Here is a 114307-nt window from a genome sequence, read left to right on the forward strand (position 1 = left end):
TTCGAGCCAGATGATCGCGTCGAGGTCCAGGTGGTTGGTCGGTTCGTCGAGCAACAACAGGTCCGACGGACACATCAAGGCCTGCGCCAGGTTCAGACGCATCCGCCAGCCACCGGAGAAATCTCCTACCTGACGATCCATCTGCTCATTAGTGAAACCGAGACCGGCCAGCAACTTGCGCGCACGTGCATCGGCGGTATAGCCGTCGGCGCTGTCGAGTTCGGCGTGCAGACGCGCCAGAGCCGTGCCATCGTGGGCCGCTTCGGCGGCGGCGAGGTCACGTTGCACTTCGCGTAGACGCAGGTCGCCATCGAGCACATAGTCGACCGCCAGGCGTTCGAGCGTGTCGACCTCCTGGCGCATGTGCGCGATCCGCCAGTCGGCCGGCAGCAGGCAATCGCCCGAGTCCGGGTGCAACTCGCCGCGCAACAAGGCGAACAGGCTGGATTTGCCGGCGCCGTTGGCACCGATGAGGCCGGCTTTGTGGCCGGCGTGCAGGGTCAGCTCGGCGTCTTCTAGCAGACGTTGCGGGCCACGCTGTAAAGTCAGGTTCTGAAGTCGGATCATAATGGCGGCGGAGTCTACCAGCTTCGCTCACAACTGGCGCGAGTAGCACGATGTCCTCTGACCTGTGGAGCTTTTCCCTTGCCACCTACGCCCGACCGGGTGTGGAACATGCCTGCCTGCAACTGCAAACGGCAGGGGCCAATGTGTGCCTGTTGCTCTGCGGTCTATGGCTGGAACAACGCGAGGTGGCCTGCGACGAACAGCGCGTAGAGCAGCTGAAAACGCTGGTGGGGCCTTGGGACAGTGAGGTGGTGCAGCCACTGCGTGCGTTGCGCACTCAATGGAAAACCCTGGCCGAGGAAGATCCGGTGCTCAAGGGCCTGCGTGAACAGATGAAAGCACTGGAGCTGGAAGCCGAACGGCATCTGCTGTGGCAACTGGAACAAGTCGCTCAGGACTGGCCGTTGCAGGATGCATCAGCCTCGAAAGAATGGCTTGAGTGTCTGGCGGGAACGGCCGCCAGCCCGAACCGCGACGCGCTGCAAGTGCTGCGCGTCGCGGCAACCGGCACTTAGGAAGCGCTGGTCGGGTTGCTGGTGACGCTCGACGCAGCGGCTGGCGTTGGCGCAGTCGTGGTGGTCGAGGTAGATGCCGGTGCAGCGGCCGGCGCTGGAGCGGCTGGCTTGGCGACAGGCGCGGTCGCCGGTTTGGCGGCAGCTGGTTTGGCAGCGACCGGTTTTTTCGCGGCAGGTTTGGCAGCCGGTTTCACGGCAGGCTTGGCGGCTGGCTTGGCGGCTACTGGTTTGGCAGCAGCGGTTGTCGGTTTGGCCGCAGCAGGTTTGGCAGCGACTTTAGCAGCAGGCTTCGCCACTGGTTTGGCAGCCGGTTTGGCCGCAACCGGTTTGGCCGCAGGCTTGGCTGGTTTTGCCGCAGCAGTCTTGGCCGCAGGTTTGGCAGCCGGTTTTACCGCCACTTTCGCAGCAGGTTTAGCCGCGGCGGTTTTTGCCGGAGCAGCCTTGCGCGCAGCAGGTTTTGCGGCGGGCTTGGCGGCCGGTTTTGCAGCAGCCGGTTTGGCGGCGGCAGTACGCGCGGCAGGTTTTGCAGTGCTCGCCGCAGCAGGTTTTTTCACCGCGGTTTTTGCAGCAGGTTTGGCCGCGGCTTTAGCCGGAGCCTTGGCTGCTGGCCTGGCCGCTGGTTTGGCAGCGGCGGTTTTCGCCGGGGCTTTCGTCGCAGCCGGTTTGGCTGCCGCTTTCTTCGCAGGCGCTGCTGCAGGTTTGGCTGCGCGGGAGGTCAGCGCCTTGCCGGCGGCCTCTTGCACGCGACCGACACCCTGGGCCAGTTTCAGGCTTTCCTGAGCATCGCGCTTGAGTTGCAGAATGTAGCTGCGGGTGTCGGACTGACGGTCCTTCAGCGCATCGAGCAGGTCTTCAAGTTCTTTGACGGCAGCCTTGGCCTTGTTCTGTGCCTTGGCTTTACCGGCAGTGGCTGCGTCCTGCAATTTGGTGCGGGACTTGTGCAGTTTTTCTTGTGCCTTGCCGCGTTGCTTTTCCAGTTTGGCGAGCAGTTTTTCAGCATCAGCCAAGGCTTGGGAGCAAGCGTTTTCCAAATGCTCGAGCAAGCTGCCCGAGAGTTGTTGGAGTAAGTGCAACGGAGTGTTTACAGGCTTCTTGGTGGCCGACATGGTTTACCTCCTGGCTGACGTGAGTGCGGCTCATACTAGACCTCTGCTGCTACCGCCGCTAGGTCATCTTGACAGTAACGAAACCGTTGCGTTGCAACGAAGTGAAAATGTTCTGCACGAAGACAAAAGCAGTTCACCGTTGCAGACGTTCGCGCTGGCATAATCGCCCGCATCTCAGGACGGAGAGTGCCCATGTCGCGCTACCTTTTTTTATCCCTCTGCATGATTTTTTCCGCCGCCCACGCCGACGAAAAAACCACCGCGAACGACGCTCATGATCTGGCCTACAGCCTGGGTGCCAGCCTCGGTGAACGGCTGCGCCAGGAGGTGCCGCAATTGCAGATCCAGGCACTGGTCGAAGGTTTGCAGCAGGCCTACCAAGGCAAGCCACTGGCACTGAGCGAAGCGCGGATCGAGCAGATCCTGGCCGATCATGAATCGCAAAACGCCGAACATTCAACCCTGCCTTCGAGCGACGCGGCGATGGAAAACGAGCAGCGTTTTCTTACCACCGAAAAAGCCAGGCCGGGCGTGAAGGAACTGGCCGACGGCATCCTGCTGACCGAGCTGACTCCGGGCAACGGTGCCAAGGCCGGCCCGGATGGAAAAGTCCAGGTGCTGTATGTCGGTCGTTTGCCGGATGGCACGGTGTTCGATCAGAACACTCAGCCGCAATGGTTCAGCCTCGACAGCGTGATTGCCGGCTGGCGTACCGCGTTGCAGAACATGCCGGTGGGGGCCAAGTGGCGACTGGTGATTCCATCGGATCAGGCCTACGGCGCCGACGGTGCGGGCGACCTGATTGCGCCGTTTACGCCGCTGGTGTTTGAAGTCGAGTTGCGCGGCGCAACGAGCTGATCGGTCCCGATTCGCGGGCATAAAAAAACGCGGTGCGCTTCCGGCGCATCGCGTTTTTTGTGCCTGCGAAAAACCAATCAGGCTTGAGCGGTGTCTTCTTCCTTGTGTGCCGTGTGCAGCACTTCAATCAGGCAGTCTTCCAGTTCGAAGCGCTCGTGCAGCAGGCCGCCCAGTTCCTTGAACTTCTCGACGACGCATTTGCCCTCGTCGCACAGATCGTTGAACGCCAGCAGTTTCTCGGTGATGACGTCGATGCGCGGGTAAAGCGTTTCGGCCAGTTCCAGACCGCGCGTGTCACCGAACGCCTTGGCTTCGCCCGTCAGCTGTTCGTAGATTTCGAAGTGCCCGGCGGAGACGTAATCGACCAGCACACCGCAGAATTCCTGCAAGGGCTTGCGGCTCTCGGACAGCGCCTCAGGTTGCGCACCGAGCTTGTCGTAGGCGCCGATCAGTTCTTCACGCTCTTGCAACCAGCGGTCGATCAGCAGATGAACTCCACCCCAGCGTTCCTGAGCATTCTGACAACTTTCGAGCATGGCGATCTCTCTTCCCTTGTGGGTCATGCTGCTCTACACCCGCGCCCCTCTTTTGGCTTTTATGCTTGGAGGCCGACCGGGCAGAGCGTCATCGAGCAACATAAATCCAATGACACGTGCGGGCCAGATTATGCCCGCACGCCTATGGCTTCAAGGTACGCAGGAGATAAAGTTCATACAAGTGTTTAATCCCTGACCAGCGTGCGGTGCGACGCTTCGCCGCTGAGCGGTCGCTGCAGAGCGCTCCAGACCAGCCGCAGCAATTGGTACACCGCAAGGATCGACATCGCGACAAAGAACAGCAGACTCCACTCCGGGATACTCAGATCGAACAGCGTCCAGGAGATTTCCGCGCAATCGGCGCTGCCTTTAAACATGCGCACCGTCGCACACAGCCACGGCAGATTGCTGAACAGCGCTTCGGAATCGGGGGCACAGTTAGCCATTTGCAACAGCGGATCGCTCTGCAACAACACCTGCCGCCAGGCTGCGGTGGTCCCGCCCAGGCTGACGCAAAGCGCGATCATCCAGTAGAGCGACAGACCGACACGCCGCGGGCCATGGATCGCCGCCAACCCGCAACAAGCCGTCAGCAACGCCATGAAGAACCGTTGCGCCAGGCACAGGCTGCAGGGCGTCAGCCCGACTGCGTATTCGAGGTAATAGGAAGCTCCCAGGGCCAGGGCCCCTGCAGTGAAAGCCGTGAAAAACAAGGAGCGTGAACAGGCCAACGACATGGCTTTTCCGTAACAGTAGAGACAGGCAGTTACGGTAGAGGAAAGCTTGTCAGCCTTTCAAGGCAGGTCCCTGCCGACAGTTCAACAGGAGTGTAGGGAAAACCCGACAGATGCGAGAGGAATAGGTGTAGTCCGTTGTAGGACTTCGCCCAGGACGCCAAGTAAAGGTAATTATTCGCTCGCTGGGGGTTAACGAGGGAGCGTCCTCCCTCGTGATTTCAAGCGTGAACCGGCACCGGCAATGGCGCAGCCAGAAGGCGCTCATCCAGCAGTCCAAGACCTTCCTGGAACAACTGATTGCTGCGCTCGGTGTCGCCCAGTTGCGCAAGCAGACGTGCCAGCTCTGCGCAGGCTTCCGGATTGCGCTGCACCCGCAGACTGCTCTCCAGATAATCCCGCGCCTTGCCCCACAGGCTGGCTTGCAGGCATAGACGACCCAAAGTCAGCAACAGGCTCGGGTCACCCGGATGCTCCTTGAGCCAGCCTTCGGCGGTCTGCAACTGACGCGCCGGATCGCTGCCGCGCACCAGACCATACAGACGCGCCAGGTGGCTGTCGTACTTGCGCTTGAGGGCGCTGCGCAGCACTTCCTCGGCTTCGACCTGAGCGCCCAGCTGACGCAGTTGCTCGGCATACGCCAGCACCAGCGCCGGCTCCTGGCGTTGCGCGGCGCTCAACTGCTCCCAGGCACGACTGAGCGATTGCAAACCGACTTTGCCGTCCTCGTCGCGGTGTGCCGCCAGCGACAGGTTGTTGCCCCAGGCACGACGCTCGAGTTCAGCCAGCTCAGCGGCTGGCAGAGCCTTGTCCTTGCGCAGCTCCGGCAACAGGCGGATGACCGCCGACCAGTCACCGCGCTGCTGATGCAAACGCTGCAACTGACGCAAGGTCTGCACGTTGTGCGGGTGCCGCTCGTGCATCGCCTGCAGCGTCACCAGTGCGCCATCGGTGTCACCGCGATCGGTCTGCAGTTGCGCGTGACTCAAGGCAATCGCCAGTTCGGCCTGCGGCTGGCGCTCCAGCGCACGTTCGAGCAAGTGATCGCACTCCTCGTACTTGCCCTGTTCGTTGGCTGCGCGTGCAGCCCCGAGGTAATACAGCAGCGGTTGGCGCTCGGCTTCGGCGGCGCGATACAGATGCCGTTGCGCGCTGGCCCAGCGACCTTCGGCCAGATCCAGCTGACCGTGTTCGATCGCCACCTGCACCCGACGGCTGCGGTTACGTCGCGACCAGGGATTGACCACGCCACTGGAGGTCATGACCAGTTCGACCAGCGCCTTGACGCCCCAGATCAGCAGCCACAACACCGCAACCAGCGCCAGCGTGGCCCACAGGCTCGACTCGTAGCGGAAGCTCTTGTAGGCAATCAACACGTACCCGGAATGCTCGGCTATCGCCAGGCCCAATGCCGCCGTCGCGGCAATCACCAGAAACACGATCACATACAGGCGTTTCATGGCTTGGTCTCCTGCGCGGTGTTGGCGGCAGGTTTGGCGAACGGTTTGACCGACTCTTCAGCGTTGACGTTACGTCGCTCCAGATACGCCTGCACCGCACTCAGCGTGCCGGTCAGATCCGGCGTCTTGACGGTGACCGGTTGCTGGCTCAACTCGGCGACCTGCTCGAGCATGATTCTGCTCTGCGGATTGTCCGGGTTGAAATTGCCCTTGAGCACGTCCCGCGCTTCGGTCAGTGCCTGGGTGTAGACCGGCGCCTGACCATTGAGCGCAGCCCACTGGGCCTGCTCCAGCGCCAGGCTCAGGGCCAGCCGCACCTGGCTCAGACTTTGCCCGGCCAGCAGTGGCTTCACATGCTTGTCGGCGTTGAAATCGATACGGATGTAGCGCGACACCTGATCCCACCACTGCGCCCAGCGGCTGGCGCCATCGCCGTCAGCGGTCAGACCCAGCAGCGATTCGCCGCGATCCTTGTACTCCGGCGCCAGTTCGGTGAGTTCGATGACCTGATCGCGCAGCGCGCCAATGCGCAGGAACAGCCCGGTGCGATCCGGCTGCTCAGTGCTGCGCAGGGCGACCAGGGTTTTCGCCACTTGCTCGCGGGCGGCGAACGATCCCGGATCATTCTGTTCACGGAGGATTTCGTCAGCCCCCTGTACCAGCGCCTGGGCGCTGCTGATGTCTTGCAAGGCCGACAGACGCAGACTGGCCAGACGCAGCAGATGTTCGGCCTCGGCCAGGCGCCAGTCCTTGCGGCTGGCGCCGAGGACGGTTTCCAGGCGTTGGTTGAGGCGCTGCTGATCACCCTGCAGTTGCGTCACCAGACGCTGGCGATCGGCAAGCTCGTCGGCACCCGGCAACTGCGCGAGGCGCTCGGTCAGGCGCTGTTCGTTGAGTTTGAGACTCTGCGCCTGATCATTCAACGCCTGCACCTGGCCCGACTGTTGTGCGGTGTTGGTCTGCAGGTGACGTACCTGCCAGACACCCCAGCCACCAATCGCCACGCCGGCAGCGCCGAGCAACAGGGCGACAATGGCCAGTCCGTTGCCTCGGCGCGGCTCTTTGGCCGGCGGTGGAGTTTCAACCTGGGCATCAATCACAGGTTGGACGTCATCTTTAGGCAAGGCTGTTTCGCTCACGTATCCATCCTTTGCATTAGAGAACGGGCACGGGATGCTCCCGTAACGCCGTCAGCAAAGCCGCGGCACTCGCGCCGCGGCAATCCACAACTGTTTTGGCCCCGGCGGCACGTGCCAGCTCGGCGACCCTTGGGCTTGGAACAAACAACGGCAACTGCGCAATTGCAGGCCAGGCATCGCCGGCCATTTGGCGCAGGTGCTCGAAACCCTGTCCACTGCTGACCACCAGCCCGTTCAAGCGTTCCGCTGCAATCCGCTGCGCCAGCTCGTGCGGCGGGTAGGCCGGCAGGTCACGCCGATACAACTCCAGATACTCGACACTAGCACCAAGCTCGCGCAGACGCTCGGCGAGCAGCTCGCGGCCACCCTCCCCGCGCAGGATCCAGACCTGTGCGCCGGGTCGGGCGCCGGCTTCGCGCAAACGCGGCAATTGCAGCAAGGCTTCACTGTCATCGCCGGTGGCCGGGAAGTGCACGTCCAGCCCGTGATCGCGAAGAATCTGCGCAGTCGCCGCGCCGACGCTGAACCACGGCATCGACAACGATTGCAGGCCAAAGGCAGCGAGCAGGTCGACAGCAATTCGCGCCGCCGGTTTGCTGACCACGATCACGGCGCTGCAGTGCGACAGCTGCCTCATCGCCTGACGTATTTTGTCAGAGACCGGCAGCGGTGCGATGTCCAGAAGCGGCAGGCAACTGCTGAAAAAACCTTCTCCAGCCAACACCTCGGCCAGCGCCGCACAGTCGTCCGCAGGGCGCGTCAGCAGCAGGCGCCAGCCGGTCACTCGTGACCTGCCTCGCCATAGACCGCTTTGAGAATGTCATCGGCACCCTGGCTGAGCAGGTCTTCAGCGACCTTCACACCCAGCGCTTCGGCCTCGGCGCGTGGTGCGCGAGCTTCGGCGCTGAGCAGCTTGCCACCGCTCGGCTCGCCGACCAGGCCACGCAGCCACAACTGCTCGCCTTCGAGCACGGCGTAGCAGGCGATCGGCACCTGGCAGCCGCCATTCAGATGTTTATTGAGGGCACGTTCAGCACTGACCCGCGCCGCGGTATCGGCGTGATGCAGCGGTGCGAGCAAGGCATGGATCTGCGTGTCGGCGCTGCGGCATTCGATGCCGACGGCGCCCTGGCCACCGGCCGGCAGGCTGTCGTCGACGCTGATGGCGGAGGTGATGCGGTCTTCGAAACCGAGACGGATCAGACCGGCCGCCGCAAGAATGATCGCGTCGTACTCGCCGGCATCGAGTTTGGCCAGACGGGTATTGACGTTGCCGCGCAGGAAACGGATTTCCAGATCCGGGCGACGAGTCAGCAGCTGCGCCTGACGACGCAGGCTGGAGGTGCCGACGATGGCACCGGCGGGCAACGCATCAAGGCTGGCGTAGGTGTTGGAAACGAAAGCATCGCGCGGGTCTTCACGCTCGCAAATGCAGAACAGGCCCAGACCTTCGGGGAAGTCCATCGGCACGTCTTTCATCGAGTGCACGGCGATGTCGGCTTCGTTTTCCAGCAGCGCGGTTTCCAGCTCCTTGACGAACAGACCCTTGCCGCCGATTTTCGACAGCGGCGAGTCGAGCAGTTTGTCGCCGCGACTGACCATGGGCACCAGCGTCACCAGCAGCCCGGGGTGGGCCGCTTCCAGACGGGCTTTGACGTATTCGGCCTGCCAGAGGGCCAGCGCACTTTTACGGGTGGCGATGCGGATTTCGCGAGAGGACATGGATCAATCCGTACTGAATAGATACGGCGGATAATAACAGCTCAGCCAAATCCACTTTGACTTGAATCAGAAACGGCGTGGCCTCCCTGGCCGGCAATGCCTGGTAAAAAGACGCCAGAACCGCCCGGAATGACCGGGTTACAAGCCCTGCATCATTTTGCGCACACCCGCCACATGCCGGCGGCTGACGATCAAGGCATCGCCGTTCAGGCCTTTGAGGAACAGCTGGAAGTGACCCAGTGGTGTGCGTTGCAGACGCTCGATGCGGTCACGGGCGACCAGCGCGTTGCGGTGGATGCGCACGAAGCGCTCGCCGAATTCGTCTTCAAGAGCCTTGAGCGGCTCGTCCAGCAGCACTTCGCCGTTCTCATGGCGCAAGGTCACGTACTTGTGATCGGCAATGAAGTAGACCACCTGATCCAGCGGGATCAGCTCGATGCCTTTGCGGGTACGGGCGCTGATATGACTGCGCGGGCCGTTGCCGCTTTCGGCAGCAGGACGGGTCAGGGCCGAGAGTTGGGCCCGGTTGGGACGTTCAGCCCGTTTCAGGGCGTCATGCAGATGTTCGGTTCGCACGGGTTTCACCACATAGCCCACGGCGCTGGCCTGCAGGGCTTCCACGGCAAATTCATCGGGGCCGGTGCAAAACACCACGGCCGGTGGCGTTTCGCGTTCGCACAGACGGGCAGCCACCTGCAGGCCATCGAGGCCTGGCATGCGGACATCGAGCAGCACGATATCCGGCTTGTGGCTGTCGATCAGCGCCAACGCCTCTTCGCCATTCGTGGCGCTGGGCTCCAGGACTGTGTAACCCTCGAGCTCGCTTACCATTCGGCTTAGGCGCTCGCGAGCCAGTGGTTCGTCATCAACGATCAGGACATTCATATTGCGCTGGATTCCTGCGTGAGTCTCGCACAAGGATAGCGTAGACAGGTGAAGTGACGTCCGTCACCGCGATCCACGCTAAGACTAGCCCGAGCGCCAAAAAGTGCCGTACGTCGGCCAGCAATATTTGCCAGTGTCCGGGTCGTACTGCTCAAAGCCCGCTGTTTCCTGCGTTTTTCACGGGGTTTGCCAAAGGACAAATCCACCCACCCCCTCTTCTTATAGTCAGCGTCCGGACCTTTGTGCGATCCGCAGTCGCGCCGACCCTTATGTCCAACTGTAGACGCTTGCCGGGCCGATATTGCTCAATCGAAAAATATCCTTGCGCAAATCCCCCGCAGACAGCGCCGACTATGAACGAGCAGATGAGAAAAAAACGTATCGACCGGTGTCAGCGACAGGATTGGCAACCCTGTTATTATCCGCTCCAGCGTTTCACGCCTTCTTTCTCCAAGCCGATACGAGCGAATTCATGAGCACTGACAAGACCAATCAGTCCTGGGGCGGCCGCTTCAGTGAACCCGTCGACGCCTTCGTCGCCCGCTTCACCGCCTCCGTCACTTTCGACCAGCGCCTGTATCGCCACGACATCATGGGCTCGATCGCCCACGCCACCATGCTGGCCAAGGTCGGCGTGCTGACGGATGCCGAGCGCGACAGCATCACCGATGGCCTGAAGACCATCCAGAGCGAAATCGAGGCCGGCCAGTTCGACTGGCGCGTCGACCTCGAAGACGTGCACATGAACATCGAAGCGCGCCTGACCGACCGCATTGGCATTACCGGCAAGAAACTGCACACCGGGCGCAGCCGCAACGACCAGGTTGCCACCGACATCCGCCTGTGGCTGCGTGACGAGATCGACCTGATCCTGGCCGAGATCACCCGCCTGCAAAAAGGCTTGCTGGAGCAGGCCGAGCGCGAAGCCGCGAGCATCATGCCGGGCTTCACGCACTTGCAGACTGCGCAGCCAGTGACCTTCGGGCATCACATGCTGGCCTGGTTCGAAATGCTCAGCCGCGACTACGAGCGCCTGGTCGACTGCCGCAAGCGCACCAACCGCATGCCATTGGGCAGCGCCGCGCTGGCCGGCACCACCTACCCGATCGATCGCGAACACACCGCGCAACTGCTGGGCTTCGACGCCGTGGGTGGTAACTCGCTGGACAACGTTTCCGATCGCGACTTCGCCATCGAGTTCTGCTCCGCCGCGAGCATCGCGATGATGCACCTGTCGCGCTTCTCCGAAGAGCTGGTGTTGTGGACCAGCGCGCAGTTCCAGTTCATCGATCTGCCGGACCGCTTCTGCACCGGCAGCTCGATCATGCCGCAAAAGAAAAACCCCGACGTGCCAGAGCTGGTGCGCGGCAAGACCGGCCGTGTATTCGGTGCATTGATGGGCCTGCTGACCCTGATGAAGGGCCAGCCGTTGGCCTACAACAAGGACAACCAGGAAGACAAGGAACCGCTGTTCGACGCCGCCGACACCCTGCGCGATTCGCTGCGCGCCTTTGCTGACATGATCCCGGCGATCAAGCCGAAGCACGCGATCATGCGTGAAGCGGCACTGCGTGGTTTCTCCACTGCCACTGACCTGGCGGACTACCTGGTACGCCGTGGCCTGCCGTTCCGTGACTGCCACGAAATCGTTGGCCATGCGGTGAAGTACGGCGTCGACACTGGCAAGGATCTGGCCGAGATGAGCCTGGAAGAACTGCGCAAGTTCAGCGATCAGATCGAGCAGGACGTGTTCGCCGTGCTGACCCTGGAAGGTTCGGTGAACGCACGTGACCACATCGGCGGGACTGCGCCAGCGCAGGTCAAGGCTGCCGTGGTACGCGGTCAGGCGCTGCTGGCCAGCCGCTAAAAGCTAAAAGCTTCGCGAGCAAGCTCACTCCCACATTGGAATGCATACCTCTGCAGGAGTGAGCCTGCTCGCGATGGCCGCTTTTAACCTGCTCAAAAACTCACTTCTTGGCCGCGATCATCGCCAAAAACGCCGGCATTGCCGCTTCTTTGTCTGCCGCAATCTTCTGCACATGTGGATTCTGTTCAAGCCGTTCCAGCAGCGCCTTGGCCTTTGGCATTTCAGCCAGCAGATCCAGATCGAACAGCTTCTTGCCGACCGCACACGCCAGCGGCACGCTGTAAAGGAAGTACAGATCCGCGATACTCAAGCTGTCGCCCGCCACGTACGGGGCGAACTTGCCGTGCCGGCCCAGCGCCGCGAAACCCAGCAGCAGCTCGGCTTTGGTTTTCTCCTTGATCGCCTCCGGCACCGGCAAGCCAAAGAACGCCTCGCCATAACAGGCACGGCCCGGCAACTCGATATAGAGCTCGATTTCCTTGGCAATCGCCAGCACCTGCGCCCGCGCAAACGGATCGCCGGGCAACAGCGGTGTGCCTTTCTGGGTCTGCTCGAGGTATTCGAGAATGATCGCGGTTTCATTGACGAACCCGGCCTCGACACCCAGCACCGGTACTTTGCCACGCGGGCTGATGGCCAATGACTCCGGGGTCTGCGTCGGGTAGAACGTGACCTCTTCGAACGCCAGGCCTTTTTCCAGCAACGCCAGTTTGACCATGTTGTAGTAGTTGCTGACAGCGAATCCATAAAGCTTGAACATCACATAGCCTCCAGGCCGTGCGGGGTGGGCAGGCACTGTTTATAGATCGCCGGACTCGATCCTGCCAGCAGCATCACGCCGCTGAATGCGGGTAAACTGGCGCCTTTCCTTGAGGAGCCTGCCATGAGCGAGCCGACAGACATCGACAACGACGAAGAAGAGTTCACCGAGGCTACGCTGATCGAAGCCATCGAGAACCAGATCGAAAGCGACAACCCGCCAGCGGCCAAGGCGACCTTCAACAAGCTGACCCTGGTGGGCGTCGAGCGCGAAGAGATCCTCAATCTGATGGCGCACGTGCTGGCCTACGAGATTGACGCCATGCTCGATGAAGACCGCGCCTTCGATACCGAATGGTATGAAACCGCGTTGCGTAAGTTGCCTGAGTTGCCACCCGAAAAACAGTAAACCCCGATCCTGTAGGAGTGAGCCTGCTCGCGATTGCGTTCTTTCAGCAAAAAATTAGCTGACTGACACGGCGCAATCGCGAGCAGGCTCACTCCTACAATGTTTGTTACGTATCCGCCGCACCATCTCCCGGCCCCTGACTACACTGGAATCCGCCTCAAGACAAAATCCCTGATCTGAGCACTGGACACGCCGCAAAAGCGGGTTCACCTTAGGGGCGCTGTCGTCCAATTCCTAGAAAGTCTGGAGTCCTTATGTCGCTTACCCCTGAGCTGGTTGCCGAACTGGAAGTCCTCGCACTCTTCAACCTGGACAGTTCCCAGGAAGGTTTGAAAATTCATCAGACCGCTGCCCCGAAGCACATCGCCGCTGCCCAACGTCTCTTTGAAAAAGAACTCACCGACCAGCCCGATGGCGGGTATCTGACCAGCCTGGGTCGCGATGCCGCGCAAAATGTGCAAACCGTGCTGACCATTCTGAGAGAGCAGCAAACCGCCTGATTCCCCCCGCTTTTGCCCACGGGAACTCCTGCCACGGGATTTCCGCGGGCCTGCCTCGACCATCGCGATAGAAATCTGACGTCAAAAAACAAATTCAGCTTAAAAGTCCCGCTGCGCAAAGGCTAAACTGCCTCCCATTCCGAGACCCTCTTCGTCCGAGCCTGCGAGCCGGTTTGAGCTGAAATGACGCGCACCCATGAAATCCGCCCCGACCTGGACGAAGGCATAGACCGCAAGGTACTCAGCCAACTGCGTGCGCGTTTTCTCAAACTCAATGAAGGCCGTCTCGGCCGGGCCCTCGAAGGTCTGTCGACGCGCCAGCAAGGCGTATTGACCCTGCTGCCGCTGTTCTTCCACGTCAATCATCCGCTGCTGCCAGGTTATGTCTCGAGCAGCACACCGGCCGGCCTGTCCAGCTACGAGCCGGACGCCAACGCGCTCGCCGAAGCCCAGCGCCTGACCCGATCGTTCTCCTACAAGCCACGCCACGGCAGCAACCCGCCACGGCCGATTCACGGGCTGTTTCTGATGGGCAGCCTCGGCACGCTGGCCCAGGCCGATCAGAGCGACATGGACGTGTGGGTCTGCCACGCGCCGGACCTCAGTGAAAACGAGCTAACCGAACTGCGCAAAAAATGTCAGCTGCTTGAAGCCTGGGCCGCGACTCAGGGCGCCGAGGCGCATTTCTTCCTGATCGATCCGGTGCGTTTCGTCAAAGGCGAACGCGACACCCAGCTGAGTTCCGAGAACTGCGGTACCACCCAGCATTACCTGTTGCTCGACGAGTTCTACCGCACCGCGATCTGGCTGGCCGGGCGCACGCCGATCTGGTGGCTGGTGCCGGTCTACGAGGAAAGTGCCTACGACGTTTACACCGACACGTTGTTGTCCAAGCGTTTCATCCGCGCCGATGAAACCCTCGACCTCGGGCATCTGGCAACGATTCCGCCAGGCGAGTTCATCGGAGCCGGATTGTGGCAACTGTTCAAAGGCATCGAATCACCGTACAAATCGGTGCTCAAACTGCTGTTGACCGAGGTCTATGCCAGCGAACACCCGCAGGTGCAGTGCCTGAGCCTGCGCTACAAAAAAGCCGTGTTCGCCAATCAACTGGATCTGGATGAGCTGGATCCGTACATGGTCGTGTACCGGCGCATCGAGGAATACCTCACCGCCCGCAACGAACCGGAGCGCCTGGAGCTGGTGCGTCGTGCGCTGTACCTCAAGGTCAACCGCAAGCTCACCGGCAGCAGCCGCAGCCAGGGCTGGCAGCGTTCGCTGCTGGAGCGGCTGGCCAATGAGTGGCATTGGGATCAGCGCCAACTGGCGCTGCTTGACAGTCGCAGTCAGTGGAAAGTCCGTCAGGTCAGTGCCGAACGCCGCGCGCTGGTCAACGAGCTCAATTACAGCTATCGCTTCCTGACCCAGTTCGCCCGCACCGAACAGACCGTCAGCCTGATCAACAAACGCGATCTCAACGTGCTCGGACGACGGTTGTACGCCGCGTTCGAGCGCAAGGCCGACAAGGTCGAGTTCATCAACCCCGGGATCGCCCCGGACCTGGCCGAAGACACCCTGACCCTGGTGCAGTCGCCGAACAAAAAAGAGCCCGGGCAGACCCACTGGGGCCTGTACAACGGCAGCCTGACCGCGCTGGAATGGGAACACTTCGCACCGATCAAGCGCAGCCGCGAACTGCTCGAACTGCTGACCTGGTGCCATCGCAACGGCGTGATCGACAGCAGCACCCGTCTGGCCCTGCATCCGGGCAGCAGCGACCTGAGCGAGTTCGAGCTGTTCAACCTGCTCGGCAGCCTGCAACAGTGCATCGCCCTGCCTTTGCCCAGCGTCGCCGAGGAGCCGTTACTGCGCGCGGCCGTGCCGAGCGAAGTGCTGATGCTGATCAACGTCGGCGTCGATCCGCTCAAACATCACCGCGACCTGAACATTCTGATGACCACCGAGCGCACCGACTCGCTGAGTTACGCCGGGGTACGCGAAAACCTCGTGCTGACCCTGGATCAGGTCACGCTCAACAGCTGGAACGAAGTGCTGGTCAATCGTTTCGACGGCCCCCACGCACTGCTCGACTGCCTGCGCGACTACCTCAACAATCTGCCGCGTGGCCTGCAGCAACCGTCCTTGAAGGTGCGCTGCTTCTGCCACAACCGCGCGCAGTTCATTGCCCGTCGCGTCGAAGAAATCGTCGAGACCGCGCAAAATCTGCTGCTCAGCGAGTTGAACCATCGCTACCTGATTCAGGTGCAACAGCACTATCACGTGCTGGAGCTGGTGCCGGGTCAGGTCAACCACGTCGCCCTCGCGACATTGCCGGCACTGCTGGAATATCTCGGCGAAGAGCAGGCACGTTACAGCCCGCTGCACCTCGATCCGATGGCGCTGGAAGAGCACGATCTGGCATTGATCCTGCCGATGGGCCAGCCGGAATCGATCCAGGTGTTCTACCGGATCACCGAACAACAGGCCGAACTGTACGTGCTGGATGAGTTCAATGCGCTGTGGCAGCAGCGCTTGCCCTATCACGACGAGCAAAGCCTTTTAGTCCCGCTGCAACGTTTCCTGCAATCGATCCTGTACCGACGTGAAGCACTGCTACCGATGGACGGCAGTCCGGCGATCAGCCTCGAGACATTGTATTACCAGTTGTTGCCTTCGGGCCCGGGGCGCGCGCGACGGGTCGAAGCACGGCCCGCGCCGCAAACTCCGGTCAACAAACCGTTCTACGACGTGCAGGCGATCATCGGCAAAGCTGCGCCCGGCGAGGTGCAGGTCACCCTGTATTGCAATCAACGGGAATTCAGCGAGCTGGAACATGGCGACCAGCTGTTTCGCGTGGTCGCTCGGGAAATCATCGAGCAACGCCGCGAAACCGAGCGCTATCGCTGCTACATCACCGATCTGGATCTGTCGGGCCTGCTCGGTGATGGTCAGAGTTCAAGCAATCTGTATCTGCGCTACAAGGCTGACCTGGAGCGCGCCCTGAACGAGGCGCTCGAACAGGTCTGAGAGGGGGTTACTCGCGGAAATCACCGCCGTTGGCCGGCTGCGATTCGACTTCCAGCAACGTCAGCTTCAGAGTCTTGCCACCCGGAGCCGGCCAGTCGATGTGCTGACCGACCTTCAGGCCCAGCAACGCGCTGCCGACCGGTGCCAGGATCGAGATCTTGCCTTCGTCGGCGTTGGCATCCTTGGGATAGACCAGCGTCAGGTGATAGTCCTTGCCACTGCCTTCTTCGCGGCAATGCACGCGGGAATTCATCGTCACGACATCGGCGGGCACTTCCTCGTGTCCGACCACGGTGTCAGCGCGATCCAGTTCGGTTTGCAGCGCGATCACGCCCGGCAGCGTGTCATCCAGGCTGTCGATCAGGCGCTCCAGACGTTGCACGTCCAGACGGGTAAGGGTGATGGAAGGTGCGGTCATGATCCGGGCAGACTCCTTTCTTCTGCACACAAAAAAAGCAAAACCCCGCCAAAAAAGGCGGGGTTTTCACCAAGCCTCGATGGGTTGAGGCGTGTTCGGACACTATCACAGCTCAAAAAATATACAAGCCACCGCCGGACGACGCGCGATCCCTGTAAGAGCTGCCGCAGGCTGCGATCTTTGCTTTTAAAGGATCAAGATCAAAAGATCGCAGCCTGCGGCAGCGCCTACAGGGAGGTCGCTCTGCGATTGGCAGCCTGGGCAACAATCACCCGCCGCCGCTCATCATCCGCCGAGCGCCACTCGCGAATGTCTTCGACATGCCGCGCGCAGCCGAGGCAGACCTTCTGTTCGTCCAGCCGGCACACACCCGTGCACGGCGACGGCACCGCCGGGCTGACGTTGCTGTAGAGCGGTTTGGGAGGACGAACAGGAGCGGTGCCAGTCACGGAATCACAAACCTTCGAAATCGAATTCGACGCCGGCCTGCTGCTTGACGATGCGCTCGAGCATTTCGCCCAGTTGCTCTTCGCTCTTGTCGCACATCCAGCGCTCACTTTCTTCGTCGTAGTCGAAGTGGAAACCACCGGACACCGCCGCCAGCCACAGCTGACGAAGCGGCTCCTGGCGGCTGAAGATCAGTTGCGAGCCATTTTCGAACTTGACGGTCAAGACACCTGCCGAGCTCTCCAGGTCAATATCCAGGTCGCTGTCATCAAAGATATCTTCCAGCGTCTGCTGGGTAGCATCGACCAGATCGTGGAAACGGGCTTCGGACAAACTCATTGCGGCAACCTCAAAAAATGTCTGATCAGGCTCAAGCGCCGAAAGATACGGACGCTTCCGGCCGATTGCAAAGATTAACGACCAAGCACCGTTTCCCATCCAGCACTGGCCCCTGTGGAGCGAGCTTGCTCGCCAAAGCGGTGTGTCGGCCAGCAAACATATCGAATGTACCGGCCTCTTCGCGAGCAAGCTCGCTCCCACAGGAATTACCTGTATCCAACCGGTATCCAGAGAGCCCCGCCGGACGGGAGCCCCCTCGCATAGGCAAGCTGCCGGGTGGCCGGTATACTCCGGCGCAATTAACGCATTTTCAAGGATTTCGCCATGAAGCGCCTGATCTCTTCCCTTGCTGCGCTCGTCGCGGTTGCCTGCCTCGTTTCGGCCTGTGGTCAAAAAGGCCCGCTGTACCTGCCGGATGACGATCAGGACCCGGCCGAACAAGCCCAGTCTTCGCAAAAGCAGCCGTCCAAAGCACACAAGCACGACGTTTACCAATAAGGGATCGCCATGGACGCTTTTAACTACCGTGGCGGGGAGCTGTTCGCGGAAGGTGTGGCGCTGTCCGCCATCGCCGACCGCTTCGGCACGCCCACCTACGTTTACTCGCGCGCACACATCGAAGCCCAGTATCTGGCCTACGCCGACGCATTGGCCGGCATGCCGCACCTGGTCTGCTACGCGGTAAAGGCCAACTCCAACCTCGGCGTGCTGAATGTCCTGGCCCGTCTCGGTGCCGGTTTCGACATCGTTTCCCGTGGTGAGCTGGAGCGTGTGCTGGCCGCTGGCGGCAGCCCCGACAAGATCGTGTTCTCCGGCGTCGGCAAGACCCGTGACGACATGCGTCGCGCCCTGGAAGTCGGCGTGCACTGCTTCAACGTCGAATCCACCGACGAGCTCGAGCGCCTGCAAGTGGTCGCCGCCGAGCTGGGCGTTCGCGCCCCGATCTCGCTGCGCGTGAACCCGGACGTCGATGCCGGCACCCACCCGTACATTTCCACCGGTCTCAAAGAGAACAAGTTCGGTATCGCCATTGCCGACGCCGAAGACGTGTACGTGCGTGCCGCGCATCTGCCGAACCTGGAAGTGGTCGGCGTCGATTGCCACATCGGTTCGCAACTGACCACCCTGCCACCGTTCCTCGATGCCCTCGACCGCCTGCTGGATCTGGTCGACCGCCTCGGCGATTGCGGCATTCACCTGCGCCACATCGATCTCGGTGGTGGCCTGGGCGTGCGTTATCGCGATGAAGAGCCGCCACTGGCCGGCGATTACATCAAGGCTGTGCGCGAACGCCTGAACGGTCGTGATCTGGCGCTGGTGTTCGAACCGGGCCGCTTCATTGTCGCCAACGCCGGCGTACTGCTGACCCAGGTTGAGTACCTCAAGCACACTGAACACAAGGATTTCGCCATCGTCGATGCGGCGATGAACGATTTGATCCGCCCGGCCTTGTATCAGGCCTGGATGGACGTCACCGCAGTCAAACCGCGTGACACCGCCGCGCGTCAATACGACGTGGTCGGCCCGATCTGCGAAACCGGTGACTTCCTTGCCAAGGACCGTGAACTGGCGCTGGAAGAAGGCGACCTGCTGGCCGTGCATTCGGCGGGTGCCTACGGCTTCGTCATGAGTTCCAACTACAACACCCGTGGCCGTGCCGCTGAAGTGTTGGTAGACGGTGATCAGGTTTTTGAAGTGCGTCGCCGCGAAACCGTGGCCGAGCTGTTTGCCGGCGAAAGCCTGCTGCCGGAGTAACCCATGCTGCTGCGTTTTACCAAAATGCACGGCCTGGGCAATGACTTCATGGTTCTCGACCTGGTCAGCCAGCACGCGCATATTCAGCCCAAGCACGCCAAGCAATGGGGCGACCGGCACACCGGTATCGGTTTCGACCAGTTGCTGATCGTCGAAGCGCCGAGCAACCCGGACGTGGATTTCCGTTACCGGATCTTCAACTCCGATGGCTCGGAAGTGGAACAGTGCGGCAACGGTGCGCGCTGCTTCGCCCGCTTCGTGCTCGACAAGCGCCTGACCGCCAAGCGCAAGATTCGCGTCGAGACCAAGGGCGGCATCATCGAGCTGGACGTGCGTAACGACGGCCAGATCGGCGTCAACATGGGCGCGCCGCGCCTGGTGCCGGCGGACATTCCGTTCGAAGCGCCAGCGCAAGCCTCCAGCTATCAGCTGGAAGTCGACGGCACGACGGTCGAACTGGCCGCCGTGTCGATGGGCAACCCCCATGCGGTGCTGCGCGTGCAGGACATCAACAACGCACCGGTGCATGAACTGGGGCCGAAAATCGAACACCATCCGCGCTTCCCGGCGCGGGTCAATGTCGGTTTCATCCAGGTCATCGACCGCAACCGCGCGCAATTGCGCGTCTGGGAACGCGGAGCCGGGGAAACCCAGGCCTGCGGCACCGGCGCCTGCGCTGCGGCTGTCGCGGCAATCAGTCAGGGGTGGATGGATTCGCCGCTGTTGATCGACCTGCCCGGCGGGCGTCTGTCCATTGAATGGGCAGGCCCTGGCCAACCGGTGCTGATGACCGGTCCGGCAGTGCGTGTATACGAAGGACAAGTGCGTCTTTGAGTGAGCAGAAGCCATGACCGATAAGCCTCAGGTACCCGCCCGACAGTCCGACGAATCAGCGTCCGAGAGCCTGGAGGCGGCAGCGGTTGCCGCGTACCTGGAGGCTCATCCGGACTTTTTCGTCGAGCACGAAGAACTGCTGCCCGCCATGCGCATTCCCCACCGACGCGGTGACACCGTGTCGCTGGTCGAACGGCAGATGACCATCCTGCGCGACCGTAACATCGAGATGCGCCACCGCCTCTCGCAGTTGATGGACGTGGCCCGCGACAACGATCGCCTGTTCGACAAGACCCGCCGCCTGATCCTGTCCCTGATGGACGCTGCCAGCCTCGAAGACGTGGTGATCAGCGTCGAAGACAGCCTGCGCCAGGACTTCCAGGTGCCTTTTGTCAGCCTGATCCTGCTCGGCGACAACCCGGCCCCGGTCGGCCGCTGGGTGACTCACGCCGATGCACAAACCGCGATCGGCGGCCTGCTCACCGAAGGCAAAAGCGTCAGCGGCACCCTGCGTGAACATGAGCTGGACTTCCTGTTCGGCGAAGAGCAGCGCAAGCAGATCGGCTCCACCGCCGTGGTCGCCGTCAGCCATCAAGGCATCCACGGCATTCTGGCGATCGCCAGCCGCGATCCGCAGCACTACAAGAGCTCGGTCGGCACGCTGTTCCTGAGCTACATCGCCGAAGTCATGGGCCGCGTGCTGCCACGGGTCAACAGCTCCCTGCGCTCGGTACGCTGAGCATGGAACGGCAACTGGACGCTTACTGCGAACACCTGCGCAGTGAGCGACAGGTGTCGCCGCACACCCTGTCGGCCTACCGCCGCGACCTCGATAAAGTCCTCGGCTGGTGCGTCAAACAGAACATCGGCAGTTGGGCCGCGCTGGACATCCAGCGCCTGCGCAGCCTGATCGCCCGCCTGCATGCACAGGGCCAGTCTTCGCGCAGCCTCGCCCGATTGCTCTCGGCGGTGCGCGGACTCTATCACTACCTCAATCGCGAAGGCCTGTGCGACCACGATCCGGCCACCGGGCTGGCCCCGCCGAAGGGCGAACGTCGCCTGCCGAAAACCCTCGACACCGACCGCGCACTGCAACTGCTTGAAGGTGCGGTCGAGGACGACTTTCTGGCACGGCGTGATCAGGCGATTCTTGAGCTGTTCTATTCCTCCGGCCTGCGCCTGTCCGAACTGACCGGGCTCAACCTCGATCAACTCGATCTGGCCGACGGCATGGTCCAGGTGCTCGGCAAGGGCAGCAAGACCCGCCTGCTGCCAGTCGGCAAAAAAGCCCGTGAAGCACTGGAACAGTGGCTGCCATTGCGGGCCATGACCAACCCGGCGGACGACGCCGTGTTTGTCAGCCAGCAAGGTCGACGCCTCGGCCCACGGGCGATTCAGGTCCGGGTCAAACTGGCCGGCGAGCGCGAGCTGGGGCAGAACCTGCACCCACACATGCTGCGGCACTCCTTCGCCAGCCACTTGCTGGAATCCTCGCAGGACCTGCGCGCGGTGCAGGAACTGCTCGGCCACTCGGACATCAAGACCACGCAGATCTACACCCACCTGGACTTCCAGCACCTGGCGGCGGTCTACGACAGCGCCCATCCACGGGCCAAACGCAGCAAAGGCGATGATTCATGAACATCCAGTTGATCACCTTCGACCTCGACGACACCCTGTGGGACACCGCCCCGGTGATCGTCGGTGCCGAAGCGGTATTGCGCGAATGGCTGAGCGAACACGCACCGAACCTGGGCGCGGTGCCGGTGGAGCATCTGTGGGCGATTCGCGAGCGCGTACTGGCCAGCGAGCCGGGGCTCAAGCACCGCATCAGCGCGTTGCGCCGGCGCGTACTGTTCCATGCGCTGGAAGAAGCCGGGTACGCCCACGGCGAAGCCTCGGATATGGCCGACAAGAGCTTTGAAGTATTCCTGCATGCACGGCATCAGATCACGGTATTTCCCGAGGTCGAACCGACCCTGGAAATCCTCGCCAACCACTACGCCCTCGGCGTGGTCACCAATGGCAACGCCGACGTGCGCCGGCTGGGGCTGGCGGATTATTTCAAGTTTGCGTTATGCGCCGAGGATATCGGCATCGCCAAACCGGATGCGCGGCTGTTCCACGAGGCCCTGCAGCGCGGTGGCGTGAGCGCTGACGTGGCAGTGCACATTGGTGATCATCCGGGCGATGACATCGCCGGGGCACAGCAGGCGGGCATGCGCGCGATCTGGTTCAACCCGGCGGGCAAGGCCTGGGAAGCCGAGCGTCAGCCGGATGCCGAGATCCGCAGCCTGACCGATCTGCCGGCAGTGCTGGCGCGCTGGAATGCCACCTCCAACTAACACCGTTCCCTTGTAGGCCTTCGCCTGCTCGCGATAGCGGTGTATCAGTCAACATAGATGTATCTGACACTCCGCTATCGCGAGCAGGCGAAGGCCTACAGGGGATCGCGTGCACCCGAATGTTTATTCCATGCATGAAAAAGCCCGCAGCGACGGCGGGCTTTTTCAGCAAGCAAGTGGCACGCCTCAGATAGGGCGGCTGCCGTACTTGTTGTCCGGCTTCTTGGGCGGATCGGCGACCACGTTGGCCTCCACTTCCTGCACCTTGCCGCCGCGCGCAAGGAACTCTTCCATGGCCTTGGCCAGGGCGTCGCGCTCCTTGTTCTTGGCTTCGATGCTCGGCAATTCGTCTACCGACACCGCAGCCTTGGCTTTGCCTTTGGCAGCCGGGGCCGGCGTATCGTCACCGCCATCGTCGTCAGCAACGTCTTCCGCTGCTGCTTCCAGGCCTTCCTCGGCCTCGTCTTCGTCGCCTACTTCGAGGTCGTCGTTTTCCAGATCATCGTCGCTCATGTTCTACCTCATGACTTGCGAAAAGCAGATTAGTTATAGACCAGCTTTGGCGACTGTCGAAAGTCGCCGGAAAAAATCGGTAACCGCTGGTGACCAACGGTTTACGCCCCTTCACCGTGCAAGGTGGCGAGGACTTTACGGGCACCGCCATGATCACGGTGCTCGCCCAGATAAACACCTTGCCAGGTTCCCAGTGCCAGGCGACCTGCCGAAACCGGCAGACTGATCTGGCAGCCAAGCACGCTGGCCTTGAAGTGCGCCGGGAGGTCGTCCAGGCCTTCGTCGTTATGCTCATAGCCGTCTGTTCCTTGTGGGATCAGACGATTGAAAAATCGTTCGAAGTCGCGACGGACCGCCGGATCGGCGTTCTCGTTGATGGTCAACGACGCCGAGGTATGCTGCAGCCACAAATGCAACAGACCGACCCGGCACGCCTTGAGTTCAGGCAGGCCGGCGAGTAACTCGTCCGTTACCAGATGAAAGCCCCGGGGCCGTGCCCGCAGGGTTATCAGAGTCTGTTGCCACATACAGTTCTCCGCACGTTCGGGGCGCATTCTAGCGCGCTCTGGGAAAAAACAAAGGCCCTAATATTCCTGCAATGATGTAAGCCATTGGCCGCAGAAAAACGCCCGTCGCAAACACGACCATAGCCGTACGAAAAATCCTTTCAGCCTTCCCTTCAATGACAAATTCCAGACAAAAAAATGCCCGGCAAGCCGGGCAAGTTTTTTGCTGCGCGTACTTACAGGTTGTAGCCGCGTTCGTTGTGTTGTGCCAGATCCAGGCCAACCGATTCTTCTTCCTCGGTCACACGCAGACCCATCACGGCATCCAGGACCTTGAGGATGATGAAGGTGACGATCGCGGTGTAGATCACCGTGAAGCCGACGCCTTTGCACTGAATCCATACTTGCGCGGCAATGTCGGTCACGGTGCCGAAACCACCCAGCGACGGTGCAGCGAAAACACCGGTGAGAATCGCGCCGAGGATACCGCCGATACCGTGCACGCCGAACGCGTCCAGGGAGTCGTCATAACCGAGTTTGCGTTTCAGGGTGGTGGCGCAGAAGAAGCACACCACGCCCGCCGCCAGACCGATCACCAGCGCGCCCATCGGGCCTACGGTGCCAGCAGCCGGAGTGATCGCCACCAGACCGGCAACCACGCCCGAGGCAATGCCCAGCGCGCTTGGCTTGCCGTGAGTGATCCACTCGGCAAACATCCAGCCCAGGGCTGCCGCAGCGGTCGCGATCTGGGTGACCAGCATCGCCATGCCGGCAGTGCCGTTGGCGGCTGCGGCGGAACCGGCGTTGAAGCCGAACCAGCCAACCCACAGCATCGCTGCGCCCATCAGGGTGTAGCCGAGGTTGTGCGGAGCCATTGGGGTGGTCGGGAAGCCTTTGCGCTTGCCCAGCACCAGGCACGCTACCAGACCGGCGATACCGGCGTTGATGTGCACCACGGTGCCGCCGGCGAAGTCGAGTACGCCCCAGTCCCACAGCAGACCGCCGTTACCGGACCAGACCATGTGCGCGATCGGTGCATAGACGAGGGTGAACCACACGCCCATGAAGACCAGCATCGCGGAGAACTTCATCCGCTCAGCGAACGCACCGACGATCAGCGCCGGGGTGATGATCGCGAAGGTCATCTGGAAGGTGACGAACACCGCCTCAGGGAACAACGCCGCCGGACCGGTCAGGCTTGCCGGAGTGACACCGGCCAGAAATGCCTTGCCCATGCCGCCGAAGAACGAGTTGAAATTGACGACGCCCTGCTCCATGCCGGTAGTGTCGAACGCAATGCTGTAGCCATAAATGACCCACAGGATGCTGATCAGACCGGTAATGGCGAAGCACTGCATCATCACGGAAAGAATGTTTTTCGAGCGAACCATGCCGCCGTAGAACAGCGCCAGACCCGGGATGGTCATGAACAGCACGAGGGCTGTCGAGGTGAGCATCCAGGCAGTGTCGCCGGAATTGAGGACTGGGGCCGCCACTTCGTCTGCCGCCATGGCAAGGCTGGGCATTACGATGGACAACAGGGCTCCTAGCCCTGCGAATTTACGCAGAGTCATATTGTTTTCTCCTGGGGCGTTGGGTTTGTGGCGGCGCTTAGATCGCGTCGGTATCGGTTTCGCCGGTACGGATGCGAATCGCCTGTTCCAGATTGACCACGAAGATCTTGCCGTCACCGATCTTGCCGGTGTTGGCAGCCTTGGTTATCGCCTCGATAACCCGATCCAGATCCTTGTCGTCGATGGCCACGTCGATTTTCACCTTGGGCAGAAAATCGACCACATATTCCGCGCCGCGATACAGCTCGGTGTGACCCTTCTGCCGGCCGAAGCCTTTGACTTCAGTAACGGTAATGCCCTGCACGCCGATTTCGGACAGCGACTCGCGCACGTCGTCCAACTTGAACGGCTTGATGATGGCAGTGACTAGCTTCATGAAACTCTCTCCCGAATTGGTGGACTTGCCCCAGGAAAACAAACCCGACTCAAGTCTAAGCGCAGTGCCTGGCTTTGTAACGCATCGTCGGCCTTACCTGCCCGACTGACGCCAGCTAACCGCTGCTGACGAAACTCCCCGCTCCGCCTGCCGCACTGCATTCGTCACAGCGACTGCATCAGTGCATGGGTCACTACCGACTAAGCAGAAAGCTTGCCATCTCGCCAAATTCCTCTGATTTCAATCTCTTGGCCGCTGTTTCAGGCGCTTGCGCGGAAAAGGCCCGACGGTTACGCACAACAACGGTGCGCTGCCGTCCGTCCGCCTGCGCGAAAAGCGTGCATCCGTGCCTGCGTCAATGACTATAGACACTGCGTGATACACTGCCCGCCACTGTTTACAGGACACATTCCATGCTCGCCCCCAAAGACTTCCTCGACGCCCTGAGCGGCACCGCTTCCCGCCTGTTCAGCGGCGACACCCCGCTGCCGAAAGCCGAAATCGAAAGCCAGTTCAAGATGCTGCTGCAGAGTGCCTTCAGCAAACTCGATCTGGTGAGCCGTGAAGAGTTTGATAGTCAGATGGTCGTCCTGGCCCGCACCCGCGCCCGCCTCGAGAGCCTCGAAGCCAAAGTCGCCGAAATGGAAGCCAAGCTGACACCGCCCGCTGAATAACCCCGCAACTCCCTGTAGGAGCTGCCGAAGGCTGCGATCTTTTGATATCCAGCCCCTCAATCCTCTCGGCAACGTCCTACAACTTGCAGCACCACCGTCCGATTACGTCGAAAAGCCCCGGCTCCCAAGCTCACCCGATGCTGAATGTTCAGCACCGGGTTTGGCGACCTGGACAGCTTAAGGCGCACGACATTGTGGTGACTGGGTACCCGCAAAAAACGCGCACATGGCACATTGGTGGGGCAGATACCACGAGCACCCTCCAATCAGAAATAAAAAAGGCGTCCGATGGACGCCTTTTAAGTATTTTTTGAGGAGTAGTCGCAGCGATTCTTTAGCTCCCGGCTTTACGGCCTTGGGTTCAGAATCCGACAGGCTAGCCCGTCGTCACTACTTCAGAGAAAACAGCTTTCTCTGCTGCCAAAAATGCGGGGGAGCTTCTGCTGGTGCCCAGTCCCGACGAATGCGCAGTTGCAGTCCTCGAACGCGAGGATCCGTCAAGAGTCAACGCTCCAACTCAGGTACGCAGTGACACCCCAGCGGGTCTTGATATGTCTTGTAAACCTCTATTCCAGCAATGAAACCCGGCTCAACTACCCTTCAAAAACCCGCAGGAAGCGGCCCCCGATTCAGCTCAAGGAACGACCATGTCCCTCTCCATCGTCCACAGCCGCGCCCAAATCGGCGTAGAGGCTCCCGCTGTCACCGTAGAAGTCCATCTGGCCAACGGTCTGCCGTCGCTGACCATGGTCGGCCTGCCCGAAGCGGCGGTGAAAGAAAGCAAGGACCGGGTGCGCAGCGCGATCATCAATTCCGGGCTGCAGTTTCCGGCGCGGCGGATTACCTTGAATCTGGCGCCGGCGGACTTGCCCAAGGATGGCGGGCGGTTTGATCTGGCGATCGCCTTGGGAATTCTGTCGGCGAGTGTGCAGGTGCCGTGTCTGACGCTGGACGATGTGGAATGCCTCGGTGAGCTGGCGTTGTCCGGCGCGGTGCGACCGGTGCGTGGCGTGTTGCCGGCGGCACTGGCGGCGCGCAAGGCCGGACGGGCACTGGTGGTGCCGCGGGCGAATGCCGAAGAGGCGTGTCTGGCCTCGGGTTTGAAGGTGTTTGCGGTGGATCATCTGCTGGAAGCGGTGGCGCACTTCAACGGGCATACGCCGGTCGAGCCTTATGTGTCGGACGGGCTGATCCACGCCACTAAACCATATCCCGACCTCAATGAAGTGCAGGGGCAGATGGCTGCGAAACGGGCGCTGTTGATTGCGGCGGCGGGCGCGCACAACCTGTTGTTCAGTGGGCCACCGGGAACCGGCAAGACCTTGTTGGCGAGTCGTTTGCCGGGGCTGCTGCCGCCGCTGTCCGAATGCGAAGCGCTGGAAGTGGCGGCGATTCAATCGGTCGCCAGTGGCGTGCCGCTGACCCATTGGCCGCAACGTCCGTTTCGCCAGCCGCATCACTCGGCATCGGGGCCGGCGCTGGTCGGTGGCAGCTCGAAACCGCAACCCGGCGAGATCACCCTGGCCCACCATGGCGTGCTGTTTCTCGATGAGCTGCCGGAGTTCGATCGCAAGGTGCTTGAGGTTCTGCGCGAGCCTCTGGAGTCCGGACATATCGTGATCGCCCGGGCCAAGGATCGGGTGCGATTTCCAGCACGGTTTCAGTTGGTGGCGGCAATGAATCCGTGCCCCTGTGGATATCTCGGCGAACCGAGTGGCAAGTGTTCGTGTACGCCGGACATGGTGCAGCGTTATCGCAACAAGTTGTCGGGGCCCCTATTGGACCGGATCGACTTACACCTGACGGTAGCGCGGGAGGCAACAGCGCTGAACCCTGCGGTAAAGCCAGGAGAAGACAGCGCCAGTGCGGCCGCGTTGGTAGCCGAGACCCGGGAGCGCCAGCAAAAACGTCAGGGTTGTGCCAATGCGTTTCTCGATCTGCCGGGGCTGAAACGGCACTGCAGGTTATCCACAGTCGATGAGAAATGGCTGGAGTCAGCCTGTGAACGACTGACCTTGTCGCTACGCTCGGCGCATCGACTTCTAAAGGTCGCCCGGACGTTGGCCGATCTGGGACAGGAAAAAGAGATCAGGCGCGAGCATCTGGCAGAGGCGTTGCAATATCGGCCGGCAACACAATGAAAATGACAGCGCAACTCGCAAACGGACTGCCCCGAAAAATAAACATCCAAGCACTGATGGCCATTGGCCGAGATGTGATATAACGGCGACGCTCTTTTTTACTCGTTATCCGTCTATCGTCAAGACATAGAGCATTTTTCAACGCGGAAATGGAGGCGGGACATCATGGACAAGATTTCTATTGCTCACCGGGCAAAGTCGTTCAATCAACCCGTGCCATCATGATTCAAGCCAAACCTGGCTTGTGTGCGTGTGTCTGGTTGTTAATTTAAATCCAGACAACTACAAAAGCCCTTGTCAGCGTTATTACGTTGTTTGACATCGGCCTTATTCAACAAACTTTAAAAGCACAACTTCATCATGAAAAATGTTTACTTGCTCAGCAACGTGGCGGATGGTGGCAAAACATATCTCGAGTATCTGATTCCAGCGCTCAACTCGCTTCGACAAAAGTATAATTGTGTCGTACTTAATACTGATCGTACCGGCTTAAGCAGAGAGGAAGTCGAAGCCGTCCTCGATTTCCCGGTAAAGCAGATTGGCAATGACTTCATTGCAAGCCTGAAATCGCAGGTTGTCATTTCAAATGACGCCTATGCCGGACGTCTGCTGGACCATTCAAATTTTGGCATCTTCATCAGTCACGGCAATGTCGGGATGCCGGCCAAAGACAAGTATTACTACGCTGAGCTGACCTCTTACTGGGATGCAATCATCTCTTCATCCAGGTCGGGCTTTGATTTGATTACCGCCGGACTGCAGGCATACCGTCGCGACAGAAAGGCCCTGAAAACAATGTTGATCGATGGACTGGCCTTGCGTTCGGACATGCGCAACACCAGTCCCGTGGCTACGCTGCCCGTCAAGATTCCCGGTATCTTCGAATCATCACCGCCATCGAAAAAAACTTCGGACGACTATGTCGTAGGGCTTCTGCCGACCCAACTGGGTATCTGCCCGAACGGGGCAACACTGTATGAAAACCTGCAGACCGTCATCAATGCAGTCAAATCGCAAATTCCCCACGCAACCTTCATCTTGCGTCCGTACATGGCCGAACTTTCCCATCCGACCGTGAAAGCGTTGTGCGAAGAACTGTCTGCCTATGACTGGATAACCATCGACAAGGCAGGAACCAGCAGCACGGTTTTCTACACACAATGCGACACGGTCATCACCGACGCATCCACCGGTGGTGTGTCGTTCATGCTCAACACCTGCAAGCTGCCGATTTATTACGTGCCCTTTACCGAAGAGAGCAATCTCACGGTCGACGCCTGGCTAAAGCAAATGGACACCCTGTTGCCAATTGCCAGAAGCAGCAATGAACTCAAAGACATGGCATCCGGGTTCAGCCTGCTGGCACGAGAAGACAGTTACTACATATACAACAAGTTCTACCAGGCACAATACAGCGACTTGCCCCTGCCTCAGGAAGTGTTCCACGACTTGATTGAATATCGGCACGAGTCGAAGTACTGCCCGCTGTCGATTGACTCTTTCGGGGACATTAACGAACGGGACAAACATTAAAATAAAGCACGCCTGACCTCATGCGAGAAAACAGCCTGCCGATACACTCGATTCGAACACAAGTCAGAACGCTATGAAATGTGAAGCTGGTGGACAGGTAATCTGGATTACGGGCCTTTCAGGAGCGGGCAAGTCAACGCTGGCCCGTGAATTCGTCACCCGACTCCGCACTGCAGGACAATCGGTGGTCATGCTCGATGGTGATGAGTTGCGCGAGGTATTCGGCGCAGCCGCCGCCAACTCACAAAACCATGGCCGTGAAGGACGACTGGCGCTGGCGCTGCAATATGCCCACTTGTGCCGAATGATCGCCGCGCAAGGCCAGACCGTGGTGATCGCAACGATATCGCTGTTTCACGAAGTCCATGCCTGGAACCGCGCCCACCTGCCCGGCTATTTCGAAGTTTATTTGAAGGTCCCGGTCGAGGAGTTGCGTCGCCGAGACCCGAAGGGAATCTACCGACGATTCGATGCCGGGGAACTGCACAACGTTGCCGGGCTTGATCTGACCGTTGATGAACCGCAAGCGGCAGACTGGCTTGTAGAGTTCGACCCTCAGCGCTCCAGGCAAAGTCTGGCAGAAGATTTGATCAATAAAATTTATAGAAGGAACTGAGTATGAAAACCGAATGGGACTACACCACCCTGGCCGATGCCTATTTGAAGCGCCCTGACTACGCCGATGCCGCCATTGACGCCATGCTCTCGATCGCTGGCGCCGAGCAAGGCGACAAGTTCTGCGACGTCGGCGCGGGTGTTGCACACTTGACGCTGATGCTGGCCGCCCGTGGCCTGGATGTCACTGCGGTAGAACCCAACGATGCGATGCGCGCCAACGGCATCAAACGCACCGCCGAGCTGGCCAATGTCAAATGGCACGAAGGCACCGGCGAAGTGACCGGGCAGGCCGCGCAGACATTCGACATGGTCACGTTCGGCAGCTCCTTCAATGTCTGCGACCGTCAGCAGGCGCTCAAGGAAACCGCGCGCATTCTCAAGCCCCGTGGCTGGTTTGCCTGCATGTGGAACCACCGCAATCTGGAAGATCCGATTCAGGCGCGCATCGAAACCATCATAAAAGAGCGCGTCGCCGGCTATGGCTACGGCACCCGTCGTGAAGATCAGACGGCCGTGATCGATGCCAGTCAGCTGTTCGGCCCGGTCGTACACCTGGATGCGCGGGTCATCCACGAGCAATCCATCGCAGAGTGCCTGGAAGCCTGGCGCTCCCACGCCACGCTGGAGCGCCAGGCGGGCGCGAAATTTCACGAAGTCATCAGCGCCATCGATGATTACCTGCAAAGCCTGCAGACGCCGTCGATCCAGATCCCGTACTCGACGAATATCTGGGTCGCTCAGCTGAGATAACGCCTGATGGCCCTGCATTTCTCTACCAAGGCCGGCACCTTGTCGCGCCTGCAAGGGCGGCTCGTGTCTGCGCGCATTGCGCCGCTGCTCGCGTTCACCGTGGAGCAGTGGCACGCGGATCGGCGCGCCTGCATTCAGGATATCCGGGGCCGGCTGCCTGCCCCCTCCTGGATCGTGCGCTCCAGCTGTGGCCGCGAAGACAGCGCCCAGGCTTCCTTCGCCGGCGCCTTTCTCTCGGTGCCGAATATCGAGGAAGCAGGGCTAGAGTCGGCGGTTGAACAGGTCATCGCCAGTTATGGCGAGGCGCACCTGAGCGATGAGGTGCTGATTCAGCCCATGCTCGGCAACGTGATTCGTTCCGGCGTGGCGTTTTCCCACGACCCGAATACCTGCGCGCCGTACCGTGTGGTGAACTGGTCGGAAGGTGACGACACCGCATCGGTCACCGGCGGCATGGGTGGACGGCTCTGGCAGCAGGCGGCGCACAGCCCCGCTTCACCGCCTGCGGCCCTCTCACCGATCATTGCTTTGCTTGAGGATCTGCTGGAACTGTTCGGCGGTAACCCCGTCGACTGCGAGTTCGCGGTGACGCGCGAAGCCGAAGGAGAGACCTTGTGGCTGTTGCAGGCTCGACCGTTGATTCTGCCTGCACCGGCAGAGTCCGAAGCCGCGCAGGCTGCCCGCCTGCAAAGTATCGAGCGCAAAGTCGCGCGCGGCATGCGCCCGCATCCTTTCCTGATCGGCCAGCGCACAGTCTACGGCGTGATGCCCGACTGGAACCCGGCAGAGATCATCGGTATTCGCCCCAAACCACTGGCGCTGTCGCTGTATCGCGATCTGGTGACCGACTCCATCTGGGCTTACCAACGCCACAACTATGGCTACCGCAACTTGCGCAGCTTCCCGCTGATGCCGCATTTTTTCGGTTTGCCGTATATCGATGTGCGCCTGTCGTTCAACTCCTTCATTCCGGCTGACCTTGATGAGGGACTGGCCGGACGGCTGGTCGACTACTACATCGATCGCTTGCTGGCGGAGCCGACCCTGCATGACAAGGTGGAGTTCGAGATCGTTTTCTCTTGCTACACCCTAGACCTTTCGCAACAACTGGAGCGCCTGGCCAGTGCTGGCTTCTCCGGACACGAACTGGAGGCCATCAGCTCCAGTCTGCGCAAACTGACCAACCGCATCGTGCATCCCAAGGATGGTTTGTGGCGCAGCGACGCCAACAAACTCGACGTGCTCAATGCCCGCCGCGAAGAGCTGCTGACATCCAACGCCGATCCGCTGGAACGCATCTACTGGCTGCTGGAAGATGCAAAACGCTACGGCACCCTACCCTTCGCCGGCCTGGCCCGGGCGGGTTTCGTTGCGGTGCAGATGCTCAGGTCACTGGTCAGCGTGGGTGTGTTCTCGCAGGCCGACTACGACGCGTTCATGGCCGGTGTCTCAACCGTCAGCGGTCAGTTGGCCCGTGATCGCGCGACGCTCGACAAGACAACCTTCCTGGCACGCTACGGGCACCTGCGTCCGGGCACCTACGACATTCTGTCGCCACGCTATGACGAAGCACCGGAACTCTATTTCGACTGGGACCAGCGGCCAGCGGCCCCCGAGCCACTGCAACCGTTTTCGCTGACGCTGCCGCAGATGCGCGAGATCGTGAAACTGCTCGAAGCCCATGGCCTGCAACCGGATCCGGTGGGGCTGCTGGACTTTCTGCAAAACGGTATCGAGTTGCGCGAGCTGGCCAAGTTTCATTTCACTCGCAACCTCTCGGATGCCCTGGCGCTGATCGCGCAAGTCGGCGCCGAGTACGGCATCGACCGCGAAGAGCTGGCCTATTGTGATATCAGCGCCTTCCAGGAATTGCACGTTGCCGCCGCCGATCCAAAAGACGTGCTGCTGCGCAGTATCGAACAAGGCAAGGCGCGCTACGCTGAAACGCTGAAGGTTTCCCTGCCGCCCGTGATCACCTGCCCGGAAGACGTCTGGAGCTTCGAGTGGCCGGAAACGGCGCCCAACTTCATCACGCAAAAACGTGTGACGGCACCCGTGGTGCAATGCGATGACCGGGAAAAACTGGCCGGGGCGATTGTCTGCATACCCAACGCGGATCCAGGCTTCGACTGGTTGTTTGCTTACCCGATTGCCGGGCTGATTACCGCATGGGGCGGAGCCAATTCGCACATGGCGATTCGGGCCGGTGAACTCGGCCTGCCGGCCGTCATTGGCGCTGGAGAAGTGCTTTACCGGCGCTGGTCGACGGCGGATATCCTGCATCTGGATTGCCCGGGCCGCAGGGTGGAGATGATGACATGAGGCGAGTCGCTGTCAGCCAGCGAGTGGACCTGCATCCGGAGCGCGGCGAAAGCCGCGACGCCCTGGATCAGCGCCTGATCGGCTTTCTGCTGGCGGCGGGGTTCATCCCCTTGCCGGTGCCCAACGGATTGGTCGATGCCAGCCTCGATCGCTGGCTGGCCGCAATATCGCCTCAGGCATTGCTGTTGTCCGGTGGCAACGACATCGGCCAGTGCCTGGCCCGCGATCACACGGAGACGCGCCTGCTCGATCACGCACGCTCCCGCAATCTGCCAGTACTGGGCATCTGCCGCGGCATGCAGATGCTGGGGCATTGGGCAGGTAGCGAACTGAAAGCGGTCAGCGGGCACGTGCGCACCCGGCATCGCTTGTCCGGCCAGATCGTCGCCGAGGTGAACAGCTACCACCACCAGTCTCTCGCCAGTTGCCCGCAGGACTTTGAAGTCCTGGCGCGCAGCGAAGACGGCGAAATCGAAGCGATCCGGCATCGTTCTATGCCTTGGGAAGGCTGGATGTGGCACCCGGAACGCGAGACGAATTTCGCGGCCCATGATGTTCAGCGTATACGCCAGTTGTTCGGCGAAACCGATTCCACTCAAACAACTCAAGGGACAGACGTTTCGTGAAAGCCATTATTCTGGCTGCCGGACGTGGCAGCCGCATGAAAAGCCTCACCGATGAACGCCCAAAGTGTCTGGTCGAATTGCGCGGCAAACCCTTGCTCGAATGGCAACTGCAATCGCTGCGTGCAGCAGGCATCAGTGAAATTGCGGTGGTAACCGGCTACAAACGCGAATTGTTGGCCGACCGGGGCCTGACCGAATTTCATAACCCTCGTTGGGCAGACACCAACATGGTGTCGTCACTGGCCTGCGCCGAAGTCTGGCTTGAGGGCCAGCCGTGCATCGTCAGTTATTCGGATATTTTTTACAGCCCGGACGCCGTCAGGTCGTTGATGACCAGCCAAGCGTCGTTGGCCGTCACCTACGACCCCAACTGGCTGGAGTTGTGGACCCAACGTTTTGGCGACCCACTGCTGGATGCCGAAACGTTCCGGCTCAATAGCGACGACACGCTGGCCGAAATCGGCAACAAACCGCAATCGGTGGAGGAAGTCGAGGGCCAGTACATGGGGTTGCTGCGCTTCACGCCCGCAGGTTGGGCAGAAGTCGTGCGGCTACGCGGCGAATTAACCTCAAGCCAGTGCGACAAGATGCACATGACCAATACCCTGCAGCGTGTCATCGACGCCGACCGGGTAGCGATCGAGGCCGTTGCCTATTCAGGAGAATGGGGAGAGGTCGACTCCAGCGAAGACCTCTCCGCGTACCAGTAACCGGCACGCCGCATCAGCGAAACCGATCAACCTCGGAGCGCAGATCGGCCGCCAGCTTCTCCAGTTCCTTGGCGGTGACCGCCAGGTTGGAAACCACTTCGCGCTGCTCACTGTTGGCCAGCGCAATGCTCTGCAGATTGCTGCTGAGCAACGTCGCGGTGCTGCTCTGCTCCTGCGTCGCCGTGGTAATCGCCGCAAACTGCTGCCCTGCCGAACGGCTCTGTTCGTCGATCCGTGCCAGCGCCGAAGCAACGTTGGCGTTGCGCGACAGGCCTTCCTGCATCAGCACGTTGCCCTGCTCCATGGTGCTGATGGCATTGCCGGTTTCCTGCTGGATGCTGTGGATCATCCCGGAGATTTCGTCAGTCGCCTGACGGGTGCGCGAAGCGAGGTTGCGCACTTCGTCAGCCACCACCGCAAAGCCACGACCCTGCTCACCGGCCCGCGCCGCTTCGATGGCTGCATTGAGTGCCAGCAGGTTGGTCTGTTCGGCAATCGAAGTGATCACGCTGACGATGCCGCCGATTTCCTGCGAGCGCTGACCCAGGGTATTGATCACGGTAGCCGTGGTGTTCAGTGCGCCAGCAATTTGCTCCAGCGAGGAAGAAGCCTCTTCCATCGAGGTGCGGCCAATCTGGGTCTGCTGGGCATTTTCCTGGGCCAGACGCTGGGTGTTGCCCATGTTATCGGCGATATTCAGCGAGGTGGCGCTGAACTCTTCCACTGCGCCGGCCATGCTGGTGATTTCCCCGGACTGCTGCTCCATGCCTTCGTACGCGCCACCGGACAAACCGGACAGCGCCTGCGCCCGGCGGTTGACCTCTTCGGAGGCGCGGCGGATGTGCTCGACCATGGTCGACAGCGCTTGGCTCATCTGGTTGAACGCGCGGGACAGCTGACCGATTTCGTCGTTGCTCGACACGTTCAGACGCACGCTCAGATCACCGGCGCCCAGGGCTTCGGCCTGGCGCACCAGATCACTCAGGGGCGCCAGTTTGCTGCGCAGCAACCACACCACCGAACCCACGGCCAGCAGCATCGCCAGCAGACTGCCGATCGCCAGTTGCGTGCCGACGCTCCAGGTCACCGCGCGAATCTCGGCTTTAGGCATGCTTGCCACTACCGCCCAAGGGCCACCGTCGAATGGCACCGAAACGCTGTAGAAATCTTCGTTCTTGTCGCTCCAGAACTGGCCTTTGCCTGGGGTTTTGGCCAGGCCGCCGATCACCGTAACCGCCTGTTCCAACGCCTGTACACCCGCTGGTGCCACCAGCCATTTGTTCTGCTCATCGAGCAGCGCCAGAGAACCGGTCTGACCGATGCGGAAGCGCTTGAGGTTGTCGAACTGGGCGTTCTGCGCGTCGGTGTAGTCGAAACCGACGAACAACACCGCAATCACCTTGCCGCTGCTGTCGCGCACCGGGGTGTATTGGGTCATGTAGGAACGATCGAACAGCAAGGCGCGACCGACATAGCTCTGTCCCGCCATCAACTTCGCATAGGCCGGGTGCGCATGATCGAGCAAGGTGCCGATGGCACGCGTACCGTCCTGTTTGGTCAGCGAGGTGCTGACCCGCACGAAATCTTCGCCGCTGCGTACGAACAGCGTGGCGACGCCGGCCGTCATCTGCTTGAACTCGTCGACTTCCTTGAAGTTGTTGTTCAGGACTTCGCTGCCCAGGTGCAGGCCCGGGGTCTGGGTACCTGCCACAGACACCGGCTGATCCGGATGAATGCTCAGGCCCGCGCTGAAGCGCTTCTCGAACAACCCGCTCAGACGCTGGGTGCTCTCGCGCAGCGTGCCGTGGAAGGTGCTCAACTGGTCGGCCAGCAGCCGCGCTTCACTGGCGAGGTGCTCTTCACGGGTGGCGAGATTGGCGGTATCCAGCGAACGCAGGGCGAACACCGTACTGCCACTGATGACAATCGCCAGTATCACAGCAAGGGCAAAGCCCAGCTGCGAGGCGATCCGGGCACGAGGTTGAGACATGGACAGCTCCTGGCCGAGCCACTGGATCCTCCTTGATCGCAGCGCCTGCTCGGAAAATTCTAATAATGGGGGGGTGAAATCGTGGAGACCGGCACGACGGTCCCACATGCTCATTTTCGGCGGTAAAACCGAATACTTGAGTAATTGACGGGGTTATGGCTCAAGGCCATCATTGTGGCGACTCGAACGTTTCAGCTCAAGCGCTTGACCACCGGCAGCGTCATCGCGCGCACTTCGCCTTGCAGGAAGTCGCTGAGGCGGCGCAAACGTTCACCTCCCGGACGGGTTTTCGGCCACACCAGGTAGTAATTCAGTCCGCTGGCGACGGCAGTCGGCCATGGCAGACTCAAGCGCCCTTGCGCCACATCTTCGGCCACCATCAGCAGATCGCCCATCGACACACCGTAACCCCGCGCCGCCGCGATCATCCCCAGTTCCAGGGTATCGAACACCTGCCCGCCCTTGAGCGAGACCTGATCGGACAGCCCCATGTGTTCCAGCCAACTGCGCCAGTCACGCCGGTCCGGGGTCGGGTGCAGCAACTCGGTGGAGGCCAGCCGGGCCACATCCCAGGGTTGATCATTCAGCAGGTTCGGCGCACCGACGGGAATCAGCTCTTCGGGAAACAGCAGGCTGGCTTCCCAGTCTGGCGGGAAGTGCCCATCACTGAGCAGCACCGCGCAATCGAAGGGCTCGTTGTTGAAGTCCACAGAATCCACGTCCATCCACGCGCTGGTCAGTTGCACTTCGTTACCCGGTTGCAGATGACGAAAGCGACTGAGCCGCGCCAGCAACCAGCGCATGGTCAGGGTCGACGGCGCTTTCATGCGCAGGATGTCGTCCTCGGCGCGCAAGGTGTTGCAGGCGCGTTCAAGGGCAGCAAAGCCGTCGCGAATCCCCGGCAACAGCATCCGCGCCGACTCGGTGAGCTGCAGGTTGCGGCCGCTGCGGTGGAACAGCTTGCAGGCGAAATGCTCTTCAAGCGTACGAATGTGCCGACTCACCGCACTCTGGGTGATCGACAACTCCTCGGCAGCGCGGGTGAACGAGCTGTGCCGCGCCGCCGCTTCGAATGCGCGCAGGGCATACAAGGGAGGAAGACGACGAGACATTCGCAAAGCTCCTATAGCGGGTTGCGGACAACTTAGCAGAATCTGTTCTGGATGAGTTTTAATCATGCCACCCATCCTTTTTATCCCTTTGTGCGAAAGCGTTTAAGCGCCGAGAATCGACGGTTCCTTGCTCCCTCTTTCAATGAGTGGTGATGTCCATGCAGCATCCTGTGCGTACCGAACTCTGGGCCATCCTGCGGCTGGCGGGGCCGTTGATTGCTTCACAGTTGGCGCACATGTTGATGGTGCTGACCGACACCCTGATGATGGCGCGCCTGAGTCCCGAAGCCCTGGCCGGCGGCGGGCTGGGGGCGGCGAGTTATTCGTTTGTGTCGATCTTCTGCATCGGCGTGATCGCGGCAGTCGGCACTCTGGTGGCGATCCGTCAGGGCGCTGGCGACATCATCGGCGCGGCGCGCCTGACTCAGGCCGGTTTGTGGCTGGCGTGGCTGATGGCGCTGGGCGCCGGGCTGCTGTTGTGGAATCTGAAACCGGTGTTGCTGCTGTTCGGCCAGACCGAAACCAACGTCAACGCCGCCGGGCAATTCCTGATTGCCCTGCCCTTCGCCCTGCCTGGCTACCTGAGCTTCATGGCCCTGCGCGGCTTTACCAGTGCGATTGGCCGGGCGACCCCGGTGATGGTAATCAGCCTCGGCGGCACCGTGGCCAACTTCCTGCTCAATTACGCGCTGATCACCGGCATGTTCGGCCTGCCGAAACTGGGGCTGACGGGCATTGGGCTGGTCACGGCGATTGTCGCCAACTGCATGGCGCTGGCCCTCGCGTGGCACATCCGCCGGCACCCGGCCTACGACGCTTACCCGTTGCGCGCCGGCCTGTCGCGGCCGAACCGCCAATACCTCAAAGAACTGTGGCGCCTCGGTCTGCCGATTGGCGGCACCTACGCAGTAGAAGTCGGTTTGTTCGCCTTCGCCGCGCTGTGCATGGGCACCATGGGCAGCACACAGCTGGGCGCACACCAGATTGCCCTACAGATCGTTTCGGTGGCGTTCATGGTGCCCGCCGGTATGTCGTATGCAATCACCATGCGCATCGGCCAGCACTATGGGGCCGGGCAACTGCTCGATGCGCGGATGTCCGGGCGGGTCGGGATCGTGTTCGGCGCGGTGGTCATGCTGGGATTCGCCATGGTGTTCTGGCTGTTGCCGAATCAGTTGGTCGGCTTGTTCCTCGATCACAACGATCCGGCGTTTGCCGAAGTGATTCGTCTGGCTGTGAGCCTGCTGGCGGTGGCGGCATGGTTCGAGCTGTTCGACGGCACACAGACGATCGCCATGGGCTGCATTCGCGGGCTCAAGGATGCAAAAACCACATTCCTGGTCGGCCTCGGTTGCTACTGGCTGATCGGCGCGCCGGCGGCGTGGTGGATGGCGTTCCACCTCAATTGGGGGCCGACCGGCGTCTGGTGGGGTCTGGCGCTGGGGCTGGCGTGTGCGGCAGTGAGTCTGACGCTGGCGTTTGAATGGAAGATGAAGCGGATGATTCGGCTGGAGCCGGTTCCACAGAGGTTCGAAGCCGTTCGCGCGGATTAAGATCAAAAGATCGCAGCCTTCGGCAGCTCCTACAGGGGAACGCATTCCAATAGTGTAGGAGCTGCCGAAGGCTGCGATCTTTTAAATAGCCTCAACCAGGTTTTGCTGGCTGGCGCCGAAGGTCAGGTACTCCACCAGTTCCGCCAACGGCAACGGCCGGCTGATCAGATAACCCTGCACTTGATCGCAGCCAAAGCCGCGCAGCAAATCCAGCTGTTCAGGCGTTTCCACCCCTTCGGCCACCACTTCCAGATGCAGGTTGTGCGCGAGATTGATCATCGCGTGCACCAGTTTGCGGTTCTCTTCGCGCTGTTCCATGCCACCGACGAAGCTCTTGTCGATCTTCAGCAAGGTGATCGGCAGGCTGTTGAGGTGCACGAACGACGAGAACCCGGTGCCGAAATCATCCAGCGAGAAACGCACGCCGAGGCGGCCGAGAGCGTCCATGGTCTGTTTGACCAGATCGCTGCGACGCATCACGGCGGTCTCGGTCAGCTCGAATTCCAGCCACTGCGCTTCAACACCACGCTCGGCGATCAAACGGCTGAGCGTCGGTAGCAACTGGCTGTCCTGAAACTGGCGGAACGACAGGTTGATCGCCATGTGCAGCGCCGGCAGCCCGCGCTCGCGTAGCGCCTGCATGTCGCGCAGGGCCCGGGATATCACCCAGTATCCCAGCGGCACGATCAAACCGCTCTGCTCGGCCAGCGGCACGAACTCGCTCGGCGGCAGCAGACCGCGCTCGCCATGGCGCCAGCGCACCAGGGCTTCGAGACCGACGATCTGGCCGTCCGCCAGATTCAGGCGTGGCTGGTAGTGCAGCTCCAGTTCATCGCGACGCAAGGCGCGACGTAGCTCGCTTTCGAGGTCGGCCATGCTCCGTGCATTGCGGTTGATGCGTTCGTTGAAGATATGGAAAGTGCAGCCCTGGGTGCTTTTGGCTTGCTGCATGGCGATGTGCGCGTGCCACATCAGCGGGTCGGCGCCCCCTTGTGCACGGGCATGGGCGATGCCGAGGCTGGAGCCGATCAACAGGCTTTCGCCATCGACCCAATACGGTTCGGACAAGGCTTCGGTGATGCGTTCGGCCATCCATTCAGCGCGTTGCGGCGCACGACGGGTGTCGATCAGCAAGGCGAACTCGTCGCTGCCCAGCCGCGCCAGTTGATCACCCGCCTCCAGCTGGCTTTTCAGCCGCGCGACGACCTGCAGAATCAGACGGTCACCGGCCTGATGGCCGAGGGCGTCGTTGGCGTGACGGAAGTTGTCGAGATCGAGATGCCCGAGGGCCAGGCCACGCCCGTCGTTTTCTGCCAGGCGCGCCGCGAGCAAGGTCTGGAACCCCTGACGATTGGCGATGCCGGTCAACGGATCCTGTTCGGCGAGGCGTTGCAGGGTGTTTTCCAGCACGCCGCGCTCACGCACATGGCGCAGGCAACGGCGCAGCATGCCGGCGTCGACGGCGTCGAACACCAGCCAGTCGCTGACGCCAACGGGCGCGGTGGCCGGTTCGTGTTCCAGCAGCAACACCGTCGGCAGGCTGCAACGGCCCGGGGCCGGCTGCAACGCGGGGACGGTCAACAACACCGCATGGCGGTTGTCGTCGAACAAACTGCTGACCGACTCCCAGCTCGGCGCGCTGATCAGCACCGCCGCGCTCCCCATCGGAGCCAGACACTCGCGCAATAACGCTGTCCACGCTGGCGCTTCGGCCAGTAGCAGCAAACGCAAGGGTTCGACAGGCGTAGACAAGCTAGCTCCCTAGACTCTGCAATGATGTGGGCGGGGCATTATGCCGTTGCGATGTTCAATGACAACGATTATCAGAACGTTATTTTGTGTCATGAATGAGAACATTAGCCGCAAAATCACCGCGCATCCTCCGCGAAAGTAACAAAACCGGCAAATTTGAATCGCGTGGTGCGTCACAAGTCGGAGAGAGCAGCACAAATCGCTGAGCCTGTTAAAATGCCGGCCCATTTCGTCAACGACTCCCGAATTTTCGTATGTCCCGACTCAATCCCCGGCAGCAAGAAGCCGTGAACTACGTCGGCGGCCCTCTATTGGTGCTCGCCGGCGCTGGCTCCGGCAAGACCAGTGTGATCACCCGCAAGATCGCGCACCTGATCCAGAACTGCGGCATCCGCGCCCAGTACATCGTCGCCATGACCTTTACCAACAAGGCCGCGCGCGAGATGAAGGAGCGGGTCGGCACCCTGCTGCGCGCCGGCGAAGGTCGCGGCCTGACGGTCTGCACGTTCCACAACCTGGGCCTGAACATCATCCGCAAGGAACACGTGCGGCTGGGCTACAAACCCGGTTTCTCGATCTTCGACGAGACCGACGTCAAAGCCCTGATGACCGACATCATGCAGAAGGAATATGCGGGCGACGACGGCGTCGACGAGATCAAGAACATGATCGGCGCCTGGAAAAACGACCTGATCCTGCCGCCGCAGGCGCTGGAGAACGCGCGCAATCCGAAAGAACAGACCGCCGCCATCGTCTACACCCACTATCAGCGCACGCTCAAGGCGTTCAACGCGGTGGACTTCGACGACCTGATCCTGCTGCCGGTAAAGCTCTTCGAAGAACACGCCGACATCCTCGAAAAGTGGCAGAACAAGGTGCGTTACCTGCTGGTGGACGAATACCAGGACACCAACGCCAGCCAATACCTGCTGGTGAAAATGCTGATCGGCAAGCGCAACCAGTTCACCGTGGTAGGCGACGACGACCAGTCGATCTACGCCTGGCGCGGTGCGCGGCCGGAAAACCTGATGTTGCTCAAGGACGACTACCCGTCTCTGAAAGTAGTGATGCTGGAGCAGAACTACCGCTCCACCAGTCGCATTCTGCGCTGCGCCAACGTGCTGATCTCGAACAACCCGCACGAATTCGAAAAGCAGCTGTGGAGTGAAATGGGCCACGGTGACGAGATCCGCGTGATCCGCTGCCGCAACGAGGACGCCGAAGCCGAGCGCGTGGCCATGGAAATCCTCAGCCTGCACTTGCGCACCGACCGCCCGTACAGCGATTTCGCCATCCTTTATCGCGGTAACTATCAGGCCAAGCTGATCGAGCTGAAACTGCAGCACCATCAGGTGCCATACCGCCTGAGCGGCGGCAACAGCTTCTTCGGCCGTCAGGAAGTGAAGGACCTGATGGCCTACTTCCGCCTGATCGTGAACCCGGATGACGACAACGCCTTCCTGCGGGTGATCAACGTGCCGCGCCGGGAAATCGGCTCCACGACCCTGGAAAAACTCGGTAACTACGCCACCGAACGCAAGATCTCGATGTACGCCGCCACCGACGAAATCGGCCTGGGCGAACATCTGGACAGCCGCTTCACCGATCGCCTGTCGCGCTTCAAGCGCTTCATGGACAAGGTCCGTGAACAGTGCGCCGGCGAAGACCCGATCTCGGCGCTGCGCAGCATGGTCATGGACATCGACTACGAGAACTGGCTGCGCACCAACAGTTCCAGCGACAAGGCCGCGGACTACCGGATGAGCAACGTCTGGTTCCTCATCGAAGCGTTGAAGAACACCCTGGAAAAAGACGAAGACGGCGAGATGACCGTCGAGGACGCCATCGGCAAACTGGTCCTGCGCGACATGCTGGAGCGTCAGCAGGAAGAAGAGGACGGCGCCGAAGGCGTGCAGATGATGACCCTACATGCGTCCAAGGGCCTGGAATTCCCTTACGTGTTCATCATGGGCATGGAAGAGGAAATCCTCCCGCACCGTTCCAGCATCGAAGCCGACACCATCGAAGAAGAACGCCGCCTGGCCTACGTGGGCATCACCCGCGCACGACAGACCCTGGCCTTCACCTTCGCCGCCAAACGCAAACAGTACGGCGAGATCATCGATTGCGCGCCAAGCCGCTTCCTCGATGAGCTGCCGCCGGACGATCTGGCGTGGGAAGGCAACGACGACACACCGACCGAAGTCAAAGCCGTACGCGGCAATAGCGCACTGGCTGATATACGCGCGATGTTAAAGCGCTAGAATTGACCACTTTTTACTAGACCTTCGGCGCACAAAGCGCCAAATGAGGACAGCTTCATGGAAGCATTGCACCAGAAAATCCGCGAACAAGGCATTGTGCTTTCCGACCAGGTCCTGAAGGTCGACGCCTTCCTGAACCACCAGATCGACCCGGCCCTGATGAAGCTGATCGGCGACGAATTCGCCACGCTGTTCAAGGATTCGGGAATCACCAAGATCGTCACCATCGAAGCCTCGGGCATCGCCCCGGCGATCATGACCGGTCTGAACCTCGGCGTGCCGGTGATCTTCGCCCGCAAGCACCAGTCCCTGACCCTGACTGAAAACCTGCTGTCGGCAACCGTTTACTCGTTCACCAAGCAGACCGAAAGCACTGTGGCCATCTCTCCACGTCACCTGACCAGCAGCGACCGCGTGCTGATCATCGACGACTTCCTGGCCAACGGCAAAGCGTCCCAGGCGCTGATTTCGATCATCAAGCAGGCCGGCGCCACCGTCGCCGGCCTGGGCATCGTGATCGAGAAGTCGTTCCAGGGCGGCCGTGCCGAGCTGGATGCGCAGGGCTACCGCGTTGAATCGCTGGCTCGCGTCAAATCGCTGAAAGATGGCGTTGTCACCTTCATCGAGTGACCCGCCACACCGCATTACCCTTGTAGGAGCTGTCGAGTGAAACGAGGCTGCGATCTTTTGATCTGATTTTTGAAATCAACATCAAAAGATCGCAGCGTGCCGCAGCTCCTACAGGTTTTGCGGTGGGCGGTTAGTGCGCGGTGGCCTTCAGGCCAGTGAGCAACAAACGCTGAAACAGGTCTTCCTTCAGGCCTTCCGGGCTGCTGAGCTGCATCCGCTCCAGATGCTCGGGATACAACGAAGCCTCCGGCGCATCCAGCGCAGCCTTGCCCAGTTCCAGAATCTCGGTCAGCTTGAACTTGCTCTTCAGCCAGTTCAGCGCCCGCAACAGATCCCGCTCGATCGCCGTGAAATCACAGCCCAACGGATACTCCGGAAACAGATTCGGATGCCTGGCGGCAATTGCCTGCAAGCGTTGCGGTGTGTTCTCGGCAAAACGTGGATCGAGGCGGAAATCCTTCGGCAGCTTGCCGACCTTCTGCGCCTGTTCGATCAGCCCCGGCTGGAAGCGTGAGTCGCTGATATTGAGCAGTGCTTCGATCACCACCGCATCGGACTTGCCGCGCAAATCGGCGATGCCGTACTCGGTGACCACGATGTCACGCAGGTGCCGTGGAATCGTGCAGTGGCCGTACTCCCAGACAATGTTCGAGCTGACCTCGCCGCCGGACTCGCGCCAGCTGCGCAGGATCAGAATCGAGCGCGCATCGTGCAGCGCATGGCCTTGGGCAACGAAGTTGTACTGCCCGCCAACACCGCTGAGTACCCGCCCGTCTTCCAGTTGATCGGCCACGCCTGCGCCCATGAGCGTCATGGTGAACACGGTGTTGATGAACCGTGCATCGAGGCGCTGCAAGCGCTTCAACTCTTCCTGCCCGTACAGCTCGTTGATGTAGCTGATGCGGGTCATGTTGAATTCGAGGCGTTTGCTCTGCGGTAACTCACGCAGGCGCTCGTAGAAACTGCGCGGGCCGAGGAAGAAACCGCCGTGCACCGAGATGCCATCGGTTTGCGCCGCTTCATCGAGGGTGCCGGCGTTGGCCTGTTCCTGAGTCTGCACGTCGGGGTAGACCTTGCGCCGAATGATCCCGGCGTCCGCCAGCACCAGCAGGCCGTTGACGAACATTTCGCTGCAGCCATACAAGCCTTTGGCGAACGGTGCGGTGCCGCCCTCGCGCTCAATCAACTGCGCCCACTGGCTGAGGTTTATGTCATTGAGCAAGGCCTGATAACCGGCGTTGTCCGCTTGCCGCGCCAGCAATGCGGCGGTCAGCGCATCGCCCATCGAGCCGATGCCGATCTGCAACGTGCCGCCGTCGCGCACCAACGTGCTGGCGTGCAGGCCGATGAAGTGATCCTGAAAACCCACCGGCATGTTCGGCGTGGAAAACAGCGTGCTGCTGTCCTTCGCGTCGATCAGCAAGTCGAAGGTGTCGATATCGACCTCGGCATCGCCGGGCATGTACGGCAAATCGGTGTGCACCTGGCCGACCAGCAGAATGGTCTCCCCTGCTTCGCGGCGCCTGGCAATCATCGGCAACAGGTCGAGGGTGATGTCCGGATTGCAGCTCAGGCTCAGGCGGTCAGGGTGTTCGCTGCTGCTGGCCAGCAACTGCGCCACCAGGTTGAGGCCGGCGGCGTTGATGTCACGGGCGGCGTGGCTGTAGTTGCTGCTGACGTAATCCTGCTGCGCCGGCGCGCTGTTGAGCAGGCTGCCGGGCTGCATGAAGAACTGTTCGATACGGATGTTGGCGGGCAGGCTGTCACGCTGCAGGTCGGCGAGGAAATCGAATTCAGGGTAGTCACCGAACACGCGCTCGACGAAGGGTTCGATGAAGCGTTTTTGCAATCCGTCGCCCAGCGTCGGCCGACCCAGGCACAGCGCGGTGTAGATCGTCAGTTGTCGCTCGGGCAGGCCCTTGATGCGCCGGTACAGCGCATTGACGAAGTGATTGGGCTTGCCCAGCCCCAGCGGCATGCCCATATGAATATGCGCCGGCAAGCGTGCGAGCACGTCGTCCACTGCCTGTTCGATCGAACACAACTGCACCATCTGAAGCCTCCTGCCCGTTCCGTGAATAGAGGTAGACCGAGCTTGCCTCGACTTTGCTGCAAAGGACAGCCCAAGCCGCGAGTCACGGGCACAAAAAAACCGTCCGAAGACGGTTTTTTTCATCAGAAGCGCGCCTTATTTCAGGCCGGACATCTTCTGGATCGCACCTTTCAACTCGTCATCCGAGCAATCGGCGCAGGTGCCTTTCGGTGGCATCGAGTTGATGCCGGTGATGGCTTTGGCCAGAATGCCGTCGAGGCCGCCCTGGTGATCGGCACGGTCTTTCCACGCGGCGGTGTCACCGATTTTCGGTGCGCCCAACAGACCCGTGCCGTGGCAAGCGTTGCAATGTTTTGCAATCACTTCATCAGGCGTTTTCGCACCACCGCCGCCGCCAGCGGAGGCAGCCACGTCCATCCCTTTGCATTCCTGCCCCTGAACGCACACCTGGCCGACCGGCTCGAGGCGCTTGGCAATGTCGTCATTCGTCGCAGCTTGAGCGCTGACAGCCCAGAGGGCCAGTACGGTTGCTGGTGCGGCCAGCATTTTCATAATTAGGTTCACGCGTTCACCCTCAATGGTGGCTATTCACGCCTGCGGCCACGGTTCGCAGGCGGGCGCAAGTATAGCGGGTAGCCCGCCACACTGAAACAACCCCATAGTCGAAGGGGTTATACCGCGCAGTGGAAAACTCATCGAACGCCTTCACCGTCATGGCCTGGCGCCTCTCTGTTCAAAAATTCGCCGGCGTGGCTGCGCTGATTAGTCGCGCAGGCGCGTCGAACGGATTACGGAAACGATGCGGCTTGGTACTTTCAAAGTAGTAGCTGTCGCCGGCTTCGAGAATAAAAGTTTCCAGACCCACCACCAGCTCCAGACGACCTTCCACCAGAATCCCGGTTTCCTCGCCTTCATGGGTGAGCATTTCTTCGCCGGTATCAGCACCCGGCGGGTAGATTTCGTTGAGGAACGCGATAGCCCGGCTCGGGTGTGCGCGGCCGACCAGCTTCATGGTCACGGCGCCGTCGGAGATGTCGATCAGCTCGTTGGCCTTGTAGACGATCTGGGTCGGGATGTCCTGCAGGATTTCTTCGGAAAAGAACTCGACCATGGACATGGGAATCCCGCCCAGAACCTTCCTCAGCGAACTGATCGAAGGGCTGACGCTGTTCTTTTCGATCATCGAAATGGTGCTGTTGGTGACGCCCGCGCGTTTGGCGAGTTCACGCTGGGAAAGCCCTTTGAGCTTGCGGATCGATTGCAGTCGTTCACCGACGTCCAAGGCGGGAGCCTCCTGATGTTGTAAGAATATTGAGCGTTATCATGGCGACAGCGTTCAGTATTTACAACACTTGGCCCCCGCAGCGGCGTCAACCCTCGGAATAGAGCCTTGGCACTCGACGCAGATTGCAGAAGATCTGATACGGAATGGTGTCCGCCCACTTTGCCACTTCGCTGGCGAGGATGTTTTTGCCCCACAGCTCAACGGTCGAACCGAGGTCCGCTTCCGGCACCTCGGTGAGGTCGATACAGAGCATGTCCATCGACACGCGGCCAAGAATCCGGCTGCGTTTACCGGCCACCAACACTGGTGTGCCGGTCGGTGCCTGACGCGGGTAGCCATCGGCATACCCCATGGCGACCACGCCGATACGCATCGGCTTGTCGGTGATGAACTTGGCGCCATAGCCGATCGGCTCACCGGCGGGCAGTTCACGCACGCAGATGACTTTCGATTCGAGAGTCATCACCGGTTGCAGGCGCTCGGCCACGGCGTTGGCTTCCTCGAACGGCGTCGCGCCGTAGAGCATGATGCCCGGGCGCACCCAGTCGCTGTGAATCTGCGGCCAACCGAGCACGGCCGGCGAGTTGCGCAAACTGACTTCGGCGGCGAGGCCCTGACGCGCCGCCTCGAACACCGCCACCTGATCGGCGCTGCTCTGCTCGTGCAGCTCATCGGCGCGGGCGAAGTGGCTCATCAGCACGATCTTCGCCACTTTGCCGCTGGCCAGCAGGCGTTGATAGGCTGCCGGGTAATCCTTCGGATGCAGACCCACGCGGTGCATGCCCGAATCGAGCTTGAGCCACACGGTGATCGGTTTGCTCAATGCCGCCTGCTCGATCGCTTCGAGCTGCCACAGCGAATGGACCACGGTCCAGAAATCATGCTCGACGATCAGCGCCAGTTCATCGGCTTCGAAGATCCCTTCGAGCAACAGCACCGGGGCCTTGATGCCGGCCGCACGCAGCTCCAGCGCTTCTTCGATGCAGGCGACGGCAAACCCGTCGGCCTCGGCTTCCAGCGCCTGGGCGCAACGCACCGCGCCGTGACCGTAGGCATCAGCCTTGATCACCGCCAGCGCCTTGGCGCCGGTGACTTCGCGGGCAATTCGATAGTTGTGGCGCAAGGCTTGAAGATCGATCAGGGCACGGGCAGGACGCATGGCGGCAGACTTCTAGGCGGTCATGGGAAGAAAAACCGGCGCTGGCTGACGACGTGAACCGCCAACAGCACCGGGAGAGGGATCTTTGAAACGGTTACGGCAACGCGGCGACGATGGAGATCTCGACCAGAATGCTCGGCTTGGCCATCTTCGCTTCGACGGTAGCGCGGGCCGGTGCGGCGCCTTTGGGCAGCCACTGGTCCCACACCGAGTTCATCCCGGCAAAGTGCGCCTCGATGTCGTTCAGGTAGATCGTCGCCGACAGCAGATGCTGCTTGTCAGTCCCGGCCAGATCCAGCAAACGCTCGATATTGGCGAGCACGTCGCGGGTCTGCTGTTCGACCCCGGCGTTGAAGTCGTCGCCGACCTGTCCGGCCAGATACACAGTGCCGTTGTGGGTGACGATCTGACTCATGCGCTCATTGGTGAGCTGGCGCTGGATTGCCATGTTTTGCGGACTCCTGAGGCTTGTTGCCATAACGGGAAATATCGAGGCCTTCGGCGCTGATCTGCGGTTTTTTCTTCGCCATCAGATCGGCCAGCAAACGACCGGAACCGCACGCCATGGTCCAACCCAGGGTGCCGTGACCGGTATTGAGGAACAGGTTCTTGAACGGCGTGGCGCCAACGATCGGCGTGCCGTCCGGCGTGGTCGGACGCAGGCCGGTCCAGAAACTCGCCTCGGCCAGATTGCCGCCCTGAGGATAAAGGTCGTTGACGATCATCTCCAGGGTTTCGCGCCGACGCGGGTTCAGCGACAGGTCAAAACCGGCGATCTCCGCCATGCCACCGACGCGGATACGGTTGTCGAAACGGGTGATCGCGACCTTGTAGGTCTCGTCGAGAATGGTCGAAGTCGGGGCCATGTCCGGGTTGGTGATCGGCACGGTCAACGAGTAACCCTTGAGCGGATACACCGGGGCCTTGATGCCCAGCGGCTTGAGCAGTTGTGGCGAGTAGCTGCCGAGGGCCAGCACGTAGCGGTCGGCGGTTTCCAGCTTGCCGTCGATCCATACGCCGTTGATGCGGTCACCGGCGTAGTCGAGGCGCTGGATGTCCTGGCCGAAGCGGAATTCCACACCGAGTTTCACAGCCATTTCGGCCAGGCGCGTGGTGAACATCTGGCAGTCGCCAGTCTGGTCGTTCGGCAGACGCAGGGCGCCGGCGAGGATGTCGGTGACATTGGCCAGGGCCGGCTCGACGCGGGCGATGCCGGCGCGGTCGAGGACTTCAAACGGTACGCCGGATTCTTTCAGCACGGCGATGTCTTTGGCGGCGCCATCGAGCTGCGCCTGAGTGCGGAACAGTTGCGTGGTGCCGAGGCTGCGGCCTTCGTAGGCGATGCCGGTTTCCGCACGCAGTTCGTCGAGGCAGTCGCGGCTGTATTCGGACAGACGCACCATGCGCTCCTTGTTCACCGCGTAACGGCTGGCGGTGCAGTTGCGCAGCATCTGCGCCATCCACAGGTACTGGTCAATGTCGGCGGTGGCCTTGATCGCCAGCGGCGCGTGGCGTTGCAGCAACCACTTGATAGCCTTGAGCGGCACGCCCGGGGCGGCCCACGGCGAGGCATAACCCGGCGACACCTGGCCGGCGTTGGCGAAACTGGTCTCCATGGCCACGGCTGGCTGCCGGTCGACCACCACTACCTCAAACCCGGCACGGGCCAGATAGTAAGCACTGGCGGTACCGATGACGCCGCTACCCAAGACCATTACGCGCATTTTTGTATCCCTCATCGCGGCAGGGCCGCGTACGTCTGTTGTTAGAGCAATGATGCGCGCAGTGTAAAAAAGAATGGGCAGTGCATTTCACTATATAAGCGCCTATATTTGGCGACAATTCTCGGCAAAAACCCTTTTCACGGAGGCGCATCCCCTATGCGTACCAACACTCAGACCAAACGTGAGCTGGACAAGATCGACCGCAACATCTTGCGGATACTGCAGGCGGATGGACGGATATCGTTTACCGAACTCGGGGAGAAGGTCGGCCTGTCCACCACGCCGTGTACGGAACGGGTACGGCGGCTGGAGCGCGAGGGAATCATCATGGGCTACAACGCCCGCCTCAATCCGCAGCATTTGAAGGGTAGCCTGCTGGTGTTCGTCGAGATCAGCCTCGACTACAAATCCGGCGACACTTTCGAAGAGTTCCGACGCGCGGTGCTGAAACTGCCGCACGTGCTGGAATGTCATTTGGTGTCAGGGGATTTCGACTACCTGGTGAAGGCGCGGATTTCCGAGATGGCCTCGTACCGCAAATTGCTCGGCGACATTCTGTTGAAGCTGCCGCATGTGCGCGAGTCCAAGAGCTATATCGTGATGGAAGAGGTGAAAGAGAGCCTGAACCTGCCGATTCCGGACTGAGATTTGGAAGATCAAAAGATCGCAGCCTTCGGCAGCTCCTACAGGAGAACGCATTTCTTTGTAGGAACTGCCGAAGGCTGCGATCTTTTCAGACCAGCACCTGCCGATTCGAAGCCATGTATTCGAAGATCTGCTTTTCAACGCGCGGATGTATCAGCTCCACCGGCCGTCGCCCATTCGGGCACGGCAGCGTTTTGGTGGTACCGAACAACCGGCAGACCATTGGCCGCTCCTCATACACCGTGCAACCATTCGGCCCCAGGTGCACACAGTTCAGCGCCTCCATCGCCGCATCCTGCTCGGCGCGAGTCTTGCGCGGCAGGCGCGACATTTCTTCCGGCGAGGTGGTCACCGGCCCGCAGCAGTCATGGCAGCCCGGCACGCAGTCGAACGTGGGGATCTGCTGACGCAGGTCGCGAATTGTCTGGCGGTTGCAACTCATCGAAACAGTAACCCACAGGAAATAGGCGGCGATTGTGCCGCAAAAGCCGTGATCCAGACAGTAACGGCCGACCAGTGTTGCCCGTCTTCGGGCGTGCGGCTTATGCTCCGTCAAATTTTCTCGACACTCAGCCGTTGGACAATGCCCATGAATGCCCGCGCCCGAACCTTCGCGAGCCAACCCCACGTTGCCTCTTACTATGCCGCCAGCAGCCTGCCGCAGCCTGATCATCCGCAGCTGCTGGGTGAAGTGATTGCCGACGTGTGCGTGGTCGGCGGCGGGTTTTCCGGGCTGAACACCGCGCTGGAACTGGCCGAGCGCGGCCTCAGCGTGGTGTTGCTGGAAGCGCACCGGATCGGCTGGGGCGCCAGCGGTCGCAACGGTGGGCAGTTGATTCGCGGGGTCGGTCACGGTCTCGATCAGTTCGCCAACGTCATCGGCACCGATGGCGTACGCCAGATGAAACTCATGGGTCTGGAAGCGGTGGAAATCGTCCGTCAGCGCGTCGAACGTTGGCAGATCCAGTGCGACCTGACCTGGGGCTACTGCGACCTCGCCAACAAATCTGCCGACCTCGAAGGCTTTGCCGAAGAAGCCGAAGAACTGCGCGGCCTCGGCTATCGCTACGAAACCCGCTTGCTGCAAGCCGACCAGATGCACACCGTGGTCGGCTCCAAACGCTACGTCGGCGGCTTCATCGACATGGGCTCGGGGCATCTGCACCCGCTGAACCTGGCGCTGGGCGAGGCCGCCGCCGCGCAGCAAATGGGCGTCAAACTGTTTGAACAGTCGGCCGTCACGCGCATCGATTACGGCCCTGAAGTTCGTGTGCACACCGCGCAAGGCTCAGTACGCGCCAAGACATTGGTACTGGGCTGCAACGCTTATCTTAATGACCTCAACCCGCAACTCAGCGGCAAGGTGCTGCCGGCCGGCAGCTACATCATCGCCACCGAGCCGTTGAGCGAAGAGCAGGCCAACGCCCTGCTGCCGCAAAACATGGCGGTCTGCGATCAGCGGGTGGCGCTGGATTACTACCGGCTCTCGGCGGATCGCCGTCTGCTGTTCGGCGGCGCCTGCCATTACTCGGGGCGCGATCCAAAGGACATTGGTGCGTACATGCAGCCGAAGATGCTCGAAGTCTTTCCGCAACTGGCCGGGGTGAAGATCGACTATCAGTGGGGCGGCATGATCGGCATCGGCGCCAACCGTTTACCGCAGATTGGCCGGCTCAATGATCAGCCGAACGTGTATTACGCCCAGGCCTATTCCGGACACGGGGTCAACGCCACACACCTGGCAGGCAAGCTGCTGGCCGAGGCGATCAGCGGTCAGCACAGCGGCGGGTTCGACCTGTTCGCCAAGGTGCCGCACATCACCTTCCCGGGCGGCAAGCATCTGCGCTCGCCGTTGCTGGCGCTGGGGATGTTGTGGCATCGGCTCAAAGAGCTGGTCTGAAAGCCGCTGCCCCTGTAGGAGCTGCCGCAGGCTGCGATCTTTTGATCTTCAAAAACAAAGTCAAAAGATCGCAGCCTGCGGCAGCTCCTACAGGGGGAATGCATTCCAAATCAAGTTACAACCGCCAAAACGGCTTCAACCCCTCCTCCAACGCCTGCTCGCGGGTCAGCCCGACATCCTTGAGCTGCTCCGGCGTCAGTGTCAGCAACACCTTGCGCGTGTGCAGACGATGCCAGAACAGACCCCAGCGACCCAGGCCGGACGGTGCATTGCGCAACATCTCGTTGCGCGCACTGTCTCTCTGCCCTGCCTCCAGTTCCTGACTGTGTAACGTCAGCCGCACATCGCTCAAGCCGTTCATTTTTGACGCTCCTGTTTACTTGGGTAGCCAGAGATTCCATGATGCGCGGGTCGACAAAAGCATTACAGATTCAACACACCTGTATTAACTCCATACAGATTTGCCGAAACTGAGTCTGAATTACCGATTTTTGCCGCATCTGTACTGGTTTAACGAATCAACTGCATCGAGGCAGTGCCATGACCCTGTATGTGAACCTCGCCGAGCTGCTCGGCACCCGCATCGAAAAAGGCTTCTACCGTCCTGGCGATCGCCTGCCTTCGGTGCGCGCCTTGAGCGTAGAACATGGGGTCAGCCTGAGCACCGTGCAGCAGGCCTATCGCGTGCTCGAAGACAGCGGTCTGGCAACGCCAAAACCGAAGTCCGGCTACTTCGTGCCAGTGGGTCGCGAGTTGCCAGAGCTGCCTGCAGTCGGGCGTCCGGCGCAACGCCCGGTGGAGATTTCGCAATGGGATCAGGTGCTGGAACTGATCCGCGCGGTGCCGCGCAAGGACGTGGTGCAACTGGGTCGCGGCATGCCGGATGTCACTTCGCCAACCATGAAACCGTTGCTGCGCGGACTGGCGCGGATCAGCCGCCGCCAGGACATGCCCGGTCTGTATTACGACAACATCCACGGCACCCTCGAGCTGCGCGAACAGATCGCCCGACTGATGCTCGATTCCGGCTGCCAGTTGAGCGCCAGCGACCTGGTCATCACCACCGGTTGCCACGAAGCGCTGTCCACCAGCATCCATGCGATCTGCGAGCCGGGTGACATTGTTGCAGTGGATTCGCCGAGCTTTCACGGCGCCATGCAGACGCTCAAAGGCCTGGGCATGAAAGCCCTGGAAATCCCCACTGACCCGCTGACCGGTATCAGTCTCGAAGCGCTGGAGCTGGCGCTGGAACAATGGCCAATCAAGGTCATCCAGATCACGCCCAACTGCAACAACCCGCTGGGCTACATCATGCCGGAGTCGCGTAAACGCGCTCTGCTGAACCTCGCGCAGCGCTTCGACGTGGCAATCATCGAAGACGATGTGTATGGCGAACTGTCCTACACCTACCCGCGCCCGCGCACGATCAAGTCCTTCGACGAGGACGGTCGCGTGCTGCTGTGCAGTTCGTTTTCCAAGACTCTGGCGCCGGGGCTGCGCATCGGCTGGGTCGCGCCGGGACGTTATCTGGAGCGGGTGCTGCACATGAAATACATCAGCACCGGCTCCACCGCGCCGCAGCCGCAGATTGCCATTGCCGAATTTCTCAAAGGTGGGTACTTCGAACCGCATTTGCGGCGTATGCGCACTCAATACCAGCGCAATCGCGACGCGATGATCGACTGGGTCACCCGTTATTTCCCGGCCGGTACCCGTGCCAGTCGGCCACAGGGCAGCTTCATGTTGTGGGTCGAACTGCCGGAAGGGTTCGATACGCTGAAACTTAATCGTGCACTGCATGACCAAGGCGTACAGATTGCCGTCGGCAGCATTTTTTCCGCCTCGGGCAAGTACCGCAATTGCCTGCGGATGAACTACGCTGCCAAACCGACACCACAGATCGAAGAGGCGGTGCGCAAGGTCGGTGCAGCGGCAATCAAATTACTGGCCGAAGCCGACTGACTTTTTTCGAGTGATCAGCGTCCATATGCCGACCTTTGCTGCCGACCGGAATGAACCTACGTGAGCTTCAGACAGCCCCTACTCGCTTTGCTGATGCTCGCCTCGCTCCTGAGCGGCTGCGCCAACCTCGACGTAACGCGCGAGCCCAGCCAGGCGCTGCCGGCGTCGGACTCCAGTTTCGGCCGCTCGATCCAGGCTCAGGCCGCGCCCTATCAGGGGCGCTCCGGGTTTCGCCTGCTGTCCAACAGCACTGAGGCCTTCACCGCCCGCGCCGAGCTGATTCGCCAGGCACAAACCAGCCTCGACTTGCAGTACTACATCGTCCATGACGGCGTCAGCACGCGGATGCTCGTGGAAGAACTGCTCAAAGCCGCCGACCGTGGCGTGCGCGTGCGCATCCTGCTCGACGACACCACCAGCGACGGCCTCGATACGATCATCGCCACGCTGGCGGCGCATCCACAGATCCATATCCGCCTGTTCAACCCGCTGCACCTGGGCCGCAGCACCGGCGTGACCCGCGCCGCCGGGCGCTTGTTCAACCTGTCGCTGCAACACCGACGCATGCACAACAAACTGTGGCTGGCGGACAACAGCGTGGCCATCGTCGGCGGGCGCAATCTGGGTGACGAGTACTTCGATGCCGAGCCGAACCTGAATTTCACCGACATCGACATGCTCAGCGTCGGCCCGGTGGCCGAGCAGCTCGGGCACAGTTTCGATCAGTACTGGAACAGCGCGCTGAGCAAGCCGATCGACGAATTCCTCTCCAGCAAACCGACGGCCAAGGACTTGCAGAACACCCGCACGCGCCTGGAAGAATCGCTGGATGAAACCCGTAAACAGAATCACGCGTTGTATCAACAGCTGATGCGATTCAAGACCGCACCGCGCATGGACATCTGGCGCAAGGAACTGATCTGGGCCTGGAACCAGGCGCTGTGGGACGCCCCAAGCAAGGTGCTGGCCAAGGACGAGCCGGACCCGCAATTGCTGCTGACCACGCAACTGGCGCCGGAGCTTAACGGCGTCAACCAAGAGCTGATCATGATCTCGGCGTACTTCGTGCCCGGCCAGCCGGGGCTGGTGTACCTGACCGGTCGCGCCGACGCCGGGGTGTCAGTGAGCCTGCTGACCAACTCACTGGAAGCCACCGACGTGCCGGCAGTGCACGGCGGTTATGCGCCATACCGCAAGGCGCTGCTGGAGCACGGGGTGAAACTGTATGAACTACGCCGTCAGCCCGGGGATAACTACGGCAGCGGCCCGCACCTGTTCTACAGCAAGTCGTTTCGTGGTTCGGATTCCAGCCTGCACAGCAAGGCGATGATTTTCGACCGGCAGAAATCCTTCATCGGCTCGTTCAACTTCGACCCGCGCTCGGTGCTGTGGAACACCGAAGTCGGGGTCCTGGTCGACAGCCCGGAACTGGCCTGGCATGTTCGCGAACTGGCCCTGCAAGGCATGGCCCCAGCGCTGAGTTATCAGGCGAAACTGCAGGATGGCAAGGTCGTCTGGGTGACCGAGGACAACGGCCAGCTGCACACGCTGACCAAGGAACCGGGGAGCTGGTGGCGGCGCTTCAATGCTTGGTTCAGCACCACCGTCGGCCTGGAAAGAATGCTTTAAAAGCAAAAGATCGCAGCCTTCGGCAGCTCCTACAGTTTGAAATGCATTCCCCTGTAGGAGCTGACGAAGGCTGCGATCTTTTGACTTCAAGCTGTCTGCGCAGAGCCAAACGCACCCTGGCGCAAAAGCAGCAGCACCAACCCAAACGCCCCAACCGCCATCAACAACGGCAACGCATGCCCGCTGATCCACTGACTCCCCGCCCCCGCCATCAACGGCCCGATCAGACAGCCAACACCCCACAGTTGCGCGATGTGCGCGTTGGCCCGCACCAGCGCATCGTCGCGATAGCGCTCGCCGATCAGGATCAGGGACAAGGTGAACAACCCGCCAGCACTGGCCCCGAACAGCACCCACAACGGCCAGATCAACAGCGTATCGATCAACAGCGGAATCGCCACGCTCGACAGCATCAGGATTACGGCGCAGCCGGTGAACAACGTGCGCCGCGACAGGTAGTCAGCCAACGCACCAATCGGCAGTTGCAGCAACGCATCGCCCACCACCACCGTGCTGACCATCGCCAGCGCGATCTCGGCAGTGAAGCCCTGCTGCAGGCAATACACCGGCAGCAGCGTCAGGATCATCGCCTCGAATGCGGCGAACAATGACACCGCCCAGGCAATCGCCGGCAGCTCACGGGCAAAGCCCCACAGATCGCTAAAGGTCACGCTGCTGGCTTCACTGCTCGGCGCACCGCTGCGGCCCATCAATAGAAAAGGCGAAACCGTCAGCAGTCCGACGCCCACCCAGAAACCATAATCGTGCTCAGTGCCAAGCGCGCCCAGCAGCAACGGACCAGACAGTTGGCTCAACGCATAACTGCTGCCATACAGCGCGACCAGGCGCCCGCGCCAGTTCTCCACCACCAACTGGTTGATCCAGCTCTCACCGAGGATGAACACGATGGTCAGGATCACCCCGATCATCAGGCGCAGCACCAGCCAAATCGGATAACTCGGCAGCAGCGCCAGCAAACCGATCGACAACGCGCCGGCCCACAGGCACAGACGCATCAGCTTCGCCGTGCCAAAACGCGCCGCCAGATGGCTGGAAATCTTCGCTCCCAGCAGCACGCCAATCGCCGGCATCGCCGCCATCACACCGATGGCGAAAGCGCCATAGCCCCAGCCCTCCAGACGCAACGACACCAGCGGCATGCTGACCCCCAGGGCCAGACCGACACTCAAGACAGACGCCAACACGGCGAAATACGTCGCCCAACGCATGGTCCACGCTCCTGTGGATTATTTTTATGTGCACCACAAAACCACTGTGGGAGCGAGCTTGCTCGCGAATACGGTTTCACATTCAGCAGATTTGCTGACTGATACACCGCATTCGCGAGCAAGCTCGCTCCCACAGGGATCTCTGTCTGGTTTGGGAGCCTGATTGAATCAGGCTCCCCTCAGCGGCTTACAGCTTGATCCACGTCGCTTTCAGCTCGGTGTACTTGTCGAACGCGTGCAACGACTTGTCGCGACCGTTGCCCGACTGTTTGAAGCCACCGAACGGTGCGGTCATATCGCCGCCGTCGTATTGGTTGACCCACACGCTGCCGGCACGCAGCGCCTTGGCGGTCAGATGGGCCTTGGAGATGTCCTGGGTCCATACCGCAGCGGCCAGGCCATACGGCGTGTCGTTGGCGATCTGGATCGCCTCTTCGGCAGTGTCGAACGCAATGACCGACAGCACCGGACCGAAGATCTCTTCCTGGGCGATCTTCATCGCGTTGCTCACGCCATCGAAAATCGTCGGCTCAACATAAGTGCCACCGGTTTCCTGCAGGATGCGCTTGCCACCGGCCACCAGTTTGGCGCCGTCGGTGTGACCGGACTCGATGTACGACAGCACAGTGTTCATCTGCTGGGTATCGACCAGCGCACCGACGTTGGTGGCTGGATCGAGCGGGTTACCCGGCTTCCAGGTTTTCAGCGCCTCGATCACCATCGGCAGGAATTTGTCCTTGATCGAACGCTCGACCAGCAGACGCGAACCAGCGGTGCAGACTTCGCCCTGGTTGAAAGCGATGGCGCTGGCGGCGGATTCGGCAGCGGCTTGCAGGTCCGGCGCATCGGCGAACACGATGTTCGGGCTCTTGCCACCGGCTTCCAGCCACACGCGCTTCATGTTCGATTCGCCGGAGTAGATCATCAGTTGCTTGGCGATCTTGGTCGAACCGGTGAACACCAGGGTGTCGACGTCGTTATGCAGGGCCAGCGCCTTGCCAACAGTGTGACCGTAGCCCGGCAGCACGTTGAGCACGCCTTTGGGAATACCGGCTTCAACGGCCAGTGCGGCGATACGGATGGCGGTCAGCGGGGATTTTTCCGACGGCTTGAGGATCACCGAGTTACCGGTGGACAGCGCCGGGCCCAGCTTCCAGCAGGCCATCATCAGCGGGAAGTTCCACGGCACGATAGCGCCGACAACGCCGACCGGCTCGCGGGTCACCAGACCCAGTTGATCGTGCGGAGTGGCGGCGACTTCGTCGTAGATCTTGTCGATCGCCTCACCGCTCCAGCTCAGCGCCTGCGCCGCGCCCGGCACGTCGATGTACAGCGAATCGCTGATCGGCTTGCCCATGTCGAGGGTTTCGAGCAGCGCCAGTTCTTCGGCGTGCTGCTTGAGCAGGCCGGCGAAACGGATCATGGTGGCTTTGCGTTTGGTCGGCGCCAGGCGCGACCAGACGCCGGAATTGAAGGTGGCGCGGGCATTTTCCACGGCGCGCTGAGCGTCGGCAGCGTCACAGCTGGCGATCTTGCCCAGCAGGCGGCCATCGACCGGGCTGATGCACTCGAAAGTCTCGCCGGAAACGGCGTCGGTGTATTCACCATTGAGGTAGGCGCGGCCTTCGATCTTCAGGTCACGGGCGCGTTGTTCCCAATCGGCACGAGTCAGGGTGGTCATTCGAGTGTCCTCCTCTTGTTGAATAGAGCGCCGCGTTCTTCGCGGTCGTCTTCAGGAATGCTGCCCGGCCAGCCTGCTTTTCGGCCCAAGGCACCCGCCACCCTAAACCAGCGGCCGGGGTTGTTTCAATATATTTGACATAAGCGCGCCATACGGCCTTGCGGTGTTCATTTTAATAAACATAGACTTTGGCCCTTTCAAGCCACCGCGCCGTCATCACGGGAGAAAACAACAATGAACATCCAGAACGTCGTCGACATCAGCCTGACCACCAGCGCAGCCGAACGCTATCGCCCGGACCCGGCCAAAGTGCTCAAGGGCGATCCCGAGCAAGCGGTGTTCAATCAATACGACAGCCCTTGTGGGCAAATGGGCGTCGGCGTGTGGGAAGGGGCGGTTGGCCAGTGGACGGTGAATTACACCGAGCATGAATATTGCGAAATCCTGCAGGGGGTTTCGGTACTGCGTGACAGCGATGGCAATGCCAAGACGCTACGTGTGGGCGACCGCTTTGTGATTCCGGCAGGGTTCCGTGGCACCTGGGAAGTGCTCGAAGCTTGCCGCAAGGTCTATGTGATCTTCGAACAGAAGGCTTGAGGATTTTCGCTGGCTGATCCGGCCCTCATCGCGAGCAGGCTCACTCCTACAGGTGAGCGCATTCCAATGTAGGAGTGAGCCTGCTCGCGATGAGGCCCGGACAGGCGATGCAAATCTGAAGACAACAAAAAAGGCCCGTATCGTGAGATACGGGCCTTTTTTGTAAGTCGGGAAAAATCAATTACTTGATTTTGCCTTCCTTGTAGATCACGTGCTTGCGAACAACCGGATCATATTTCTTGATCTCGATTTTGTCCGGAGTAGTACGCTTGTTCTTGTCGGTAGTGTAGAAGTGACCAGTACCGGCGCTCGAGATCAAACGAATCAATTCACGCATGATTAGCTCCCTTAAATCTTGCCATCGCGGCGAAGTTCGGCGAGCACGACACTGATGCCACGCTTGTCGATGATGCGCATGCCTTTGGCAGATACGCGCAGACGCACAAAACGTTTCTCTTCTTCAACCCAGAAGCGGTGATGCTGCAGGTTCGGCAGGAAACGACGACGGGTTTTGTTGTTTGCGTGGGAAATGTTATTCCCGGTTACCGGACCCTTACCGGTAACTTGACATACTCTCGACATGCCTCAGCCCTCTAAAACCACATGCCCAACCCGGCATGGGTTGGCCGCTTAATCTCTCAGTCATTTGGCGCCAGGCGCCGCGTTTCTTTAGAGGTCTTACCGGCTACACCTACAGTGAAGGAACCGGGCCCCTAGAAAAGAGCGCTGCTTTATACCAGAAAGACCGGGGTGCAACAACAATGGATGTGCAATCAACCGGCAAAAAGGCGCATTTTCCGGCTGCGGACGCTTTGGATAAAGGCTGCTGCGAGTTTTGACCACTCGTCGCAGAAAACCGCCCTTGAGCACGCTTGCGACTTTTCACAGCGCGCTGCGGTCTGAAAAACACCACTGTCCCGGCCCGAAAAATGCAAAAAGGGGATAGTCATTTGTAATCCGGCCCTCTAGGGTAACCCTTTTCCAGACTGCACCTGCAGATGGCCTTCGATCTGTAAAGGAAGCCGACCATGCGCCTCGCTGCCCTACCCCTGTTGCTCGCCCCGCTTTTGCTGAGCCCCCTGGCCCAGGCCGCTGCCCTGAGCGTCTGCACCGAGGCCAGCCCTGAAGGGTTCGACGTGGTGCAATACAACTCGCTGACCACCACCAACGCTTCGGCCGACGTGCTGATGAACCGCCTGGTGGACTTCGACACCGCCAGCGGCAAAGTCGTGCCGAGCCTGGCCGACAGCTGGGAAGTCAGCACCGACGGCCTGACTTATGTGTTCAAGCTGCACCCGCAGGTGAAGTTTCACAGCACTGACTATTTCAAGCCGACCCGCACCCTGAGCGCCGAAGACGTCAAATTCAGCTTCGACCGCATGCTCGACCCGGCCAACCCATGGCACAAAGTGGCGCAAAGCGGCTTCCCGCACGCCCAGTCCATGCAGCTGCCGGCGCTGATCAAGAAGATCGACGCACTCGACCCGCTGACCGTGCGCTTTACTCTCGACCACCCGGATTCAACGTTTTTGGCGACCCTGAGCATGGGTTTCGCTTCCGTTTATTCCGCCGAATACGCCGAAAAGCTGCTCAAGGCTGACGCGACCGACAAGCTCAACAGCCAACCGATCGGCACCGGCCCGTTCATTTTCACGCGCTTCCAGAAAGACGCCTCGGTCCGCTACAAGGCCAACCCGGACTACTTTGGTGGCAAGCCTTCGGTCGACCCGCTGATCTTCGCCATCACCCCGGACGCCAACGTGCGCCTGCAAAAGCTGCGGCGCAACGAGTGCCAGATCGCCCTCTCGCCGAAACCGCTGGATGTGCAAGCGGCGCAGCAAGAGCCGACGCTGAAGGTGGAAAAGACTGACGCCTTCATGACCGCTTTCGTCGGCATCAACAGCCAGCATCCGCCGCTGGACAAGCCGGAAGTGCGCCAGGCGATCAACCTTGCCTTCGACAAGGCCAACTACGTCAAAGCCGTGTTCGAAGACACCGCAGAGCCAGCCAATGGCCCTTACCCGCCGAACACCTGGAGCTACGCGAAGAACCTGCCGGGCTATCCGCACGACGTGGCCAAGGCCAAGGCGCTGATGGCCAAGGCCGGACTCAAGGACGGCTTCCAGACCACCATCTGGACGCGCCCGTCCGGTAGCCTGCTCAACCCGAACCCGAGCCTGGGCGCGCAGCTGCTGCAATCGGATCTGGCGGAAATCGGCATTCAGGCGGAGATCCGCGTGATCGAGTGGGGCGAACTGATTCGCCGCGCCAAGGCTGGCGAGCATGACCTGCTGTTCATGGGCTGGGCCGGCGACAACGGTGATCCGGACAATTTCCTCACGCCGCAGTTTTCCTGCGCGGCGGTCAAGTCCGGGACCAACTTCGCCCGCTACTGCAATGCCGATCTGGACAAGCTGATCAGCGCCGGCAAGACCACCAGCGAGCAAGGCGTGCGCACCAAACTGTATGAACAGGCGCAGGCGCAGATTCAGCAGCAGGCGCTGTGGTTGCCGCTGGCGCATCCGACCGCTTTCGCGCTGACGCGCAAGGATGTGCAGGGTTACTCGGTAAGCCCGTTTGGGCGGCAGGATTACTCCAAGGTCAACCTGAAGTAACCTGTCTGCACAAAACCTGTAGGAGTGAGCCTGCTCGCGAAAGCAATCTTTCAGTCACCGAACAGGTTGACTGAAGTGACGCCATCGCGAGCAGGCTCACTCCTACATGGGTTTGCGCTTGTTCCTGAGAGTTACATCCAGCCGCATTCCGCCATCGACAGCGGCTCCCCGTCACCCACGATGAAGTGATCCAGCACCCGCACGTCAATCAGCTCCAACGCCTTCTGCAAGCGCTTGGTCAGCAAGCGATCCGCCTGACTCGGATCAGTATTGCCCGACGGATGGTTGTGACACAGGATCACCGCCGCCGCGTTGTTGGCCAACGCGCGCTTCACAACCTCCCGAGGATGCACGCTGGTGTTGTCGATCGAGCCGCGAAACAGTGCCTCGAACGTCAGCACTTGATGCTTGGAATCGAGAAACAGGCAACCAAACACCTCGTGCGGCTCATGGCGCAGCATGGATTTGAGGTAATCGCGGACGGCTTTCGGGTTCTCCAGCGCCGTTTTTTCGCGTGAACGCTCGGCCAGGTGGCGCCTGTTCATTTCCTGAGCAGCCTGCAATTGGGCAAACTTTGCAGGCCCCAGGCCCAACTCTTTGCTGAAGGCTTCCAGATCGGCCTCAAGCAGCAAACGCAGGCTGCCAAACTGATTCAACAGATGTCGCGCCAGATCTACTGCGCTTTTTCCAGCCACTCCAGTGCGCAAAAAGATTGCCAGCAACTCGGCGTCCGAAAGACTCGCCGAACCTTGTTCCAATAACCGTTCCCGCGGTCGTTCCGCCGCAGGCCAATCGCGAATACTCATACACATTCCTTGTCTGTGGGCGCCGCTGTTCCGTAGCGGTCGCTGTGATATCGTAGCCCATCTTTTTTGCGGGCGAATTCACCCTGGGGAGGGGGTTTCGCTACGTATGTCACCCACGAAATGAAAGGCAGACCTATGCAGCGGCTGTATCGGAAACGCATCGTTCTGGGCGTCGGCGGCGGCATTGCGGCCTACAAGAGCGCTGATCTGGTTCGTCGCCTGATCGACCAGGGCGCCGAAGTGCGCGTGGTCATGACCCATGGCGGCGCGGAGTTCATCACCCCGCTGACCATGCAGGCCCTGTCCGGGCACCCGGTTCACCTGGATTTGCTCGACCCGGCCGCCGAAGCCGCGATGGGCCACATCGAGCTGGCGAAGTGGGCCGATCTGGTGCTGATTGCACCGGCCACCGCCGACCTGATCGCCCGTCTGGCCCAAGGCATCGCCAACGATTTGCTGACCACTCTGGTGCTGGCCACCGACGCCGTTGTGGCCGTTGCTCCGGCAATGAACCAGGCGATGTGGCGCGACCCGGCGACCCAGGCCAACCTGCAACTCCTGGAAAGCCGTGGCCTGAAGACCTTCGGCCCGGCCTCCGGCAGCCAGGCCTGCGGTGACGTCGGCATGGGCCGGATGATGGAAGCCACCGATCTGGCACAGTGCGCGGCGGATTGCTTCCAGCGTCAGGCGCTGACCGGCAAGCACGTGGTGATCACCGCCGGCCCGACCCAGGAAAACATCGACCCGGTGCGCTACATCACCAACCACAGCTCCGGAAAAATGGGCTTTGCCCTCGCCGAAGCGGCGGTGGAAGCCGGCGCCCGCGTGACCCTGATCAGCGGCCCGGTGCACCTGCCGACGCCGGATCGCGTCACGCGTATCGACGTGGTCAGTGCCCGCGACATGCTCGCCGCCTGTGAATCGGCCATCCCGTGCGACGTGTTCATCGCCTCGGCAGCGGTGGCGGACTACCGTCCGGAAGTCGTTGCCCCGCAAAAACTCAAGAAAGACCCTACAAGCGGCGACGGCTTTGTCCTGCAAATGGTGCGCAACCCGGACATCCTGGCCACCATCGCGACCCGTCCCGACCGTCCGTTCAGTGTCGGCTTCGCCGCCGAGACCGAACACCTGCTCGACTACGCTGCACGCAAGCTCAAGGACAAGAATCTCGATTTGATCGTCGCCAACGACGTCGCCAACCCGAGCATCGGTTTCAACAGCGAAGAAAACGCCTGCAGCGTGATCGACCGTGAGCTTCACGCCACTGTTTTCGCCCAGACCAGCAAGAGCAAGATCGCTCGCCAACTGGTCACTTTTATCGCCGAACGTCTGAACCAGGTTTAATTTACATGCACGCTTTGCAAGCCAAGATCCTCGACCCACGCATCGGTACCGAATTCCCGCTGCCGCAATACGCCACCCCGGGCTCCGCCGGGCTCGACCTGCGCGCCATGCTGGAACAGGACATCGTGATCAAGCCGGGTGAAACCGTGCTGATTCCTACCGGTCTGTCGGTCTACATCGGCGACCCGAACCTCGCCGCGCTGATCCTGCCGCGCTCGGGCATGGGCCATAAGCACGGCATCGTGCTGGGTAACCTCGTGGGCCTGATCGACTCCGATTACCAGGGCCCGCTGATGGTGTCCTGCTGGAACCGCGGCCAGAACGACTTCACCATGACGGTCGGCGAGCGTCTGGCGCAGCTGGTGTTGGTGCCAGTGGTCCAGGCGCACTTCGAAATGGTTGAAGAGTTCGTTGAAACCGAACGCGGCGCGGGCGGTTTCGGCCATACCGGCACCAAGTAACCACATGAATATCCTGTAGGAGCTGCCGCAGGCTGCGATCTTTTGATCTTGATCTTAAAAAACCAAAGTCAAAGGATCGCAGCCTTCGGCAGCTCCTACAGGGGAAATTTGTGCATTTTCAACGACAGGTTTTAACACCGTAAATCAAGGTTTTGCCGGCCGAAAGCCACGCCCGCCGAGACATCATGGCCCTTTCATACCACGAACTCTGCGTGGAAAACGCCGTCATACCCTTCAGTTTGAGCCTGCCGCCGAGTGAATCGTCGGTCTGTCCCGCCACTTTCGAGATGGAGCACTTCCGCAGATGAGCACCCCAGCCAAGATCGCCCCGAAGCTTCCTGACAGCATCTTCCGCGCCTATGACATTCGCGGCACCGTGCCGGAATTCCTCAATGCCGAAACCGCCTACTGGATCGGTCGCGCCATCGGTTCGCAGAGCCTGGCCCAGGGCGAGCCGAACGTGTCGGTCGGCCGTGACGGCCGCCTGTCCGGCCCGGAGCTGGTCGCCGAGCTGATCCGCGGTATCGCAGAGAGCGGCTGCCACGTCAGCGATGCAGGCCTGGTCCCGACACCGGCGCTGTACTACGCGGCCAACGTCCTGGCTGGCAAGTCGGGGGTGATGCTCACCGGCAGCCATAACCCGTCGAACTACAACGGCTTCAAGATCGTGATCGCCGGCGACACCCTCGCCAACGAGCAGATCCAGGTGCTGCACGAGCGCATCAAGACCAATGACCTGACCAGCGGTCAGGGCAGCGTGACCCAGGTCGAGATCCTTGACCGCTACACCACCGAAATCGTTCGGGACGTCAAACTGGCCCGACGCCTGAAAGTCGTGGTCGACTGCGGCAACGGCGCAGCCGGCGTGATCGCCCCGCAACTGATCGAAGCGCTGAACTGCGAAGTTATCCCGCTGTTCTGCGAAGTCGACGGCAACTTCCCCAACCATCACCCGGACCCGGGCAAGCCTGAAAACCTCGTCGACCTGATCGCCAAGGTCAAGGAAACCAACGCCGATATCGGCCTGGCCTTCGATGGCGACGGCGACCGTGTCGGCGTGGTGACCAACACCGGCAGCATCGTCTACCCGGACCGCCTGCTGATGCTGTTCGCCCGCGACGTGGTGGCGCGCAACCCGGACGCGGAAATCATCTTCGACGTCAAATGCACCCGCCGCCTGGTGCCGCTGATCAAGGAATACGGCGGTCGCCCGCTAATGTGGAAGACCGGTCATTCGTTGATCAAAAAGAAAATGAAACAATCCGGTGCTCTATTGGCCGGAGAAATGAGCGGGCACATCTTCTTCAAGGAGCGCTGGTTCGGTTTCGACGATGGCATCTACAGCGCCGCGCGCCTGCTGGAGATCCTCAGCAAGGAAAAATCCACCGCCGAAGAACTGTTTGCGACCTTCCCGAACGATATTTCTACGCCAGAAATCAATATCCATGTGACCGAAGAGAGCAAATTCAGCATCATTGATGCACTGCACGACGCACAGTGGGGCGCAGGCGCTGACCTGACCACCATCGACGGCGTGCGGGTCGATTACGCCAAAGGCTGGGGCCTGGTGCGCGCGTCCAACACCACACCGGTGCTGGTGCTGCGCTTCGAGGCCGATGACGAGGCTGAATTGCAGCGCATCAAGGATGTGTTCCACGCCCAACTGAAACGCGTTGCACCTGATCTCCAACTACCGTTCTGATTCACCCGGAGCCCTGAATGACCCTCGAACGCGAAGCCGCCGCCCACACCGCCCAGGTCCTGTCCGAAGCGTTGCCTTACATCCGACGTTATGTCGGCAAGACCCTGGTGATCAAATACGGCGGCAACGCGATGGAAAGCGAGGAGCTGAAAACCGGCTTCGCCCGCGACATCGTCTTGATGAAAGCCGTGGGCATCAACCCGGTCGTGGTTCACGGCGGCGGCCCGCAGATCGGTGATCTGCTCAAGCGCCTGTCGATCGAAAGCCACTTCGTCGATGGCATGCGCGTCACCGACGCCGCGACCATGGACGTAGTGGAAATGGTCCTCGGCGGCCAGGTCAACAAAAGCATCGTCAACCTGATCAACCGTCACGGCGGCAGCGCCATCGGCCTGACCGGTAAAGACGCCGGGCTGATTCGTGCAAAGAAACTGACCGTCACCCGCCAGACCCCGGAGATGACCCAGCCGGAAATCATCGACATCGGTCAGGTGGGCGAAGTGGTCGGGATCAACACCGAACTGCTCAACCTGCTGGTCAAGGGCAACTTCATTCCGGTGATCGCGCCAATCGGCGTCGGTGAGAATGGCGAGTCGTACAACATCAACGCTGACCTGGTGGCCGGCAAAGTCGCCGAGGCGCTGAAAGCCGAGAAACTGATGCTGCTGACCAACATCGCCGGCCTGATGGACAAGTCGGGCACCGTCCTGACCGGCCTGAGCACCCAGCAGGTCGACGACCTGATCGCCGATGGCACCATCTACGGCGGCATGCTGCCGAAAATCCGCTGCGCACTGGAAGCGGTGCAGGGCGGTGTCGGCAGCTCGCTGATCATCGACGGTCGCGTACCGAACGCGATCCTGCTGGAAATCTTCACCGATACCGGTGTGGGCACGCTGATCAGCAATCGCAAGCGCCCCTGATCGCTGATCACGTAAAAGATCGCAGCCTGCGACAGCGTCTAAAAAGCGGAATTTCAGTCGTATGAATTCCCTGTAGGAGCTGACGAAGTCTGCGATCTTTTTTGTGCGCGAGAGAAATGTCCGACGCTCATCAACGAAGCGTCCGACATCGCGACAGCAACAATCTCCATAGGATCTTCCCTGAATCCACAGGAGATCTTCCCCATGCAAAAAAACCACGTACCTTACGGCAGCGACGTTTCAGCAGGCACCTATGAATGTGCAGACTGTGGACGCGAATATTCCAACCAGTCGAAAACCTCGCTGCCACCCTGCCCCGACTACAAACCCAGCACCCATGTGCTCAATGGCTGGAATATCTTGAGCGGCCAGGGCGATGCTGCGGCGGATCCGTATCCGGATCAGTCTTCCAAATAATCGCGGAGGCCCGAACCATGCAGATCTCGTTCACGATCGACGCCAACGCTTTCGAGCTGGAACAAAAGGAACCGGTTAAGAAAACCTTGCGCATCGGCGATGCGGATATCGCCCACGCCCTCCAGCGCATCGCCAAGGCCAGCCTGACCGAATACCTGAAAATGCTGGTCGAGGGCGGCATGCCCAGCCGGGCCGATGAGGCCAAGCAGGATCGCCTGCTTTACCTGATTCAAAGCTACTTCGGGCAGACCTTGCCAACAGAATCGCAAATCTCGACGATCTTCCAGCTGACTCAAAGCCAAAGCAAAACCCTGCTGAAAAACACCGTGTCGCGCTTTCGTAATCAGCTCGACGACATCCTGCAGCACAGCATGCGCGCGGTCGTAGCGTCTGCGGAACACGCAAAAGATATCTATCTGGTCGTCATCAGTTCGGACGTAATTCGCGATGAGCTGAACATGCTGATCACGCAAAACGAACCAACGTTTAAACCCATCATCAAGCGCAAAGGCAGCGCCGGGCAGTTTGAGATCAGCGAGGACTCCCACGATTTGTTGTGCGCAACGTTGGGACTCAATGCCGTTCAGTGACATCGTCGCGGTCAGCGGCTTGCTGCTGACCTTGACCACCTTCATGTTCAATCTGGCTTGGCCGACGCTCAATGAGGCGTTGGCGCTGGATGAATATCAAACAGGTCCGCAAAACAAAAAACGCAGCCGCGAGAAGATCAAGAATGCTGTTTATTGGCGTGCGCTGCCGCTGACAGGCGCCTTTGCAGCGCTGTTTTACGTCAACCTGCCGGCCGCCGTAGGCATTTTTTGCAGCAGTACATTGGATCTATGGGATTTTGATGTTGATCGCACGCTTTACGTGATGGTGGTGCTGGCGCTTTTGGCTTTTGCACTGATCAACGCACGCCTGACGCTGAAATTACTGAAAAAGTGGCGAAACCTGCGGTGAACGCAAACAAAAAGACCCCGCTCAGCCTGACTGAACGGGGTCTTTGTTTGCCTGCGGGCGCGATTACACGCCGAACTGGGCGCGATACGCTTCCACGGCCGGCAGATGCTGTTTGAGCTGCGGATCATCCGCGAGGAACTCCAGCACCTGGTTCAGCGAAACGATGCTGATCACCGGGATACCGAAGTCACGCTCGACTTCCTGAATTGCCGACAACTCGCCGTTGCCACGCTCCTGACGGTTCAGGGCGATCAGCACACCCGCGGCCTTGGCGCCTTCCTGGGACGCGATGATCTGCATCACTTCGCGGATTGCGGTGCCGGCGGTAATTACATCGTCGATGATCAGCACGTCGCCAGTCAGCGGCGCGCCAACCAGACTGCCACCTTCGCCGTGGGCCTTGGCTTCCTTGCGGTTGAAACACCATGGCAGGTCACGGTTGTGGTGCTCGGCCAGCGCGACGGCGGTGGTCGCCGCCAGCGGGATGCCTTTGTAGGCCGGGCCGAACAGCACGTCGAACGCAATGCCGCTCTCGACAATGGCTGCCGCGTAGAAACGCCCCAGCTGCGCCAGGGCCGAGCCCGAGTTGAACAGGCCGGCGTTGAAGAAGTAAGGACTGGTGCGCCCGGACTTCAGGGTGAACTCACCGAAGCGCAAAACGCCGCGATCGATGGCAAAACGAATGAAATCGCGCTGATACGCTTGCATGAAAAAAACCCCAAATACCACGGATTTAGCTAATTAGCTTGACGCCGTGTATCATACACGCACGCGATTTTTGGGGCCATTTATGCGGATCATCAGTGTGAACGTCAATGGTATTCAGGCTGCAGTCGAGCGTGGTTTGCTCAGTTGGCTGCAAGCACAGAATGCCGACGTCATCTGCCTGCAGGACACCCGTGCCTCCGCCTTTGAACTGGATGACCCAGCCTTCCAACTGGATGGCTACTTCCTTTATGCCTGCGATGCTGAAGTCCCTGCCCAAGGTGGCGTGGCTTTGTATTCGCGGTTGCAACCGAAGGCTGTCATCAGCGGTCTCGGTTTCGAGACGGCCGACCGCTACGGGCGCTACCTGCAAGCAGATTTCGACAAAGTCAGTATTGCCACCTTGCTGCTCCCTTCGGGGATGAACGGCGATGAGGACTTGAACCAGAAGTTCAAGCTCATGGACGACTTCGGCAAGTACCTGGACAAACAGCGGCGCAAACGTCGCGAGTACATTTATTGTGGCTCGCTGTACGTGGCGCAGCAGAAGCTCGACATCAAGAACTGGCGCGACAGCCAGCAATCCCCGGGCTTCCTGGCGCCAGAACGCGCCTGGATGGACGAGATTGTCGGCAACATGGGCTATGTCGATGCGCTGCGCGAAGTCAGCCGCGAAGGCGACCAATACAGCTGGTGGCCGGACAACGAACAGGCCGAGATGCTGAATCTGGGCTGGCGCTTCGATTACCAGTTGCTGACCCCAGGCCTGCGACGCTTCGTGCGCAGCGCACGCCTGCCGCGTCAGCCACGGTTCTCGCAGCACGCGCCGCTGATCGTCGACTACGACTGGACGCTGACCATCTAAGCGTCGATTCGTGGATGCAAAAAAGCCGACATCGCTGTCGGCTTTTTTGTGCGCGCTGATTTTTGCCGCTCTGTGGGAGCGGGCTTGCTCGCGATGGCGATATTCCTGTCACGGATACAGCGACTGACAGACCGCTATCGCGAGCAGGCTCACGCCTACAAGGGGATTTGCACTGGTTATTATTTGATCAACCGCCAAGTGAAAGGGTAACGGTAAGGAAACCCCTCATTAGCCTTCACCCCGGCAATGATCGTCAGCACCAGTGCACCGATGGCCAGCAGACCCAGCAGGAAGAAGCCAATGATCAACACCATCAGCAGCAGACAGATCGCGGCAGCAATCGCCACGGTGATCTGAAAGTTCAGCGCTTCCTTGCCCTGGGCATCGATGAACGGATCGGTTTCGCGCTTCATCTGCCACAGGATCAACGGCCCGATCAGGTTGCCGAACGGAATCCAGATCCCCAGCAAGGCGGACAAGTGACAAAACATCGCCCACTGGCGAACCTCCTGGCTCGGTTTGGGCAGTAACTCTTGCTCATCACTCATCGCGTCCTCCTTGCGGGTTACGAACCTGCTCAGTCGGCCAGTGCAGCCTGTTGCAGTTCGAAGATTTCGTTCATGCCTTTCTTGGCCAGTTCCAGCATGGCGTTCAGCTCTTCAGGCTGGAACGGCGCGCCTTCAGCGGTGCCCTGAACTTCAATGAAGCCACCGGTGCTGGTCATCACCACGTTGAGGTCGGTCTCGGCGGCGGAATCTTCAAGATAGTCCAGATCCAGCACCGGCTCGCCCTGATACATACCGACCGACACCGCGCCGATCATTTGCTTGAGCGGGTCGCCGCCTTTCAGGCCGCCGCGCTTCTTGATCACTTTCAGTGCATCGACCAGTGCCACCATGGCGCCGGTGATCGACGCGGTACGGGTGCCGCCGTCAGCCTGGATCACGTCGCAGTCGACGTACAGGGTCACGTCGCCCAGCTTGGACATATCCAGCGCAGCGCGCAGGGAACGGCCGATCAGACGCTGGATTTCCAGGGTACGGCCACCCTGCTTGCCACGGCTCGCTTCACGCTGGTTACGCTCGCCAGTGGCGCGCGGCAGCATGCCGTATTCGGCGGTCAACCAGCCCTGGCCCTGGCCTTTGAGGAAACGCGGCACGCCGTTTTCGACGCTGACGGTGCAGATGACTTTGGTATCACCGAATTCGACCAGTACGGATCCCTCGGCGTGTTTGGTGTAGTTGCGGGTAATGCGGATCGAGCGAAGCTGATCGGCAGCGCGACCACTTGGACGTTTCATAGGGAATACCTGTACTGGGGACGGAAAACTGCCGAGCATTATAGAGCGCTGCACCGCGCCTGGGCACGGGTTAAAAATTCCGGCTGTCGACCCAAGGCCCTGAAACGCGCATAACCGACGGCCTGCAGCCCTTTGTCACACCGTGTGTTTGGGCGCATCCGCCGCACTGCGCTACAATCCTGCGCCTTTGCTGCCAGTCGGCTTAAATTCATTGATATCGAGCCTGCGGAACATCCCTTCTGCGCCGATCTGCATTGCGAGGTCACCGCCATGGTGCACAGCATGACCGCCTTCGCCCGCGTCGAGAAAGCCGGCGTCCAGGGCACCCTGAGCTGGGAGCTGCGCTCGGTCAACAGCCGCTATCTCGAACCGCACCTGCGCCTGCCGGAGTCGTTCCGCGACCTCGAAGGCGCCGTGCGTGAAGCGCTGCGCCAGGGCCTGTCGCGGGGCAAACTGGAATGCACCCTGCGCTTTACCGAAGAAAGCACCGGCAAGCCGCTGCAAGTCGACCGCGAACGCGCTGCGCAACTGGTCGCCGCTGCCGAAACGGTTGCCGGCCTGATCAAGAACCCGGCGGCGCTGAACCCACTGGAAGTGCTGGCCTGGCCTGGCGTGCTGGTGGCCGATGCTACTGACCCGCAAGCGCTGAACGCCGAGGCACTGGCACTGTTCAATCAAGGCCTCAAGGAGCTCAAGGCCGGCCGCGAGCGCGAAGGCGCGGAGCTGGCACGCCTGATCAACGAGCGCCTGACCTCCATTGAAGAGGATGTCGTGACCCTGCGCGAACTGGTGCCGCAGATGCTCGCGACCCAACGCCAGAAAGTCCTCGACCGCTTCGCCGACATGAAGGCCGAGCTGGACCCGCAGCGCCTGGAACAGGAAATGGTCATGCTCGCGCAAAAGAGCGATGTGGCCGAAGAACTGGATCGCCTGAGCACCCACATCATCGAAGTTCGCCGGGTGCTCAAGTCCGGCGGTGCCGCCGGTCGGCGCCTGGACTTCCTGATGCAGGAACTCAACCGCGAAGCCAACACACTGGGCTCCAAGGCCTTCGACCCGCGCAGCACCCAAGCCGCCGTCAACCTCAAGGTGTTGATCGAGCAGATGCGCGAACAAGTGCAGAATATTGAGTAAGGCTACCCCGACATGACCCACAGCACTGGCACCCTGTACATCATTTCCGCCCCCTCGGGCGCAGGCAAGAGCAGCCTGGTCAAGGCGTTGACCGACACCAACCCGGAAATCCGCGTCTCGATTTCCCACACCACCCGCGCCATGCGCCCGGGCGAGGTGGACGGCGTGAACTATCACTTCGTGACGCGCGAAGAGTTCGTGAAGATGGGCGAACACGGCGACTTCCTCGAACGCGCCGAAGTCTTCGGCAACTTCTATGGCACCTCGCAAAGCCGCCTGCAGCAGACACTGGACGAAGGTCACGACCTGATTCTGGAAATCGACTGGCAAGGCGCCGAGCAAGTGCGCAAGCTGATGCCGCAGGCGCGCTCGATCTTCATCCTGCCGCCGTCGCTGCAAGCCCTGCACCAGCGCCTGACCAACCGCGGCCAGGACAGCGACGAGATCATCGATGGCCGGATGCGTGAAGCCGTCAACGAGATGAGCCATTACGTCGAGTACGACTACCTGATCATCAACGACGATTTCGCCCACGCGCTGGACGATCTGAAAGCGATTTTCCGCGCCAATCAGCTGCAACAGAAACGCCAGCAAGTGCGTTTCGGCAGATTGCTGGCCGAATTGCTCGGTTAAACAGCTCTTCCCAAAACCGCTGCAAGCGCTTTACATTGGTGCTTGCAGCGCGTTGAAGGGTCTGGTCAAAAAATCAGCGCTTCCCTAATCGCTGGTGATTTTTTAAACTGTTGAGTCCGCTCGCCCAACCGGGCAGCGCGCATATTGCATTCGCTCCGAGGAATACCATGGCCCGCGTAACCGTTGAAGACTGCCTAGAACACGTGGAAAACCGCTTTGAGCTGGTCATGCTCTCTACCAAGCGTGCCCGTCAACTGGCCACCGGCGGCAAAGAGCCACTGGTCCAGTGGGAAAACGACAAGCCTACCGTTGTCGCCCTGCGTGAAATCGCTGAAGGCCTGATGAGCTACGAGTTCATCGCCGAGCAGGAAATCGTCCAGGATGAACCGCTCTTTGCTGCTTTCGAGGACGAGTCCAACGAGGCCGTCTAAGCCTATGCCTGGTCGACGTAGCACGGCGCGGGAACACAGCCTACGGCAGGAGTCATCATGCCGAGCATAGACGCCCTCGCCGATCGCTTATCGACCTACCTCGGCAACGACCAGGTCAACCTGGTCCGCCGAGCGTATTTCTACGCCGAACAAGCCCATGACGGTCAGCGCCGTCGCAGTGGCGAGGCGTACGTCACGCATCCTCTTGCCGTGGCCAATATTCTTGCCGACATGCACATGGACCATCAGAGCCTGATGGCCGCGATGCTGCATGACGTGATCGAAGACACCGGTATCGCCAAGGAAGCGCTGCAAGCGCAGTTCGGTGAAACCGTGGCCGAACTGGTCGACGGGGTCAGCAAATTGACCCAGATGAACTTCGAGACCAAGGCCGAAGCCCAGGCTGAAAACTTCCAGAAAATGGCCATGGCCATGGCGCGCGACATTCGCGTGATCCTGGTCAAACTCGCCGACCGTCTGCACAACATGCGCACGCTGGAAGTGCTGTCCGGGGAAAAACGCCGTCGGATCGCCAAAGAAACCCTCGAGATCTATGCGCCCATCGCCAATCGCCTGGGCATGCACGCAATTCGTATCGAGTTCGAAGACCTTGGCTTCAAGGCGATGCATCCGATGCGTTCCGCGCGGATCTACCAGGCGGTCAAGCGCGCCCGGGGCAACCGCAAGGAAATCGTCAACAAGATCGAAGAATCCCTCGGCCATTGCCTCGCTATCGACGGCATTCAGGGCGAAGTCAGCGGTCGCCAGAAACACCTCTACGGCATCTACAAGAAAATGCGCGGCAAGCGTCGGGCCTTCAACGAGATCATGGACGTCTATGCGTTCCGGATCATCGTCGACAAGGTCGATACCTGCTACCGCGTGCTGGGTGCTGTACATAATTTGTACAAACCGTTGCCGGGGCGCTTCAAGGATTACATCGCGATCCCCAAGGCCAACGGCTATCAGTCGCTGCACACCACGCTGTTCGGCATGCACGGCGTACCGATCGAGATCCAGATCCGCACCCGTGAAATGGAAGAGATGGCCAACAACGGCATTGCCGCTCATTGGCTGTACAAATCCAGCGGTGACGAGCAGCCCAAAGGCACTCACGCCCGCGCCCGTCAGTGGGTCAAAGGCGTGCTGGAAATGCAGCAACGTGCCGGCAACTCGCTGGAATTCATCGAGAGCGTGAAGATCGACCTGTTCCCGGACGAGGTCTACGTGTTCACGCCCAAAGGCCGGATCATGGAGCTGCCCAAAGGCTCCACAGCGGTCGATTTTGCCTACGCGGTACACACCGACGTCGGCAACAGCTGCATCGCCTGCCGGATCAACCGCCGTCTTGCACCGCTGTCCGAACCGCTGCAAAGCGGCTCCACGGTCGAGATCGTCAGCGCGCCCGGCGCCCGACCGAACCCGGCGTGGCTCAACTTCGTGGTCACCGGCAAGGCGCGTACGCACATCCGCCATGCGCTGAAACTGCAGCGCCGCTCCGAGTCCATCAGTCTCGGCGAACGCCTGCTGAACAAGGTGCTCAACGGTTTCGACAGTTCGCTGGAGAAGATCCCGGCCGAGCGGGTCAAGGTGATGCTCAGCGAATATCGCCTGGAACTGATCGAAGACCTGCTCGAAGACATTGGCCTGGGCAACCGCATGGCCTACGTCGTGGCACGTCGCCTGCTCGGCGAAGGCGAACAATTGCCGAGCCCGGAAGGTCCACTGGCGATTCGCGGGACCGAAGGTCTGGTGCTCAGCTACGCCAAGTGCTGCACGCCGATCCCGGGCGACCCGATTGTCGGTCACCTGTCGGCGGGCAAAGGCATGGTCGTGCACCTGGACAACTGCCGCAACATCAGCGAAATCAGGCACAACCCGGAAAAATGCATCCAGCTCTCGTGGGCCAAGGATGTCACCGGCGAATTCAACGTCGAACTGCGCGTCGAGCTGGAGCACCAGCGCGGCCTGATCGCCCTGCTGGCCAGCAGCGTCAACGCAGCCGACGGCAATATCGAGAAAATCAGCATGGACGAGCGCGATGGCCGCATCAGCGTCGTCCAACTGGTGGTCAGCGTCCACGACCGTGTGCACCTGGCCCGCGTGATCAAGAAACTGCGCGCCCTGACCGGGGTCATCCGCATCACCCGCATGCGTGCATAACTCAACCATTACAAGGAGTCATACATGACCAAGACTGTTATCACCAGCGACAAGGCCCCAGCCGCCATCGGTACGTACTCCCAGGCGATCAAGGCCGGCAACACCGTCTACATGTCGGGTCAGATTCCTCTGGACCCAAAGACCATGGAACTGGTTGAAGGCTTCGAAGCCCAGACCGTCCAGGTGTTCGAGAACCTGAAAGCCGTCGCCGAAGCCGCCGGTGGTTCGTTCAAGGACATCGTCAAGCTGAACATCTTCCTCACCGACCTGAGCCACTTCGCCAAGGTCAACGAGATCATGGGCAAATACTTCGACCAGCCGTACCCGGCCCGCGCCGCCATTGGCGTTGCTGCCCTGCCGAAGGGCTCGCAAGTCGAAATGGATGCCATCCTGGTCATCGAGTAATGCACGCGGCGCAGCCTTCAACCGCTGCGCCGACTGCTCTGCGGTAAAGAAAAGGTTTTGAAAGGATTCCACCATGCGCAAAGCGCTTGCTCTCTCGCTGCTCGCCATTTTCCTCGGCGGCTGTGCCAGCGACCCCGCCGACCGTGACATCAGCGGCACCTGGATCAACCAGGTGGCGATCGATGCTGCTGCCAAGGGCGGCCCCCTGCGCGAAGCGCTTCAGGCCTATGGCCCGAACCTGGAGTGGGACGTCAACACCAAGGCCGGTCAGGCCCGCTACACCAACGGTTTCGAGAACGTCGAAGGACGGTTGCAGGGCGAACAGTCCGGCGCCTGGAAAGTCGACTTCTATGGCAGCTCCGGCAGCGAGCTGAAACGCGACGGCGGCCAGATGAAACAAGCCGCCACCGAGAACGAACCCGATCAGGTGTTCGACCGCGCACAAATCCCCGTGCCGGAAGGCGCACCGATCGGCGCCAGCTTCGAACGTGCGCTGTATTCGGCGTATCTGGGCGGCAGCTGGAAGATTGCCAGCGGCGACGGCGAAGGCAACACCGTGCAGTTCCAGGCCGATGGCCAGGTCTCCGGCCTGCCCGGCGCCGACCGCTACGCCCTGTGCCTGGCGGGCGACTGCGCCTCGATGAACAGCGACCACGACAGCATGTGGCTGCAGCTCAACGGCCAGGGCAACAACTGGATCTTTGCCCGCAAAGGCAAGGCACTGGAGATTTTCCAGGCGGTGAACAGCGCACTGGCGGATGAAATGCCGCAGTTCACCCCGGGTGAGCGCAAGTGGTTGCTGGAGAAGCAGTAAGCATCCCCCGAGAGCGACACATAACCCTGTAGGAGTGAGCCTGCTCGCGATGACGGTTTAACAGCCAACATAAGTGTTGAATGTTATGGCCGCACCGCGAGCAGGCTCACTCCTACAATTGTTTGGGGTGACCGCAAGTCAGCACTTCCCTTCCAGGATTGCCGCATAACCTTCGCGATAACTCGGATACGTCGGCGTCCAACCCAACGCTTTCGCCCGGGCATTGCTGCAGCGTTTGCTACCTGTGCGGCGCACGCTGGCGTCGTCCGCCCATTCGGTAACCCCCAGATAGTCCCGCAGCCACGCGACCACCTCGGCCAGCGGCGCCGGCGCGTCGTCCACACCGATATAGATGTCTTGTAACGGCTCGCCCCGACGATCCGCCTCCAGCAGAAACGCCATCAGCCCTGCCGCGTCATCGGCATGAATGCGATTGCCGTACAGCGGCGGCTCGACCGCCACCCGATAACCGCGACGCACCTGAGTCAACAGCCACTCACGTCCCGGACCGTAGATACCGGTCAGGCGCAGAATGCTCGCCGGGATGCCGCTTTTCAGAGCCACTTGCTCAGCCTCAAGCATCAACCGTCCGGAATATCCACTGGCGACGGTCTCTGAGTTTTCGTCGACCCACTCCCCTTCCTGCTGCCCATACACGCTGCTGCTGGAAACGAAGATCAGTCGATCAGGGGTCTGCCCGTAGTCGTCCAGCCAACTCAATACGTTCTGCAAACCCTGCACATACGCCGCGCGATAACCGGCTTCATCGTGATCGGTGGCTGCCGCGCAATACACCAGATAATCCACCGCCCCCACCGGCCAGGTCTCGGGGCAATCCTCCTTGAACAAGTCACCCGCCACGCCGATGACGCCCTCAGGCAGGCGCGAAACGTCGCGGCGCAGGCCGTGCACTTCCCATCCGCCTGCCACCAATTGCTTGGCCAGACGGCTCCCGACATCACCACAACCGGCGATCAAAACCGAAGGCGCAGACATTCAAAAACTCCCGTTACAAGGGCTTAAACCACGCTCACCGGGTGACGAGTGGCTAGCAATCATCGAAAAAAAGATACTCTATTACTTTTGTTAACAAGAATTACTTGCAATAATGCACGCCACTTTTGTTCTCGGCCTCACGAGGCCTGGAAGAGCATCACCGTTTTTCTATCTCAGGTCCGGCCAGCATGACACGTAATCTATTCCCCGCTTCGCCAACCACACGACCTCGCACCTGGAGCGCGGTAGCCGCCCTGCTGCTCAGCCTCATGCTGGCACCGGTTGCAGCCTTTGCTGACGCCACTGCCCCCGCTGCCACCCCATCGGCCGCCACCGCTCCACAGGACGTGCCGAGAAATCCTGACGGCAGCGTCGACACCTCTTCACTGCCGCCAGAAGTACAAGCATCCCTGGCCAGGTTCGGCGAACTGGCAAAGCAGATCGACCCGCAACAGCTGGAAGCCGACAACAGCCTGGGCATGGCCCACGACCTGTCGCCGTGGGGCATGTACCAGAACGCCGACATCATCGTGAAAATCGTGATGATCGGTCTGGCCATCGCCTCCATCATCACCTGGACCATCTGGATCGCCAAAGGCTTCGAGCTGATGGGCGCCAAGCGTCGTCTGCGTGGTGAAATCGCCGCCCTGAAAAAAGCCGCCACCCTCAAGGAGGCCAGCGCGACGGCCGCCAAAGAAGGCACCCTCGCCAACCTGCTGGTGCACGACGCGCTCGAAGAAATGCGCCTGTCGGTCAACAGCCGTGAGAAAGAAGGCATCAAGGAGCGTGTCAGCTTCCGCCTCGAACGTCTGGTAGCCGCCTGTGGCCGCAACATGAGCAGCGGCACCGGCGTCCTCGCCACCATCGGTTCCACCGCGCCGTTCGTCGGCTTGTTCGGTACCGTGTGGGGCATCATGAACAGCTTCATCGGCATCGCCAAGACCCAGACCACCAACCTCGCCGTCGTGGCACCGGGCATCGCCGAAGCGCTGCTGGCCACCGCACTGGGTCTGGTTGCAGCGATTCCAGCCGTTGTGATCTACAACGTGTTCGCCCGCTCCATCGCCGGTTACAAGGCGCAGGTCTCCGACGCTTCGGCGCAGGTCCTGCTGCTGGTCAGCCGCGACCTCGATCACCAGCCTGAGCGCAGCAGCTCGCAACCGCACATGGTGAAAGTGGGGTAATCGGCCATGGGCCTGCATTTGAAAGAAGGCGCAGACGACGATCTGGCCGAGAACCACGAAATCAACGTCACGCCGTTCATCGACGTGATGCTGGTCTTGCTGATCATCTTCATGGTGGCCGCACCGTTGGCCACCGTGGACATCAAAGTCGACCTGCCCGCCTCGACCGCCAAACCGGCGCCGCGGCCGGAGAAACCGGTGTTCCTCAGCGTAAAAGCCGATCAGCGCCTGTACATCGGCGACGATGAAGTCAACGCTGACACCCTCGGCGCCATGCTCGACGCCAAGACTCAAGGCAAGAAAGACACCACCATCTTCTTCCAGGCCGACAAAGGCGTGGACTACGGCGACCTGATGAGCGTGATGGATAAATTGCGCTCGGCCGGTTACCTGAAGGTCGGTCTGGTGGGCCTCGAGAGCGCAGCCAAGAAATGATCACGACGCGCCATAAGCTGACGCGTTACAGCGGTAGCCTGGCCGTGGTGCTGGGCGTTCACGCGCTGGCCATCGCGCTGGCGCTGAACTGGACCGCCCATCCGCCCATCGAATTGCCGCCTCAGGCAATGATGGTCGAGCTGGCACCGGTTCCGGCCCCGCCACCGCCTGCTCCGCCGAAAGTCGTCACACCGCCGCAGCCACCGGCTCCGGTCGAAGAGTTGCCGATTCCGAAACTGGCTGAAGCCCCCAAGGCCGAGATTGCCGTACCGAAGCCCAAACCCAAGCCAAAACCGAAACCGCAGCCGCCCAAACCGGTCGAGAAAAAACCGGAGCCTGTGAAGGAAAAACCTTCCGAGGAAAAACCGGCTGACACGCAACCGACCCAGGCACCGACGGAGAAATCCGCGCAGCCGGCACCGGGGCCGTCGCCCGCACAGTTGGCCGCCAAAGCCAGCTGGCAAGGCACCCTGCTCGCGCATTTGGCCAAGTACAAAAAGTACCCGGCCAGCGCTCAGGCACGGGGCAAGGAAGGCTTGAACCGTCTGCGCTTCGTGGTCGATGGCGAGGGCAACGTGCTGTCGTTCGAACTGGTGGGCCGTTCCGGCAACGCCGATCTGGACCGGGCCACCCTGGAAATGATCCGCCGCGCGCAGCCGCTGCCCAAGCCGCCGGCCGACATGCTGAACAACGGCTCGATCGAAATTGTTGCGCCGTTTGTGTACTCCCTCGAACGCCGCCGCTAAGTAGCAAGATCAAAAGATCGCAGCCTTCGGCAGCTCCTACAGGTATCCGCATTCCCCTGTAGGAGCTGCCGAAGGCTGCGATCTTTTGCTTTTCACCTCATCCATAAACGGCAAACTCACATTGCCCGGTGTCGCATTCCTCACTCAGTCTGATAACGTGCGTCTATCGATTGCAGCCGTTATGCTTGGCCCGCAACTTCATGGACGCTCGCTATGACTCTCACAGAATTACGCTACATCGTTACCCTCGCCCAAGAGCAGCACTTCGGCCACGCCGCCGAGCGTTGCCACGTCAGCCAGCCAACCCTCTCGGTGGGCGTGAAAAAACTTGAAGACGAACTCGGTGTGCTGATTTTCGAGCGCAGCAAAAGCGCCGTGCGCCTGACCCCGGTCGGCGAAGGCATCGTTGCGCAGGCGCAGAAGGTGCTGGAGCAAGCGCAAGGCATCCGTGAACTGGCCCAAGCCGGCAAGAACCAGCTGACCGCCCCGCTGAAAGTCGGCGCGATCTACACCGTCGGCCCGTACCTGTTCCCGCACCTGATTCCACAACTGCACCGGGTCGCCCCGCAGATGCCGTTGTACATCGAAGAAAACTTCACCCACGTGCTGCGCGACAAACTGCGCAACGGCGAGCTCGACGCGATCATCATCGCCCTGCCGTTCAACGAAGCCGACGTGCTGACCCTGCCGCTGTACGACGAGCCGTTCTACGTGCTGATGCCGGCCCAGCACCCGTGGACGCAAAAAGAATCCATCGACCCGGCCCTGCTCAACGACAAGAGCCTGCTGCTGCTCGGCGAAGGCCATTGCTTCCGCGATCAGGTGCTCGAAGCCTGCCCGACCCTGGCCAAGGGCAACGACGGCGCCAAGCACACCACGGTGGAATCCAGCTCGCTGGAAACCATCCGCCACATGGTCGCGTCCGGTCTGGGCATTTCGATCCTGCCGTTGTCGGCCGTCGACAGCCATCACTACGCCCCGGGCGTGATCGAAGTACGGCCGCTGTCGGCGCCGGTGCCGTTCCGCACCGTGGCGATTGCCTGGCGCGCCAGCTTCCCGCGGCCGAAAGCCATCGAGATCCTCGCCGACTCCGTTCGCCTGTGCTCGGTGGCCAAGCCAGCGGCGCCGGTTACGGCCGGTTAAGCGAGCGTCATGACTGAGCTGTCGCAAGTGTCGGTGACGGCACTCAAGGGTGTCGGCGAAGCCATGGCCGAGAAACTGGCCAAGGTCGGCCTGGAGAACCTCCAGGACGTGCTGTTTCACCTGCCGCTGCGTTATCAGGATCGCACCCGCGTGGTGCCGATCGGCCACTTGCGGCCGGGTCAGGACGCCGTGGTCGAAGGCACCGTCAGCGGTGCCGACGTGGTCATGGGCCGACGTCGCAGCTTGGTGGTGCGCATGCAGGACGGCACCGGTGGCCTGAGTCTGCGCTTCTACCACTTCAGCAATGCGCAGAAAGAAGGCCTCAAGCGCGGCACGCGGATTCGCTGCTACGGCGAAGTGCGGCCCGGCGCCTCGGGGCTGGAAATCTACCACCCGGAATACCGCGCCATCACCGGTGACGAACCGCCGCCGGTGGATGAAACCCTGACCCCGGTCTACCCGCTCACCGAAGGCCTGACCCAACAGCGTCTGCGTCAGCTGTGCATGCAGACCTTGACCCTGCTCAAGCCAGCCACCCTGCCCGACTGGCTGCCGACCGAACTGGCCCGCGACTACCAACTCGCGCCACTGGCCGATGCGATCCGCTACCTGCACAACCCGCCCGCTGACGCCGACGTTGATGAACTGGCCCTCGGTCATCACTGGGCCCAGCATCGTCTGGCCTTCGAGGAGCTACTGACCCATCAACTGTCGCAGCAACGCCTGCGCGAAAGCATGCGTTCGCTGCGCGCGCCGGCGATGCCAAAAGCCACGAAGCTGCCGCCGAAATACCTGGCCAACCTCGGCTTCAACCCGACCGGCGCCCAGCAACGTGTCGGCAACGAAATCGCCTACGACCTCAGCCAGCACGAACCGATGCTGCGCCTGATTCAGGGCGACGTCGGCGCCGGCAAAACTGTGGTCGCGGCCTTAGCGGCGCTGCAAGCGCTGGAAGCTGGCTACCAAGTCGCGCTGATGGCGCCGACCGAGATCCTCGCCGAGCAGCACTTCATCACCTTCAAGCGCTGGCTCGAACCGCTGGGCATTGAAGTCGCGTGGCTGGCCGGCAAGCTCAAAGGCAAAAACCGCGTCGCCGCGCTGGAGCAGATCGCCAGCGGCACGCCAATGGTGGTCGGCACCCACGCGCTGTTCCAGGACGAAGTGCAGTTCAAGAACCTCGCGCTGGTGATCATCGACGAACAACACCGCTTCGGCGTGCAGCAGCGTCTGGCGCTGCGGCAGAAAGGCGTCGGCGGGCGCATGTGCCCGCATCAATTGATCATGACCGCCACGCCGATTCCACGGACGCTGGCAATGAGCGCCTACGCCGACCTCGACACCTCGATCCTCGACGAACTGCCGCCCGGGCGCACCCCGGTCAACACCGTGCTGGTCACCGACACCCGCCGCGTCGAAGTCATTGAACGGGTACGCAGCGCTTGCGCCGAAGGGCGTCAGGCCTATTGGGTGTGCACGCTGATCGAAGAGTCGGAAGAGCTGACCTGCCAAGCTGCCGAAACCACTTTCGAAGACCTCACCGCCGCCCTCGGCGAGCTGAAAGTCGGGCTGATTCATGGGCGCATGAAGCCTGCCGAAAAAGCCGCGGTCATGGCTGAATTCAAGGCCGGCAACCTGCAACTGCTGGTCGCCACCACGGTGATCGAAGTCGGCGTCGACGTCCCCAACGCCAGCCTGATGATCATCGAAAACCCCGAGCGTCTGGGCCTCGCACAGTTGCACCAGTTGCGCGGCCGTGTCGGTCGGGGCAGCGCGGTCAGCCATTGCGTGCTGCTCTACCATCCGCCGCTGTCACAGATCGGTCGCCAGCGCCTGGGCATCATGCGCGAGACCAACGACGGTTTCGTCATCGCCGAAAAAGACCTCGAACTGCGCGGCCCCGGCGAAATGCTCGGCACGCGTCAGACCGGCCTGCTGCAATTCAAGGTCGCCGACCTGATGCGCGACGCCGATCTGCTGCCCGCCGTGCGCGATGCCGCACAAGCGCTGCTGGAGCGCTGGCCGACTCACGTCAGTCCGCTGCTCGACCGCTGGCTGCGGCATGGGCAGCAATACGGCCAAGTGTGAGCACCGTCGCAGTTTCTCAAAGCCCGTTGCGAGCAAGCTGGTTATACTCCTGCCATTGTTTCAAAAACGGATACAGACCATGACTGACGCAGCTCTCGCCCCCGAACTCCCGCACGCGCCGTCTGTAATTCGGCTGCTGCTCGGCAAGCTGGGTATCGCCTACGAAGAAGTGCTCGACCACCACGGCCTCAATGCCTCGCGCAAAGTACAAGCCGTGTTGCTGGACGACGCCGTCGGCGCGCTGATGGTGCTGTTTGCGCAGAGCCAGTTGCTGGACCTCAACCGCCTCGCCGAACTGACGGGGCGGCGCCTGACCGCCGTGTCCACCGAGCGCCTGGAAAAGATGCTCGGCAAACACAGCCTGAGCCTGTTGCCGGGCCTGCCGGCACTGACCAGCTCGCCATGCCTGTATGAAGAAAGCCTGCTGCGTGAGCCGAAGCTGCTGATCAACTCCGGTGAGCCGGGCCTGCTGCTGGAAATCACCAGCGAAGCCTTCAAGACCATGCTGACCAAGGCCAGCGCCGCCAACTTCGGCGAAGCCCTGAGCAGCATCCGCCCGAACCTCGACCGTCCGGACGATGACCGCGAGGAAATCACCCAAGCCGTGCAGGCGTTCACCGCGCGGCGCATTCAGCAGCGTCTGGAGGCGACTATCGAGATTCCGCCGCTGGCGGAAACTGCGCAAAAAATCATCAAGCTGCGTGTCGACCCCAACGCCACCATCGACGACATCACCGGCGTGGTCGAAACCGACCCGGCGCTGGCTGCGCAAGTGGTGAGTTGGGCGGCGTCGCCGTACTACGCCTCGCCGGGCAAGATCCGTTCGGTGGAAGACGCGATCGTTCGCGTGCTCGGTTTCGATCTGGTGATCAACCTCGCTCTGGGCCTGGCCCTCGGCAAGACCCTGAGCCTGCCCAAAGATCACCCGCAACACACCACGCCGTACTGGCAGCAGTCGATCTACACCGCCGCCGTCATCGAAGGCCTGACCCGCGCCATGCCACGCGCCCAGCGCCCGGAAGCCGGCCTGACGTATCTGGCCGGTCTGCTGCACAACTTCGGTTACCTGCTGCTGGCCCACGTGTTCCCGCCGCACTTCTCGCTGATCTGCCGCCACCTGGAGGTCAACCCGCACCTGTGCCACAGCTACATCGAGCAACACCTGCTCGGTATCAGCCGCGAACAGATCGGCTCGTGGCTGATGCGCTACTGGGACATGCCCGATGAACTGGCCACCGCCCTGCGCTTCCAGCACGACCCAAGCTACGACGGCGCCTACGCCGAATACCCGAACCTCGTCTGCCTGGCCGTGCGCCTGCTGCGCAGCCGCGGCATCGGCTCCGGCCCCGACGAAGACATCCCCGACGCCCTGCTCGACCGCGTCGGCCTGAGCCGCGACAAAGCCAACGACGTGGTCAGCAAAGTCCTTGAGGCTGAAGTCCTGCTGCGCGAACTGGCCTCGCAGTTCAGCCAGGCCTAAATACTTCGCGAGCAAGCTCGCTCCTACAAGGGTTAGGCAATCCCTGTAGGAGTGAGCCTGCTCGCGATGAATCCACCCCGGTCCAACTGACTCATACAAAACCCTGTGGCGAGGGAGCTTGCTCCCGCTCGACTGCGCAGCAGTCGCAAAACCAGCCGGCAGGGTGTGTCAGGCAAAACTCGGCTTTCAGGATTTGGGGCCGCTCCGCAGCCCAGCGGGAGCAAGCTCCCTCGCCACAAAAGCTCCTCTCATCAAGACTCGGCTCAAGCCTTCGGCTTGGCCTTCCTCGGCTTCAAATACTTCATCAACCCCTGAAACCACATCACCAGCGCCGGGTTGCCCTTGAGCTGAATCGACTTGTCCTGAATCCCCTGCATAAACGCCAACTGCTTGTTCTTCGCCTGCATCGTGGCAAAGCCATAACCCGCATCTTTAAACGCAATCGCAAATGCCGGCTCCGCCACCACCCCAGACTTGCTGGTGATGCGCTGATCCTTCACCACGAAATGCCGCGCCACTTTCCCGTCCAGCGTCTGCAGCTGAAACACCAGATCCTTGTCACCCAACTGCTGCTGGAACGCAGGATTTGTCCGGCTGGCCTTACCCATCAACAAACCCATCATCCACAGAAGAAAACGAAATTTCATGCGCACAGCCTCAAAAGGAAAATGAACGGCCGGGGCAGTGTAAGGGATTCGGACGATAACGCCACTATCTGCCGCTGTTGGAAGAGGATGCAGACCAATTCCCGCACGATGACCACCAAGTCACCATTCCGCAAGCAACGTCCTACACCCGCACAGATCGTTCCCTTGCTCCGCGTGGGAATGCATCCCGAGACGCTCCGCGTCTCACCATTCACCTTTCCTACACCTGTTGAAACACATCCCTGTAGGAGCTGGCGAAGCCTGCGATCTTTTGATCTTCCGGCCCGCGAATCTATGGGAAATTTCCTGCAAAGTGCGGTGCTGTCCATGAACTAGGCGAGTTGGCTGGCTATCGATAGGCTCTGTGGGTCGCCGCAAAATCGGCGATACGGACGTGCAAGTCCGCATCGGCACACTATCGGTTATAGCTATTCACCGAGCGTTTTCTTATGCTCGCAAATCGTTATGGCAGCTGTGTGTGGGAGACCTTCGGGTCTGCCGGTTTGCCGATTGCCGGTCTTGCACACCTATACACAGCTGCCACCTAATTCGAAGTGCGAGCGAAAGGGTGTTAGCTCCTTAATCGGTATATTTAAATGATCAAACCAACACCCAATCCCCCCGAAACCCCAGATATATCGCCCTACGAATCTCTCGAATCAAAGAAATTCCACGAAGCCGCCGAGCGCGCCCTCGACCACCACTTCAAACCGCCCCTCGAACCACACCCCAAACGCGAAACCGGCCTCTTCAGCCTCTCCCCCGGCACCGACGCCGAAGCCCTCATGGCCAACGCCTCCGAAGACCTCCTGTCTATCAGCGTCATCGCCTGCGACCTCGCCGACGACCTCCACGGCTCACGCCGCTCGGTGGCACTGGCCCTGAGCAGAATGGCAGACGGGGTGCGATTGATGGTGGAAGGGACGCTCGACCATATTGAAATGCGGAACGTGGTGGCCAAGCCGTAGCGAGATTTGCGGATGAAAAAAGGGGACGTTAAGTTCCCTTTCTGCAGTCGTCTTCGCTATCTAAAGTCTTCAGCGCTTTTAGGCAGTGCCTCTATGCCCTGACGGGCAACCCGACTAACAAATGAATAACCACCCGCGCTGCAAGACTGCCGGAACACCACCTTGTCATCCTTGAGCACCGTCAGAAAACTCACAAACGCCTGATTAACGAGGTAGGTATACGGGCCCTTTTTGAATTTGATGTTGTTCAGGTTAACGCTGCCTTCCGACGCATCCACTACGAAGAACTTGCCCTTGGGAGGCACGCTCTTCTGCGGATAGAGCATTTCTATCTTTCCCGGAACACCGTAACGGTATTGAACATATCCGGCAGTGGGCTTGTTGTTCCCTTGCGCGCAAACAGAAACCGTTTTCCCCCCCGTCAAAGGACAGCTGAAGTAGATGTCCTCTTCGGCGGAGCACAACGTTCCATCCTGCCCGCTTTGCAATGACGCTGTTTCTTGCGAGACGCGTTCTGGTGTTTGACTGACATCGGCGCAATTGGACAAACACACCAGCTTCGAAAGCTCCGGAACATCACTTTCAGTAAACAGGTACGTCGCTGAACCGTCACGGTTGCGGGCGTGATAAACGGGAACACTGACGGCCAGCCCTTTGGCTGATACGGGCATTGCCTTGTTTTTTCCTGAGACCACCCTGCCTTCAGCACCACCGCACAACGCCTCCAAGGCAACATCACTGAAGGGTTCTTTCGTTGGCACTGCAAACGGCTGGGCATCACCTCGGCAGTCGTAGCCGTGCCAGTAGGGCCCGGTGTTCGGATTAATGTCTATCGAGAAAATATACGCGCCGTCGAGTACTACTCTTCCGTTGTCGTAGGTAAAAACCAGCCAACGACGCGACTTGGCCTGGGAGTAATTTTCGTTCTCCAGGATGTAACGCTCGCCATCTCGATACAGCCAGAAACTACTCATTGCCCCGGCCGACTCCGCCTCCTCGGAGAGACTTCGCCCGGATTTTGCGTCCACCAGAAAGTTGCCTTTCAGCTCCAACGAGCAGCCGCTGTCAGCGTCCATGCAGGACTTGAGTGACGGGAACACCGGCGCCGCTGCCACAGAGAAAGAACACAGCAATAACGCGATCAAGCATAATTTTTTCAACTTGCTTCCCTGCTCATGATTTACGGGTCTGATTGAACAGACTTCTTTCTTCAGCCAGTTCTCTGCGTTTTAAAGCGAGTAATCCATCACTTCTTCCAACTGCCAGCATTGCCCACGGACAAACCGATACTCGAAGACGTAGTCGGTATCTGGCTTCTGCAGGATCGCAGTCGCCTTGTCGCCCCGCTCTTCCTTGACGGTCAACGTCAGGCCCTGAATATCTCGCGTCACTTGATCCGGGAAGATTGGAAACTTGAGCTGATCGCCGCTGAGGCTGCGCTTTTCCATCTCGGGTTCGGGATCGCCGGCCACAGTTGTAACCATTTTCAGTGGCTGCTGGACGAAGGATTTCTGCACATCGGCGCGCTCGGAGAAGGCTGTGAGAAATGCTGCAAAGTTGCTCGAAGGGCAAGCGGTGTCGGCCGAGTCGCCATTGGTTTTGATTGGTTTCTGACGGTTGTCCTGATCCAGCTTTGAATCAGCAATCATCTTCGCATCCTGAATGGCCAAAAACTTCTTAATACTTGCCGCGTCTTTGTATGCGCACTCCACGTCTACCCCTTTATCCAAGTCGCGACCTTCATAACAGTTCTGCAATTCAGGGGGATAGGCATTGCCGCGAAAAAATTCCAAAGACAGCCGACCTCCACTCTCGACGAGGTGCAACTCTTGGGTTGAATAGGAAACGCCCCGAAATCCGCTGTTCGACTCACGTGACTCCGTCAGAACAAACATGGACTTCCCCGCCCGTTCAGGGAATTTGCGCTCAAAAAAGAACACCGAGGCGATCTGCTCGCCTTCGACCTTCCACACATAATTCAACGAAGGCGTCACCGCACTTATGGGTGCATAGAAAATTTCGGCATCAGGCACGTGAATCACCCTCTCCAGATCTTTAAGGTTGTTCTTCAAAAAGAACACCGTGATCTTTTGATCGCCTACGGAAGCAACTACTGGTGGATGCAACTCACCAATGGTTTGTGGATCCTCCGCCAATGACGGCTGAGCCGACAGGCCAACCATGAGCCCAAACGCACCCATACAACCTAAGAGCTTGGCCAATTCCACTCACTTCCCTGTTGATCAATCTTCAAATGATTACGCTGATGGTTTCACGATGATTCAGGCGCGCCGCACTTCAGCTCTTTGATTTGTTCATTCCGAATCGGTATCACACAAGCGAGGCGCTTCTCTCCTTCCCCACGAAGCTCGAACAAGCTGAGCGTCAGGTGTAAACCATCAGTAGCGAACGCATGATCCTCAAACACCGCACTGGCATAGCCATCCCAAAACGACTTGCCCTCGAAACTGCAGAACCGCTTGGACGCCAGCACTCGCCAATTGCCATCGGGCGCGAGAATCTGGACATTGAGGCAAGGGTTGCCAAACGTAGTGACGTAGCGAGCTACCACATCACCGAAACGTTGCGAGGCCGATGCAGAAACCTTGGCCACATCGACCACTTCACTCGGGCCGTCAGGCGCAATCGCATCCAGGTAGGCGGCACGCTCCAGACTCATTCTGGTGACGCACTTATTGAGTACTTGGGAATAAGCCTGCGAACCGGGTGCGACAGCCGTGGTTTCGAGGGGGCAGGTGGTGTCACGCAATTTGATCCAGGCACGCTGCGACTCTTTGGCAGTGGCCATATTTGTCTTGGTCAGTTCCGGTTCGGGGCTGGACTCAAACCGCGACATCAGTTTTTTGTAGCTGGCATTGAGTTGTGCGTCGGCATTCTTACGGTCGGCCTCCACGCACTCATCGTATTGCCAACTCACGGTAATGACTTTACAGGCGTCCTCGCCGTGCGCGAATGACGCGCACAGCATCCCAAGAGGCAACGCGATAAAACGGACAATCCTGTTCAATTTTTCATTCCCTGATGTGCAGTTCGCTCAATCACTCTTTGCGGAATTTTCTGCGCCTTGCCATCGGCGCTCATCGCGTCGCGGTACTGGTTGTAATAGCGCTGCGCTTCGTCTTTGCGATCGAGGCCCCAGAGCGAGTCGGCGATGTTCAACATCAGTACCGTGCGTTTACCAACGGCCTCAACGCCGCGATAAAACTTCAGCGCCAGTTCATCTCTACCGTCCTCGGCCAAGTAGAAACCGAGGTCGTTGTAAGCCTGAACATTTTGCGCAGGGGGATGACACGCCATGTAGGATTCGGGGCTTAAAAAGCTCAGGCTCCATTCGAGGGACTCTGCTCGGGACTGCGCCGGCTCGATGCTCGAAGCATTTTTCAGCAGGTCCTTGGGTGACTCAGTCTCCAAGACAGGATTGAGCACCCCGCCCTCTTCGGAAACCCATTGGTTGCCCACCCATTTCCCCTCACAAAACCGTTCGTAACTTTCAGCCAGCACGCAACCGGTTTCCATCGAGATCACATCGCAATGCCCTTGTGATGTCGCTATTTCCTCACCGTTCTCACCTATGACTACGCCGTACTCCACCGCAGTCGCCAGTAGAAATTTTTTGTTAGGGCTGAGCCATTCAGGAGAAGCCTGGGCACCAATGCCGGCATGGAACAACGGGAACGTTTTTCCATTCGCGGTGAACCAGGCAGTGGTAGATTCCACGACGGGTGAAGTCCATTTTTTTGCCTGGAACGTCACTGTGTTTCCGGCGGCTCCCACTATTGGCGGGTCAACGGCAAAGACATTGGTAGCGCTGAACAAACTGCAGATCATCAACATCCACTTAAAGCTGGTCATAGCAATTTCCTTCGCTGGCAGTCGCGGGCAGTGAATGAGATAAAAGCGAAAGCGCAATCAGCACCGACCGATTGAAAAACCGGTTCATCCAATCACTCCTCATCCATCGGCGACGATTCCACGTCGGTCATGCTCAGCAGCCGAAACTCATTGTTCACAAACTCGTAGTAACGATCCCGGTTACCGCTTTCCAACGCGTTCCCCTGCGCATCTTCTTCGCCGTCGAGCGTGATGCCGGACACGATGATCAAGCGGCTCTCGGGTTGGTAAACCATGCCGAACGTGCTGCCGTCGTAAGCATTCGGCAGACCGCCAACCACTTCACCGGTCTGGGCGTCCAGCACTTCGCCGCAAATGGCGCTACCGCCACAGCCGAGCCTGTGCAGGATGTAGTGGCCGGCGAAGTTGACCTTGCCTTTCAGGGCTTGCACCCGTGCCTGATCCATCATTGGGCTGCTGTTTTCTTGCGGCACCAGTTTATGGTTGGGGCCGGTGAAAACAGGTGTGACGGTGTAATCCTTAAAGGTTGGTTCGACAGCGAATGCCATGGACGCGGCAGCCAATATCAAGCTGCCGAGAACAATCGAAAATCCTTTCACGTAGTAACTCCGTAAATGCAGTGGGGACCGTCGACTTACTCAGCCAGCCCTTCATAACGCTGTGTCTGCGGGTCGAATTGCCACAGATGTGGCCGGGTCATGGCCTTTTCACCCTTGTAGCGAATCCGCCCGCGCCTGTCCCTGATGTAGGAGTAGATCTCGATGTCCTTGAACTCACCTCCCCCCTTGGGTGGGCCGTCCAGAACTTTGACCCCGGCGAAATAATCGCCGCCCGAATACCTCAAATAACCACGGCACTGGATCAGGAAGGCGAATGTGCTATCCATTGATGAGCCAATGCCGACGCGGGAATTGAAGATGAAGTCTTCGACTCCATCTCCATTTAGATCGCCGCGAAAGATTACGTGGCCCGGCTCGATAGAAAACTCTTTTCCATCGAGACTGGAAAGTATGTCTTCCGGATGTTCACTTCTCTCCGACCATTGCGATAAGAAATATTTTGAGTCAACTTCCTGATTGCAAACACTTGCCGCCATAACCGCTATCGGCAACCAGCTCACACATAACACCAGCAATCGTTTCACTTCATATCCTTCGAATTGATCAATTCCAACTCCCCATCCCGATACACCACCTCACACCCCACCCACGCCAGATCCACCTGCGGTATCACTGCCGACGGCTTGCGCAATTCGCGCAACAACGTCGAGCCATGCGACAAGCGCCCGCCCATCCGCGCAATCACCGCCCGCGCCGTTTGATAGTGCGCATGTCGCCCCGGATCGAGAGTGTCTTCCAGCAAGATGTCCTCGCCGAGGATGCCTTGCACCTGCCCCGGATAAATCATGAACCCGGCGGCCTGCTCCGCACCTTCGCGACCGTCCTGCCAGAAGCTGCCATCGCGGGTGCGCACGTCGGGATGCGGCGCAAACCAGTGTTCGCGATCCGCCAGCGGCATGGCGTGGTGCAGACGAAAGAAGATGCGCATCAGGTTGTCGCGGTACCACTCGCGCACTTGCAGGCAGTAGCCGCGCAGGCCCGGCAGGCCGGTCGAATGCGCGAGTCGGATCAGACCTGGCCATTGCGGGAATGGCTGTAGCGGCAGATCGCTCGACGCGGGCCGAGGCGTAGCGGGATCGGTTTCCCACGGCAATCGATGCGGACTGTTTTCAAGGTTGTCGTAAGCGGTCGGCGGGCGGCCCAGCCAGTCGGCTCCGCTGCTGGCAAGCGCCGTGGCGATGCACAGATTGCCTTGCACCACGAACACGTAAAACCGGGTGAACCAGTCCGCGAGTTGCTGGCCATCGGCACCTCGGGCGACGAGTTCGGCCAGTTCCCGATCGAAGCGCTGCAAGCCGTTTTCAAGGTTCAGCAAATGGCTGCGAGCGCTGCGCTGCATGCGCAAAAACAGCGGCAGCGAACGCAGCATCTTCAGTGGTTGCCACGGCAGATGCGGAGTCGCCCCGCCAACTTCACCAGCGTAGTTACTGGCGCTGATGCCCCAGTCGGCCAGCCTTGCGAGGAACAGATCATTGTTGATGTAGGACGCGCCGCCGAACACCGCGGTGAACGGCTCGTTGTCCTGCAGCACCCGCGCATCCCAACGCGCCATGATCGCCGGAATACTCGCGGCGGCTCGGCGTTGGGCGTATTCCACCAACACGCTCGGTTGCGGCGGCAGGATCTCGGCGATATTGGCGGCGGTCAGGTGGCGGCGCCAGCCGTAATCGCTGATCGGCCGGTATTGCAGCAGCCACAGTTGTGAGCCGTCCCACGCCCATTCGACGTCGCCGGGCACGTAGTGGAACACGCGCAACACGTCCTGCAGAAAGCGCCACAGCAGGTCTTCGGTCAAGCCGTGGGCCGGTGTGAACGTGCCGCTGCGCCACGCATCGCCGAGCCGCGAAAGTGTTGCCCGTGAGGGGCTGATGTGACCGTCGGCGAGCGATTCGAGATGGCCTTCAACCCATTCCAGTTCTACCGACAAATGCCGCACAAATGCGATGCCGGAAACGACCGGGGTGATGAAGCGCTGCACCACCACTTCCTCGACACCTTCGGCCGTCAGTTCGGCAATGCGTTTCGGCACGTTGGCGGTCGGTTCGCGCAGATAGGTGGTGCTCAAACCGGCATTCGCCGAATCGGCCTGATCCTCGCCATAACTGGAGGAGCGCACCGCCCAGGTCACATCAGGTTGGGCGGCGAGAAATGCCGGCAGACGCGGATCGTCGCAATCGTTCAGCGTTAGCGCCGTCGGCACCGGTTGCCGCGCCAGTTCAGCCAGGCGCAAACGCCCGCCCTTGGTGTGCGCGACAAACCCGCGCTCGCCCGACTCCAGCCATTGCGCGAACTGCGCGGGCGCGTCGATCCACGGGAAATGACCCCAGCCGGGTTTGAGACTGATGGTCAGATCAGCGCGAGCCAGAATCGCCGACCACGCCGCCGCTTGCTCGATGCCGAGAACCGCGTCTTGATCGCCCCAGACCAGCTCGACCGGATCGGTGATCCACTCCAGCAGTGGCAGCGCGGTATCGGCGCGAATCAGATCCCAGTGCGGCACAAACGCACGGCAGCGCGCATAGCCGGCGCCCATGCGCTGGTACTGCGCGGGCGTCCAGGTCTGGTTGGAGAACTTGCGCGCGAACAGCGTGGGTTTGTTCGACAGCAGCCAGTGGATGGTCTTGCGGATCGGCAGCGGCGACATCAGTGCCGGCAAGCGACGCTGCCACAGAAACGCACCGACCGGCGCCAGCAAAACGCTGCGCGAAAAGTGCCCGGGCCGACGTTGCAACGCATGCAGCACCAGCAACGCATTGACCCCGACCGCCATGATCGCGCTGCCCTGCTGCGTCATCGCCAGCAAAGTCTGCGCGTAGTCCGCCAGATCCTCGCAAGGTGGCTGCGGGTTGGCGCCAAAGCCCGGCAACTCCAGCGGCACCACGTCGTAGCGCTGAAAGTGCGGCAACGCATCGTCCCACCAATCGGCGGCGCTGCCGTTGCCGGCCAGCAGGTACATCAAGGGCTTGCTCATGAGCGGCACTCAGGTCAGATCGCGCAGAGCGGCGTCGAGGGTTGGATAGCGGAATGTGTAGCCGGCCTCGGTCAAACGCTGCGGCACCACGCGCTGACCATCGAAAAACAGCTGCGCCATCTCCCCCGCCATTGCACGCACTGGCGCGGCGGGAATGTGCAACCACACCGGGCGCTTGAGGACCTTGCCGGCCTGCTCGGCGAACGCTGCCTGACTGACCGTTTCGGGCGCCACCATGTTGTAGGTGCCACGCAGAGTGTCGTCGTTGAAAGCCCGCGCGATCACCTGAAGCAGATCGTCGCGATGCACCCAGCTCATGATCTGCCGACCATCGCCCATGCGCCCGCCGAAGCCCAGGCGGAACGGCATTAGCAACGGCGTCAATGCACCACCCAGGCCGAACACCACGCCGAGGCGTAACACCACCTGACGCACGCCAAACTCAGTGGCCGGTTGCGCGGCAGCTTCCCAACGCGCACAGAGTTCAGCCATGAATCCGTCGCCCTTGCTGGCGTGTTCGTCGAGGCTTTCGCTGGCATCGCGCACGCCGTAGAAACCGATGGCCGAGGCTTGAATCCACAGCGCTGGTTTGTGCTTGGTGTTTTTCAGCCAGGTCATCAGCGCATCGGTGGTGCCGACTCGGCTGGCGAGCAGTTGCGCCTGACGCTTTGGACTCCAGCGCGGCCCGGCGACGGGTGCGCCGGCGAGATTGATCACTACGTCGAAGGTGTCGTCGTGGCTGAGTTCGCTGAGCGAATGCACACAGCGGGCGCGGCCGTTGAACAGGTTGGCCGCTTTCAACGGATCGCGCGTTAGAACGCTGACCGAATGGCCGGCGTCGAGTAATCGATTGACCAAGGCTTCACCGATGAACCCGGTGCCGCCGGTGATCAGCACGCGCCTGAAAGCGCTCACGGCAAACGGATTGGATTGGCTCGGCATCTTTTCTGGTGGGGATTTTCGGCGGTCATGGCGATACAACCAAACCATCGGCGGCAATAGCAACAGCAACGCAAAACCGTCGAGCCAAAGGTGCGACCAAACCTGTTGTTGCGCCGAGAGCCACATGTCCTGCGGCGCCCATAGCAAGATGCCGGCGATCAACCACCCCCACACTGCCGGGGCTTTCAAGCGATTGCCCAAGTGCACCAGCGCGAGCATGTACAACGAATAACTTTGCAGCGTCGCGCCGAACAGTGCGAGCCACCAGACCTGTTGCTCGTGGCCGGCCGCAGGTACCGCATCGGCGCCCCAGAATGCGAGTTCGAGGGTGTGCAGATAGCCGTCGAGTAATCCGGAATGCCCGGCCCAGGTCAGGGTGAGACCGGCGAGAATGTGCACGATTGCGGCGGCGTACAGCCAGAGCACTAACGCTGGGCGAAGCGAGGTCGAGGGGGCTGGCATTCCGTGTCCTGAGCGCATTCCTTTGGGGGTGGGGAGTTTAAAGGAAAACGCGGGACATCAGTCGCTCGAAGATAAGCGATTGATCGCGTTCAGTGACCGCTATCGCACGGTGTGAGCGTCGATCACGCTGAGTAAATCCTTCAACCTGCCAATATCCTCTTCGTAAAAATCATTACATTGCGTGACGACTACATATACAGAGCCGGTTGCTTTTTCGTGGGTACTGCATACAAGTTCAAAACCTTCCCCGCCACCCTGTCGTTCATACACGACATCCCGCGCATCAATCAGTACCCAGCCTGGCCTTGCCAGTTTTTTAGTGGCTGATTCGGGCAACTGATCGAAATACATGATTCCCTCAGCATCCGGCAACTTGACGAGCAAGTTGTAGGGCGACGACAAAGCACTCATCCCCACCGTTTTCTTGACCTCGTTGAGATCATTACCCCGCACGATAAATGTTGGAAGGCGATCTACATCACTCTCATAAGTTGGATGATTGCGTGGCGCCAGCTTCAGGACTTCCACGGCGCCTTCGCTGAGACAACTGACCACTTCGAGCGTTGACTGGACGTCGTGAAACGCACAGGTGGATTCTTGAGCAAACACTGTCTGTGATAGAAGTCCCGCGCAAAACGAGAACACCCAGGTGAAACAAGCTTGGGGCACGCTCAATCGAATGGCCTTTTTACGCATTTTCATATCACCACCCAACCAAGTAAAAATATTAATCAGCACAACATCAATGTGCTGGAAGGATGCCGTCCAAATATAAAGCTCTCTCCAGACTCATCTTCGCGGTGCACCTATTCAGATCTGCAGAATAGGATGGCTTGTCCCATTCATTCTCAAACCCCTCAAGCCTACAGTTCGAATCCCTCAGCATTATCCACGCCCGCTGGGAGTTTTTCAGTCGATCCAGAAACGCCTTATGCTCTTCATGCCGAGACTGGTATTGAAAAATATACCGAGACCCTGCTCTATCAATCAGCGCTTCGTAACGGTCATTAAGCACGCGAGCCGCAGCCTTCATCGCTTCTTCTGCGCACTCGCCACGTTGCCCGGCCACGGCCTCGCAATCCGCATCTTGGGCAAAGCTGACTGACGAGACTGACATCGCCATAAATGCAAAGAACATCAAACGGGCGACATTCACTGAGTGCCACCTGCGCCAATACATTCAATTGAGCTGTCCATAACGACGCCTCGGACCAGCAAACGCTCGACCGCAGCAGGGCTCCACTTAAGCTCGGTCTTGCTGGCCTCGCGGTAACAGGCCATTGCGCGGGGTAGATCAGCAGCGACGACAGTGCCGGTTTCGTAGACTTCACCCAATCGCAGGAGTGCGTGGGTAGAGCCTCGTAGCGCGGCGCTATCCAATGTCGCCATCGACTTTTGCGGATCGATGCAGGCTTTGTCATTGCCGTACTCACCCTCATCGCAGTAAAACAAGGAGAGGAACACGCCATCGTCGGGATTGCTCTGAATTCCCTGATTCATGAGCTTCAGAATCTGTTCATTCGGCAATCGCGGTGCCTGCCCGGAAAGACTGATCCCCGCAGCTGCTATCGCCGCTTGGGCCGAACCTTTGCGGGCGCCGTCCACATAGCTATCCAGCGAAGCCGCGTACAAAGAGACACCGGATTCTCCAGATGCCTTGTTGACCAGCCGATCGAACATCACGCCTTTCTTCAACTCGCGCTCACCGGGTGAAGGGTGATCTGTTCGAGCCACGTCATCCATCACCGCTTCAAGCGTCCAGTCTTCAGTACTGTTCAGCACCCAGCAATCGCTGCGCTTGAAGACGAAAATCTTCAAGAAAGCGTGAATCCAGGGACAAGCCACGTTTACGCACAAGTGATAAAGCGTGGCGTTCCCCTATGGCACGCAAAAAATTGCCAGCCATCACTATTTAGCAGCGTTAATATAGGATTTGATCAAACCTGCATTAACATAAGGGAAATGTTGCTCCTCACCTTCTTGATACCCTTCCATCCCACTCAAGTTCTTATCAAACCTGACAAGCTTATTCACAACCAATTTATTATCCGCACTTTTTTCATACCCATAAACTTGATAAAGGGTTCCGTACGTTCCAATTCCTCTGCTCGTGATTTCCCAAGAAACCAAAACAAGTACATTTTTCTTACCCTTTACCGGATAAAAGAAAATCGACTCGATTTTTGGGTCCGAGCCCGCCACATCATATTTATCGACAAGACTTCTATTTTTTTTATTATCGACACCAACAACATCCAAAACCAAAGAAACCGGAAACTCCGCGTTCCCTGTCTGCAAAAAGGATAGCTCCCCTCCCTTTACAACATTAGTTTTAAACGGCCCCTGAATCACTCGACCCTGAAGGTAATCTACATCTTGAGCACTGCTGGAATTTGCTATAAGAAAAACGAAAGCAAACATGAAAAAACGGAGCATAGCGAATGACCTCTTAGTTAATATTCATTAGTGCAGCGAGGGCTTGGTATCTATTGTTCCTGTCCGTATACCCGTTTTGACCGCCATTCACCATTTGTGTTACGTCAACCACGCTGCCTGCCTTGGCGACTTCGCACAATTTCGAGCCTCCCTGACCAGTCTTGGTAAACCAGAAGACGAAAGCGGACTCAACACCGTATTCGGCTGAGGATATCAGGAGATCCGGATTGACCACAAAATCCTGAATATCCGAAGGGTTTCGCTGATTATGAACATTAGTGAATCGTTGATACTCTGATTTACCGGTTACTTGCAACATTCCACGGCCACGATATCGATAACCGTCTCGACTGGCCTCATTACCATTACCCATTCGGCCCTCGTAAACGTAACTAGCAAGATTTTCAGCGTTCATCGCGTAATGACTTGTTTCTGACCAAAGCTTGCTTCTCAACACACCAAAATCGCAGCTATCCGTTTGCTCATTATAGCCATTCACATTGTTATGCCGTCTGCACCCGTAGGTTTTTTTCATTTGTCGGGCGCTATAATTCAAACCCTCTTCAATAATCCTGAATTGACTTTCATGACCAACTTGGGAGAGGAAATGCGCAATAGCTTTGGGTTGCTCGAGCTTATACGCCGTAGCATACTTATTGAGATACGGCAAAATATTCAAGTGATGTGCTTCCGCCCCTGCTGGGTTAGCGGCCCTAAGCATTTCCAGAGTAATCAGATCACGTGGCGCAGTGAAATTGCCAATAAGCGCAATCGGATGAATATGCCGAACATTAGTATCACTGGTCATTCCATGTTGCCCGACAAGCTTGTCCCACCAACTCAACTTCTTAATTCTTGCTTTTTCCTCAATCCATTCATTGTGTGGCTCTGTTTCACTGTGACCCATCAATTCATCCAGAGAATCCCATTTTTCTTGTTTGAATTGCCACTCGTTTTCATAGCGTGTAACCATCTGAGAAATTGGCTGTGCGAACCATGGCTTACTCAAAGCCTCTTTTATTTCCGAAGGCGTGAGCTTTTTATCGCCGTTTCTGTCTAGAATTTTGTAAAGGTTTTGCTTTGTAGAACCTTCTTCGGCGTTGCCGATATTAGGCTGGTAGTTCGTTTGTTCTTCCTCACTAAGACCTTCCTGTGCATGAAGAAACGCGGCCAAATGATCCACGTTACTCCCCGCCTCATCTATAAAGCTAAAACCTTCCCACTCAAAAGGTGAATGGCGCGACAAGGTAGTGTCAGGCTCTGCAAACCATCCGTTAATCTCATTCCCTTCGGCATCCCCCAGCAACCCATCCAGACGCCACCAAAGCGTATAGGTAGTGGTTCCACCCATCACAACAGGAACCTTTATCTTTTTTTCCGCTGGTAGCGCTTCCAATACCCCGACTGGGATAAAGAAGTCATAACCAACCTTTTTGTGGGGATCGGTCACTTTCGGAGGATTTGTTGCGCTCATTCCTTGCGTGTGAGTAACCAACACACTGTCTTTTGGAATCTTTACAAGCGTTTTTTCAGCGGCAGGCATTCCCGCAGCTTTCTCTTTACTCAGTTCGGTAAATGCCTTTACGTCCTCGCAGCTAAACACCTCAACGTGCAACAGATTCTTTGGGGCCGAATCCGAATGGTTTTGATATTTGCCTACGTGACCGATCAGACTCCCCGCCGTAATCGGGAATGGAGTCGCTAAAACATGTACCGAGTCCTTCTCGGCTGGCTCACTTTTGGCTTCAAGGTTCCCCTCCCAGACATACCCGAGCACCTCAGCAGGCGCCAGCGGAGGAATAGCATTCCCGCTGACGATCTCCAACAGTTTTTGGTATTTACCACGCGTCCCATCGCTCCCGATTCTGACTTGCGTGCCGTGGGGCAAAATGGCTTTTTCAGCGCCGGACCGGCTTGCAGAAGCGCGAACAACCAAACCTTTCTGAGGTGGGTTCATCGGGTCTTTTGCAGCGGCGCCAATGACGTAAGTGTTAGGTGTCGGGCCCGCCGTCATTTCTCTCTTGAAAACCCAGCCTGCTCTGGGTTGGAGATTGGTATTAGCCGGCGTGACGCTGACCACCTTGAGCCAACCGTTTTGCTCTTCCCCCGTCTCGACGACCGTACCGCGACTCAAAACCGTTAGCACGGTTGCATACCCAAGTTTGCCACGCGGTTCCTGACGAACGCGCAAACCGAGGATTTCGTCGTCGGCCGTTGCTTTGACTTGCAACGTACCACCTCCCCAAAAGGGCGGTCGCGACAATGCTGGAGTTTCCTCGTAGTTCTTCCACTGCAACAAATGCATGTAAAGACTGAAAAAAATCAGGCTTGGACCAGGTGCTGGCGGAGAAGCAGGCGATCCAGCAGGAGCTGGGGTTGCAGGTTGCACCGGCACTTCCAAACGATGCTTAACCAATACAAAACCAGTCGAAAACTCAGCCTCAGCCGTACCGTAGGCGGATTTCGGGTACCTGCTATCAATGCGATAAGCGACTACTTCACCGTCAGCTATGCATTTGACTTCTGCCAGGTCGGGCACTAAACCCGAGGCTTCATCGAAATGAATACCGCCATGCCAAAGGCCATTGGCACCCAACGGGTAGAAACCATCTTTGGCCTTGGCTAAAGCCTTGTAGAACTGCTGCGGATCCGTCGTCCCCGCCGCTCCAACTTTTAATGGATACGACCATTTTTCTACTTTCTTGCTGGTTGTTTCTGTCATTACCAATTACCTGAATTCTGATCCCTGGTGGCTTGGATTGCCGTCGATGTCTTACCCGGAGAAATTGAGCATGCGTTTCGGTTTGCGTTTGATCTTTTCCTCAGACGCATTCAACAACGCCTGATCCATCAAACTCCCCGCCTTATCCTTATCCGCCGCCCCCGGCAGCACCGGCGGTTTAATCCCGATCCCTGTGCCGGAACCAGCCGATCCACCCGCATTGATCTTAATCACCGGCCCAACCACCGTCACCCCACCGCCATCGAGCTTGATAAAGCTCCCACCCCCAAGAATGGTCAGCTCAGTCCCCGCCTCAATAACGATCTTGTCCCCAGCCTTGAGGTGTATCTCTTTCCCCACACTGGTCAGCTGCGCAGTCCCCAGCTTCACATGCTGGTTCTGCCCAACCGTCAGGTGATCATCCAGCTTCGCTTCAACCTTGCGGTCGGAGATCGTGGTGCGGTGTTCTTCAGCCTTCAGCTCGGTGTAGGTGTTCTTAACCACCGTGTCATGACGCTCATTACCGACCCGAATCTTCTGGTCATGCTCAACGTTTTCATCCCAATCGCGCTGCGCATGAATGTAGATCTGCTCCGCACCTTTCTTGTCTTCAATGCGCAGTTCGTTGTACCCGCCACCGCCCGGCGAGCTGAGCGTTTTGAACACGCTGCGCGTCTTGTTCGCCGGCAGTGCGTACGGCACCGGGTTTTCCTTGTGGTACAGGCAGCCGGTCACCAGCGGTTGGTCGGGGTCGCCTTCGAGGAAGGTGACGAGGACCTCCATGCCGATGCGCGGAATGCTGATGGCGCCGTAGCGGTCGCCGGCCCAGGAGCTGGAGACGCGCAGCCAGCAGCTGGTTTTGTCGTCGGCGAGGCCTTCGCGGTCCCAGTGGAACTGGACTTTGATGCGGCCGTATTGGTCGCAGTGGATTTCTTCGCCTTTGGGGCCGGTGACCATGGCGGTCTGGCTGCCGAGGACGCGTGGTTTCGGGTGTTCGAGGGCCGGGCGGTAGAACACGTCCCACGGGGTGGCGAGGAAGGTGTTGCGGTAGCCCTGGTGGAAGTCGTCTTTGTTGTCGGTGGTGTCGCTGGTCACGCCTTCTTCGAGGACTTGCGGTTGTTTGCCTTCGTGGAAGATTTCGGTGAGCAGCCACAGGTCGTTCCACTCGCTGCGCGGGTGGTCGGACATGGCCATGAAGTGGCCGCTGACCAGTTTGGTCTGGTCGCCGCGACCTTCGGCCTGGCGGTAGTCGGCGCGGTGGCGTTCGAGGGCGCGCTGGCTGAGGAACTTGCCACGGGCGCGGTCGATGAAGCGGCCCGGGTAGTCGTAGTCTTCCAGATCTGGCTCGGTGCTCTCGCCTTCAGGTTTGTACGCCGCTTCCATTTGCAGGCGCGGTTTTTCGAAGTCGTAGTCCCGGCGCGTGGTGCGGCTGGTGCGGGTTTCCAGGCGCAGTTTGAAGCCTTTGATCACCGGTTCTTTGGCGACCATGCCGCTGCCTTGCACGTAGGCGGTCGGCTGACCGAGTTTGCGGAACACGGTCTGGTCGTCGCCGAACACCAGCAGATGGCCCTTGTCGCTGTGCTGGAAGTGGTAGTGAATGCCCTCCTCTTCGCACAGGCGCTGGACAAAGTGCAGGTCGGTTTCATCGTACTGCACGCAGTAGTCGCGATCCGGGCACGGCTGGCTGAGCTGGAAGCTGTAGGCGTTGCCCTTGATCCCGTGTTCATCGAGGATCAGCGCGATGATTTTCGGTGCCGACATCTGCTGGTAGATGCGCTGGTTGGTGCGGTGATGCAGGTATTGCAGTTGCGGCACCAGCGAGACCTTGTAGCGGGTCAGACGCTTGCCGGCATCGCCCTGGGCGACGCGGTAGATCTGGCCGTGAATGCCTGAGCCTTGTGGATCGAACGCCAGAAACGCCTGCTTGTGCAGGAGCTTTTCCAGGTCCAGATCGGGGTTTTCGCTGACCAGTTCGAGGTCGAAGCGAAACGTCTGGCTGATGCCTTCGGTGCCGGTGAACGACAGCACTTGCAGGTCGCCCACATAGTCTTCGACCTTGAGGCTGAAGTGGGTTTCGTTAGCTGGGTTGAACATAAAGTGCTCCCTGTTCGAATGTCGTCCGTTACGCCCGAAGTCGCAACCGTTGCAGCCAGGACGAAGTGGCGCCCAAGGCGTCACGCAATTGATCGGCAGTGATGGTGCGTTCTGCCGCATTGAAGCTCAGCGCGGTTTTTAGCGCTGGCCAGCCGTGTTTTGGCAGGTTCGCCGGGGCTTGCAGCTCGCGCTCCAGGCGCTCGTCGCGGGCCTGGGTCGAGGGCAAGCGGCGGAACGGGTGTTTGCCGCTCGCCAGTTCATAGATCACGCAGGCCACGCCGTACACGTCCGCGCTGGCCGACAGCGGTTGGCCCTCAAGCAGTTCGGGGGCGGCGTAGCCCGGGGTCCAGGCGTTGAAACGTTCGCGGCTCAGGTGTGGCAGGCCGGGCAATACGCCCTCGTCTGCCTGGCCGAGACCGAAGTCGAAGAGGCGCAAGCCGTCTTCGCTGAGCATGACGTTGCTCGGTTTCATGTCACCGTGCAACACGCCGCGACGGTGGGCGTAGGCCAGCGTATCGAGCAGCGGCAGGACGATGTCGCGCGTTTCTTTCCACGGCAGGCCCAGGGGCCGCTCGCAGAGCAATTTGTCCAGGGTCAGGCCACGCATGTATTCCATGGTGATGAAAGCCCGCTGGCAGTCGGTGTCGACTTCAAAGGTGTGTGCACGCACGACATTGTCGTGGCGCAGGCGTCGGGTCAGGGCGAACTCGCTGTAGAGCAAGGCACTGGCGTCCGGCGATTCGGCAAATTCTTCGCTGAGGATTTTCAGCGCAATGTAAGGATCGGGATCGCCGAACTGCTCATGCAGCAGGTCCCGCGCCCGGTAGACGGCACCCATGCCGCCCGCCCCGAGCAGGCGCTCGAGGTGGTAGCGGCCGGCGAGTACGTCCGGCAGTGCACCGATGCTGGCCTTGGTTGGCGCCAGCAAAGGCTCGGCTTTATCAGGCTTGGCGAAGGCGAAGTAAGTCAGGTTGTTGGCCTGTTCTTCGCTCATCAACAAGTCATCGACTGACGATTCGATTTCACTCATTGGCGGATCACCACGGCAGTCAGGTTGTCCCGGGCGGCGCCACGCAGGGCACCGTCGAACAAACGTTCCAGCGCCACGTGCGGCGCACTCAGGCTGAGGGCGTTGCCGAGGGCATCGCTGCTCAGGCCCTGGTACAAACCATCGCTGCACAACAGGAACGCATCGCCCGGATAGACCTCGAGTTCGAGGACATCCAGGGTCAGTTGTTCAGCCGCGCCGACGGCTCGGGTCAAGGCCTGAGCTGCCGGATGCGCTGCGGCCTGTTCGACGCTCATTTGTTGCTCGTCGATCAGTTGCTGTTGCAGCGAATGGTCCTTGGACAGCTGATACAGCCGCTGCCCACGCCACATGTAGCAACGGCTGTCGCCGGCCCAGATGCAGGCCGCGCGATTGCCTTCCACCAGCAGCGCCACGACGGTGCTGCCCATGATGCTGTCGTGACGCCCGGCGGTGACCGTCAACTCCTGCCCCAAACGCCGGTTCAGCCAGTGCAGGCACTGGCGGATGGCTTTGAGGCGTTCGTCGAAGTCCTCGTGTTGCGGCAGTTCAGCCAGGCTGGCGACGATCAACTGGCTGGCGATGTCGCCCCCCTGATGACCGCCCATGCCGTCCGCGACCACCCACAGCCCCTGCTGTGGCGAGTCGAGGAAGGCATCTTCGTTGCGCGCCCGCACCTTGCCCGGGTCGGTACGCGCCGCGCTGCGCCAGGAACTGGCCACCAGCATCAGAGCTGCACCGGCATACGGAAGGTGCGCAGCACGCCCATGTCAAATGGGTTCGGCGTGCGCTGACTGGTCAGCAGGTAGTTGGCGCGCAGGCCACCCACGTCGGCTTTGAGCACCAGCACGTCGCGACCGGTCAGGTACTCGGTCTGCATCAGGTCGAACAGACGGAACAGCGACCATGGGCCGGAGTTCTTCTCGATGCCGATCGGACGCCCCGCCATCTTGTCCATCACCAGGCTGGTGCGACCGTCCTCCGCATCGGTTGGCCACTTGAACGTCATCGGCAGGATCGGACCGTGGCGGTATTCCATGGTCTTGTCGCCGAACTTGAACTCGGAACGGCTGACGGCCGGGTCGAGGGTGTACGGCTCCAGTTTGAACTGCACGGTCGGCTCGGCCGGGTTGATCGAGAAGAAGCTCTGGCGAATCGTCAGGGCTGCGGCCATCTGGTCCAGGTACATCTTCGATACCGGCAGGCTGTGGCCGTCGACGCTGCGCATCCGGTAGTTGCCCGGATCACCGCTGACGAACGGACGCATGTAGCTGTCGAAGAAACGGTCGACGGTGCCTTGAGCCCGGAAGAACTCGCGGAAATCGCTGATCGCCACGTCGCTGGTGCTGCTGGCGCTGAACGGATAACGCTTGCTGATGGTTTTGCCATACACGCTGTACAGCTCGTTCTGATAACGGCCGTTCAGGTATTGGTAGGCATCGTTGAGCACCAGACGCCACGAGTCTTCGGCCAGTACGTTGAACCACACGCTCAGTGGACGTGGCAGGCGACCCGAGGCCGCACGCAGGTTGGTCAGCGCATCACGCTGGCCGCTCATGCGGGTTTTCGCCAGTTCGAACGCGGCTTGTTCCGGCGTGCTGGAACGGGCCAGACCGGACAGTTGCAGTTGCAGGTCGTTGAGCGCACTGAGGGCTGGAGTCAGGTCAGCGGCCGGGCCGTTGTTGTCATCGAGCAAACGGTGCAGCGGTTCGAAGCGGCGTTGCAGCGACTTCTTCGCGGTGTCCGGCAGGTTCTTCGCCACGTTCATGGCCGAAGCCTTGTCGGCGACAGCCGAGGCCAGTTTGCCGACCTTGCCCAGTTTGCCCTTCTGCCCTGCCAGTGCATCGGCAGCATCACCGGCTTCATCCACTGGATCGGCAGCAGCCGGAAAGCGCGTGTTCTCGCGCACTTCAGTGAGCAATGCCAGTACCGGCGAGTTGGCCGAAGTCAGGCCCGCCAGTTGCTCGGCGCCTTCACCGGCGTCGCTGATCGGTGGCAAGGCCACCTGGCCAACGGCTTCGCTCCAGTAGTTGGCGTAGTCGCGGAAGTACAGTTGCTCCAGCTCGACCATCAGGCGACGCAAGTCCATGTCGCTGATGCCCGCGCCTTCGCCCAGCACCCAGTTGTCACGCAGGATGTCGGTGACCAGCGCCGAACCCTGCACCGAGAAGTACTGCTGATAACCCTGCTGGGTATAGAACCCCGGGATCACGTATTCGGTGCCGATGAACAGCGAGCCCTGTGGGCCGAGGTGTTGGCTGAAACGGTATTCCGGCAGGTTGCGCGCCTGCTCGCGGAGCATGCGGTAGACCACGGTGGCCAGCGATTCGGCGCGCAGAACCTGACGTGCCTGAGTCACCAGCTGATCGTCCAGCGGGTAGATGAACGGCTGCTTCAGCAGGCGTTCGAGGTGGGTGTTCAGACCGTTCTGCACCGCGGTGTTGCCGGTGTAGCGCTGCGACCAGTCAGTGGCGACCCAGTCCTTGAGCCACGCCGCGTCACGACGGTCTTTCATGTTCAACATCAGGTACGCACGCAGGCTGTTGAGCAGCTTTTCGCGGTCCTTCATGTTGGCGCGGATCTGCCCTTCGAGCATCGTCGCGACCCGTGGCAGCAGTTGCGCTTCAAGCTCATGCTCGTAGGCTTGCTTGACCACCGGATTGACGTCTTCGCCCTGATACAGACCGCCACGCTCGTGGTACGAGACGTCGCCTTTCTTCGGGAACACCTGAGTCGCGGCGTAGCTGGTGTCGAGGGTTTTCAGCACGCCCATCGCATCATCGCGCGGGGTCAGTGCCGAACGCTGCTGAGTCCAGTTCTGCGCCAGTGTGCGCAGGTTTTCCAGACGCTCATAGTTGGCCGAGAAACCACCGGCCCAGAGCATGCCGAACAGGGCCAGTGCCGCCAGTGCGCCAATGTACAACGCACGCTGACCCCAATGGATGCGGCTGCGCTCGCGCTTGTCGAGGCCGGCCAGATCCGATTCGGGGAAGATCACCCGGCTGAACAGATGATGGATGAAGCGCGAACGGCCACTGCGCAGGGTCGGCAGCACGCCGGCGCTCATGCCCAGGCTGGCGCCGATGCCGGCGGTGGTCGCGTCCATTTCCTGAGTCAGGTGCGGGGCACTGGTCAGGTAGAAACCACGCAACAGCGTTGCACGCTGGTAACGGTTGCCGGTGAACGCCATGTCGACGAACAGGCACAGGCGCTCGCCGATCTGCCCCAGTTGATGCGGGAAGTCGAGGATGCGGCCACGGCGCTGGGTATCGCGCTCGGAGTGCATGCGCATGATCACCTGATTGTTCAGGCGACGCAGCAGCTCTTCGAATTCGCCGCGCAATACAGCCACGTCGGTGCCGACCTGATCCTTGCGGAAACTGGTGCCCAGCACCTGATCGCTTTCTTCGCGGGTCAGTTGATCGAAGAACTCGTCGAAACCGAGCAGCTTGTCCGCCTTGCTCAGCACCAGATACACCGGCACATCGACGTGCAGCTTCTGATAGACGTCTTGCAGACGACCGCGCACCTGGCGTGCCAGGGTGTCGATGTCCTGCTCGCTGCCACCGATGAGGGTTTCCACCGGAATGGTCACCAGCACGCCGTTCAACGGACGCCCGCGACGACGCTTGCGCAACAGCTCGAGCAAGGTGGTCCAGGCACTGCCGTCGACTTCCGCGTCCGGCTGCGTGGTGTAGCGCCCGGCGGTGTCGATCAGCACACCGTGGTCGGCGAAGTACCAGTCGCAATGACGGGTGCCGAGGGTGTCGCGGGTCAACTTGCGGTCGATCTTGTTGATCGGGAATTCCAGGCCGGAGAAGTCCAGCAGGCTGGTCTTGCCGGACGTCTGCGGACCGATCAGCAGGTACCACGGCAAGTCATTGCGCCAGCGTTCGCTGCGGCCACGATACAGGCTCGAGGTCTTCAGGGTTTTCAGCGCGTCCTTGAAGCGCGCCTTCAACTCTTTCTGCTCTTCTTCGATCATCTCGTCACGACGGATGCGATCCTGGCCGTCTTCGGTTTCTTCGACGGCTTTCTTGCGGATGCCCGCGCGCCAGCTGACGAAGACCATGGTCAGGCCCCAGATCAGGAACAGCACGCTGATGGTCAGCAGACGCGAGGTCGCGCTTTCCCAGAACTTGTAGTCATCCACCGCCAACAACGGGCCGACGAACCACACCAGCAGCGCCACGAACAGCACCAGCAGCAGGGTCCAGACCCAGGTCTGGCGCAGGAAGGCGCCGACTTTCTTGAAAAACTTTTTCATCACACGTCCCTGTTACGGCTGCGACTGCGGTTGGACCGCGGCCGGATCAAGCGGCTGATAAGGATGCAGAACGGTGTCGCGCTGCTCGCCCAGGACCCAGGCGAAGCCCGAATACATCACCACCAGGCACACGAAAGTGAACAGCACCACCATCCACGCCGGCACGATGCGCACCAGGTTGCGGCGCTGGTCGTTGAGGCCTTCCCAGTGCGGCGACAACTCGCGCGGCACGTCGCCACGCAACTGACGGATCTGCCGGTACAGGGCGTCGCGGATGCCTTCGAGTTCAAGCATGCCACGCGCTTGCACGCGGTACTTGCCCTCGAAACCGAGGGACAGGCACAGGTACATCAGCTCGAGCATCGGCAGGTGCTTGACCGGGTTCTTCGACAGGCGATCGAGCAGCTGGAAGAACTTCTCGCCACCGAAAGTTTCGTTGTGGAAGCTGCTGAGCAGGCTCATCTGCGACCATTCGCTTTCGTTGCCCCACGGCGTGGTCACGACGGCTTCGTCGACCACGGTGCAGAGCACGTAACGGGCGGCCATCACCTGGCTGCTTTCGGCGCCGTTGTGCAGGGCGCGCACTTCAAACAGCTTGAGCCCGGCGGTCAGGCGCTCGTTGAGCGCGTAGAGGTCTTCGCGGGTTTCGCTGTGCTTGAGACGCACCACTTCCGAGAGCAGTTCGGAGGACGCCGCCACCAGCGAATTGAGGCTGATGTTGAAGGCCTCCGCCGGGCGCAGGCGCGCGGCGTAGATCATCCGTTCTTCCAGTTGCTCGAAGCGCGGCGGCGCGGCGAAGTCGGTCAGCGGACTCGCTGCCGGTCCGTGGCCCTGACGATCGAGCAGGACGGTTTTGTCGTCCTGGTTGTAATCCGTTTCCTTGATCATGGCGGTCAGTTCCTGATGGCCCAGAATTTCAGTTCAAGCTCGGCAAATTCGCCGGACACGTGGAACGCGAAGCCGCCGGAGCGCTCGAGTTGCGCCAGGTCTTCGGAACTGAGTTCGAGGATGAAGTAGGTTTTGTTCGAGTGGAACGCGATCTGCCGCGGGGCCACGGGCAACGGTTTGACCTTGATCCCCGGCAGGTGCAGGTTGACCAGTTGGCGGATGCGCTCCACCGGGCCGACCTTGAGGTGCGCCGGCAAGCGGTGGCGCAGTTCTTCGGAGTCGCAGTTGGCACTCGCCGCCAGCACGAACGAAGCCGAACCGAGCAGTTTGTGGTCGTGCAACGGCGACACGATGATGCCGTACTGACGCGCTTGCAGGATCAGTTCGATGGCGTGCTGTTCGAGCACCATCGACAGTACCTGACGAATCGCTTCCATCAGTTTGCGGAAGCTCGCGCCCTGATCGGCGTGGGAATAACGGCTGTCCAGGCGCGGGCGCTTGCTGTCGCTGGAGAAGGTCGCCAGATCGCCGAGCATGGTCAGCAGCGTGCGGTACAACTCTTCCGGGTGCACCTGCTCCAGACCGAGGTAGTGGCGCAGCAGCAGTTCGGTGCGGTTGATCAGTTGCAGCATCATGAAGTCGCCGACTTCCGCGCCGCCGACCTTGCCGTTGGAGCGAATCCGCTCGGCAATCGTGTCGCCCCGGTGGTTGAGCATGCTGATGACTTCTTTGAGGCACGACAGCAGATAGCTGGACGCGTGGGCCTGGATGTAGGTCGGCACGAAATCCGGATCGAGGCTGATCACGCCGTCGGGCGTGGTGTCGAGCACGTCGCAGATCTTCAGCTTCACGTAGGCCTGATCGCTCTGCTGCTCGCCGAGCAACAGTTTGAAGTCCGGGCGGCCACAGCTGACCTGGCTGGCGGAATCGTCGCCGGCGTTGGAGTCGGCCACTTCGGCGTCGTACGCGGTGTAACGCGCCAGCACGTCGGACTGCTCCGGACGGCGCGCCTCGATGTGGTTACCGGTGACCAACGGCAGCGCCAGGTAAATCGGCGTGTTGCCGGTGTTCGGCGGTACGTCCAGCGCCAGCGGCTCGGTGTTGCCGCCGAGTTCGAACAGGCTGCCGTCCGGCAGGATCCCCGAGGCGGCACTGATCACCAGTTTGCCCATGTTGAGGAACTGCAGGTCGATCTCCAGATTGAGGAAACCCCAGGTGTAGCCACCCAACAATTGGGTGCGGGTTTTCATCTGGTGATCGTAATAGCGATCGTTGTGCTGGAAGTGCTGCGGACGCAGCAACATGCCTTCCTGCCAAATGACTTTGTGGGTATTCATGTTCAGTCATCCGCCTTGGCGAGCGCTTCATGGGTGTTGCGGATACCGGCCTGATCCAGGGTCAGATCGGCCTCGGTCAGCTCCAGCGGCGTGACCTGCACGGTGTAGCGCCACTTGGTTTCCGGCAGATCACGGTACGCAGCGAGAACGCCGACGTAACGGCTGCCCTCCTCCACGCTGAGTTTCATTTCCACGGTTTCACCCGGGCGCAGTTCGAGTTCTTCGCTGGCCACCAGATCCGGGTTGAGGGATTCCTTGGCGCGCTCGTAGAGGCTGAAGAAATCAGCGTTCTCGAAGGTCACCGGGTGCTTGAGTTCGAACAGGCGCACCACGATCGGCGAAGGACGGCCGTTGAGGTCCGGGTTGAGCTGATCGCTGCCGGTCAGCTTCAGGTTGATCTTGGTCACTTTCGAGTACGGCGACAGCGACGAGCAACCGGCGAGCAGCACCAGCACGGTGAGCGCAGTCAGCGTCTTGAAAAAAGCGGTCGAACGGCGAGACATGCGCATCATCCTTGGTGGTCGGTGTGTAGGGTGGAGATCAGGCGGATCTGTTCTTCGTAGGCCTGGGCGAAATCGCGGGCCAGCAGTCGCTCGCTCCAGTCATCGTCCTGACGCAGTGCCTGGTGATAACGGCCGAACGCTCTCCAGCGCCCGCCCGATGTGGCAATCAACGGCTTGTTGTCGCGCTCGAAACGCAGGGTCAGCTGTTCCGGCGAGAAGTGCTCCAGCGTGCCGCGCACGGCGGCGCGGCTGGCGGTGAGCAAGGCCACCTGGTGCGCCTGCAGATCGCGGAACGCACGAGAGACCGCTTGATCGGCCGGCAGATGACCGGGTTTGTGCGGCTGCAACAGAATCTCCAGCGCTTCGCTCGGATCGACGGCGAATTTCAGCGGGTTCTTGTTGGTGCCTTGCACGGTGGTCTGGGCCAGACGCAGTTCGTTTTTCAGCTCCGAACGGGTGCGCAGGCTCTGCTGCAATCCACCGATGCTCTGCCGCAGCAGACGCGCGGCGTTCAGCGCCAGCGCTTCGCGGGCGTCGTGATCGAGGCCTTTGACATCAACGCCCAGCGCCGCGCCGAAGTGCTCCCAAAACCCTTCGCTCTGGCGCTCGACGGCTTTCGGGGCCGGAGCTGGCTCGGGTTCAACCGGGGCAATCAGCTCCGGCACCATCAGGCTTTCCATGTCGATGCGTGCATAGTCGGCGCGCTGACGGGAATCCTCGGGCTTGGCCGTCGGAGCCAACAGCTCGTCGATTTCCGAATAGACGCGCTCTTGCTGTTCGATCGCGTTCAACGGATCAAGGTCGAGAAAGGCGTCGTCCGGAATGATGCTGCCGGCGGCACGCGGACGGCCGACTTCACCGTCGAAGGTCGCCGGGTCACGCACCAGTCGCGCGCGAATCTCGAAGTCGCCGAGCACGTAGGTGCTGCCGTGCTCGATGCGCACCGGTTCGCCCTTGTGCAGGCGCGCGCCGCTGTCGCCATCCTGGACGCCGTTGCTGCTGGTGTCGGTCAGGAAAAACGTGCCTTCGCGGTAGCTGACAATCGCGTGGTGATTGGACAGATGCCGCTTGCGGTCAGGAATGATCCAGTCGCAGTCCTCGCCCCGCCCGATCACGCCACCAGCCTGTTTGAAGGTCTTCTGGCACAACTCGGTGGGCACGAACTGCTTGGTGTTCAGCATTTCGAAAACCAATTCCATGTTTGATGCTCCTTGCGGTCACTTGCCGCGATTGACCGCTTGCGGATCACCCAACGGGCGATAGTCGTTGTCGTTGAATTTGTAATTGCCGCTACAGCCGCCAAGGCCGCATAGAACGACGAGGGTCAGCAGGACAGCGTGCCAGTGACGAACAGACATCAGAGGGTCTCCAGGGGTAGACAAAGCACAAAGCGCCGACCCTTGCGGGCGGCGCTGAAATGAGTTTTTGAGGTGTTCTCGAAGGCTCTACATCGGGGCCTTGAGCCAGACCAACGAGGCGCACGCACCTCCCTCGCCACAGGTAATCTGCAAGCCCTGAGCAAATCATTGGCCACAGGAATGCGGCTCGCCGCAGAGATCAATTTCAGATCAGCCATCGAAGTCACCCAGATTGATATTCAGGCGGCCGAGGCGGTACAGCAGCGTGCGGCGCGGCAAGCCCAGTTCGCGGGCGGCGAGGGTCTGGTTGCCGTCGTTTTTGCGCAGGCAATCGAGCAACAATGTGCGTTCGACCTTTTCCAGGCGTTCGCGCAGATTCAGGCCGCTGTGGTCTTCGGGCATCGGCTCCATGCGCAGGGAAAAGTGTTCGGCGAGCAATTCGCCGCCCTCGCACAACAGCACCGCACGCTCGACCAGCGCCTTGAGTTCCCGCACGTTGCCGGGGAAGGTGTAACCGGACAGGTGTTCAAGCGCCGCACTCGACCAACGCACCGGATCACGCTGCAAATACGCGCAGGTCTTCTCGGCGAAGTGGTGAGCCAGTTCGAGGATGTCGCCTTCGCGCTGACGCAGGGCCGGTAGCTCGATCGGAAATTGCGCGAGGCGGTAATACAGGTCCTCGCGGAATTTGCCTTCGCTGACCAGCGTCGACAGATCGCGGTGCGTCGCAGCGATGATGCGGACGTCGATCTTGTGGGTGTCGTTGGAACCCAGCGGACGGATCTCGCCTTCCTGCAACACACGCAATATTTTCGCCTGCAACGACAGCGGCATGTCGCCGATCTCGTCGAGCAACAGCGTGCCACCGTTGGCCGCATCGAACAGACCCGCGCGGTCGCGGTCGGCACCGGTAAAGGCGCCTTTGCGATAGCCGAACAGCTCGCTTTCCAGCAGGTTTTCCGGGACTGCCGCGCAGTTCTGCACGATGAACGCCTGAGAGCGTCGCGGGCCGCAATCGTGGATCGCCCGGGCAACGACTTCCTTGCCGGTGCCGGTCTCGCCGCGCAGCAACACGGTGTACGGGCTGTGCAGGACTTTGCTGATCAGCGAATGGGTCTGACGCATCGCCGCGCTTTTGCCGATCAGGCCATAACCACTGATGCTTGGCACACTGCGCGCAACCGTTGCCGTTTCCGCCAGTGGCTGACGCAGGCGCTGCAGCAAGTGCAGTTGACCGAGCACGAACGAACCGAGCTGCCCGAGGGAATCGGCAAAGCCTTGCAGGTCCATGCGCCGCCGACTGGCACACAGCAACAAGCCTTCGACCGCTTTGTGCTGATTGACCAGCGGCACGCACAGCAGCGATTGCCACGGCGTCGCCGCAGCCGGCAGAAAACTGGTTTCGTGCAGGCTGCCGCTCAAATCATCGAGGCACACCACGCGGTTCTGACACAGGGCGAACTGCAGCAGTTGCTCACCGTTGTAATCCGCCGGCAGGCTGGTCGCGGCGCGCGGTTGCAGAGCGCCATCGAGGCACTCAGCGTTCATCCCCAGGCAGGTGTGGGTGGCGTCGAGCAGGTACAGCTGCGTCAATTCGCAACCGCTCAGCTCGGCCAGACCGCGCACGAAGTCACCCAGCAGCGCAGCACCGTCTGCCGCGCGCGACAGGCTGGCGAACTGCGCCAGCAAGGCTTCGGCATAAACCAGTGGCTGCG

The 114307-nt window shown here is 60.3% G+C and carries 110 protein-coding genes and 2 pseudogenes (2 of these 112 running past the window's edge); 50 read left to right on the plus strand and 62 right to left on the minus strand.

Translation table 11 applies throughout. The features are described from left to right. Positions 1-567, minus strand: partial view of an ATP-binding cassette domain-containing protein gene (locus tag NN484_RS05650; RefSeq protein ID WP_003229372.1) — the 5' portion only. Its footprint begins 1344 nt before the window's first position; the window shows 567 of its 1911 coding nt (coding positions 1-567); it begins with the start codon at positions 565-567; its stop codon lies off the left edge, out of view. 50 nt (positions 568-617) lie between these two features. On the opposite strand from NN484_RS05650, the gene NN484_RS05655 reads away from it, so the two are divergent. Beyond that, positions 618-1082, plus strand: coding sequence for a TIGR02444 family protein (locus NN484_RS05655; RefSeq protein ID WP_274658706.1), 465 nt, complete (start codon positions 618-620; stop codon positions 1080-1082). On the opposite strand, the gene NN484_RS05660 is transcribed toward NN484_RS05655, so the two are convergent. Then, positions 1079-2188, minus strand: a complete 1110-nt coding sequence (locus NN484_RS05660; protein ID WP_274658707.1) for an AlgP family protein — start codon at positions 2186-2188, stop codon at positions 1079-1081. The genes NN484_RS05655 and NN484_RS05660 overlap by 4 nt on opposite strands. 192 nt (positions 2189-2380) lie before the next feature. Here NN484_RS05660 and NN484_RS05665 point away from each other — a divergent pair, with 192 nt between their 5' ends. After that, entirely contained in the window at positions 2381-3046 is a 666-nt protein-coding gene (locus NN484_RS05665) for an FKBP-type peptidyl-prolyl cis-trans isomerase (protein ID WP_215500578.1), read from the plus strand. A 77-nt stretch (positions 3047-3123) separates the two neighbouring features. Here the strand turns inward: NN484_RS05665 and rsd are convergent, their stop codons facing one another. The 8 genes and pseudogenes from rsd to NN484_RS27290 form a co-directional block, all read right to left on the minus strand. Next, the gene (gene rsd / locus NN484_RS05670) at positions 3124-3582 is read right to left on the minus strand and encodes a sigma D regulator (RefSeq protein ID WP_274658708.1); all 459 of its coding nucleotides are present in this window, start codon (positions 3580-3582) and stop codon (positions 3124-3126) included. A 185-nt stretch (positions 3583-3767) separates the two neighbouring features. Then, the gene (locus NN484_RS05675; RefSeq protein ID WP_274658709.1) at positions 3768-4319 is read right to left on the minus strand and encodes a disulfide bond formation protein B; all 552 of its coding nucleotides are present in this window, start codon (positions 4317-4319) and stop codon (positions 3768-3770) included. A 218-nt stretch (positions 4320-4537) separates the two neighbouring features. Further along, positions 4538-5776 carry a heme biosynthesis protein HemY gene (locus tag NN484_RS05680; protein WP_274658710.1) on the minus strand — a complete coding sequence of 413 codons (1239 nt, stop codon included), beginning with the start codon at positions 5774-5776 and terminating at the stop codon, positions 4538-4540. Then, positions 5773-6915, minus strand: coding sequence for a uroporphyrinogen-III C-methyltransferase (locus NN484_RS05685; RefSeq protein WP_274658711.1), 1143 nt, complete (start codon positions 6913-6915; stop codon positions 5773-5775). Before NN484_RS05685 ends, NN484_RS05680 begins: the two co-directional genes overlap by 4 nt. A 16-nt stretch (positions 6916-6931) precedes the next feature. Next, a complete protein-coding gene (locus NN484_RS05690) occupies positions 6932-7699 on the minus strand; it encodes a uroporphyrinogen-III synthase (protein ID WP_274658712.1) in 768 nt (255 codons plus the stop codon). Further along, positions 7696-8637: a hydroxymethylbilane synthase gene (gene hemC, locus NN484_RS05695; RefSeq protein ID WP_274658713.1), complete on the minus strand. Its 942-nt coding sequence runs from the start codon at positions 8635-8637 to the stop codon at positions 7696-7698. Before hemC ends, NN484_RS05690 begins: the two co-directional genes overlap by 4 nt. Positions 8638-8775: 138 nt before the next feature. After that, positions 8776-9522, minus strand: a complete 747-nt coding sequence (locus NN484_RS05700; RefSeq protein WP_215500573.1) for a LytR/AlgR family response regulator transcription factor — start codon at positions 9520-9522, stop codon at positions 8776-8778. Then, a pseudogene (locus tag NN484_RS27290) lies at positions 9519-9659 on the minus strand (sensor histidine kinase); the annotation flags it as partial. The pseudogene NN484_RS27290 and the gene NN484_RS05700, both read right to left, overlap by 4 nt. 335 nt (positions 9660-9994) lie before the next feature. On the opposite strand from NN484_RS27290, the gene argH reads away from it, so the two are divergent. After that, positions 9995-11389 (plus strand): argininosuccinate lyase, encoded by a 1395-nt coding sequence (gene argH, locus NN484_RS05705; RefSeq protein ID WP_274658714.1) that lies wholly within the window; start codon positions 9995-9997, stop codon positions 11387-11389. A gap of 100 nt (positions 11390-11489) precedes the next feature. Here the strand turns inward: argH and NN484_RS05710 are convergent, their stop codons facing one another. Further along, positions 11490-12149 carry a glutathione S-transferase family protein gene (locus NN484_RS05710; protein ID WP_215500571.1) on the minus strand — a complete coding sequence of 220 codons (660 nt, stop codon included), beginning with the start codon at positions 12147-12149 and terminating at the stop codon, positions 11490-11492. A gap of 123 nt (positions 12150-12272) precedes the next feature. Between NN484_RS05710 and NN484_RS05715 the strand changes: the two genes are divergently transcribed. From NN484_RS05715 to NN484_RS05725, 3 genes are all read left to right on the plus strand, one after another. Then, complete coding sequence (locus tag NN484_RS05715) at positions 12273-12557, plus strand: hypothetical protein (RefSeq protein ID WP_215500570.1); 285 nt, start codon at positions 12273-12275, stop codon at positions 12555-12557. Positions 12558-12811: 254 nt separating this feature from the next. Continuing rightward, positions 12812-13057: a TIGR02647 family protein gene (locus tag NN484_RS05720; protein WP_127648051.1), complete on the plus strand. Its 246-nt coding sequence runs from the start codon at positions 12812-12814 to the stop codon at positions 13055-13057. Positions 13058-13240: 183 nt separating this feature from the next. Continuing rightward, the gene (locus NN484_RS05725) at positions 13241-16084 is read left to right on the plus strand and encodes a class I adenylate cyclase (RefSeq protein ID WP_215500569.1); all 2844 of its coding nucleotides are present in this window, start codon (positions 13241-13243) and stop codon (positions 16082-16084) included. A gap of 7 nt (positions 16085-16091) precedes the next feature. On the opposite strand, the gene rnk is transcribed toward NN484_RS05725, so the two are convergent. From rnk to cyaY, 3 genes are all read right to left on the minus strand, one after another. Then, a complete protein-coding gene (gene rnk / locus NN484_RS05730; RefSeq protein ID WP_123469788.1) occupies positions 16092-16502 on the minus strand; it encodes a nucleoside diphosphate kinase regulator in 411 nt (136 codons plus the stop codon). A 227-nt stretch (positions 16503-16729) separates the two neighbouring features. After that, positions 16730-16951 carry a DUF1289 domain-containing protein gene (locus NN484_RS05735; RefSeq protein WP_274658715.1) on the minus strand — a complete coding sequence of 74 codons (222 nt, stop codon included), beginning with the start codon at positions 16949-16951 and terminating at the stop codon, positions 16730-16732. Between the two features lie 4 nt (positions 16952-16955). After that, positions 16956-17288 carry an iron donor protein CyaY gene (cyaY, locus tag NN484_RS05740; RefSeq protein ID WP_083367569.1) on the minus strand — a complete coding sequence of 111 codons (333 nt, stop codon included), beginning with the start codon at positions 17286-17288 and terminating at the stop codon, positions 16956-16958. Positions 17289-17612: 324 nt separating this feature from the next. Here cyaY and lptM point away from each other — a divergent pair, with 324 nt between their 5' ends. Genes lptM through NN484_RS05770 form a run of 6 tightly spaced genes read left to right on the plus strand, consistent with a single transcriptional unit; the run spans position 17613 to position 22222 of the window. Next, on the plus strand, positions 17613-17786 hold the full coding sequence (gene lptM, locus NN484_RS05745; protein ID WP_007911098.1) for an LPS translocon maturation chaperone LptM: 174 nt from the start codon (positions 17613-17615) through the stop codon (positions 17784-17786). A gap of 9 nt (positions 17787-17795) precedes the next feature. After that, positions 17796-19043, plus strand: a complete 1248-nt coding sequence (gene lysA / locus NN484_RS05750; protein WP_215500567.1) for a diaminopimelate decarboxylase — start codon at positions 17796-17798, stop codon at positions 19041-19043. A gap of 3 nt (positions 19044-19046) precedes the next feature. Next, positions 19047-19877 (plus strand): diaminopimelate epimerase, encoded by an 831-nt coding sequence (gene dapF / locus NN484_RS05755; RefSeq protein ID WP_127648057.1) that lies wholly within the window; start codon positions 19047-19049, stop codon positions 19875-19877. Between the two features lie 13 nt (positions 19878-19890). After that, positions 19891-20616: a DUF484 family protein gene (locus tag NN484_RS05760; RefSeq protein WP_215500566.1), complete on the plus strand. Its 726-nt coding sequence runs from the start codon at positions 19891-19893 to the stop codon at positions 20614-20616. Positions 20617-20618: 2 nt separating this feature from the next. Further along, a complete protein-coding gene (xerC, locus tag NN484_RS05765; RefSeq protein WP_127648059.1) occupies positions 20619-21518 on the plus strand; it encodes a tyrosine recombinase XerC in 900 nt (299 codons plus the stop codon). Continuing rightward, positions 21515-22222 (plus strand): HAD family hydrolase, encoded by a 708-nt coding sequence (locus tag NN484_RS05770; protein WP_215500565.1) that lies wholly within the window; start codon positions 21515-21517, stop codon positions 22220-22222. Before xerC ends, NN484_RS05770 begins: the two co-directional genes overlap by 4 nt. Before the next feature lie 186 nt (positions 22223-22408). On the opposite strand, the gene sutA is transcribed toward NN484_RS05770, so the two are convergent. From sutA to glnK, 4 genes are all read right to left on the minus strand, one after another. Beyond that, complete coding sequence (gene sutA / locus NN484_RS05775) at positions 22409-22735, minus strand: transcriptional regulator SutA (protein WP_007964546.1); 327 nt, start codon at positions 22733-22735, stop codon at positions 22409-22411. 101 nt (positions 22736-22836) lie between these two features. After that, complete coding sequence (locus NN484_RS05780) at positions 22837-23262, minus strand: secondary thiamine-phosphate synthase enzyme YjbQ (protein WP_003229414.1); 426 nt, start codon at positions 23260-23262, stop codon at positions 22837-22839. Positions 23263-23477: 215 nt separating this feature from the next. Beyond that, positions 23478-24815 (minus strand): ammonium transporter, encoded by a 1338-nt coding sequence (locus tag NN484_RS05785; protein ID WP_215500564.1) that lies wholly within the window; start codon positions 24813-24815, stop codon positions 23478-23480. Positions 24816-24852: 37 nt separating this feature from the next. Then, positions 24853-25191, minus strand: coding sequence for a P-II family nitrogen regulator (glnK, locus tag NN484_RS05790; protein WP_002555808.1), 339 nt, complete (start codon positions 25189-25191; stop codon positions 24853-24855). A 413-nt stretch (positions 25192-25604) separates the two neighbouring features. Here glnK and NN484_RS05795 point away from each other — a divergent pair, with 413 nt between their 5' ends. The 8 genes from NN484_RS05795 (at position 25605) to NN484_RS05830 (ending at position 34565) form a co-directional block, all read left to right on the plus strand. Beyond that, a complete protein-coding gene (locus tag NN484_RS05795) occupies positions 25605-25865 on the plus strand; it encodes an accessory factor UbiK family protein (RefSeq protein ID WP_007920416.1) in 261 nt (86 codons plus the stop codon). 647 nt (positions 25866-26512) lie between these two features. Beyond that, complete coding sequence (locus tag NN484_RS05800; protein ID WP_215500563.1) at positions 26513-28006, plus strand: YifB family Mg chelatase-like AAA ATPase; 1494 nt, start codon at positions 26513-26515, stop codon at positions 28004-28006. Between the two features lie 360 nt (positions 28007-28366). Then, positions 28367-29539, plus strand: a complete 1173-nt coding sequence (locus NN484_RS05805) for a hypothetical protein (protein WP_215500562.1) — start codon at positions 28367-28369, stop codon at positions 29537-29539. Positions 29540-29612: 73 nt separating this feature from the next. After that, a complete protein-coding gene (locus tag NN484_RS05810; RefSeq protein WP_215500561.1) occupies positions 29613-30155 on the plus strand; it encodes an adenylyl-sulfate kinase in 543 nt (180 codons plus the stop codon). 2 nt (positions 30156-30157) lie between these two features. Beyond that, positions 30158-30907, plus strand: coding sequence for a class I SAM-dependent methyltransferase (locus NN484_RS05815; RefSeq protein ID WP_215500560.1), 750 nt, complete (start codon positions 30158-30160; stop codon positions 30905-30907). A gap of 6 nt (positions 30908-30913) precedes the next feature. Then, positions 30914-33229, plus strand: coding sequence for a PEP-utilizing enzyme (locus NN484_RS05820; protein WP_274658716.1), 2316 nt, complete (start codon positions 30914-30916; stop codon positions 33227-33229). Continuing rightward, positions 33226-33855, plus strand: coding sequence for a gamma-glutamyl-gamma-aminobutyrate hydrolase family protein (locus tag NN484_RS05825; protein ID WP_215500558.1), 630 nt, complete (start codon positions 33226-33228; stop codon positions 33853-33855). The genes NN484_RS05820 and NN484_RS05825 overlap by 4 nt, the downstream gene beginning before the upstream one ends. Then, on the plus strand, positions 33852-34565 hold the full coding sequence (locus tag NN484_RS05830) for a phosphocholine cytidylyltransferase family protein (RefSeq protein ID WP_215500557.1): 714 nt from the start codon (positions 33852-33854) through the stop codon (positions 34563-34565). The genes NN484_RS05825 and NN484_RS05830 overlap by 4 nt, the downstream gene beginning before the upstream one ends. Before the next feature lie 13 nt (positions 34566-34578). Here NN484_RS05830 and NN484_RS05835 read toward each other — a convergent pair whose 3' ends face one another. Together NN484_RS05835 and NN484_RS05840 are read right to left on the minus strand one after the other, a co-directional pair. Further along, on the minus strand, positions 34579-36555 hold the full coding sequence (locus NN484_RS05835; RefSeq protein ID WP_274658717.1) for a methyl-accepting chemotaxis protein: 1977 nt from the start codon (positions 36553-36555) through the stop codon (positions 34579-34581). Positions 36556-36746: 191 nt separating this feature from the next. After that, positions 36747-37667 (minus strand): LysR substrate-binding domain-containing protein, encoded by a 921-nt coding sequence (locus tag NN484_RS05840; protein ID WP_215500556.1) that lies wholly within the window; start codon positions 37665-37667, stop codon positions 36747-36749. 158 nt (positions 37668-37825) lie between these two features. Between NN484_RS05840 and NN484_RS05845 the strand changes: the two genes are divergently transcribed. Next, positions 37826-39220, plus strand: coding sequence for a NorM family multidrug efflux MATE transporter (locus NN484_RS05845; RefSeq protein WP_127648139.1), 1395 nt, complete (start codon positions 37826-37828; stop codon positions 39218-39220). Between the two features lie 81 nt (positions 39221-39301). Here NN484_RS05845 and NN484_RS05850 read toward each other — a convergent pair whose 3' ends face one another. Continuing rightward, a complete protein-coding gene (locus NN484_RS05850) occupies positions 39302-40972 on the minus strand; it encodes a putative bifunctional diguanylate cyclase/phosphodiesterase (RefSeq protein WP_127648067.1) in 1671 nt (556 codons plus the stop codon). Between the two features lie 254 nt (positions 40973-41226). Here NN484_RS05850 and rep point away from each other — a divergent pair, with 254 nt between their 5' ends. Both rep and NN484_RS05860 read left to right on the plus strand, forming a co-directional pair. Continuing rightward, on the plus strand, positions 41227-43236 hold the full coding sequence (gene rep, locus NN484_RS05855; protein WP_025113231.1) for a DNA helicase Rep: 2010 nt from the start codon (positions 41227-41229) through the stop codon (positions 43234-43236). Positions 43237-43293: 57 nt separating this feature from the next. Next, positions 43294-43866, plus strand: coding sequence for a xanthine phosphoribosyltransferase (locus tag NN484_RS05860; RefSeq protein WP_077044775.1), 573 nt, complete (start codon positions 43294-43296; stop codon positions 43864-43866). A gap of 130 nt (positions 43867-43996) precedes the next feature. On the opposite strand, the gene NN484_RS05865 is transcribed toward NN484_RS05860, so the two are convergent. From NN484_RS05865 to dadA, 6 genes are all read right to left on the minus strand, one after another. Beyond that, positions 43997-45919: an acetyl-CoA hydrolase/transferase C-terminal domain-containing protein gene (locus NN484_RS05865; RefSeq protein ID WP_274658718.1), complete on the minus strand. Its 1923-nt coding sequence runs from the start codon at positions 45917-45919 to the stop codon at positions 43997-43999. Positions 45920-46054: 135 nt separating this feature from the next. Next, a complete protein-coding gene (locus tag NN484_RS05870; protein WP_274659278.1) occupies positions 46055-46471 on the minus strand; it encodes a c-type cytochrome in 417 nt (138 codons plus the stop codon). Between the two features lie 181 nt (positions 46472-46652). Continuing rightward, positions 46653-47201, minus strand: coding sequence for a cupin domain-containing protein (locus tag NN484_RS05875; protein ID WP_274658719.1), 549 nt, complete (start codon positions 47199-47201; stop codon positions 46653-46655). Positions 47202-47289: 88 nt separating this feature from the next. Further along, positions 47290-48363 (minus strand): alanine racemase, encoded by a 1074-nt coding sequence (gene alr / locus NN484_RS05880; protein WP_274658720.1) that lies wholly within the window; start codon positions 48361-48363, stop codon positions 47290-47292. Between the two features lie 94 nt (positions 48364-48457). Beyond that, the gene (locus tag NN484_RS05885; RefSeq protein WP_041071962.1) at positions 48458-48811 is read right to left on the minus strand and encodes a RidA family protein; all 354 of its coding nucleotides are present in this window, start codon (positions 48809-48811) and stop codon (positions 48458-48460) included. Further along, positions 48783-50087 carry a D-amino acid dehydrogenase gene (gene dadA, locus NN484_RS05890; RefSeq protein WP_025112723.1) on the minus strand — a complete coding sequence of 435 codons (1305 nt, stop codon included), beginning with the start codon at positions 50085-50087 and terminating at the stop codon, positions 48783-48785. The genes NN484_RS05885 and dadA overlap by 29 nt, the downstream gene beginning before the upstream one ends. A 156-nt stretch (positions 50088-50243) precedes the next feature. Between dadA and NN484_RS05895 the strand changes: the two genes are divergently transcribed. Further along, on the plus strand, positions 50244-50732 hold the full coding sequence (locus NN484_RS05895) for an Lrp/AsnC ligand binding domain-containing protein (RefSeq protein WP_003206849.1): 489 nt from the start codon (positions 50244-50246) through the stop codon (positions 50730-50732). An 88-nt stretch (positions 50733-50820) separates the two neighbouring features. Here the strand turns inward: NN484_RS05895 and NN484_RS05900 are convergent, their stop codons facing one another. Then, a complete protein-coding gene (locus NN484_RS05900) occupies positions 50821-51174 on the minus strand; it encodes a YkgJ family cysteine cluster protein (protein WP_215500553.1) in 354 nt (117 codons plus the stop codon). A 147-nt stretch (positions 51175-51321) separates the two neighbouring features. On the opposite strand from NN484_RS05900, the gene NN484_RS05905 reads away from it, so the two are divergent. Further along, the gene (locus NN484_RS05905; RefSeq protein WP_215500552.1) at positions 51322-52632 is read left to right on the plus strand and encodes an NAD(P)/FAD-dependent oxidoreductase; all 1311 of its coding nucleotides are present in this window, start codon (positions 51322-51324) and stop codon (positions 52630-52632) included. Positions 52633-52747: 115 nt separating this feature from the next. Here the strand turns inward: NN484_RS05905 and NN484_RS05910 are convergent, their stop codons facing one another. After that, complete coding sequence (locus NN484_RS05910; protein ID WP_127648073.1) at positions 52748-52993, minus strand: DUF1127 domain-containing protein; 246 nt, start codon at positions 52991-52993, stop codon at positions 52748-52750. Between the two features lie 179 nt (positions 52994-53172). Between NN484_RS05910 and NN484_RS05915 the strand changes: the two genes are divergently transcribed. After that, positions 53173-54594, plus strand: a complete 1422-nt coding sequence (locus tag NN484_RS05915; protein ID WP_215500551.1) for an aminotransferase-like domain-containing protein — start codon at positions 53173-53175, stop codon at positions 54592-54594. Between the two features lie 60 nt (positions 54595-54654). Then, complete coding sequence (locus NN484_RS05920) at positions 54655-56223, plus strand: phospholipase D family protein (RefSeq protein ID WP_215500550.1); 1569 nt, start codon at positions 54655-54657, stop codon at positions 56221-56223. A gap of 86 nt (positions 56224-56309) precedes the next feature. On the opposite strand, the gene NN484_RS05925 is transcribed toward NN484_RS05920, so the two are convergent. Next, on the minus strand, positions 56310-57452 hold the full coding sequence (locus NN484_RS05925) for an MFS transporter (protein ID WP_274658721.1): 1143 nt from the start codon (positions 57450-57452) through the stop codon (positions 56310-56312). Positions 57453-57639: 187 nt separating this feature from the next. Beyond that, positions 57640-59133: an aldehyde dehydrogenase gene (locus tag NN484_RS05930; RefSeq protein ID WP_122596715.1), complete on the minus strand. Its 1494-nt coding sequence runs from the start codon at positions 59131-59133 to the stop codon at positions 57640-57642. Between the two features lie 234 nt (positions 59134-59367). Here NN484_RS05930 and NN484_RS05935 point away from each other — a divergent pair, with 234 nt between their 5' ends. Then, entirely contained in the window at positions 59368-59730 is a 363-nt protein-coding gene (locus NN484_RS05935; protein ID WP_041071946.1) for a cupin domain-containing protein, read from the plus strand. A 181-nt stretch (positions 59731-59911) separates the two neighbouring features. Here NN484_RS05935 and rpmG read toward each other — a convergent pair whose 3' ends face one another. Then, positions 59912-60067 (minus strand): 50S ribosomal protein L33, encoded by a 156-nt coding sequence (gene rpmG, locus NN484_RS05940; protein ID WP_003177274.1) that lies wholly within the window; start codon positions 60065-60067, stop codon positions 59912-59914. 11 nt (positions 60068-60078) lie between these two features. Further along, on the minus strand, positions 60079-60312 hold the full coding sequence (gene rpmB, locus NN484_RS05945) for a 50S ribosomal protein L28 (protein ID WP_003229474.1): 234 nt from the start codon (positions 60310-60312) through the stop codon (positions 60079-60081). A gap of 446 nt (positions 60313-60758) precedes the next feature. Here rpmB and NN484_RS05950 point away from each other — a divergent pair, with 446 nt between their 5' ends. After that, the gene (locus tag NN484_RS05950) at positions 60759-62345 is read left to right on the plus strand and encodes an ABC transporter substrate-binding protein (RefSeq protein WP_274658722.1); all 1587 of its coding nucleotides are present in this window, start codon (positions 60759-60761) and stop codon (positions 62343-62345) included. 131 nt (positions 62346-62476) lie between these two features. Here the strand turns inward: NN484_RS05950 and radC are convergent, their stop codons facing one another. Further along, positions 62477-63151, minus strand: coding sequence for a RadC family protein (gene radC, locus NN484_RS05955; RefSeq protein WP_215500548.1), 675 nt, complete (start codon positions 63149-63151; stop codon positions 62477-62479). Between the two features lie 135 nt (positions 63152-63286). On the opposite strand from radC, the gene coaBC reads away from it, so the two are divergent. The 7 genes and pseudogenes from coaBC (at position 63287) to NN484_RS05990 (ending at position 68958) form a co-directional block, all read left to right on the plus strand. Beyond that, the gene (coaBC, locus tag NN484_RS05960; protein ID WP_003229480.1) at positions 63287-64495 is read left to right on the plus strand and encodes a bifunctional phosphopantothenoylcysteine decarboxylase/phosphopantothenate--cysteine ligase CoaBC; all 1209 of its coding nucleotides are present in this window, start codon (positions 63287-63289) and stop codon (positions 64493-64495) included. Between the two features lie 5 nt (positions 64496-64500). Beyond that, positions 64501-64956: a dUTP diphosphatase gene (gene dut / locus NN484_RS05965; protein WP_047596787.1), complete on the plus strand. Its 456-nt coding sequence runs from the start codon at positions 64501-64503 to the stop codon at positions 64954-64956. Between the two features lie 298 nt (positions 64957-65254). Then, a pseudogene (locus tag NN484_RS05970) lies at positions 65255-66658 on the plus strand (phosphomannomutase/phosphoglucomutase); the annotation flags it as partial. A gap of 17 nt (positions 66659-66675) precedes the next feature. Further along, positions 66676-67581 carry an acetylglutamate kinase gene (argB, locus tag NN484_RS05975; protein ID WP_003229488.1) on the plus strand — a complete coding sequence of 302 codons (906 nt, stop codon included), beginning with the start codon at positions 66676-66678 and terminating at the stop codon, positions 67579-67581. Positions 67582-67785: 204 nt separating this feature from the next. Continuing rightward, a complete protein-coding gene (locus tag NN484_RS05980) occupies positions 67786-67998 on the plus strand; it encodes a hypothetical protein (RefSeq protein ID WP_274658723.1) in 213 nt (70 codons plus the stop codon). A gap of 86 nt (positions 67999-68084) precedes the next feature. Next, positions 68085-68588, plus strand: a complete 504-nt coding sequence (locus tag NN484_RS05985; protein ID WP_274658724.1) for a hypothetical protein — start codon at positions 68085-68087, stop codon at positions 68586-68588. Next, positions 68575-68958: a hypothetical protein gene (locus NN484_RS05990; RefSeq protein WP_127648085.1), complete on the plus strand. Its 384-nt coding sequence runs from the start codon at positions 68575-68577 to the stop codon at positions 68956-68958. The genes NN484_RS05985 and NN484_RS05990 overlap by 14 nt, the downstream gene beginning before the upstream one ends. Positions 68959-69021: 63 nt before the next feature. Here the strand turns inward: NN484_RS05990 and pyrE are convergent, their stop codons facing one another. Next, positions 69022-69666, minus strand: a complete 645-nt coding sequence (pyrE, locus tag NN484_RS05995) for an orotate phosphoribosyltransferase (RefSeq protein ID WP_127648086.1) — start codon at positions 69664-69666, stop codon at positions 69022-69024. Between the two features lie 82 nt (positions 69667-69748). On the opposite strand from pyrE, the gene NN484_RS06000 reads away from it, so the two are divergent. Next, positions 69749-70528, plus strand: a complete 780-nt coding sequence (locus NN484_RS06000) for an exodeoxyribonuclease III (protein ID WP_003229491.1) — start codon at positions 69749-69751, stop codon at positions 70526-70528. A gap of 179 nt (positions 70529-70707) precedes the next feature. Here NN484_RS06000 and NN484_RS06005 read toward each other — a convergent pair whose 3' ends face one another. Both NN484_RS06005 and rph read right to left on the minus strand, forming a co-directional pair. Then, entirely contained in the window at positions 70708-71076 is a 369-nt protein-coding gene (locus tag NN484_RS06005; protein ID WP_003229492.1) for a DUF4870 domain-containing protein, read from the minus strand. A gap of 29 nt (positions 71077-71105) precedes the next feature. Next, positions 71106-71828, minus strand: coding sequence for a ribonuclease PH (rph, locus tag NN484_RS06010; RefSeq protein WP_064589819.1), 723 nt, complete (start codon positions 71826-71828; stop codon positions 71106-71108). A 270-nt stretch (positions 71829-72098) separates the two neighbouring features. Here rph and NN484_RS06015 point away from each other — a divergent pair, with 270 nt between their 5' ends. From NN484_RS06015 to NN484_RS06040, 6 genes are all read left to right on the plus strand, one after another. Continuing rightward, positions 72099-72962, plus strand: coding sequence for a YicC/YloC family endoribonuclease (locus NN484_RS06015; RefSeq protein WP_115986348.1), 864 nt, complete (start codon positions 72099-72101; stop codon positions 72960-72962). Between the two features lie 12 nt (positions 72963-72974). Next, entirely contained in the window at positions 72975-73595 is a 621-nt protein-coding gene (gene gmk / locus NN484_RS06020; RefSeq protein ID WP_127648088.1) for a guanylate kinase, read from the plus strand. A gap of 167 nt (positions 73596-73762) precedes the next feature. Then, a complete protein-coding gene (rpoZ, locus tag NN484_RS06025; protein WP_008030604.1) occupies positions 73763-74026 on the plus strand; it encodes a DNA-directed RNA polymerase subunit omega in 264 nt (87 codons plus the stop codon). 57 nt (positions 74027-74083) lie between these two features. Then, positions 74084-76189: a bifunctional GTP diphosphokinase/guanosine-3',5'-bis pyrophosphate 3'-pyrophosphohydrolase gene (gene spoT, locus NN484_RS06030; RefSeq protein ID WP_274658725.1), complete on the plus strand. Its 2106-nt coding sequence runs from the start codon at positions 74084-74086 to the stop codon at positions 76187-76189. Positions 76190-76213: 24 nt separating this feature from the next. Then, entirely contained in the window at positions 76214-76594 is a 381-nt protein-coding gene (locus NN484_RS06035; protein WP_003229509.1) for a RidA family protein, read from the plus strand. A gap of 73 nt (positions 76595-76667) precedes the next feature. Beyond that, positions 76668-77408 carry a putative periplasmic lipoprotein gene (locus NN484_RS06040; RefSeq protein WP_215500545.1) on the plus strand — a complete coding sequence of 247 codons (741 nt, stop codon included), beginning with the start codon at positions 76668-76670 and terminating at the stop codon, positions 77406-77408. Between the two features lie 138 nt (positions 77409-77546). Here the strand turns inward: NN484_RS06040 and NN484_RS06045 are convergent, their stop codons facing one another. After that, entirely contained in the window at positions 77547-78404 is an 858-nt protein-coding gene (locus NN484_RS06045) for an SDR family oxidoreductase (protein WP_215500544.1), read from the minus strand. Positions 78405-78592: 188 nt separating this feature from the next. Between NN484_RS06045 and exbB the strand changes: the two genes are divergently transcribed. The 6 genes from exbB to NN484_RS06075 all read left to right on the plus strand — a co-directional run bounded on the left by exbB (position 78593) and on the right by NN484_RS06075 (position 85477). Beyond that, positions 78593-79588 (plus strand): tonB-system energizer ExbB, encoded by a 996-nt coding sequence (exbB, locus tag NN484_RS06050; protein WP_127648091.1) that lies wholly within the window; start codon positions 78593-78595, stop codon positions 79586-79588. Between the two features lie 6 nt (positions 79589-79594). Beyond that, positions 79595-80023, plus strand: coding sequence for a TonB system transport protein ExbD (gene exbD / locus NN484_RS06055; protein WP_102356286.1), 429 nt, complete (start codon positions 79595-79597; stop codon positions 80021-80023). Beyond that, positions 80020-80769 carry a TonB family protein gene (locus NN484_RS06060; protein ID WP_274658726.1) on the plus strand — a complete coding sequence of 250 codons (750 nt, stop codon included), beginning with the start codon at positions 80020-80022 and terminating at the stop codon, positions 80767-80769. Before exbD ends, NN484_RS06060 begins: the two co-directional genes overlap by 4 nt. 213 nt (positions 80770-80982) lie before the next feature. Then, positions 80983-81912: a hydrogen peroxide-inducible genes activator gene (locus tag NN484_RS06065; protein ID WP_127648093.1), complete on the plus strand. Its 930-nt coding sequence runs from the start codon at positions 80983-80985 to the stop codon at positions 81910-81912. A 9-nt stretch (positions 81913-81921) separates the two neighbouring features. Continuing rightward, a complete protein-coding gene (gene recG, locus NN484_RS06070) occupies positions 81922-83997 on the plus strand; it encodes an ATP-dependent DNA helicase RecG (protein ID WP_274658728.1) in 2076 nt (691 codons plus the stop codon). A gap of 79 nt (positions 83998-84076) precedes the next feature. Beyond that, positions 84077-85477, plus strand: coding sequence for an aminoacyl-tRNA deacylase and HDOD domain-containing protein (locus tag NN484_RS06075; RefSeq protein ID WP_127648095.1), 1401 nt, complete (start codon positions 84077-84079; stop codon positions 85475-85477). A 263-nt stretch (positions 85478-85740) separates the two neighbouring features. On the opposite strand, the gene NN484_RS06080 is transcribed toward NN484_RS06075, so the two are convergent. After that, complete coding sequence (locus NN484_RS06080) at positions 85741-86124, minus strand: helicase (protein ID WP_039757355.1); 384 nt, start codon at positions 86122-86124, stop codon at positions 85741-85743. A gap of 596 nt (positions 86125-86720) precedes the next feature. On the opposite strand from NN484_RS06080, the gene NN484_RS06085 reads away from it, so the two are divergent. Then, positions 86721-87092 (plus strand): DUF6124 family protein, encoded by a 372-nt coding sequence (locus NN484_RS06085; RefSeq protein ID WP_274658729.1) that lies wholly within the window; start codon positions 86721-86723, stop codon positions 87090-87092. 56 nt (positions 87093-87148) lie between these two features. Here NN484_RS06085 and NN484_RS06090 read toward each other — a convergent pair whose 3' ends face one another. From NN484_RS06090 to NN484_RS06200, 23 genes are all read right to left on the minus strand, one after another. Next, positions 87149-88237 (minus strand): hypothetical protein, encoded by a 1089-nt coding sequence (locus NN484_RS06090; RefSeq protein WP_274658730.1) that lies wholly within the window; start codon positions 88235-88237, stop codon positions 87149-87151. An 84-nt stretch (positions 88238-88321) separates the two neighbouring features. Continuing rightward, positions 88322-89320 carry a hypothetical protein gene (locus NN484_RS06095; RefSeq protein WP_274658731.1) on the minus strand — a complete coding sequence of 333 codons (999 nt, stop codon included), beginning with the start codon at positions 89318-89320 and terminating at the stop codon, positions 88322-88324. Between the two features lie 44 nt (positions 89321-89364). Further along, a complete protein-coding gene (locus tag NN484_RS06100) occupies positions 89365-90081 on the minus strand; it encodes a lysozyme inhibitor LprI family protein (protein WP_215500765.1) in 717 nt (238 codons plus the stop codon). Positions 90082-90116: 35 nt separating this feature from the next. Continuing rightward, positions 90117-90965, minus strand: coding sequence for a tetratricopeptide repeat protein (locus tag NN484_RS06105; RefSeq protein ID WP_215500538.1), 849 nt, complete (start codon positions 90963-90965; stop codon positions 90117-90119). A 92-nt stretch (positions 90966-91057) separates the two neighbouring features. Continuing rightward, the gene (locus NN484_RS06110) at positions 91058-91513 is read right to left on the minus strand and encodes a hypothetical protein (protein ID WP_215500764.1); all 456 of its coding nucleotides are present in this window, start codon (positions 91511-91513) and stop codon (positions 91058-91060) included. Between the two features lie 86 nt (positions 91514-91599). Beyond that, entirely contained in the window at positions 91600-92109 is a 510-nt protein-coding gene (locus NN484_RS06115; protein ID WP_274658732.1) for a hypothetical protein, read from the minus strand. Then, positions 92106-94556 (minus strand): alpha/beta fold hydrolase, encoded by a 2451-nt coding sequence (locus tag NN484_RS06120; RefSeq protein ID WP_274658733.1) that lies wholly within the window; start codon positions 94554-94556, stop codon positions 92106-92108. The genes NN484_RS06115 and NN484_RS06120 overlap by 4 nt, the downstream gene beginning before the upstream one ends. A gap of 9 nt (positions 94557-94565) precedes the next feature. Next, on the minus strand, positions 94566-95960 hold the full coding sequence (locus tag NN484_RS06125) for a TIGR01777 family oxidoreductase (RefSeq protein ID WP_274658734.1): 1395 nt from the start codon (positions 95958-95960) through the stop codon (positions 94566-94568). A 99-nt stretch (positions 95961-96059) separates the two neighbouring features. After that, positions 96060-96698: a hypothetical protein gene (locus NN484_RS06130; protein WP_274658735.1), complete on the minus strand. Its 639-nt coding sequence runs from the start codon at positions 96696-96698 to the stop codon at positions 96060-96062. 4 nt (positions 96699-96702) lie between these two features. Next, positions 96703-97116: a lysozyme inhibitor LprI family protein gene (locus NN484_RS06135; RefSeq protein WP_274658736.1), complete on the minus strand. Its 414-nt coding sequence runs from the start codon at positions 97114-97116 to the stop codon at positions 96703-96705. Beyond that, positions 97113-97778: a hypothetical protein gene (locus NN484_RS06140; protein WP_215500534.1), complete on the minus strand. Its 666-nt coding sequence runs from the start codon at positions 97776-97778 to the stop codon at positions 97113-97115. Before NN484_RS06140 ends, NN484_RS06135 begins: the two co-directional genes overlap by 4 nt. A gap of 90 nt (positions 97779-97868) precedes the next feature. Continuing rightward, positions 97869-98396, minus strand: a complete 528-nt coding sequence (locus tag NN484_RS06145; RefSeq protein WP_215500533.1) for a hypothetical protein — start codon at positions 98394-98396, stop codon at positions 97869-97871. Positions 98397-98409: 13 nt separating this feature from the next. Next, positions 98410-101118, minus strand: a complete 2709-nt coding sequence (locus NN484_RS06150) for a hypothetical protein (RefSeq protein WP_274658737.1) — start codon at positions 101116-101118, stop codon at positions 98410-98412. A 51-nt stretch (positions 101119-101169) separates the two neighbouring features. After that, positions 101170-103212 carry a type VI secretion system Vgr family protein gene (locus NN484_RS06155; protein ID WP_274658738.1) on the minus strand — a complete coding sequence of 681 codons (2043 nt, stop codon included), beginning with the start codon at positions 103210-103212 and terminating at the stop codon, positions 101170-101172. A 28-nt stretch (positions 103213-103240) separates the two neighbouring features. Next, complete coding sequence (locus NN484_RS06160) at positions 103241-104242, minus strand: serine/threonine-protein kinase (RefSeq protein WP_127648113.1); 1002 nt, start codon at positions 104240-104242, stop codon at positions 103241-103243. Further along, the gene (locus NN484_RS06165; RefSeq protein WP_150370047.1) at positions 104239-104967 is read right to left on the minus strand and encodes a PP2C family protein-serine/threonine phosphatase; all 729 of its coding nucleotides are present in this window, start codon (positions 104965-104967) and stop codon (positions 104239-104241) included. Before NN484_RS06165 ends, NN484_RS06160 begins: the two co-directional genes overlap by 4 nt. Continuing rightward, the gene (tssM, locus tag NN484_RS06170) at positions 104967-108506 is read right to left on the minus strand and encodes a type VI secretion system membrane subunit TssM (RefSeq protein ID WP_274658739.1); all 3540 of its coding nucleotides are present in this window, start codon (positions 108504-108506) and stop codon (positions 104967-104969) included. The genes NN484_RS06165 and tssM overlap by 1 nt, the downstream gene beginning before the upstream one ends. Positions 108507-108518: 12 nt before the next feature. Next, positions 108519-109394 carry a type IVB secretion system protein IcmH/DotU gene (gene icmH, locus NN484_RS06175; RefSeq protein WP_127648115.1) on the minus strand — a complete coding sequence of 292 codons (876 nt, stop codon included), beginning with the start codon at positions 109392-109394 and terminating at the stop codon, positions 108519-108521. Positions 109395-109399: 5 nt separating this feature from the next. Next, positions 109400-110731 carry a type VI secretion system baseplate subunit TssK gene (gene tssK / locus NN484_RS06180; protein ID WP_007962327.1) on the minus strand — a complete coding sequence of 444 codons (1332 nt, stop codon included), beginning with the start codon at positions 110729-110731 and terminating at the stop codon, positions 109400-109402. A 2-nt stretch (positions 110732-110733) separates the two neighbouring features. Continuing rightward, a complete protein-coding gene (gene tssJ / locus NN484_RS06185; RefSeq protein ID WP_007962325.1) occupies positions 110734-111234 on the minus strand; it encodes a type VI secretion system lipoprotein TssJ in 501 nt (166 codons plus the stop codon). A 5-nt stretch (positions 111235-111239) separates the two neighbouring features. Continuing rightward, entirely contained in the window at positions 111240-112433 is a 1194-nt protein-coding gene (gene tagH / locus NN484_RS06190; protein WP_127648116.1) for a type VI secretion system-associated FHA domain protein TagH, read from the minus strand. 18 nt (positions 112434-112451) lie between these two features. Beyond that, a complete protein-coding gene (locus NN484_RS06195; protein ID WP_003229566.1) occupies positions 112452-112592 on the minus strand; it encodes a hypothetical protein in 141 nt (46 codons plus the stop codon). A gap of 210 nt (positions 112593-112802) precedes the next feature. Continuing rightward, positions 112803-114307: the 3' portion of a sigma-54 interaction domain-containing protein gene (locus NN484_RS06200; RefSeq protein ID WP_127648118.1), read on the minus strand. Its footprint extends 16 nt past the window's final position; 1505 of the gene's 1521 nt are visible here — the last part of the coding sequence; its start codon lies off the right edge, out of view; its stop codon occupies positions 112803-112805.

This window comes from Pseudomonas serboccidentalis, from assembly GCF_028830055.1.
Lineage (GTDB): Bacteria > Pseudomonadota > Gammaproteobacteria > Pseudomonadales > Pseudomonadaceae > Aquipseudomonas > Aquipseudomonas serboccidentalis.

Excerpts from the sequence above, each read along its gene's own strand:
- NN484_RS05655 (WP_274658706.1), top strand. The coding sequence starts at position 618 with ATGTCCTCTGACCTGTGGAGCTTTTCCCTTGCCACCTACGCCCGACCG.
- NN484_RS05660 (WP_274658707.1), bottom strand. The coding sequence starts at position 2,188 with ATGTCGGCCACCAAGAAGCCTGTAAACACTCCGTTGCACTTACTCCAA.
- NN484_RS05665 (WP_215500578.1), top strand. The coding sequence starts at position 2,381 with ATGTCGCGCTACCTTTTTTTATCCCTCTGCATGATTTTTTCCGCCGCC.
- rsd (WP_274658708.1), bottom strand. The coding sequence starts at position 3,582 with ATGCTCGAAAGTTGTCAGAATGCTCAGGAACGCTGGGGTGGAGTTCAT.
- NN484_RS05675 (WP_274658709.1), bottom strand. The coding sequence starts at position 4,319 with ATGTCGTTGGCCTGTTCACGCTCCTTGTTTTTCACGGCTTTCACTGCA.
- NN484_RS05680 (WP_274658710.1), bottom strand. The coding sequence starts at position 5,776 with ATGAAACGCCTGTATGTGATCGTGTTTCTGGTGATTGCCGCGACGGCG.
- hemC (WP_274658713.1), bottom strand. The coding sequence starts at position 8,637 with ATGTCCTCTCGCGAAATCCGCATCGCCACCCGTAAAAGTGCGCTGGCC.
- NN484_RS05700 (WP_215500573.1), bottom strand. The coding sequence starts at position 9,522 with ATGAATGTCCTGATCGTTGATGACGAACCACTGGCTCGCGAGCGCCTA.
- argH (WP_274658714.1), top strand. The coding sequence starts at position 9,995 with ATGAGCACTGACAAGACCAATCAGTCCTGGGGCGGCCGCTTCAGTGAA.
- NN484_RS05710 (WP_215500571.1), bottom strand. The coding sequence starts at position 12,149 with ATGTTCAAGCTTTATGGATTCGCTGTCAGCAACTACTACAACATGGTC.
- NN484_RS05715 (WP_215500570.1), top strand. The coding sequence starts at position 12,273 with ATGAGCGAGCCGACAGACATCGACAACGACGAAGAAGAGTTCACCGAG.
- NN484_RS05720 (WP_127648051.1), top strand. The coding sequence starts at position 12,812 with ATGTCGCTTACCCCTGAGCTGGTTGCCGAACTGGAAGTCCTCGCACTC.
- NN484_RS05725 (WP_215500569.1), top strand. The coding sequence starts at position 13,241 with ATGACGCGCACCCATGAAATCCGCCCCGACCTGGACGAAGGCATAGAC.
- rnk (WP_123469788.1), bottom strand. The coding sequence starts at position 16,502 with ATGACCGCACCTTCCATCACCCTTACCCGTCTGGACGTGCAACGTCTG.
- cyaY (WP_083367569.1), bottom strand. The coding sequence starts at position 17,288 with ATGAGTTTGTCCGAAGCCCGTTTCCACGATCTGGTCGATGCTACCCAG.
- lptM (WP_007911098.1), top strand. The coding sequence starts at position 17,613 with ATGAAGCGCCTGATCTCTTCCCTTGCTGCGCTCGTCGCGGTTGCCTGC.
- lysA (WP_215500567.1), top strand. The coding sequence starts at position 17,796 with ATGGACGCTTTTAACTACCGTGGCGGGGAGCTGTTCGCGGAAGGTGTG.
- dapF (WP_127648057.1), top strand. The coding sequence starts at position 19,047 with ATGCTGCTGCGTTTTACCAAAATGCACGGCCTGGGCAATGACTTCATG.
- NN484_RS05760 (WP_215500566.1), top strand. The coding sequence starts at position 19,891 with ATGACCGATAAGCCTCAGGTACCCGCCCGACAGTCCGACGAATCAGCG.
- xerC (WP_127648059.1), top strand. The coding sequence starts at position 20,619 with ATGGAACGGCAACTGGACGCTTACTGCGAACACCTGCGCAGTGAGCGA.
- NN484_RS05770 (WP_215500565.1), top strand. The coding sequence starts at position 21,515 with ATGAACATCCAGTTGATCACCTTCGACCTCGACGACACCCTGTGGGAC.
- sutA (WP_007964546.1), bottom strand. The coding sequence starts at position 22,735 with ATGAGCGACGATGATCTGGAAAACGACGACCTCGAAGTAGGCGACGAA.
- NN484_RS05780 (WP_003229414.1), bottom strand. The coding sequence starts at position 23,262 with ATGTGGCAACAGACTCTGATAACCCTGCGGGCACGGCCCCGGGGCTTT.
- NN484_RS05785 (WP_215500564.1), bottom strand. The coding sequence starts at position 24,815 with ATGACTCTGCGTAAATTCGCAGGGCTAGGAGCCCTGTTGTCCATCGTA.
- glnK (WP_002555808.1), bottom strand. The coding sequence starts at position 25,191 with ATGAAGCTAGTCACTGCCATCATCAAGCCGTTCAAGTTGGACGACGTG.
- NN484_RS05795 (WP_007920416.1), top strand. The coding sequence starts at position 25,605 with ATGCTCGCCCCCAAAGACTTCCTCGACGCCCTGAGCGGCACCGCTTCC.
- NN484_RS05800 (WP_215500563.1), top strand. The coding sequence starts at position 26,513 with ATGTCCCTCTCCATCGTCCACAGCCGCGCCCAAATCGGCGTAGAGGCT.
- NN484_RS05805 (WP_215500562.1), top strand. The coding sequence starts at position 28,367 with ATGAAAAATGTTTACTTGCTCAGCAACGTGGCGGATGGTGGCAAAACA.
- NN484_RS05810 (WP_215500561.1), top strand. The coding sequence starts at position 29,613 with ATGAAATGTGAAGCTGGTGGACAGGTAATCTGGATTACGGGCCTTTCA.
- NN484_RS05815 (WP_215500560.1), top strand. The coding sequence starts at position 30,158 with ATGAAAACCGAATGGGACTACACCACCCTGGCCGATGCCTATTTGAAG.
- NN484_RS05820 (WP_274658716.1), top strand. The coding sequence starts at position 30,914 with ATGGCCCTGCATTTCTCTACCAAGGCCGGCACCTTGTCGCGCCTGCAA.
- NN484_RS05825 (WP_215500558.1), top strand. The coding sequence starts at position 33,226 with ATGAGGCGAGTCGCTGTCAGCCAGCGAGTGGACCTGCATCCGGAGCGC.
- NN484_RS05835 (WP_274658717.1), bottom strand. The coding sequence starts at position 36,555 with ATGTCTCAACCTCGTGCCCGGATCGCCTCGCAGCTGGGCTTTGCCCTT.
- NN484_RS05840 (WP_215500556.1), bottom strand. The coding sequence starts at position 37,667 with ATGTCTCGTCGTCTTCCTCCCTTGTATGCCCTGCGCGCATTCGAAGCG.
- NN484_RS05845 (WP_127648139.1), top strand. The coding sequence starts at position 37,826 with ATGCAGCATCCTGTGCGTACCGAACTCTGGGCCATCCTGCGGCTGGCG.
- rep (WP_025113231.1), top strand. The coding sequence starts at position 41,227 with ATGTCCCGACTCAATCCCCGGCAGCAAGAAGCCGTGAACTACGTCGGC.
- NN484_RS05860 (WP_077044775.1), top strand. The coding sequence starts at position 43,294 with ATGGAAGCATTGCACCAGAAAATCCGCGAACAAGGCATTGTGCTTTCC.
- NN484_RS05865 (WP_274658718.1), bottom strand. The coding sequence starts at position 45,919 with ATGGTGCAGTTGTGTTCGATCGAACAGGCAGTGGACGACGTGCTCGCA.
- NN484_RS05870 (WP_274659278.1), bottom strand. The coding sequence starts at position 46,471 with ATGAAAATGCTGGCCGCACCAGCAACCGTACTGGCCCTCTGGGCTGTC.
- alr (WP_274658720.1), bottom strand. The coding sequence starts at position 48,363 with ATGCGTCCTGCCCGTGCCCTGATCGATCTTCAAGCCTTGCGCCACAAC.
- NN484_RS05885 (WP_041071962.1), bottom strand. The coding sequence starts at position 48,811 with ATGGCAATCCAGCGCCAGCTCACCAATGAGCGCATGAGTCAGATCGTC.
- dadA (WP_025112723.1), bottom strand. The coding sequence starts at position 50,087 with ATGCGCGTAATGGTCTTGGGTAGCGGCGTCATCGGTACCGCCAGTGCT.
- NN484_RS05895 (WP_003206849.1), top strand. The coding sequence starts at position 50,244 with ATGCGTACCAACACTCAGACCAAACGTGAGCTGGACAAGATCGACCGC.
- NN484_RS05900 (WP_215500553.1), bottom strand. The coding sequence starts at position 51,174 with ATGAGTTGCAACCGCCAGACAATTCGCGACCTGCGTCAGCAGATCCCC.
- NN484_RS05905 (WP_215500552.1), top strand. The coding sequence starts at position 51,322 with ATGAATGCCCGCGCCCGAACCTTCGCGAGCCAACCCCACGTTGCCTCT.
- NN484_RS05910 (WP_127648073.1), bottom strand. The coding sequence starts at position 52,993 with ATGAACGGCTTGAGCGATGTGCGGCTGACGTTACACAGTCAGGAACTG.
- NN484_RS05915 (WP_215500551.1), top strand. The coding sequence starts at position 53,173 with ATGACCCTGTATGTGAACCTCGCCGAGCTGCTCGGCACCCGCATCGAA.
- NN484_RS05925 (WP_274658721.1), bottom strand. The coding sequence starts at position 57,452 with ATGCGTTGGGCGACGTATTTCGCCGTGTTGGCGTCTGTCTTGAGTGTC.
- NN484_RS05930 (WP_122596715.1), bottom strand. The coding sequence starts at position 59,133 with ATGACCACCCTGACTCGTGCCGATTGGGAACAACGCGCCCGTGACCTG.
- NN484_RS05935 (WP_041071946.1), top strand. The coding sequence starts at position 59,368 with ATGAACATCCAGAACGTCGTCGACATCAGCCTGACCACCAGCGCAGCC.
- rpmG (WP_003177274.1), bottom strand. The coding sequence starts at position 60,067 with ATGCGTGAATTGATTCGTTTGATCTCGAGCGCCGGTACTGGTCACTTC.
- rpmB (WP_003229474.1), bottom strand. The coding sequence starts at position 60,312 with ATGTCGAGAGTATGTCAAGTTACCGGTAAGGGTCCGGTAACCGGGAAT.
- NN484_RS05950 (WP_274658722.1), top strand. The coding sequence starts at position 60,759 with ATGCGCCTCGCTGCCCTACCCCTGTTGCTCGCCCCGCTTTTGCTGAGC.
- radC (WP_215500548.1), bottom strand. The coding sequence starts at position 63,151 with ATGAGTATTCGCGATTGGCCTGCGGCGGAACGACCGCGGGAACGGTTA.
- coaBC (WP_003229480.1), top strand. The coding sequence starts at position 63,287 with ATGCAGCGGCTGTATCGGAAACGCATCGTTCTGGGCGTCGGCGGCGGC.
- dut (WP_047596787.1), top strand. The coding sequence starts at position 64,501 with ATGCACGCTTTGCAAGCCAAGATCCTCGACCCACGCATCGGTACCGAA.
- argB (WP_003229488.1), top strand. The coding sequence starts at position 66,676 with ATGACCCTCGAACGCGAAGCCGCCGCCCACACCGCCCAGGTCCTGTCC.
- NN484_RS05980 (WP_274658723.1), top strand. The coding sequence starts at position 67,786 with ATGCAAAAAAACCACGTACCTTACGGCAGCGACGTTTCAGCAGGCACC.
- NN484_RS05990 (WP_127648085.1), top strand. The coding sequence starts at position 68,575 with ATGCCGTTCAGTGACATCGTCGCGGTCAGCGGCTTGCTGCTGACCTTG.
- pyrE (WP_127648086.1), bottom strand. The coding sequence starts at position 69,666 with ATGCAAGCGTATCAGCGCGATTTCATTCGTTTTGCCATCGATCGCGGC.
- NN484_RS06000 (WP_003229491.1), top strand. The coding sequence starts at position 69,749 with ATGCGGATCATCAGTGTGAACGTCAATGGTATTCAGGCTGCAGTCGAG.
- NN484_RS06005 (WP_003229492.1), bottom strand. The coding sequence starts at position 71,076 with ATGAGTGATGAGCAAGAGTTACTGCCCAAACCGAGCCAGGAGGTTCGC.
- rph (WP_064589819.1), bottom strand. The coding sequence starts at position 71,828 with ATGAAACGTCCAAGTGGTCGCGCTGCCGATCAGCTTCGCTCGATCCGC.
- NN484_RS06015 (WP_115986348.1), top strand. The coding sequence starts at position 72,099 with ATGGTGCACAGCATGACCGCCTTCGCCCGCGTCGAGAAAGCCGGCGTC.
- gmk (WP_127648088.1), top strand. The coding sequence starts at position 72,975 with ATGACCCACAGCACTGGCACCCTGTACATCATTTCCGCCCCCTCGGGC.
- rpoZ (WP_008030604.1), top strand. The coding sequence starts at position 73,763 with ATGGCCCGCGTAACCGTTGAAGACTGCCTAGAACACGTGGAAAACCGC.
- spoT (WP_274658725.1), top strand. The coding sequence starts at position 74,084 with ATGCCGAGCATAGACGCCCTCGCCGATCGCTTATCGACCTACCTCGGC.
- NN484_RS06035 (WP_003229509.1), top strand. The coding sequence starts at position 76,214 with ATGACCAAGACTGTTATCACCAGCGACAAGGCCCCAGCCGCCATCGGT.
- NN484_RS06040 (WP_215500545.1), top strand. The coding sequence starts at position 76,668 with ATGCGCAAAGCGCTTGCTCTCTCGCTGCTCGCCATTTTCCTCGGCGGC.
- NN484_RS06045 (WP_215500544.1), bottom strand. The coding sequence starts at position 78,404 with ATGTCTGCGCCTTCGGTTTTGATCGCCGGTTGTGGTGATGTCGGGAGC.
- exbB (WP_127648091.1), top strand. The coding sequence starts at position 78,593 with ATGACACGTAATCTATTCCCCGCTTCGCCAACCACACGACCTCGCACC.
- exbD (WP_102356286.1), top strand. The coding sequence starts at position 79,595 with ATGGGCCTGCATTTGAAAGAAGGCGCAGACGACGATCTGGCCGAGAAC.
- NN484_RS06060 (WP_274658726.1), top strand. The coding sequence starts at position 80,020 with ATGATCACGACGCGCCATAAGCTGACGCGTTACAGCGGTAGCCTGGCC.
- NN484_RS06065 (WP_127648093.1), top strand. The coding sequence starts at position 80,983 with ATGACTCTCACAGAATTACGCTACATCGTTACCCTCGCCCAAGAGCAG.
- recG (WP_274658728.1), top strand. The coding sequence starts at position 81,922 with ATGACTGAGCTGTCGCAAGTGTCGGTGACGGCACTCAAGGGTGTCGGC.
- NN484_RS06075 (WP_127648095.1), top strand. The coding sequence starts at position 84,077 with ATGACTGACGCAGCTCTCGCCCCCGAACTCCCGCACGCGCCGTCTGTA.
- NN484_RS06080 (WP_039757355.1), bottom strand. The coding sequence starts at position 86,124 with ATGAAATTTCGTTTTCTTCTGTGGATGATGGGTTTGTTGATGGGTAAG.
- NN484_RS06085 (WP_274658729.1), top strand. The coding sequence starts at position 86,721 with ATGATCAAACCAACACCCAATCCCCCCGAAACCCCAGATATATCGCCC.
- NN484_RS06100 (WP_215500765.1), bottom strand. The coding sequence starts at position 90,081 with ATGCTGTGCGCGTCATTCGCGCACGGCGAGGACGCCTGTAAAGTCATT.
- NN484_RS06105 (WP_215500538.1), bottom strand. The coding sequence starts at position 90,965 with ATGACCAGCTTTAAGTGGATGTTGATGATCTGCAGTTTGTTCAGCGCT.
- NN484_RS06110 (WP_215500764.1), bottom strand. The coding sequence starts at position 91,513 with ATGGCATTCGCTGTCGAACCAACCTTTAAGGATTACACCGTCACACCT.
- NN484_RS06120 (WP_274658733.1), bottom strand. The coding sequence starts at position 94,556 with ATGAGCAAGCCCTTGATGTACCTGCTGGCCGGCAACGGCAGCGCCGCC.
- NN484_RS06125 (WP_274658734.1), bottom strand. The coding sequence starts at position 95,960 with ATGCCAGCCCCCTCGACCTCGCTTCGCCCAGCGTTAGTGCTCTGGCTG.
- NN484_RS06145 (WP_215500533.1), bottom strand. The coding sequence starts at position 98,396 with ATGCTCCGTTTTTTCATGTTTGCTTTCGTTTTTCTTATAGCAAATTCC.
- NN484_RS06150 (WP_274658737.1), bottom strand. The coding sequence starts at position 101,118 with ATGACAGAAACAACCAGCAAGAAAGTAGAAAAATGGTCGTATCCATTA.
- NN484_RS06155 (WP_274658738.1), bottom strand. The coding sequence starts at position 103,212 with ATGTTCAACCCAGCTAACGAAACCCACTTCAGCCTCAAGGTCGAAGAC.
- NN484_RS06160 (WP_127648113.1), bottom strand. The coding sequence starts at position 104,242 with ATGAGTGAAATCGAATCGTCAGTCGATGACTTGTTGATGAGCGAAGAA.
- NN484_RS06165 (WP_150370047.1), bottom strand. The coding sequence starts at position 104,967 with ATGCTGGTGGCCAGTTCCTGGCGCAGCGCGGCGCGTACCGACCCGGGC.
- tssM (WP_274658739.1), bottom strand. The coding sequence starts at position 108,506 with ATGAAAAAGTTTTTCAAGAAAGTCGGCGCCTTCCTGCGCCAGACCTGG.
- icmH (WP_127648115.1), bottom strand. The coding sequence starts at position 109,394 with ATGATCAAGGAAACGGATTACAACCAGGACGACAAAACCGTCCTGCTC.
- tssK (WP_007962327.1), bottom strand. The coding sequence starts at position 110,731 with ATGAATACCCACAAAGTCATTTGGCAGGAAGGCATGTTGCTGCGTCCG.
- tssJ (WP_007962325.1), bottom strand. The coding sequence starts at position 111,234 with ATGTCTCGCCGTTCGACCGCTTTTTTCAAGACGCTGACTGCGCTCACC.
- tagH (WP_127648116.1), bottom strand. The coding sequence starts at position 112,433 with ATGGAATTGGTTTTCGAAATGCTGAACACCAAGCAGTTCGTGCCCACC.
- NN484_RS06195 (WP_003229566.1), bottom strand. The coding sequence starts at position 112,592 with ATGTCTGTTCGTCACTGGCACGCTGTCCTGCTGACCCTCGTCGTTCTA.